This is a genomic window from Pseudoalteromonas sp. BMB (assembly GCF_001709235.1).
GTDB classification, from domain to species: domain Bacteria; phylum Pseudomonadota; class Gammaproteobacteria; order Enterobacterales; family Alteromonadaceae; genus Pseudoalteromonas; species Pseudoalteromonas maricaloris.
On the sequence record NZ_MBQA01000024.1, the window covers coordinates 1 to 115,343 of the forward strand.

Consider the following 115,343-nt stretch of genomic DNA (forward strand, 5'->3'; position numbering starts at 1 on the left):
GCGAAGTCTTTTGCTGTACCACCGTATACTTTTGCAAGTACGTTAGTGATTGCTGCAGTTAGTGTAGTTTTACCGTGGTCAACGTGGCCGATAGTACCAACGTTTACGTGCGGTTTTACGCGTTCAAACTTTTCTTTTGCCATTTTCAAATTTCCTATAAAGAAATTAAAGTCCAGCCCTAAGACCGGACCGAACTAAAATTACTTAACAGCGCGAGCTGCAATTATTGCATCAGCTACGTTTTTAGCCGCTTCAGCATACTTTAGGAATTCCATAGAGTATGATGCGCGCCCTTGTGTAGCGGAGCGTAAGTCTGTTGCATAACCAAACATTTCAGAAAGCGGTACCTGAGCATTAATTTGCTTCGAGCCACCAAATGCTTCTTCCATGCCTTCAATTATGCCACGACGACGGTTTAAGTCGCCTACTACATCACCCATGTTTTCTTCAGGGGTGATTACTTCTACTTTCATGACAGGCTCAAGTAGAACTGGACTTGCTTCAAGCGCGCCCTTTCTAAAGCCCATCGAACCTGCGATCTTAAACGCCATCTCGTTTGAGTCAACATCGTGAAACGAGCCATCAAACAGGGTAGCTTTAACACCCAATAGCGGATAACCAGCAAGAACACCTTGCTTCATCTGCTCTTGAATACCTTTATCAACCGCTGGGATATACTCTTTTGGTACTGTACCTCCTACGATTTCGTTAACGAATTCGTATATTGGCGCATCATCATCAGAGACATCCATTGGTTCTAGCTTCAACCAAACGTGACCATATTGACCACGACCACCAGATTGACGCACAAACTTACCTTCAGCTTCAACAGAAGCTCGGATAGTTTCGCGGTATGCAACCTGAGGCTTACCAACGTTACACACAACGTTAAACTCACGCTTCATACGATCGACAATGATATCTAAGTGAAGTTCACCCATACCAGAGATAATCGTCTGACCTGATTCTTCGTCCGTTTCTACACGGAATGAAGGATCTTCTGCTGCCAGTTTACCAAGCGCAACGCCCATTTTTTCTTGGTCAGCTACTGTTTTAGGTTCTACTGCGACCGAGATTACAGGCTCAGGGAACTCCATACGTTCTAACGTAATTGGGGCATCTTGAGCACAAAGTGTATCACCAGTAGTCACATCTTTTAGGCCGATAGCAGCCGCGATGTCACCCGCATGAACTTCTTTAATCTCTTCACGCGAGTTTGAGTGCATTTGAACAATACGTCCAAAACGCTCTTTTTTACCTTTAACAGGATTTAGTACCGAATCACCTTGGCTAACTTTACCAGAGTAAACTCGGAAGAAAGTAAGTGTGCCAACGAATGGATCGGTTGCGATCTTAAATGCAAGCGCCGCAAACGGTGCATTATCGTCAGCTTCACGCGTATCTTCGGTTTCGTCTTCTAAGACACCTTGGATAGCTTTTACTTCAGTAGGCGAAGGCATGAATTCAATCACAGCGTCAAGCACAGCCTGAACACCTTTGTTCTTGAATGCACTACCTGTCGTCATTGGCACAATTTCATTGGCCAATGTGCGTTGGCGAAGGGCTGATTTAATCTCTTCTTCGCTCAACTCACCATCTTCAAGATATTTTTCCATTAGCTCTTCAGAAGCTTCTGCAGCGCTCTCAATTAGATGAGAACGCCATTCTTCAGCAAGCTCAAGAAGATCTGCAGGGACCTCTTCATAGTTGAAAGTCATTCCCTGGTCTTCTTCATTCCAGTTAATCGCTTTCATCTTGATAAGGTCAATAACACCTTTAAATTCATCTTCAGCACCAATTGGTAGCTGAATAGGCACAGGTGTAGCACCGAGACGTTTTTTAACTTGTTCAACAACAGACAGGAAATTAGCCCCCGTACGATCCATCTTATTGACGAAAATCATACGTGGTACTTCGTATTTGTTTGCCTGACGCCAAACGGTCTCAGTTTGCGGTTGCACACCTGATGAAGCACATAACACAACAACAGCACCATCAAGTACGCGCAATGAACGCTCTACTTCGATAGTAAAATCTACGTGTCCTGGAGTATCGATGATGTTTACACGATGCTCATCAAACTGAGCATCCATCCCTTTCCAGAAACACGTCGTTGCAGCAGAAGTGATCGTGATACCACGCTCTTGCTCCTGCTCCATCCAGTCCATAGTTGCGGCACCGTCGTGTACCTCACCAATCTTATGAGAAAGACCAGTATAGAAAAGTACGCGCTCGGTCGTAGTTGTTTTACCCGCATCTACGTGAGCACATATACCAATGTTACGGTAGCGCTCAATCGGAGTTGTCCGTGCCATAATATCCTCTTAAAGGGTGTTAGCAGATTACCAACGGTAGTGAGCGAATGCTTTGTTCGCTTCAGCCATACGGTGAACGTCTTCACGTTTCTTAACCGCAGTGCCTTTGTTTTCAGCAGCGTCGATCATCTCTTGAGCAAGACGAAGACCCATTGATTTTTCGCCACGCTTACGTGCAGCTTCAACCAACCAACGCATACCTAGTGCGTTACGACGCACTGGACGTACTTCAACTGGTACTTGGTACGTTGAACCACCAACACGGCGAGATTTAACCTCTACCTGTGGGCGAACGTTATCAAGTGCAGATTCAAAGATTTCTAGGTGCGACTTGCCTGATTTTTCAGCAGCCACGTCTAGCGCACCATATACGATTTTTTCAGCAGTAGATTTCTTGCCGTCAAGCATTACTACATTAACGAATTTAGCAAGAAGCTCTGATCCGAACTTCGGATCTGGAAGAATTTTACGTTGACCTATTACGCGTCTTCTAGGCATTTTCTTTCTCCGGTATCTTCAGGTCCGTGCTAAACACGGATTCCCAAAACAATATATAAAAATTTAAAACTTAAGTGCTTGGCCTTACTAACGGAGAACCATTAGCCCTTAGGACGTTTTGCACCGTACTTAGAACGAGCCTGTCTACGGTCGTTTACGCCTGCACAGTCAAGTGCACCACGAACAGTGTGGAAACGCACACCTGGTAAGTCTTTAACACGACCACCACGGATTAGGATTACACTGTGCTCTTGTAGGTTGTGACCTTCACCACCAATGTATGAAGTTACTTCGAAACCGTTAGTTAAACGTACACGCGCTACTTTACGTAATGCAGAGTTTGGTTTCTTAGGTGTTGTTGTATATACACGAGTACATACACCACGCTTTTGTGGACAAGCTTTAAGAGCAGCAGAGTTGCTCTTTGTAACCTTGCTACGACGTGGCTTACGCACTAGCTGGTTAATAGTTGCCATTAAATAGCTCCTGAATTAATAAATTACTACTGAAAAATAAAATCTTACCATTTAGGTCAAATCCAATTTTATTGAACGACTAAAATGGGTGGCCGAATTTTAATGACCAAAGTTTAACCTGTCAACCAAAAGTCGTCATCAGCGCTAAGTAAATGCATGCAATTCGGATGGTTTTGTCTGCGAAGCTATTGAAAGTTAACAAAAGTTAGCGATTGCATTGAAAAACCTTTGTTGCAGTATACATATTGATGTGACGCTTTGATGGCAATTCGACCAGCGAGTTGAAAAGGCATAAAAAAACCGCTGTATTCACACAGCGGTTTTTCAATTAATTCGCTAAATGGCGAGGATTACTCGTTGCCACCTAGTAAATCAGCGTTTAGTGCGTCTGTTAGCGCTTGAGTTGCCTCTTCAGCACTTACTGTTTGCTCTTCAACAGCTGCTTCACCTTGCTTACGACGGTTGATGCGCTCTTCATGGTATGCGAAACCTGTACCCGCTGGGATCAAACGACCCACGATTACGTTTTCTTTCAGACCACGTAGCTCATCGCTCTTACCGTTAACCGCAGCTTCGGTTAGAACACGTGTTGTTTCCTGGAACGATGCCGCAGAAATAAACGATTCAGTCGCAAGTGACGCTTTAGTAATACCCATTAGTTGGATTTCAAACTTAGCTGGGATCTTACCTTGCATTTCTAGTTCACGGTTAGCGATGTTTACACGTGCAACTTCAGCTTGCTCACCTACTAGGAACTCACTGTCACCACCATCAAGGATGATACACTTACGAAGCATCTGACGAACGATAGTCTCAATGTGCTTATCGTTAATCTTTACGCCCTGTAGACGGTATACTTCTTGTACTTCGTTAGTGATGTAGTTAGATACATCAGTAACACCACGTAGACGTAGGATGTCGTGCGGAGACTCTGGACCATCGGCGATTACTTCACCTTTAGCCACTTGCTCACCTTCGAACACGTTAAGCTGACGCCATTTCGGGATCATCTCTTCGTATGCATCACCCTCTTCCGGTGTGATCACAAGACGTTTCTTACCTTTAGTCTCTTTACCGAAGCTAACGGTACCTGTGATTTCTGCAAGAATTGCAGGATCTTTTGGCTTGCGCGCTTCGAATAGGTCAGCAACTCGAGGTAGACCACCCGTGATGTCACGAGTCTTCGAACCTTCTTGTGGAATACGAGCCAGTACCGAACCAGGTAGTACTGTTGCACCATCTGTGATTTCAATCGTTGTGAATGAAGGTAGACGGATCTCTTGAAGACCACGTTCTTCGTTCTCAATGATTAGTTTAGGCTCTTTCGCGTTTACTTTCGCAAGATCCTTAACAACCACACGTGTTAGACCAGTTAATTCATCAGTCTGTGCTTCAGTGTTTGAATCATCGATATCGCTGAACGATACTTTTGACTCATGTTCAATGATGATTGGGTGGCTATGCGGATCCCAAGTAGCAACGATATCGTTACCTTTAACGTCAGCACCATCTTGTACAGTTAATACTGCACCGTAAGGAACTTTATAACGCTCTTTCTCACGACCGTGCTCATCGATTATCGTGATCTCAGTTGAACGAGACGTGATAACGATTTTGCCATCAGCATTGATTACAAACTTCGCATTGTGAAGTTTCAGATTACCATTGTTCTTAACTTGAACACTGTTCTCTGCAGAAGCTCGTGATGCCGCACCACCGATGTGGAATGTACGCATCGTAAGCTGTGTACCCGGCTCACCGATTGACTGTGCCGCGATTACACCAACTGCTTCACCAGGGTTGATGATGTGGCCACGTGCCAAGTCACGACCATAACAGTGTGCACACACACCAAAGTCGTTTTGACAGGTGATTACAGAACGTACTTTAACTTCGTCTACTGAGTGCTCTTCTAGAAGATCACACAGTTTTTCGTCAATCATTACGTTACGTTCAACCAGTACTTCTGTTGTACCAGGCTTAACCACGTCTTCAGCAACAACACGACCTAGTACACGCTCACGAAGTGGCTCTACAACGTCACCACCTTCAATTAGCGGCTTCATTACTAGACCTTCTTCGGTACCACAGTCTGATTCATTGATAACCAAATCTTGTGCTACGTCTACTAGACGACGAGTTAGGTAACCCGAGTTCGCTGTCTTAAGTGCCGTATCCGCTAGACCCTTACGCGCACCGTGCGTCGAGATAAAGTACTGTAGTACGTTTAGACCTTCACGGAAGTTCGCTGTAATCGGCGTTTCGATGATTGAACCATCTGGACGTGCCATTAGACCACGCATACCCGCTAGCTGACGGATCTGAGCAGCACTACCACGAGCGCCTGAGTCTGCCATCATAAACACTGAGTTAAATGACGGTTGCTCTTCTTCGTTACCTTCAGCGTTGATAACCGTTTCTTTTGAAAGGTTAGCCATCATCTCGCGAGAAAGGTTTTCGTTTACACGTGACCAGATATCGATAACTTTGTTGTATTTCTCACCGGCAGTTACAAGACCTGATTGGAACTGTTGGTTGATTTCTGCAACTTCAGCTTCCGCACGATCGATGATCTCACCTTTAGTTGGTGGGATTACCATGTCATTGATACCGATAGAAACACCTGACTTCATCGCGTAGTGGAAACCGGTATACATCACTTGGTCAGCAAAGATAACAGTATCTTTAAGACCTAGACGACGGTAACACTCGTTAAGAAGACCAGAAATTTGTTTCTTACCTAGTGGTTTGTTGATCAGTTCAAACGGCAAGCCTTCAGGGATATTCAATGAAAGGATTGCACGACCTACTGTCGTATCTACTAGGTGAGTTAAAGTGCCGCGCTCACGTGTTTCTTCGTCGATAGTCACTTCTGTGATACGCACTTTAACACGAGCGTGAAGCTCAGCAGCACCTACACGGTATGCTTTTTCAGCTTCTTTAGCATCTTTAAATACTAAACCTTCACCTTTACCGTTGATGCGATCGCGAGTCATGTAGTAAAGACCTAGTACAACGTCCTGTGAAGGAACGATGATTGGTTCACCGTTAGCTGGTGCTAGGATGTTGTTGGTAGACATCATCAATGCACGCGCTTCCAACTGCGCTTCAAGCGTCAGTGGTACGTGAACAGCCATTTGGTCACCATCGAAGTCAGCGTTATACGCCGCACACACTAGCGGGTGCAGGTGGATCGCTTTACCTTCGATAAGTACAGGTTCGAATGCTTGGATACCTAGACGGTGAAGTGTTGGCGCACGGTTAAGTAAAACCGGGTGCTCACGGATAACTTCGTCTAGTACGTCCCAAACCTCTGGTACTTCACGCTCAACCATCTTCTTCGCAGCTTTGATGGTTGTCGCCATACCACGGCGCTCTAGTTTACCGTAGATAAATGGCTTGAATAGCTCAAGTGCCATCTTCTTAGGTAGACCACACTGATGTAGTTTCAGTGTAGGACCAACGGTGATAACAGAACGGCCTGAGTAGTCAACACGCTTACCTAGAAGGTTTTGACGGAAACGACCTTGCTTACCTTTGATCATGTCAGCAAGCGACTTCAGTGGACGCTTGTTAGAACCTGTAATTGCACGGCCACGACGACCATTATCAAGTAGCGCATCAACCGCTTCTTGAAGCATACGCTTTTCGTTACGTACGATGATGTCTGGTGCAGCTAGGTCTAGAAGACGCTTCAAACGGTTGTTACGGTTGATCACACGACGGTAAAGGTCGTTCAGATCTGAAGTCGCAAAACGACCGCCGTCTAGTGGTACTAGAGGACGTAGATCTGGTGGAAGAACCGGTAGCACACTCATAACCATCCACTCAGGGTTGTTACCTGATTGGTGGAACGCTTCCATTAGTTTAAGACGCTTAGTGATTTTCTTACGCTTAGTTTCAGAGTTGATTGTTGGCAACTCTTCACGCATTTCAGCGATTAACTGACCAAGGTCTAGGTCACGAAGTAGATCAAGTACAGCTTCTGCACCCATCTTCGCTTCAAACTCATCACCGTGCTCTTCAAGTGCATCTAGGTATTCTTCTTCACCTAGTAGTTGACCGCGCTCAAGCGTAGTCATACCTGGCTCAGTTACCACGAATGATTCGAAATAAAGTACGCGCTCGATATCACGAAGCGTCATATCTAGCATTAGGCCGATACGTGACGGAAGTGATTTCAAGAACCAAATATGCGCAACTGGGCTAGCCAGCTCGATGTGACCCATACGGTCACGACGTACTTTTGTTAGCGTTACTTCAACGCCACACTTTTCACAGATAACACCACGGTGCTTCAAGCGCTTGTATTTACCACACAAACACTCGTAATCTTTTACTGGGCCGAAGATACGGGCACAGAATAAGCCATCACGCTCAGGCTTGAAAGTACGGTAGTTGATTGTCTCAGGTTTCTTTACTTCACCGTAAGACCATGAACGCACCATGTCTGGCGAAGCAAGACCAATGCGAATTGCATCGAATTCTTCGGTCTTATTTTGTTGCTTCAGAAACTTAAGTAAGTCTTTCACCTTAGCTCTCCTGTCGGAGGTTAATCTTGAGGGCAAGCCATGCTTGCCCCTACATTCTTTTCAGTCCGGTTGCAGTTATGCAACGCCGCAGCGCACTGCGGCGGTCGGATTAAATTTCTTCCAACTCGATGTTGATACCTAGCGAGCGGATTTCTTTCAACAGTACGTTGAACGACTCAGGCATACCCGGTTCCATCTTGTGGTTACCGTCTACGATGTTCTTATACATCTTAGTACGACCGTTAACGTCATCCGACTTCACTGTCAACATTTCTTGTAGCGTGTAGGCAGCACCGTATGCTTCTAGTGCCCATACCTCCATCTCACCGAAACGCTGACCACCGAACTGTGCCTTACCACCCAGCGGCTGCTGAGTAACTAGGCTGTAAGAACCTGTTGAACGCGCGTGCATCTTGTCATCAACAAGGTGGTTCAGTTTCAGCATGTACATGTAGCCTACTGTTACTTGACGCTCAAATGCATCACCAGTACGACCATCATATAACGTTACCTGACCACTTCTTGGATAACCACCAAGCTCTAGCATGTCTTTGATTTCAGCTTCACGTGCACCATCAAATGCTGGTGTTGCGATTGGAAGACCACCTTTAAGGTTATCTGCCAAGCGACGGATTTCATCATCAGAGAAGTTAGCAATATCTACTTTCTGACGGCAGTCACCGATTTCGTAAGCTTTCTTGATGAATTCGCGTAGCTCGTGAATTTCACGTTGCTCTTTCATCATTTCTTCAAGACGTTCACCGATACCACGAGCAGCTAGACCCATGTGAGTTTCTAGGATCTGACCGATGTTCATACGTGATGGTACACCCAGCGGGTTAAGTACGATATCTACAGTACGACCTTTATCATCGTAAGGCATGTCTTCAACAGGAACGATAGTTGAGATTACACCCTTGTTACCGTGACGACCCGCCATCTTATCACCAGGTTGGATACGACGTTTAACAGCTAGGTATACTTTAACAATCTTAAGTACGCCAGGTGCTAGGTCATCACCTTGAGTGATCTTACGACGCTTGTTCTCGAAACGCTTATCGTAGTCAGCTTTAAGCTCGTCATACTGTGCAGCTAGTTGCTCAAGCTCTGCTTGATGCTCTTCATCAGCAAGACTTTGTGTTAGTAGCTTCTCAGTGTTAAAGCCAGCAAGCTGCTCTTCACTCATACCTGATTTAATCAGTAAGTTACGAGCGTGAGTCAGGATACCGCCTTCAAGGATTCTGAACTCTTCGTTGAAGTCTTTCTTCGCTTCGCGAAGCTGCATATCTTCAACTTCTAGTGCACGTTTGTCTTTTTCAACACCGTCACGCGTAAACACTTGTACGTCGATAACCGTACCAGATACAGAGTTTGGTACACGTAGTGAGCTGTCTTTAACGTCAGACGCTTTTTCACCGAAGATAGCGCGTAGTAGCTTTTCTTCAGGTGTTAGCTGCGTTTCACCTTTAGGCGTTACTTTACCTACAAGGATGTCACCGCCTTTCACTTCAGCACCGATATATACAACGCCTGATTCGTCAAGCTTACCTAGTGCAGACTCACCTACGTTTGGAATATCCGCAGTGATTTCTTCTGGACCAAGCTTAGTATCACGAGCAATACACTGAAGCTCTTGAATGTGGATAGTCGTTAGACGATCTTCTTTTACAACATTCTCTGAAAGTAGGATTGAATCCTCGAAGTTGTAACCATTCCAAGGCATGAACGCTACGCGTAGGTTCTGACCAAGTGCTAAGTCACCTAGGTCTGTTGAAGGACCATCAGCAAGCACGTCACCACGTACCACCGGCTCACCAACCATACAAGTTGGTTTCTGGTTGATACAAGTGTTTTGGTTTGAACGTGTGTACTTAGTTAAGTTATAGATGTCGATGCCCGCTTCACCTTGGATGCGCTCATCTTCATTAACGTTAACAACGATACGGCTTGCATCAGCATACTTAACGATACCGCCACGCTTAGCAACGATTGTTACACCAGAGTCTTTCGCTAGTGTACGCTCAATACCAGTACCAACTAACGGCTTATCAGCACGTAGTGTAGGTACAGCTTGACGTTGCATGTTCGATCCCATCAATGCGCGGTTCGCGTCATCGTGTTCTAGGAATGGGATAAGCGCTGCCGCCACAGAGATTACCTGCTGTGGAGATACGTCCATATACTGGATGCTGTCGCTTGGCATAAAGGTTGATTCACCTTTAAAACGACATGGAATCAATTCTTCAGCAAATTGGTTATCATCAGTTAGCGTTGTATTCGCCTGTGCGATAACGAACTGACCTTCTTCAATTGCTGATAGGTAATCAACATCGTCAGTAACGATACCGTCGACTACTTTGCGGTATGGAGTCTCTAAGAAACCATAGTCGTTTGTACGCGCGTAAGTAGATAGCGAGTTGATTAGACCGATGTTTGGACCTTCAGGCGTTTCGATAGGACAAACACGACCGTAGTGCGTTACGTGTACGTCACGTACTTCGAAGCCAGCACGCTCACGAGTTAGACCACCCGGACCTAATGCAGAAATACGACGCTTGTGCGTTACTTCTGAAAGCGGGTTGTTCTGGTCCATAAACTGTGAAAGCTGTGAAGAACCAAAGAATTCTTTTACTGCTGCAGAGATTGGCTTAGCGTTGATCAAATCCTGTGGCATAACGTTATCTAGGTCACCAAGACTTAGACGCTCACGTACTGCACGCTCAACACGTACAAGACCTACACGGAATTGGTTTTCAGCCATTTCACCTACAGAACGGATACGACGGTTACCTAAGTGGTCGATGTCATCAACATCGCCTTTACCGTTACGGATGTCGATCAGTACCTTCATCACGCTCACGATATCTTCTTTAGATAACGTACCGTCACCTTCGTCTGAATCATAACCAACACGGCTATTGAACTTCATACGACCAACCGTTGAAAGGTCGTAGCGCTCTTCAGAGAAGAATAGGTTATCAAATAACGCTTCTGCAGCTTCTTTTGTTGGTGGCTCACCAGGGCGCATCATGCGATAGATTTCTACCAATGCTTCTAGGCGATTGTTAGTAGAATCAACACGTAATGTCTCTGACATGTACGCACCGCTGTCTACTTCGTTGATGTAAAGCGTATCGATCTTTGAGTGACCCGCTTTCACCAATTCAGCCATAAGCTCTAGTGATAGTTCAGTGTTCGCTTCTGCAATCACTTCGCCTGTTGACTCGTCGATATAGTTTTTAGCAACAACACGACCGATGATGTACTCATGTGGTACTTCAAGAGTGTCGATGCCTTGCTTTTCGATGCTCTTAATGTGGCGTGCAGTAATACGACGGCCTTTTTCAACCAATACGTCACCGTTTGCATCTTTAATATCAAATGCAGCGGTTTCACCACGTAGGCGTGAAGGCACAAGTTCCATCAACACTTTGCCATCTTTTACTTCGAAACTTGTCGTTTCAAAGAATAGTGCCAAGATTTCTTCTGAAGTGAACTCTAGTGCACGTAAGATGATAGATGCTGGTAGTTTACGGCGACGGTCAATACGAACGTAAAGGTTATCTTTAACGTCGAATTCAAAGTCAAGCCATGAACCACGGTAAGGGATCACACGTGCGTTATATAACACTTTACCAGATGAATGTGATTTACCACGGTCGTTATCAAAGAATACACCAGGTGAACGGTGTAGCTGAGAAACGATAACACGCTCAGTACCATTGATTACAAAAGTACCGGTGTCTGTCATGAGCGGGATTTCGCCCATGTAAACTTCTTGCTCTTTTATGTCTTTGACTGTGCCAGGTGCATCTTTGTCCATTAGCACAAGACGTAGTTTAACGCGAAGTGGAGCAGAATATGTCACACCGCGAATTTGACATTCTTTAACGTCAAATACTGGCTCGCCAATACGATAACTGACGTATTGAAGTTCAGAGTTGCCCGAGTAGCTCTTGATAGGGAATACAGAACGGAAAGCAGCTTCCAATCCAGTATCGCCATCGGCATCAGGCGCAATGAACTTATCGAACGATTCCAACTGCATTTGCAGTAGGAAAGGTATGTCCAAAACCTGTGGACGTTTACCAAAATCCTTACGGATACGTTTCTTTTCAGAATAAGAGTAAGCCATGGGGTTCCTCAGCTTGCTGATCTTTGACCCAACCTGTCCAAAATTGAACAGACTTCACTGGCATCTAAGCCATGATAACAACATCTAAATTGTCACACTAACTTGCTTAACTAACGGCTTAAATGAGCACAATTCAGGCTATATTCAAATCGTTAATGTCATCAAATTAGTGTTACTTCAAATGCCATTGCGATTTTCAACAAAAACTTCTAAGTTATTGAAAATTACAGTGAAATTCGAAGATTTATGCACGATAGAAATGCATATCTCTATAGCGCAAAAGGGCCGGTGATTAAATAATCACCAGCCCTTGCCTGATTTCTCAGGCAGCGAACCTAGCGGGAGCTAGATTACTTGATCTCAACTTGAGCACCAGCTTCTTCAAGATCTTTCTTAAGAGCTTCAGCTTCTTCCTTAGATACACCTTCTTTGATAGGTGCAGGAGCAGACTCAACTAGAGCTTTAGCTTCTTTAAGGCCTAGACCTGTTGCGCCACGTACCGCTTTGATTGCAGCAACTTTGTTACCGCCAGCAGCAGCTAGGATTACGTCGAACTCAGTCTTTTCTTCAGCAGCTTCAGCAGGACCAGCAGCAACAACAGCAGCAGCTGCAGTTACACCGAACTTCTCTTCCATAGCTTCAACTAGTTCAACAACTTCCATTACTGACATTTCAGCAATAGCGTCAAGGATTTGGTCTTTAGTTACAGACATTTCAAATTTCCTAATTATTTACGAACCCATGCGGTTCAAAAAATTTATTAAAGAAAGGAGCGTTGCTTAAATTAAGCAGCTTGCTCAGCTTTCTGTACACGTACCGCTTCAATTGTTTTACACAATTTGCCAGCAGACGCTTCTTTCATAGCGCTCATTAAGCGTGCAACAGCTTCGTCGTAAGTAGGTAGCTTAGCAAGCATATCTACGTCAACGATTTTGCCTTCGAATGCAGCAGTTTTAAGCTCAAATGCTTCGTTCTTTTTCGCGAAATCTGCAAAGATACGCGCAGCAGCACCAGGGTGCTCTGAAGAGAAAGCGATTAGGCTTGGACCAACTAGTGATTCATTAAGGCATTCGTAATCAGTGCCTTCAACCGCACGTCTAGCTAGGGTGTTACGAACAACTTTCATCCATACACCAGCTTCACGAGCTTCTTTACGAAGAGCAGTGATTGCACCTACTGTTACACCACGAGAATCAGCAACAACTGCTGAAAGAGCACCTTTGGCAGCTTCGTTGACTTCAGCAACAATTGCTTTTTTGTCTTGAAGATTTAAAGCCATGGGTGTTACTCCTGGTTTATAGAAAAACAAACATGTTTTTCAGTTCTACTCTACCCTGCTAAAAACTTTAGCAGAGATGCTTTTTACGGCGAGAGCCAGAAGATTAGGAAAATCTAGCTGGGATTCACACCGTCTACGTAGGACGATTAAGGCCGAAGCCACCTACGGTCTTGGACGGAAGCGCAATTTATCGATTCATTGTAGACCATGATGGAAACAATTTTCGAAATTATGCGCTTCAACCCGAATTCTTTGCTTTGTAAAGAAGCACACTTCTCTACAAAATGGCGCAAAATTATAGTCTAATTTTTACGCCATGTAAACGCTAAACTCTAAATTATACTACTTGAGTATTTAGAGTAGCTTGGTCTAAAGCAACACCAGCACCCATCGTAGTAGAGATGCTTACTTTCTTCACGAAAGTACCTTTTGCAGTAGAAGGCTTAGCCTTCTTAAGCGCGATGATTAGCGCTTCAAGGTTTTCTTGAAGTTGGTTAGCGTCAAAGTCTACTTTACCGATAGTAGTGTGGATGATACCGTTCTTATCGTTACGGTAACGAACCTGACCAGCTTTAGCGTTCTTAACAGCTTCTGCAACGTTAGGCGTTACAGTACCTGTCTTAGGGTTAGGCATAAGACCACGTGGACCTAGGATTTGACCTAGTTGACCAACAACGCGCATTGCATCTGGAGAAGCAACAACAACGTCAAAGTTCATTTCGCCTTTCTTAACTTGCTCTGCAAGGTCTTCCATACCTACTAAATCAGCACCAGCTTCTTTAGCAGCTTCAGCATTTGCACCTTGAGTGAATACCGCTACGCGTACATCACGACCAGTACCGTGAGGTAGTACAGTTGCACCACGTACGTTTTGGTCAGATTTACGAGCATCGATACCTAGGTTTACAGCAACGTCAACACTTTCAACGAACTTAGCAGTAGCAAGTTCTTTTAGAAGAGCAACAGCTTCGTTGATTTCGTACTCTTTAGTCGCATCCACTTTCTCGCGGATAGTACGCATACGCTTAGTTAATTTAGCCATTCTCAATTACTCCTCTACGTTCAAGCCCATTGCACGTGCAGAACCTGCAATCGTGCGTACAGCTGCGTCCATATCAGCAGCAGTAAGATCTGGACGTTTCGTCTCAACGATCTCTTCAAGTTGAGCACGAGTAACTGTACCAACTTTTTCAGTGTTAGGACGACCAGAACCAGACTTGATACCAGCAGCCTTCTTAAGAAGATATGCCGCAGGTGGAGTCTTCATTTCAAAAGTGAAAGAACGGTCACTGTAAACAGAAATAACAACAGGAACAGGTGCGCCTTTCTCGATAGACTCTGTACGTGCGTTGAACGCTTTACAGAATTCCATGATGTTTACACCGTGTTGACCTAGTGCAGGACCTACTGGAGGACTAGGGTTAGCCATACCAGCAGCAACTTGTAGCTTGATTAGAGCTTCAACTTTCTTAGCCATGATAATACCTCAATTGTGGGTCTTTGCCTCGTGCGCGCGAGGACGCGTACTCAAACGGCTTCCCAGTTAAAAAATTCAGTCTTTTTGCCGCATATTTTTGCGTACAACAAAAAGGCCGCTGATTATAGATTAATCAGCGGCCTTTGACAACTTTTTCAAGTTAGAATTTATTTGTCTTTCTCAACCTGACCAAATTCTAGGTCTACTGGCGTTGAACGACCGAAAATAAGTACCGAAACTTTCAGGCGACTCTTTTCGTAATCCACTTCTTCAACTACACCGTTGAAGTCAGCAAATGGACCATCTGTAACACGAACCACTTCACCCGGCTCGAATAAAGTAGCAGGTTTCGGTGCTTCAGCATTTTCTTGCAGACGGTTAAGGATACGATCCGCTTCTTTTTGACTGATTGGTGCAGGACGGTCTGACGTACCACCAACAAAGCCCATTACACGCGGTGTACTATTCACCAAGTGCCAAGACGCATCGTCCATTACCATTTGAACTAATACATAGCCAGGGAAGAATTTACGCTCAGATTTACGTTTCTGACCTGCACGCATTTCAACCACTTCTTCAGTCGGCACAAGGATCTCACCGAATAGGTCTTCTAACCCTTCGATTTTAATATGCTCGATAATGGTTTGTGCTACGCGTTTTTCAAAACCTGAAAACGCTTGGATCACGTACCAACGTAATTTCTTTTCTTTGTTCTCATCCGACATGGGATCAGATCTCCAATCCAGTTAAAAAGCCTACTGCACGGAAAAGTATACCATCTAATCCCCATAGGATTAATGCCATAATCACCGTTGCAATGATCACGATGAAAGTAGTGTGAGTCGCTTCCTGACGCGTTGGCCAGATAACTTTACGTACTTCAATACGTGATTCTTTAGCAAAAGCGATAAAGGTACGGCCTTTTTCAGTCGTTACCAAAATGCCCAAAGCCGCAGCGATAGCTGCAACCACGCCAACAGCGCGTACTAAAACAGATAAATCGGCATATAGATAATTACCAACTACGGCACCAGTTAGAAGTGCAATAGCAGCTAGCCACTTTACCGTGTCCATCGAGCTTGACGAGTTTTCAACATTAGTGCTCATAATCAATTTTACCTTAAATACAGACACAACAACCCTGCATAGAACAGGGTAAATCCATTCAATCCAAATTTACAAATAAGCGACTTAAGTGGTTTTGGGTCACGTTATTTTAAATGTGGACTTGTTGCTGAATTGGCAGGGGCGGCAGGACTCGAACCCGCAACCATCGGTTTTGGAGACCGCTGTTCTACCAATTGGAACTACGCCCCTGCAAAGTGGATGCCCATTATACTGACGAAGCAAACGAAAACAAGTGTAAAAGATATGCAAAGTAACATTTAATCTAAACTTGGTTTTGCGACGTCTTCAGAAAAGACGCAATAAATCTCCGTGATAAAAATCACAAAGCACCCAAACTTGCTCAAATGGATGACAATCAGGGATCTCCCAAGTGGCTTTTAAGCGCTTAAAATCGTCAAGATGATAAATGGGGCTGGCATTTCGAATTAACAACCAAACACGTTGTGAATCATAGTGTTTTTTGGCTTTTTGATTGAGCAGCCGCTGTAAGCCGATACTCAGTTGATCGGAGTCAGCGGCTTGACTCATTGCTGCCAGCTCTCTTTGCGTGGAGAGAGACAGCGGACGCCCAAGCACAGCCATCGCTTCTTTCTCACTGGCATAAAAATGGGCTATTTCTATATCAAGCTGTGATTTTCCTTGATAACAACTGACGTCCGGTTTATTGGGCTCATTGTGCCAAATATGGCGCATATGCACTGCAAACTGCTTTTCATAACTGCGTAAAAACAGTTTAGCCGCGTCATGCTCAAGTTTTATTTTTTCTGCTTCACTCGCTCTGTCCATTCACAACCACTGCTACATCACTCAATAGGCTTGAAGCACCGAATCTAAAATTATTGGCATTGAGCCACTCGGCCCCCATAATTTCTTCGGCCAATCGTAAATATCGCTGCGCTTCTACTACTGACTTTACTCCACCGGCCGCTTTAAATCCAACCGATTTACCGCTGCTTTTGATTGTCTTAAGGATAACTTCAGCCGCTTCTGGTGTAGCATTGACAGCAACCTTTCCTGTACTTGTTTTAACAAAATCCGCGCCCGCCATAATGGCAAGCTGCGCGGCTTCCGCAATGAGCTTTGGTTTGGCCAATACGCCACTTTCGATGATGACCTTGAGCTTTGCTTTACCTTGACAGGCAAGCTTGCTTGAATGCACATATTGCCAAGGTGTATCTGGATCACCCGCCATCAGCTGCTGATAAGGAAGCACGAGATCAATTTCGTCGGCACCATCTGCGATTGCTGAATGAGTTTGTGCAACGACCTGCTGGAGCTTTTGCTCTCCCGATGGGAAGTTGGTCACCGTTGCTACTTTTATCTGCGACCACCCACGCTTTTCCAACTCTTCTTTTACTAACGTCACAAACTGCGGATACACACAAATAGCCGCTGGTAGTCCAATATCAGGGTTAATGCTATTCAATAACGCGAGAATACTTGCCGGCGTATCGTCCTCTTTCAAAGAGGTCAAATCCATTAAACTCAGCGACAACCGAGCATCAGATTGTAAAGTCATTACCGTGTTCCTTTTCATTCTATGTAATAAGCCGAGGGCCTGTTCATCTTTCAAGTTTGTTTTTGCAGCAAAGGTCAACAGACCCTAGTTAAATGCATACAGCAGCACCAACAATAGGACAAATGTCCGCATACAATTACCTGTCGGATACGGTTTTTACTATTGTTCATTAAATGAATATCTCATAACCAAACACTATAATCGTCAAATCACAGCAAAAATTTAAGCTAACCCCATGAAATAAAAAGAAAGTGAGATTTAACCGCTTTCTTTATAACTTTTGGTTATATTGAGTCGGTTTAAATTATTTTTTCCCACATTTGCAACTCTATATGCTGCGCTCTATTAGCGATATCAATCAATATTGATATCAACCGTCGTGATGTTTAGCAGAGGTTATCGTGCAATACTTGCCAATTTTTACCAAACTAGAAAATAAACCTGTATTGATTGTAGGTGGTGGTGAGGTTGCGCTGAGAAAGTGCCGCGCCTTTTTAAAAGCCAATGCAGCAGTCACTTTGGTTTCACCTGAGTTTTGCACTGAGCTTTTATCACTAGCAGCTGATTCAAGCGTTGCACTTCGGCATAAGCCATTTGATGCATCAGACCTAGACAATGTTATGTTAGTCGTTGCGGCGACGGATGTTGAAGCAGTGAATGCAGAGGTAGCAGAACTTGCTGAAGCGCGCAACCTTTTCGTTAACGTAGTCGACGACCAACCAAAGTGTAATTTTATTTTTCCTTCAATCGTGGATAGAAACCCTATAACGATTGCCATATCTAGTGCTGGAACTGCGCCCGTCCTTGCAAGACGATTACGAGAGAAGTTAGAAACCCTTATTCCACAGCATATTGGTCCGCTGGCAACGCTTGTCGGTCAATTCAGACATAAAGTGAAAGCGCGCTTTAAACATTTTGCTGACCGCCGTCAATTTTGGGAATCCGTTTTTGATTCAAATGTGGTAAGTGAAGTGCAAGCTGGTAACAGTGAGAACGCACAAATTCAACTTGAAGCCATGCTAGAAAGCACTCCTTCACCTGAAGGCGAGGTTTACGTCGTCGGTGCGGGTCCTGGCGACCCAGAGCTGCTGACACTTAAGGCATTACAACTCATGCAACAAGCCGATGTTGTGGTTTATGACTACCTAGTTTCAGACGAAATCATGGATCTTGTACGTCGTGACGCTGATTTAATCTGCGTAGGCAAAAAAGCCGGTAATCATAGTGTCAAACAAGAACACATCAATGAGATTTTGGTTGATTTAGCCAAACAAGGTAAAAAGGTTTGTAGAATAAAAGGTGGCGACCCATTTATTTATGGTCGCGGTGGCGAAGAAGTACAAATATTGGCCGAAAACAACTTGAAATATCAAATTATTCCGGGTATTACTGCTGCTGCAGGATGTAGCGCATACGCTGGTATTCCACTAACCCATAGGGATCATGCCCAAGCTATTCAATTTGTGACTGGGCATTGTAAGCAAGATGGACAAGAACTCGACTGGGAAGGCTTGGCTAAAGCGAATCAAACGCTTGCTGTATACATGGGAGTGATTAAATCGCCGCACATTCAGGCGCAATTACTCACTCATGGGCGCTCGCCGAGCACACCTGTAGCAATTGTTGAGAATGGCACACGCAAATCTCAGCGTGTAGTAAGAACACAATTAGATCAACTTGCAGAGACTATTACTGCGCATGATATTCAGTCGCCAGCACTATTGATTATTGGTGAAGTAGCAGCATTACATGAGCAATTAGCTTGGTTTAATAAGAACAATCAAATCAGTAGCTTTGCTCAACCCATTACGCAAGTCGCGTAATAACCGTCACAGATAGTTAAATTTATAAGTAGGACATTAATCATGGCTTTAACCCATCTCCAGCAACTCGAAGCTGAGAGCATAAAGATCATCCGAGAGGTTGCCGCAGAGTTTGAAAACCCGGTAATGCTGTACTCGATTGGTAAAGACTCGTCGGTACTGCTTCACCTTGCTCGTAAGGCTTTCTACCCTGCGAAGATCCCTTTTCCTCTACTCCACGTTGATACCAATTGGAAATTCAGAGAAATGATCGAGTTTCGCGATAGATTAGCAAAAGAGTATGGATTTGAACTGCTTGTGCACAAAAATCCAGAAGGACTAGAGATGAACATCAGTCCATTTGTTCATGGTTCATCTAAGCATACCGATATCATGAAAACACAAGGCCTGAAGCAAGCGCTAGATCAATATGGCTTTGATGCGGCTTTTGGTGGTGCCCGCCGTGATGAAGAAAAATCTCGCGCAAAAGAACGAGTTTATTCATTTAGAGATAAGCACCACCGCTGGGATCCTAAAAACCAACGTCCGGAGTTATGGAATACGTATAACGGTCAAGTGAACCCTGGCGAAAGCATTCGTGTTTTCCCATTATCAAACTGGACAGAGCTCGATATTTGGCAATATATCTACCAAGAAGGTATTGAGATAGTGCCACTTTACCTCTCAAAGCCAAGACCAGTTGTTGAGCGTAACGGGACGTTAATTATGGTCGATGACGACCGCATGCCACTTGCCGAAGGTGAAGTGCCAGAAATGAAATCTGTACGCTTCAGAACACTTGGCTGTTACCCACTAACGGGGGCAGTTGAATCAGAGGCCGATACGCTCACTGGAATTATCGAAGAAATGTTGTTATCTACGTCATCAGAACGTGAAGGACGAGTGATTGATCATGATTCATCAGGATCAATGGAGAAGAAAAAGCGCGAGGGGTATTTCTAATGTCAACAGCAAATGAAGTGAAAGAATTAGGCATTGAAACCTACTTAGCGCGTCAGCAAGACAAGAGCTTGTTGCGCATGATGACCTGCGGCAGCGTAGATGACGGTAAATCAACGCTGATCGGCCGTTTGCTACACGATAGCCATCAAATCTATGAAGACCAATTAGCTGCGCTACACAAAGACAATGAAAAAGTCGGCAATGCGGGTGAAGATCTAGATTTAGCGTTACTCGTTGATGGCTTACAAGCGGAGCGTGAGCAAGGTATTACCATTGATGTGGCTTACCGCTATTTCTCGACAGCGAAGCGTAAATTTATTATTGCCGATACGCCGGGACACGAGCAATACACACGTAATATGGTTACGGGTGCTTCGACCAGTGATTTGGCTATTATCCTTGTCGATGCCCGTTATGGTGTGCAAGTTCAGACTAAACGCCATAGCTTTATCTGTGATTCACTGGGTATTAAACAGTTCGTTGTCGCGATAAACAAGATGGATATTGTTGACTTTGATGAGGCCGTATTTGAGCGCATAAAGGCCGACTATTTGAAGTTTGCTGAGCAACTGAACGTACGAGATATTCGCTTTGTGCCAATGTCAGCACTTAAAGGCGACAATGTTGTAAACCGCTCAGAAAAAACGCCTTATTATCAAGACAAACCATTGCTGGAACTGCTGGAAGATTCTCCAGCAGCAGAGCCTAATCATGGTTTTGAAGCGCGATTCCCGGTGCAATATGTAGTGCGTCCTAACCTAGATTTTCGTGGTTTCCAAGGCACATTAACCTCTGGTAGCTTAAGCGTTGGCCAAGCGGTTAAAGTATTGCCATCAGGTAAGACTTCAACCATTAAAGAACTCGTGACTTTTGATGGCAATCTAACCCAAGTGGAAACCGGACAAGCATTCACTATCACCCTAGCAGATGAAGTCGATGTGAGTCGTGGCGATGTGATTGTGCCTGCAGAGTCGACTGCTCAGGTGACGAATCAGATCACTGCTAAGCTGGTATGGATGCACGAAACACCACTCCAGTTGGGTAAAAGTTATAACCTTAAATTGGGTAGCAAGAAAACCGCGGCAATCGTGAAAAATATCGAGCACACTATCGATGTGAATACACTTGAGCACAGCCAAGCCGATTCATTGTCATTAAATGAAATTGCTATCGTAACCATCGAGCTGACAGAAAATGTCGTTGCGGATGAGTATTTAAATAATCGTGAAACTGGCTCGTTTATCTTAATTGATCGCCTATCTAACCTAACCATAGGTGCGGGTATGGTGGAAACGGTTCAAGCAGCAACAGCAACGTCCTCAAGTCAGTTTAGTGAATTTGAGATTGAGTTTAATGCATTAGTTCGCAAGCACTTCCCTCATTGGCAAGCGCTTGATATTTCGAAGTTAAAATAATGCAATTCAGCCTGTTAGTCGAGGTATGACGTCATTATGGAACAAGTCATTTTAACAGGCATTATGCTAGCGTTAGTCGTGTGTCTTTTTGCCACACGCATTAACGCTGCATGGCTATTCACAGGCGCAATCGCCACCAGTTATTTGACTGGCCTTATCGATCTTGAATCGATGTTGGTGAATTATGCGAACCCGTCTTTAATCACGCTTGTGCTACTTATCCTAGTTTCCATTGCGATTGAAAAAACAACCTTAATCAAAAAACTCGCCCACTCAATGGCACAAGGTAGTCTCGCAAAAGCCGTAATTAAACTGGGTTTATCCACTGCCTTTTTGTCTTCTTTTACCAATAACACGGCGGTGGTTGCTTCGCTGATCACGACCGTTAAAGAGAGCAAAACACATGCGCCCTCTAAGCTGCTATTACCGCTTTCTTATACCGCTATTTTAGGTGGTACGTTAACGCTGATAGGTACTTCTACCAATCTTATTGTTAATGGCTTTGCCGTAGAAGCAGGGATGGCGCCGCTGGGCTTTTTTGACTTTACCTTAGTTGGTCTCGCCGTCCTGAGTGTTGGTTTATTGACCATCACGATTATGCTCAAATATTTGCCCGACAACGGCAAAAATAATGATGAGGTCGTGCCGTTTTATTTAGAAGGAAAAGTTGAGCCAAGCTCCAAGCTAGTTGGCCGCACGGTTGAAGAAAACGGCCTGCGCGACCTCAAAGACTTATTTCTTGCTGAAATCATTCGCGGTGAACGACGGATCTGCGCCGTAACGCCACAACAAGAAATTCTTGCTGGTGATGTTCTGCTATTTGTGGGCGACATCAACTCAGTGCCACTGTTACAGCGTTTCGATGGATTAAAGATAGTCCATGATAAACATGAGAAAGACGTTGAGCACTTGGTGGAAGTGGTCGTCAGTCAGTCTTCGCGGTTTCTTGGAAAAACCATTAAAGAGATCCGCTTTAGAGAGCAGTTTCACGCAGCTATTATTGCCATCCGTCGTGGTCATGATCGCCTACAAGGTGGAATCGGTCAGGTCGAATTACAAGCGGGCGACTCTTTAATACTTGCACCAAGCAGCGATTTTTATGCACTCCCCAATCTCAAACGCGAATTTGTGTATATCTCGGGCCTAGACTTACAAACACATCTATCTCGTAATAAGTCCAACACGGTACTTGCGAGTTTTGCGACAGTGGTTGGCCTTAGCATCTTTGGGGTTGTACCGCTGGTAAAAGGGTTAATTGTGTTACTCGCAGCCCTTGTGGTGCTCGGTACAATCAAAGTCCCTGAGATGAAACGTCGCTTTCCTATTGAGCTTGTCGCTATTGTTGGTAGTGCGATAGGACTGGCTAAGTTAATGATAGAAACCGGACTAGCGGCAGAGATTTCCTCGAGCTTATTGTGGTTGTTAGGGGATTTTGGTCCTTACGGCGCATTTATCGCCATTTTTGTGATGACTGTGATATTTACCGAGCTCATCACTAACAATGCCGCGGCAGCACTTTCATTCCCAGTGGCTTATGCGCTGGCAAGTGGTTTTGATGTAAATCCACTGCCATTTGTAATGGCGGTAGCCTTTGGCGCATCCGCCAGCTTTATCTCACCTTTTGGCTATCAAACTAACCTCATGGTGTATAGCGCAGGTAACTATCGAATTCGTGATTACGTCACCATGGGACTGCCCTTGTCATTGATTTATTCAGCGACGGTACTGACTGTTATTCCATTTGTCTTTCCATTTTAATAGAGCAAAGTATGGACGAAAATATTGTTTGGCATAACTATGCCGTAGATAAAACAAAACGTAGCGAATTAAAAGGTCATAAGCCTTGCGTGCTTTGGTTTACAGGCTTTTCAGGCTCAGGTAAAAGCACCGTGGCCAATGCACTTGAGCATGCACTGCAAGCAAAAGGCATACATACCTACCTCCTTGATGGGGATAATGTCAGGCATGGACTGTGTAAAGACTTAGGGTTCAGTGATGAAGACCGCGTCGAAAACATTCGTCGAGTGGGTGAACTCAGCAAACTCATGGTCGATGCAGGACTAATGGTACTCACTGCTTTTATCTCTCCTTTTCAAGCAGAACGAGACATGGTGCGTAACTTAGTCGCAAGCGGCGAGTTTATTGAAGTATACCTAGATACGCCGCTTGCAATTTGCGAGCAACGAGACCCTAAAGGTTTGTATAAAAAAGCGCGTGCTGGAGAAATAAAACATTTTACTGGCATAGATTCGGCGTATGAGCCCCCAATTAGTCCAGAAATATGTTTAAATACTTCCGAGCAGTCGCTGGAAGAATCTGTCCAGCAGCTAATACACTATCTATTGTCAAAAAATTTAATAGGGTAAGTCATGAATCATACGGATCTGCTGGAAGAAGTATTAAATCTGAGTATTCGCGCTGGTGAAGCGATTATGGAGATTTATGCCAAGGACTTTAATGTTGAATATAAAGAAGATGAAAGTCCCGTCACTGAGGCAGATCTCGCTGCACATAAAATTATTGTTGCAGGCCTTAAAACCCTCACTCCCGAAATGCCGATATTAAGCGAGGAAAGCGCAGGAATAGATTGGCAAGAGCGCCAACAATGGCAAGAATATTGGCTGGTTGACCCCATTGATGGCACCAAGGAATTCATCAAGAAAAATGGCGAGTTTACGGTAAATATTGCACTTATCAATAATGGTGAACCCATTCTTGGTGTTGTTCATGCTCCAGCACTTAATGAAAGCTACCTTGCAGAAAAAAGTATTGGCGCGTTCAAGCAAACGGGTGAAGCTCGCATAGAGCTCAAAGTCACCACAAAGCCCAATCAAGGTTTAATCAAAGTAGTTGGCTCGCGCTCACATCCTTCACCAGATTTAGCTGAGTACCTTACCCGCTTCGAGCAAGTCGACATGGTGCCTAAAGGCAGTTCACTTAAGTTATGCTTAGTGGCCGAAAGTAAAGCCGATGTTTACCCTCGCCTTGGCCCAACTTCAGAGTGGGATACCGGAGCAGGACACGCGGTGGCGAGTATCGCTGGGGCAAAAGTCAGCCAAGTGAATGGTGAGCCTCTGCGCTACAATCAGAAAGCCGAGTATCTTAACCCCTATTTTGTGGTTTCTAGGTTGGAAGATTAAGCTAGAAGGTGATAATACCGTAAACTAATTCGCATAAAACCAGTCGAATTAACGTTCGACTGGTTTATTTGCGGCGCGAGTTAGGACTTTATCGTATACGCTTTTTAAAATCGCTCTTGGCGTTTCAAGCAAAAATGTCTCTTTTACTAACTGCTCTAGCTGAGCAAAGCTCTCCACTTTGGTTTCAGTAACACTGCCATCGCATTCATGCCACTCAAAATAGCTCTGATTACGCAGTAAATAACGGTGGCAATCTGTAATGCGAGAGACCACTAAGTTATTCACAAACGCCGCTTCAGGGTGTTGATGGGAATAAAAGTGCGCCACTTCACAATCGGATTCGAACACGTCAGCAAGGTCGACATGATATAAAGTGAGCGGAGCTTCTCCTTCCTCTAACAGAGTCACTTTGACTGTGTCTGCTGTTTTTTGTACCTGATAAGTCTGCCGGCCTTGGATAGTTAAGGCCTGATTGATGTTAATCGGTACACGAGGCGACTTCACTCCAAATCCTGCATCAACCAAGTACTGACCACCATCCAAATTAAGCAATGTCATCCGGTGAGAACGAGGATTGGAGGAGCTACCATTTAGCATTACTCTCGCAAGAACCGGCCTTACTGTAAAACCAAGCTGTTGCAGCGCTAAAAATGCCACCTTGTTATGCTCAAAGCAGTAGCCACCTCGTTTGTTGGTCACTAAACGGCTAAATAGTGGTAATGGGTCAAGCAACAGACGCTCACCATACATGGCATTAATACTTGAGAAGGCGTAGCGAGAAAGGTGTTTTTGTTGTAACTCGGTGATCAGCTCAATCCCAGCAAAGTGCTGTAACGATAAGCTGCTAAGATATTGATTGATATTTGCTTCTAATTCCATGACTGACTCCTAAAGTTGATGGAGGCAGGTTAAAACCTCAACCCATGTTAAGGTCAATAGGTATTTTTACTTTTTCAGCCATTATTTCTATCGCCTAAAGAGATGTCACTTTGCTATCCAAACCTCAGGTTAACTAGGCAAATAACTGATGCACTTTTTTGTTCGGTGAAACAAGGCATTTAGCTTCAGCCACAACCAGTGGCTTCGACATAAAATAGCCTTGGGTTTGATGACAATAAAGCCTTGATAACGTATCAAGCTGCGCTGCCGTTTCAATACCCTCGGCTGTCACGACAAGGTTAAAACTGTGCGCAATCGCACAAATCGCTTCAATGAGTTGCGTCGCCTTACCGCCCAGCTCAATGCCGGACATAAAGGCCCTATCTATTTTAATGCCATCTACGGGAAGGTGATTGAGCCGGGCAAGGCTGCTATAACCTGTGCCAAAGTCATCAATATAGATGCCAAATCCCGCTTGATGAAGTTGTTCCAGCGGCCCTATAAGCATGTTTTCCTCTGCCATCATGGCGGATTCTGTCAACTCAAGCTTAATTTGTTTCATCGCAACATTTTCATCCTCACAGCGAGACACTAACCAATCGATAAATTCCTGCGACTGGAGTTGCAACGGAGAAACATTAACCGCAACAAAAAGGGTGCTGTCTCCTACGACATTGATAAAATTAAGCGCCTGATCAAATACCCAGCGACCAAGCTCTGAAATCTTCGCGCATTGTTCTGCAATGGGAATAAATTCCGCAGGACTTACTTCTCCGAGCGTTGGGCTATTCCAGCGTAGTAGCGCTTCGAACCCTTTTAAATTCTGCCCTTTTTGACAATAAACGGGTTGCAAATTCAGGCTTAGTTCGCGAGACATCACTATTGCCTGTAGCGCTTGCTCAATCTGGATCTTTCGACCTGCTTCGCAAGCGATAGCATTCGTGAATATATGATAAGTATTCTTACCTCGCTTCTTTGCCTCATACATTGCAATATCGGCATCATGTAATAGCTTCTCAGCATCGCAATGTAGGCACGGAACGGTAAAGTGACGTACGCCAACGCTACCACTTACACAGTGGCTGTTACCCTGATACAGAAATGGCGCTCGGATCCGCGCAAGAATATCTTCAAGCACCCCCTCAATTGGTTCATGTAGATGCTCATCGTAAATAAGGACGGCGAATTCATCACCGCCAAGCCGGGCAATATCGGCATAGCTACTAAGCAGCATACGCATTCTTGTTGCAAATTCAATAAGCAGCTTATCTCCGGCTTGATGGCCTAAGGTATCGTTTATTAGCTTAAAGCGGTCTAAGTCAATATATAGCAAAGTAAACTTGGCGCGTTTACGCTCACGGAGCTTATCAACTAAAGACACAAAGCTCTGACGATTTAGCAGATCGGTCAAGCTGTCATGTTGCGCTTTATATCGCAATTGTTCTTGGAACAGTTTGGCCTGAGTAATGTCCGTCACTCTCCCCTCATACAGGCAACTATCCGGTTGATGCAGCCAATGCCCAGAATGTCTAAGCCAGATATGCTCTCCCGATTCTGCTTTTGCTAACCACTCCATTTCTTGGTGAGCTTGCTTAGTGGCAACAATCTGGTTCCATTGCTCATGACACTCAGAGTCTTGCATAAGTGCACTAAAGTCTGTATTTGGCGAAGGAATACGCCCACCAAAAAGTAACGCATTGAAAGCGGGGTTGGAGTCAATGATGTAGCCCAGGCGGTCTAGTACAAATAAACCTTCATGGCTATTAACGAATAAACTTTTATACTTACGCTCTGCAGCGACCTGTTGCTGCAAAGCCCCTAAGCGTTTATTAGATTCGACTTGTAACCTGTGGTTAGACACCTCTAAGCTTTTAGTTCTTTCAACAACTAAATTATTGACGGTGTCATTGCGATTTTTCAGTTGCCTTAGCTGGAGCCACACCAATAAAATACAGGCGGCCAAAATACCTAAAAAGAGTACAATCAGTACACTATGGTTATTTAACCAACTTGGATGTAAACACGCCTCATCATACAACTGCATGGTAATGGGCAAACCATAAAAATTAATGGTGTGTACCGCACTTGGCGTTAAATTCTGAAGGTCGAAGCGTTTCTGCCAATCGGAGCTATAAATAATTTCTTTTTTTGAAGAGACCAATAAATGCTGCTTACGCTGCTGATATAATTGGCCAAATAATGAATCCAATAAAAAAGGTAACTCAAAACTTAATCCCAGTAGCGTTTTAAACTCTCCAAAACGCGGTTGCTCAATCAATACACTGAGTTTTTGCCTATTTGGCCAGACATAGGTCGTTAAGTCATTCTCATCCCACTCTGCAAAAATATCTCTCTCAAGCACCTCCGCCTGCCCGACGGTCTGACCAACTTCAGACACAGGTGCAGCACGGGTAACCACCAACCATTGATTAGCCTGTTTATCTAGATTGCCTCTAATTTTAAAGTCAAAATACCCTCTTTCTCGCTGCACTTTCTCTAATATGGAGAATTGATCAGGTGAAACCACTGCGTATGTTTCCATACTCAACCCTAAATTCGCCGTGGTAAGCTGTGATTGCGCTATCTCATAAAAGTCTGCATCTTGATGGGTGTTGAGGTAGGCGTCTATCGAATACAGTAGGTGAGCAACGTGTTGCAACTTACTATCCAGTAAGTATTCTAATCGTGTCAACTCCTGCGCACTTTTGCTTTCTGATTGGTTTTGGTAGTAAACATTCGCTATCAAGCCAACATATATCAAACAGGCGAACAGCAAGATGAACCCCAGCACAGGAAGCCTTCGCTTAAAAACCTGCTGAGCGCTATGGAGAATGGCATTTGTAAAAACGCGTCGTTTAAGTCTGGACATCTTCATCGAACATTGTATGCTACACCCATTCGATAATAATTCTTATTTGCAATGAATAAAAGTAAACTTTTCCTTTTTTTGCTCTTTTGGGTACATTTTGGTCAAGCGGTTGCAACGCAGCCCCACACCTCGCAAGTAAACGTCTATTCATTTAGGAAATATGAATTAATTCAACCTGTCCTCCAGGCATTTGAAAAAGAGACTGGGATCACCGTAAACCTCGTAAATGGTAAATCAGCACAACTGCTTGAACGTCTCAAAAGCGATGGCGCCGACTCAAAGGCCGATGTGTTGCTCACCTCCGATCTAATTCAGTTGCATGATTACAAAACACTACTGCGTCCTATCGACAAGATCACAAATTGGCAAGCAGTAAATCATGAACTCAAGGATGATGATAAGCGGTGGATCAGTGTTTCGATAAGGACACGCGCATTATTCCGTAAAAAAGGCGTTTCTACGCCCTTGCCCGAGCACTTTTCGGATTTAGATAAAGCGCTTTACCAGGGTAAGTTTTGCATTCGCCAGTGGTCTCATAGTTATAATTTGACGTTAGCATCGAGCCTCTATGCTTCTTCGAATAGCAATGACTCCTCATGGCTCAACCACGCTAATACGCTATTAGCAAAACGCCCTGTAGGAGGAGATAGAGATCAACTACGAGCGCTTGCACAAGGCCAATGTGAATTTGCGCTGGCGAATCACTATTACTGGAGCATGATGCAGCACTCCGAAAATAAGCGCGATAAGGCACTTGCCGAACAGCTAGAGATCCACTTTCTGAAAATGCACTCGGGAAAAACGCCTATTTCTACCACCACAGTTGCGATAGCAAAGCACTCACCCAATACACACAATGCCGAGCTATTTATTGATTTCTTGCTAAAACCGAGTACTCAGTCCATGTATGCTAATTTGCTTCATGAATATCCTGTGATTCAGAGCTCACAAACGGCTCCGGCTCCGTTTGCCCCCGCCACGAAACAGGTGAAACTCGGCCTGCAGCAAGTGTCACGAGCCCAGCGAGTTATCAATTCACTCAGCAAAGATCACTTGTAAATCACAGTTAAATACAGGCACTGGTCCATCGAAAAGCTGCTGGCGGGTAAATGTTTTTGCAGGCTTGGGCCCCTGTAATGTCTGCACTGTATGTTCGTGCTCGGCATACACTTGCTGGTAGGGGTGCTGCTCGGATTTCTCATGCCATGTGAGCGTAAGAGAATTACTTTTATAGATCCAACGCCCCCGATACTCAGTGCCAACCTGCTGCCAATGACCATTGGGTTTCAGCTGCAATTGGATAGAATCATCTTTACATTGGTGGGCAAACAATAGATCTGGCAAAGCTTGAGCAGCTCTGTTTTGCACCAGATACAACCCCGCGTTATTCGGTGTATAGCGGTGCCCTTCCATATTAAATTCTGAAATTGTCAGCGTATCAAAACCAATCTTTTTCACCACATACTCGATATCCCTAAGCCACTTGTCGCCTGAAGTCATCGGTGGAATATTTAATTGTGCGCTCTCATATTGTAGCGGTACGGGAAGCTCGGTAAAACGATAATGAATATCTCGCTTTTCTAACGCTTGAACTAAGTTAGCTCTAGTACCTTCATCGAGACCGGATTCAAAGATATGTAGGGTTTGGGTGCTACAGCCACTCAATAATAAAGTAGCAATTGCGAAAAAACGTTGCATTGTCATCCTTGGTGTTACGCCTCAGTTTGAAATGCACCTAATCTGGGAAGTACACTTCAACCTCAGTCTTATTAATACTTCAAATTAACACCTAGACAACCAATTTTCAACAGAAGCTTTTGGGTAGAGAATATCTTTAAACAATCGATGCTGTTGATGACGTAGATGGCGCTCCTGACTTGGCAGTCCGGCTTGCACCTGACTATGATGCTCATTAAATCGAGAGATGACAGAAAGCTTATCCTTGGCTTGCGTGAGAGACTCATTGACATAGTGACGTACATCATCCGCGGTCATTAGATCAGTCTTATCTACGTTCATAAGCTCTTTTCTTAATGCTGTGCGAATACCCATCGTTGCCTCCATAAAATACTGATAAAAACAAATCGCGTGGTCGGCCTGCAAGATACACACCAAATGCTTCAATAATGTTAAAGACCCCGGATTTAACGAAAAAGTTTCGTCATTCACCGTAGTAATTTTATATACTGTCGTATAAGGCAATAAGACACTGGCTGTGTTAGGTAAATACGGCATGTTGAGGTTATAAAAATGCAAGATGGGTTTATTGAAATTGAGCTCGAAGAAGAGCCGATAGAATTGTGTAACCTTTTGAAAGTGCTCGACTTAGCAGAAACTGGCGGACATGCTAAGTTATTGATCACTGAAGGTTATGTAGCAGTCAACGATGAAATATGTACACAAAAACGTAAAAAGATTTATTCAGGCGATATTCTGCATTTTGATGGTGATGAATTTCATTTAACCTTAGCACCTGATGCTACGCCGCAACCGCGAGCAGTCGCCACTCCACGCGCCGAAACGGCACCAACGCCGAGTAAGAAAAAACGACAAAAGTCAGGAAAATCTTACACACAAGTGGACAAAAATACAGGCCGAAAACCCATCTCCTTTGGCTAGCAATCCCAGACGCTGACGTATTTAATTACAAAAATGCTCACCTTTTTAGTGCACCGATGCCTCGCGAAAGTGCACTTCCCCCTTGAAAAAGTTCCCAATCAACACTAGGACTATAGCAGTACAAAAAAACGGCAAGTCTGCAACTGGTACATTCTATGCACCTTGTTTTGCATTTTTAGAACAAAACCAATTCACTTAATTAGATGCTCTACTTCCCTCTTATATAGAGCAAATCTTAAGTGTAGTTGGCATAAGGAAAGGGTCAAGCATGAATAATTCATATAACACCCTGACTCAGCTTACCGTCGGCGAGCGTCAGGTCCATATTCACTCACTTCCAGCTTTAAGCGATAGAGCAAGAAGATTACCGTTTTCGCTTAAAATTTTATTAGAAAATTTACTGCGCCATGAAGATGGCAAAAACGTGACTGCACAAGACATCGATGCCTTACTCAACTGGAAGCCGGAAGATAAACCAAGTAAAGAAGTTGCTTTCACGCCCGCACGCGTCGTGATGCAAGATTTTACAGGCGTACCAGCCATCGTGGATCTTGCAGCAATGCGTGACGCTATGGCAAAACTCGGTGGCGATCCAAATAAAATCAACCCTTTATCACCCGCTGAAATGGTCATAGACCACTCAGTACAAGTAGACGAATATGGCCACGATGGCGCCTTTGATCTTAATGCTAAGTTAGAGTACCAACGCAACAAAGAGCGCTATGAATTTTTGCGCTGGGGGCAAGGCGCATTTGACAATCTAAAAGTGGTGCCACCTGCAACCGGGATCGTGCACCAAGTTAACCTAGAGTATTTAGCACGTGTCGTATTCGAAAAAGAAATCGACGGTATGCCATTCGCCTACCCTGATACGTTAGTGGGAACCGATTCTCATACCACAATGATCAACGGCCTTGGCATTTTAGGTTGGGGCGTAGGCGGCATTGAGGCCGAAGCCGCCATGCTTGGTCAGCCAATTTCACTGCTCATTCCTCAGGTCGTTGGTTTTAAACTTGAAGGACAGTTGCCTGAAGGCACAACCGCAACCGATCTGGTACTCACCGTGACACAAATGCTACGTGAACACGGCGTAGTGGGTAAGTTTGTCGAGTTCTTTGGTGATGGTTTAGCAGACTTACCACTTGCCGATCGTGCCACCATCGCCAACATGGCACCTGAATATGGGGCAACCTGCGGTATTTTCCCCATTGATAACGAGACCTTGGAATATCTACGACTAACCAATCGTGATGAAGAAAAAATTGCATTAATTGAAGGTTATGCCAAGCATCAAGGCATGTGGCGAGAACCTGGAGATGAACCACTTTACACCGACGTACTGACACTAGACTTAGCGACAGTGGTTCCGAGCCTTGCAGGTCCAAAGCGCCCACAAGATAGAATTCCTCTCAATGACGCAGGCAAAACAATTCAAGCCCATTTGGGTGAATTCCAGCATGAGCGCAGTGAAAAAAATGCCGTGTCAGATCAAGATGAAGCTCGCACTGTTGGTGAAGGCGGGACTTCTCGAGTTGATCAAGATGAGCCCGCAACGCTTGGCGTCGGTAAGGTTACATTTAAAGATCAAGAGTTTGAATTGGTCGATGGCGCCTGTGTTATTGCCGCTATCACAAGTTGCACAAACACCTCTAATCCAAGTGTTATTCTTGCCGCAGGCCTTGTTGCACAAAAAGCAAAGGCACTTGGCTTAAAACCTAAGCCTTGGGTGAAAACCTCATTGGCCCCTGGCTCAAAAGTAGTTACCGATTACCTAAGACAAGCTGATCTATTGGAACCACTTGCTGAACTAGGTTTTGATTTAGTGGGCTATGGCTGTACGACTTGTATTGGCAATTCAGGTCCCTTACCAAAAGAAATTAATGAAGCCATCGTTAAACATCAGCTGGTTGTCAGTTCCATCTTATCAGGAAACCGCAACTTTGAGGGGCGGATCCACCAAGATGTAAAAATGAACTTCCTTGCCTCGCCGCCACTTGTCGTTGCGTATGCACTTGCAGGTCGCACAGATATCGATGTCTACAATGAGCCATTGTGCCAAACCGATGATGGCCAAGATGTGTTCTTAAAAGACATTTGGCCATCGGTCTCTGAAGTCAGTGAACTTGTATCTCAGACAGTCACACAAGCCATGTTTGAGAAGAACTATGCTGACGTTTACCAAGGCGACCAACATTGGCAACAAATCGCGGTAAATCAGAGTGAGCGCTATGATTGGCAAGATAGCTCTACTTATATTCGAAAAGCCCCTTTCTTTGATGATATGAGTAAAGAGCCACCAGGGATCCCCAGTATCAAAGGCGCACGCTGTCTCGCTAAACTGGGCGACTCAGTGACGACTGACCACATTTCTCCAGCAGGTAATATTAAAGCTTCGGCACCAGCTGGGGAGTATTTACAAGCGCAAGGAGTGAAGCAAGCTGATTTTAACTCTTATGGTTCGCGTCGTGGTAACCACGAAGTCATGATGCGAGGTACGTTTGCAAACGTACGCTTACGCAATCAATTGGCTCCGGGTACAGAAGGTGGTATTACTCGCCTATTACCTGAGGGCGAACTTATGAGTATTTTCGATGCGGCAGAGCAATATCAGCAGCGGAATACGCCACTCGTTGTACTCGCGGGCAGTGAGTACGGCACGGGTTCATCACGAGACTGGGCTGCTAAAGGGTCTTTACTACTTGGGATTAAGGCCGTACTTGCTAAAAGCTACGAACGAATTCACCGTTCGAACCTCATCGGCATGGGGGTATTACCGCTACAATTTAAACCAGATGATGGCCACGAAGAGCTGAGATTAACTGGCGAAGAAGAGTTTGAAATTGAAGGAATATACGACACATCAACCGAAGTGATAGTCACGGCAATGAGTGCGGATGGCAAAGAAATCAAGTTTTCGGCGGATATCCGGATCGATACCCCTAAAGAGTGGGAGTACTACCAACATGGCGGTATTTTGCAGTATGTATTGAGGCAAATGTTATAGGTCTCTTTTGGCAATACTTTAATGGAAAAGACGGCACCAGCCGTCTTTTTTAAAACCTGCGAGTGTAAATCAGCGTAATGGTATTGATGCCACCATCATCAAGCGCACTGCCAATTCCAAACTTCAGCGCCGATTGTGAACTAAACCAATAATCGGTCTGTAATTCCACTACCGATTGATCAAAATCATCTTCACGTAATCGAGCTGATACAGACACTTGCCAGTCCTTAGCCAAATAATAACCGGCATGGATCTGCCAAAAGTCAATGTCGGCTGCGACTTTTTGCATTTTTACATCCCATCCGACACCATTATCAATCTCTGTATAACGAAAAAATGGCGCTATAGCCGTCTCTGTATCTCGTTCATCCACTCCGTAGTTATCAAATTCTGAGCGTTCACCGATGAGCGTAACCCCAAGCTGCATATTCTCACTAACAAAACGTCCCACTTGTACCAGCGCTATCGTATCTCGCGTCGCAGTAAAAAGAGCAGAGTCATCTCTAAATTGGGTTACATCAACAGCGACTCGCCAGTCTCGCCCAATAAAGAATTCCGCATCAGCTTGGTAAAGATGCCAATCATCATTTTTAAAACCACCTACAGAGAAGTTATTACTTTTTTGCAGGTATCCCTGTAAACCATGGGGTGTGCCATTATCCTTTAATTCAGTAAGATAGTGTCGATACTGAACACCTAAGAACCCATCCTCAATCTCTAAAAACTCTCCGAAGCCAACACTTACTTCGTGAGAGTTGGCTATACTGAAGCCTGAATAAAATAACAGTCCTATCAGCGATAATGCTTTCATACTTTCCCCTTTATGTTAATGAAACGATTGTAACTATGAAAAAAAATCGCCATAGTAAAAAAATGTAAGCATTTGTATTCAAAAGAGAGACAAGCATGGCAATCTGGTTCAAACCCGTAAGTGTAGAGTTATGCAAAAAGCTGGAAGAGGGCATGACGGGTAAAGGCACGCTCATGAAAACGTTGGGGATAGAAATCAGTGAGATAGGTGACGACTACTTGGTTGCGACTATGCCTGCCATTCCTGAGCACCATAACCCCATGGGTATGGTCCATGGCGGCGCAAACGTTGCTTTAGCGGAAACCGTTGCAAGTTACGCAGCAAACTTTGTTGTAGATACCGAACAATTCTACTGTGTTGGGCAAGAGATCAATGCTAATCACTTAAAAGCATCAAGAACAAGTATACTCACAGCCATTGCTAAGCCTGTACATCTCGGTAAACGTTCATCTGTATGGGAGATCCGCATCACTAACAGCCGCAATGAACTATGCTGCATTTCCAGAATGACCGCCGCCGTAGTATCACGCTAAAACTTGACCTATCACAACTACAAAAAACCAAATCCACCTCATTATTATTGCAACACACAAAATAGTGAGGTGATACTGTGTCAACTCAAAAGCTTTGGCCTCTGCATATGCTCACCGTGGCGGGATTGATTTTAATTTTCACGGGCCATACTATGTTAGCGAGCGACTGGTTGAATGATCTTGGTCCAAACGGTTTTATAATTGGTGCGAGCTGTGTCGCGCTCGGTCTCATTTGTTCTTTACCGACTAAAATATACCTGACCATTTTGCTGATGCGTCGAGAGCGATGAGATTAACGCATACCAGCTTGATATTAGGTTGGTTTTACTGCATCCTGAGCATCTACGTTTATGAAGGTACTCAGTTTGTGGAAAAGGTCGACACCCTAATTATTGGCGCTGGCATCGTAGGCTTAGCGATAGCAGCAAAGCTCAGCCAGAGCCGCAGCGTTATTGTTATCGATAAAGAACCTCGTGTTGGTGAGCATACGAGTAGCCGTAATAGTGAAGTGATCCATGCCGGCATTTATTACCCTTATGGTAGCTTAAAGCACCAGCTCTGCGTTCGAGGAAAAGCACTCCTTTACACACACTGTGAACAGCTAAACATCCCCTTTCAGCGACTCGGTAAATTCATTGTTGCGACAAACGAAGAGGAAGCGCAAAGCCTAGAACAAATTAAGGCTCGTGCCCATGCTAACTCTGTCACAGATATTGACTTTGCCTCACCCAAGACCATCGAGCAACAGCTCAGCTATTTAAAAATACACAGCGCACTATTCTCTCCCTCAACCGGTATTTTAGACAGCCACCAATTTATGCTGTCACTCATCGCTGAGATTGAAAGTAATGGGGGGATTGTTGCGACGCAAAGTGAGTTTATGCATGCACAGCAATTAGGCTGTGATTTTATTGTTGCGATGCGCTGCGATAGCGAGCAGTTCGAAATAGGCTGTAGCCAGCTGATAAACAGCGCTGGGCTGAACGCCCCCGATGTGTTCAATAAAATTACCGGTGATAGCGACAAAGCCATCGCCTATTATTGTCGCGGCCGTTACTATCGCTATCAAGGTAAGCACCCTTTTCAACAGCTCATCTATCCTCTACCTAACACGCATGGATTGGGCGTACACGCGACATTAGATTTAGCTGGGCAACTCAAGTTTGGCCCTGATACCGACTATATTGAAAACATAGATTATCAGTTTGATGACTCCCAAAAAGCGCGCTTTGTTACCGCAATAAAGCGATACTGGCCGGCTCTGGATGAGAGTAGGCTCACAGCGGACTATACTGGGATAAGACCTAAATTAAGCAAAGAAAAGCAAAGTGACTTTGTAATTCAGTTCGAGGCAACCCATGGAATATCAGGCTTTGTTAACTTAATGGCGATTGAGTCACCGGGATTGACCGCAAGTCTCGCCATTGCAGAATATATTGAACAACGACTTTAGCGCTGATTTTCCTCCAGCGCCTTTTCAAGCTGTTTCGTTCTATCATCCATTAGCTGCTGAATGTTTTTCGCATCTTCTATCACCTGTTTTACCGCTTTTGGATTTAATGCCGTTGGTAATGCCGAAGCAGCTTCTTTACTTACGGCTTGCTCTGGCTGTTTATTCAGAATGCTTGTGTCTTCGGCTGCTATCACGGTAATTTTGCGCTCGTCTAATTGATAGTGCTGCGACTCGCCGTTTGGATTGGGTTTATCTGAGTAATGCCATTGTCCCTTGGCGTCGCGCCAACGATACACTTGCACCCCAGACGTTGGTTGCTGAGTGTCATCACTCACAAGCTCCTTCGTGTGGTTTTTTACTTTATCAAGCACTGTCGCACCTTGAACCGTTAATTCTGTTACCTGCTGCTCAACCTTGTTGGTCAACGAATTTACATTTAACCATGGCTTGCCATCAGGGCGCTTCAATACAAACAAACTGGCTAACGCCACCAGCATTATCATAATCATCAAGTAACTTGCGGCTTTCATCTTCATACTCTGACTTTCCTTAGAGCCCATACTTTAACAGTATCTGCTTAAATTGCTCCGTTTTTTTAAAGTCAGCATAAAAGCGATTAAAGTCATCACACAATTTTTTCGCTCTTTGAGTGCGACCAAACTGCAATTGTAACGGCGCCACATCCGAAACGCCGCGCACGCTGATGGTACTTTTTAATACTGGATATTTCAGCTGTAACCAACGTAGTGTTGGTGCGCCAACAATAGAAAAAGCAAGACTTTTGTCACTTCCACCTGCAAGCACGGACAAGATATCAAATTCTGAGTAGTAGTCTTTGCGCTGCAGCAAATTACTGTCAAAATACGGCTCTAACTGAGGATAGGTATAGCCAAATCGACCTAAAAATAGATGTTCATTTAAGCCGTTTACATCAAATTGTTCAGCCTGCTTGTGTGTAACAAATACATCTTCAATTGTGTAAATTGGCGCACTCCAACACATTTGCATAGTGCCACGATACCAATGCTCTGACTCCATCCGCACATCCACATTCCCTCGTTCGATTTCTACAGACGAACGCTTTTCTGGATACACAGGGTAATTTGGTTGGTAATGATATTGTGTTGCAAACAGCTCGAAAATATCGATAAGCACACCCTGCTCTTGGGCATGTTCGATAATAAAGGGAGGATAATACTGCACTGCAAAGTTGATAAACGTTTTGCTTTCTTCCGCTGTTTTAGCGTGGCCAGCAAAAGACAAGGTACAACTAAGTAGCAATAATAACATCGTCTTTGGAAAGTAGATCAAAGCCACCTCCAAGACCTTGAACAAATAATAGACTAAGTATGACCGATCGCTGGGAATTTCCAAGTCAAAAAACCAGTCACACTCAAATCTACTAAATGAACATTGAGGATCTAAATACCATCGCCATCAATATGCAACCCACACTCACGATTTAGACCGAAGAAACGTGTTTCTTCCTCTGTCATGCCAGGTTCAAGCTTACGAGTAGTGTGAACATCCCCCATAGAAACATAGCCTTGCTCCCAGAGCGGGTGATAAGGCAAATCAAACTTTGTAAGATATTGATAAACATCACGATTATGCCAGTCAATAATAGGGTAAAACTTGACCGTGCCGCGACTGAGCTCAACGATTGGCTTATCCGCACGCGTTGAAGACTGTTGGCGACGTAAGCCACTGAACCAAGTGCCTGCGCTAAGTTCACGTAACGCTTGAGTCATCGGCTCAACTTTGTTTAGGGTATTGTATTTTTTAATCCCTTCTTCGCCTTGCTCCCATAACTTACCATACACCGCCTCTTGCCAAGCAGGACTCTGCTTAGCACGGTATATCTTAAGATTGAGTGCCAAACGCTCTGACAGTGATTCTATAAATTGATACGTCTCAGGAAACAAATAGCCCGTATCAGTAAGTACCACGGGAATATCAGGCTGCTGCTGAGTCAAAAGATGTAACATAACCGCAGCTTGAATACCGAAACTAGAAGACAAAAAGTGAGTATCCGGTAAGTTTTCCAGTGCCCAAGCTACTCTCTGCTCGGCAGTTTTATCACTCAGTAAGGCATTAGCATCCGCAAGTAGCATCTGCTGAGTTGCACTGTCCAGAGTCAATATTTGCTTAAAATCACTCATTTTCTCATCCAATGGGCAGCGTAGCTGCCCGTTCTAAATCAAGCGTGGAAATCAGTTTTTGACACTTTTACTTCCGCAACGATTTCTTTGCGGATGACATAGTCACCAAAACATTCATCTTCGTTGCGCTCACCGACCCACTGACCAATCAACTCATCTAGCGCTGGCAGGAAGACGTCTTCGCCAACATTCTCCAAGTACAGCTTAGGAATGCGAGTACCAGCACGGTTACCACCTAAATACATATTGTATTTACCAGGTCCTTTACCCACAAATCCAACCTCAGCTAGCATCGCTCGGCCACAGCCGTTAGGGCAGCCAACTACACGAAGGATAATATTCTCTTCAGCAACCTCATGCTTGGCGAGCAACCCTTCTACCTTTGTCACAAGTTCAGGTAAATAACGCTCCGCCTCTGCCATCGCAAGTGGACACGTCGGTAGCGATACACACGCCATCGAGTTTTTGCGCTGTTCTGAATGTTTGCTATCTATCAAACCATGCTCACGGGCAATTTGTTCGATTTGCGCTTTATCCTCAGCTGCTACTCCAGCAATAATTAAGTTTTGGTTTGCAGTCATGCGGAAATCCCCTTTGTGGATTTCTGCAATTTTGCGACAACCTGTTTTAAGTGGTTTATCTGGGAAATCTAAAATACGGCCATTTTCGATAAACACCGTTAAGTGATGCTTACCATCAATACCTTCAACCCAACCAAAGCGGTCGCCACGGTGAGTGAATTCATAAGGACGGCTTGGCTCAAACGTCATACCGGCACGGTTTTCAACTTCCGCTTTAAACGCCTCAGTGCCAAATGTATCTAGCGTATATTTAGTTTTTGCATTTTTACGGTTTACTCGGTTACCCCAGTCACGTTGCACAGAAACCACATGCTCAGCAACGGCAAGTGTATGCTCAAGCGGAATAAAGCCAAGGTCATCTGCTTTACGTGGATAGGTATTAACGTCACCATGGGTCATCGCCAAACCACCACCCACAAGCACGTTAAAGCCAACTAGCTTGCCCTCATCCGCGATAGCAACAAAGTTGAGGTCATTGGCATGCACATCGACTTCATTGTTTGGGGGAATAGTAACGGTGGTTTTGAACTTACGTGGTAAATACGTATCACCCAAAATCGGCTCTGCCGTTGTCTCGGTTTTTTCACCGTTCAACCAGATTTCAGCGTAAGCTTTGGTTTTGGGTAGCAAGTGCTCTGAAATTTTAGCCGCCCACTCGTATGCTTCTTGGTGTAACTCGGATTCAACCGGGTTAGTTGTACATAACACGTTACGGTTTACATCCCCCGCCGTCGCAATAGAATCGATACCTACGCTATTCAGCAGCTGATGCATCCCTTTGATGTTTGGCTTCAATACACCGTGGAACTGGAAAGTTTGACGCGTTGTCAGACGAATGCTGCCATACATGGTTTTATCCGCTGCAAACTCATCAATCGCCAACCACTGATGTGGTTTTATGATACCGCCAGGCATACGAGCTCGAAGCATCACGTTATGCAGTGGCTCAAGGCGTTGCTTAGTACGCTCTGGGCGGATATCGCGGTCATCTTGCTGATACATACCGTGGAAACGGATCAATTGGAAGTTATCCGCAGTAAAGCCACCGGTTAGTTGATCGGTCAGATCCGTTGAAATTGTGCCACGTAAGTGGGCACTTTGTGACTTCAAACGCTCATTATCAGAAAACTTTGCGTTTGCATCGAGCTTACTATTCGGTTTGATTTCAGAGTTGCTCATTGTCTTTCCTACATTAAAATTGGCTGACGGTATAACAAGACGCGTTAGTAAACGTCTTTCTGATAACGGTTTGCGCTACGCAATGCTTTAAGATATTGCTCAGCTTGTTCATCATCTTTCCCTCCATGGGTTTTAATGATGTCGATAAGTGCTTGGTGTACATCTTTGGCCATTCTGCTAGCGTCACCACAGACATAAAAATGAGCGCCCTTTTCAAGCCATGCAAATACAGCTTCGCCCTTCTCGCGCAGTCTATCTTGCACGTAAATCTTTTCTGCCTGATCACGGCTAAATGCCAAATCTACATGTGTTAATAAACCCGACTTTACATACTTTTGAATTTCTACTTGATAAAGGAAATCTTCCGTAAAGTGTGGATTACCAAAGAACAGCCAGTTTTCACCCTCAGCGTCACGCGCCTCACGTTCTTGCAAGAAGGCTCTGAACGGTGCAATACCTGTACCTGGGCCAACCATGATCACAGGTGTGGCATTGTCGACAGGTAATCTAAAGTTATTGTTGTGCTCACTGAATACTTTCACTTTCGTGCCTTCTTCAGCACGATTCGCTAAATAACCTGAGCAGCCGCCAAAATGCTTTTCACCAAAGGTATCAAATTCAACTAAACCTACGGTTAAATGCACCTCTTCTTCCACCTCAGCTTGGCTTGACGCGATAGAGTACAGGCGCGCTTGTAATTTTCGACAGCAATCAACTAGTGCTTGCGCCTCAATGTTGGCAGGGTTTTGCTTAATCACATCAAAGATTTGACGTTCTTCAATATAAGCACGCAATGCCGCTTTATCGTTTGCAAGTGCGCTTAGTTCCTCATTCCCAGTCGCAATCGCATACTTTTCAACAAAGCCAGGATACGACTGTGTTAGCTCAAGATGTTCAATCAACGCCGTTTCTAATGAAACCGTGAGTTCACCTATTTTTACGGTTTGTGCGTTGTCGAGTTTTAAGACATCGATCACCGCCGCCACTTCTTGTGGGTCATTTAAGAAATACACACCAAGTGAATCACCCGGCTGATAAGTGATATCAGAGCCTTCAAGCGAAATTTCAATGTGACGCACATCTTTACTTGAGTTTCTGCCAGTGACCTTTTGTACCACACTCAGCTCAGCCGCAAATGGGTTTTGCTTTGTATATTGACTAGCTGCGGCCTGAGGAGCACCAAATGGCATGCTGATAACGTTACCACCACCTGCTTGCTGCTGAGCTTTAAGCGCAGGCTCCAACGCATCTAGCGCCTGTGCGATCCACGCCTCGGCTTCAGCTTCATAATCCACATCTAAGTCAGCTCGCGGCACAACAATTTCAGCGCCAAGGGCAGCCAAGCGCGCTTCAAAATCCTTTGCTGTTTGGCAGAAGAATTCATAACTTGAATCACCAAGGCCAATCACAGCTTGCTTTACACCTTCCAGTTTAGGCGCCTTCTTACCGGCTAAGAATTCATGCAATGCTTCTGCATCTTCTGGTGGCTCACCCTCACCGTAAGTAGAGACAGCAATCACTAAGAACTTCTCTTTCTTCAGGTTGGCAGGTTTGTAGTCAGCCATATTGACCAACTTAGTCGTCAAGCCACGCGCTTCCGCCTGAGCTTTAATTTGGTTTGCAACCCCTTTTGCGTTACCGGTTTGTGAACCAAATAAAATAGTCAGAGGTGCAGACTCGTCAGCGCCCGCTGTTGCTTGTCCAGCAATACCTGATAATGCAGCTGAATTTGCGGTTGCAGCTAAATAGCCACTCACCCATGCCTGTTGGATTGGATTTAACTCTCCAACTAAGCCTTGTAGTTTTTGCAGTTGTTCATGTGTCAGCGGACTTGCTGCAGCATTAAGTTGACTTAACAACATCATGGATCCCCGTACCCAAAAGGTTTTGCTTGCTCATTGCATAACTGGCTCGCACGCAGCGTAGCCTACTTTTATTAGCGTGAAGCATACGTGGCAAATTGAGAGATCAAAAAGAATAGAATCTGCTTTTATATTCCTTTTAGTTATTGAAGATTGAAAAGTCCAAAGAAAACAGATTAAAAGAAGTTCGATATTTAACCGTTAAAAAGTTTAACATTGCCGTAACAGTTTTGATGCAAAATCAAACTGTCATACACAGACAAATCAATAATACAGATAATCATAATAATGAGACTAAAAATGAAACACGGGAAATATATAAACCTAATACTCAGTTCTTATTGCTCAATACTCAGCTTAAGCGCTGCTGCAGAAGTTACAAATGGCAGTTTCGAGAGCTGGAGCGGTCAAGTCCCTAATGGATGGACGACGATAGACTCGGGCATCACACTTAGCTCGGTTACGACACCAATAAAAGACGGTAACCTTGCCGCAGCGGTGCAGGTAACCACAGCAACGCAAAGTAGCACAGACTTACAACAGCAAGTAAACGTTGAAGCAGGTAAAAGCTATCAATTTAGCACTTGGGTCTATCACACGGAAGGTGGTGTCAAAGCACGATTAGTGGTGGACGGCTATCATGGCTATTCAGATCAGTTCAATGTCGGGCAGTGGCAACAACTTAGCTATACCTATACCGCAACTGCAACCACTGCGATTAATGTTGGCTTACGTTTTTACGATGGCAGTGGTTTTGACGGTAATGAAACGGTCTACGTTGACGGCTTTGGTCCAACTTCTACCACACCAGAGCCGCCTCAGAGCTGTCAAAATAATAGTGTCACTCTCGCTTTGATGACCGATAATTATGGTAGCGAAACAAGCTGGCAAATCACTAATACAGCAAACACAACCGTTGCTAGTGGTAGTGGCTATAGCAATAATCAATCAGTAAATGAAAACTTATGCCTTAACGACGGTAGTTATACCTTTACGATTTTAGACAGCTATGGCGACGGAATTTGTTGCACCAATGGTAATGGCCAGTATACCTTAACGCACGCTGGTACAACGCTCGCTTCCGGCGGCCAGTTCAGCAATCGTCAAGATCATACCTTTACGCTTGGCACAACCACACCTCCCCCTTCAGGTGATGGTTACTATGCCTCTGCTGCTGGACTGAGCGGTTATGCACTGAAAACAGAGTTACACCAGATTATTCGTAACCACCAATCACAAGGATATTCTGCTATTTGGAGCTTTATCGATCAGAACGAGCGCGACCGCTATTTTGAGAAAGATAACAGTATATTAGATCGCTACTCTGAAAAGCCAACAGCAAATGATAGTGTTACTTATGTCTCTACCGGATCACAATGCGGCAGTTACAGCGGCGAGGGTGATTGCTATAATCGTGAACACTCATTCCCCAAATCTTGGTTTGGTGGCCAAGTAGAACCGATGAATTCAGATATCCATCATATTTTTGCTTCCGATGGTTATGTAAATTCTAAGCGTAGTAACTATCCATTTGGTGAAGTAGGAAGCGCCTCTTATACCTCAAGTAATGGTAGTCGCTTAGGTTCAGCATCTGGTATTAACTACAGCGGTACCGTATTTGAGCCTATTGATAGTTTCAAAGGAGATTTTGCTCGTGCCTACTTCTATATGGCAACGCGTTATCAAGATGTGATTGCAAATTGGCAAAATAATACCAGCTACAGCAATGCGGTACTCAATGGCACCCAACAGCAAGTCTTCGAAACTTGGGTCGTCAATATGCTAAAAAGATGGCATAACGAAGATCCTGTCGATGCCCTAGAGCAAGCGCGCAACCAAGCGGCTTATGAATTTCAGGGTAACCGAAATCCATTTGTAGACCATCCAGAGTTTGTCGAAGCAATTTGGTAACTATAAATAAAAAAGGCCAATAACTGGCCTTTTTCAATAACATCATTTTGGCTAATATTTAGCGAGGGTTAATTGTAAGTGGCTCAATCGTCACTTTAGCATTACCACTTGCGCCCATATGCCCGTTGTAAGTTTGTCCTTCAAACAAAGTGTAAAACACATCAACGTAGTCATCATCGTTAGTAAACCAATGGCTTGGCATCGCTTTGATCAATTGATTCGTCAGTTGCGGGATAATCGCATAGCCTTGAACATTGGGATCAGGAATAGCGCGCATCACTTGCGTCACAATATCCAAAAGTGTTGTTGCTAATTCTTGATAGTTAGTATTGTCGTCTTGCTCCATCAGCAATAAATCTGCCGCTTGCCAACGATATCGCTCCCAGTGAATGATAATTTGATTAGGCGTATAGTCCGTACCATCATGGTCCAAATATGGCATGTCCACAATATCTAGAACGGGTTCATCTCGGGATGGGTTGACGCCTGTTACAATGCCGTAAACTTCCGCAGCCCCAGATACCCAAGGCTCTTCATCGTCATTTAGTCTAATTTTCTTCAATACACTGGTTGAAATCGGCTCAGCATCATCGTTGCTCTGCATAGCGGTTGATGGCATTGCTAAGCCTTGCTTGGCAAACACTTGCTTCATTACCTGAATGCCTTCTTGTTTTACCTTATTGCTATCAAGTTCAACGATTAGCACGGGTCGCTCTGGCATTGTATGTGCGTCAAGTAAATGCAATTGACCTTGCTCATCAAAGGCCTCGACATATTGCCAGTGCTTATCATCACCTTTAGGCGCAAAAGCAATTAATGGCGCTTCACCTTGTTGCCACTTTGTTAGCATTTCGCTAGAAGCAATACGCAGCTGATATAGATTAGAGCTATAGTCAGTCAGGCCTTTTAATGAGCGAGTGTACTGGCTCGCTTCTGTCATGAGCTGCTTAGTTGACCCTTGAACTTGTAGCTGCTCCAGTGAAACTGCATCCTGATACTGGCTAAGTTGAGTTTGAACTTGGGGACCTACGTGATTAAGTGATAGCGCTAATTTTTTCGCAATTTGCTTCTTTATATCAGCAACTTGAACTGGTGCAGCGTTAAGTTTATCAAGCTGCTTAAGTGAACTGTAGGTATTAAGATTAACCTTGTCTGCCGCAGAACTTGCGAAAGACATTCCGCCGAGCATGGCTATCATTAGGGTAGAGAGGGTTACATGTTGTTTCATCTTGCGTTCCTAGAAATAATCCGTGTTATGGAATAAACAAGATAAAACAACAAAAATAAATTATCAACACATTAACATGGTTAACATATAAAACAATTTAATCTAGCTTTTAGAGTTTTTATTCTTCTACTGGGTAGATAGTAATTTCTATACCGGCACCTATTGCAGAGATCCTAAGCAACGTATCGGCCTGTAGTGCTTGCGAAAAGCACTTGGGTGACTTGCCTGAGTTAAAGCCAATATCAAAAGTTCGCTTAGTACAACCTAGCCATTGCTTAAGTGCCGCTTTAGAGCAAGACTCAATTAACTCACACAGTTGGTTAATCGCTTTGTCAGGGGTTAATTCATTGGTATTTGCTTCGATGCGAGCCAATTGACGATAGTCATCTTGATCGTAATGCAGCACGATAGCATTTTTCTTTAAATCCGAAACTAGCGCACTAATATCCTGCTTTGACTCCAGTTCCAAATCGACATTTAAAAATTGAATTTCAGACATGTATTAAAAGCTACCTTGTAAAGCTAAATCTAGTAATGACTTATTTATCAGTGTGATAAGGACATTACTTATTGGACAATGCGACAATTTGTCACATTCTAAGCACCGTGCGTTATAGTTACCATACTCACGAACAACTAGAATAACATATTGTGATGATTAAAAAACTGCTAAAACCCGCACGTAAACTCCACAAGTACCTTGGCTATTTACTGTTTTTACAAATCTTTGCTTGGCTATTAGGCGGGCTAGTCATGAGCGCGATCCCATTGGAAAAGATCCATGGTAAACACTTAGCGCATAGAAGCTTAGACAACCCCTTTCCCACTGGCGCGTACCAAGCTGATCTCAATCAGTTAGTACAAAGCAAGGTGCAAGTGCGCCAAATCCAGTTCGGCCATTTTCTCGATACTCCCATCATCAAACTCAACCAAGATGAGCAGCTTATTTTCAACGGGATAACAGGCGCACCTTTTACCACTCCAAATCAACAGCAAATAATACAGCAGGCCAACCAACACCTATTAATTGCAGCGGATGTGAGCGAAATTGAACGACTTGCCAAAGCCCCCAGAGAAGCAGGTTACAAGGAAGATGTTTGGCGAGTCGAGTATAACGATATCCTCTCCACCACCCTGTATCTTAGCGCAACCAGCGGTGAAGTTGTGACGGTTCGTAGCACGTTGTGGCGCATCTTTGATTTTTTTTGGATGTTACACATTATGGATTACGACGAACGTGAGGATTTTAATAACCCCTTGCTCATTTCCTTCGCCGCTACGAGTGTGCTCTTTTGTCTAACAGGGATATTGTTATTATTGCAATCTCCACCTTGGCGAAAACGTCGCCCTGCACTGAATAAATAAAGGGGATTACTGTACACGCTTGTTGGTATTGATGATTTTTTTGATATAGTGACATACCCTGTATTCCACCATTTGGTGAGAGGTTATGTCACGATATTGCTATATCTTAGCGCTTAGCTTATTTGTATTAACAGCTAACGCTCAAGAATTCACGTCTTTCTCAAAAGCAAAGAAACATTTATCACAACAAGTTACTGACAATACCCGCACGCTTTATTGTAATTGTAATATCAAAAAGCAAGGCAAAAAGCTGGTCCCAGATCCCGCAAGTTGTGGTTATACCCCGAGGTTACCTTACACTCGCAATGGCAAAGAAAACGCCCGTGCTCAGCGCATTGAGTGGGAGCATATCGTGCCCGCGTGGGAATTTGGACATCAGTTGCAGTGCTGGCAAGATGGGGGCAGAAAGCACTGCCGTAAAGTCAGTGAGCAATTTAGGAGGATGGAAGCAGATATTCACAATCTAGCTCCAGCGATTGGTGAAATTAATGGGGATCGGTCTAATTTCCGTTTTGGCATGTTACCTAGTACTGAAGCAAATTATGGTGCCTGTCCAGTCAAGATAGACTTTAAATTACGCCGAATTGAACCTCCAGAATATGCAAGAAAACGCATCGCTGAGGCGTATTTTTATATGGAAAAAACCTACGGGCTAAAAATCTCCTCACAGCAGCGGAAATTATTCACGGCTTGGCAGAAACAGTGATTGCGAGATAACCCAAGCAGTGCTAGTTTTTAGTCATACAACTAAAACAGGAACGTGAATACGATGCAACGTATTACTCTAGTTTTCGCATCAACAGCAATGAGCTTGTTATTAACCGCTTGTGGTGGCGGTGGCAGCGATTCATTAGGCACCGATAACCCTGGCAATAACACGGGACAAACCGAGCCGCCAACTTGGACGTTTAATCAATTTCCTGCGTCAAGTCAGTTTATTAACTATTGCGCCTCGCCAAGAACGGGTACTGACAAATATAACAACAACCAACCTTATCCCGATAAGGTTGGTACGGCGATGCATGAAAAAATGTGGCTCCGCTCTTTTACCAACGAAACCTACCTTTGGTACGACGAAGTACTAGATAACGACCCAACACAATTCGATACCGTTATTGATTACTTCGAGCAATTAAAAACAAACCAAACAACGGCGTCGGGTAATGCCAAAGATCAATTTCATTTCTACGAATCTTATGAAAGCTTCCAAAAAGAAGCGCAATCGGGTGTTACAACCGGTTATGGCATTCGCTGGGCGGCCATATCCACATCACCACCACGTAATTTTACTGTCGCCGCAGTAGAGCCTAATTCACCAGCTGCGAATGCAGGGATAGTACGTGGAGATAAGATCCTCTCGATAGATGGCGTCGACTTTATTTCAAGTGATAATACCGCTGCACTGAATGCTGGCCTATCACCAGAGCAAAGCGAGCCCCATCGTTTTGTATTTGAGGATAAAGCTGGTAACGACAAATCAGTCACCCTGACTTCAGTCGATATTGAAACCTCACCGGTGCAAAACGCTAAAGTCATTAGCTATGGCGGCAAGCAGGTTGGGTATGTGCAGTTCAATCAATTTATTCCAACAGCGCAAGAAGGATTAATTGAAGCCTTTAATCTATTTAAAACACAACAAATAGACGACTTGGTACTCGACATGCGTTACAACGGTGGTGGTCGCGTCATTATGGCAGCGCAACTAGGCTATATGGTTGCGGGCAACAGCAGCCTAAACAAAACCTTCACTTATAGCACCTTAAATGACAAGCGTACTGCTGACGAAGAGCGCACCGCTTTTGAGTCTAGAGCGATTAACTGGGCTGAAAACAAGTTTACAACCACCTCTTTACCTACGGTAACTTTACCTAGAGTTTATATCCTCTCAACACGAGGCACGGCCTCTGCCAGTGAAAATGTAATTAATGGCCTGCGCGGCATTGATGTTGAAGTCTTTTTGATCGGTGGTACCACTCGAGGCAAGCCCTACGGCTTCGTGCCCGCGCAAAACTGCGGCACGGTTTACTATACCATTCAGTTTGGTTCAGAAAATGCGAAGGGCTTTGATGCTTATGCCGATGGCTTTACCCCTTCAGGAGCGTCAAGCAGCGGTGAAATTGGTCTAAGCGCACAAGTACCAGGTTGTATTGTCGCAGATGACTTCTCAGCACCGCTAGGCAGTCAGGAGGAAGATCTTTTCGCCGCAGCACTGACGCATATAGATACTGGTCGTTGCCCAAATGTAGCGCAATTTGCGCCTACCGCTCAGCCACAGTATCAAAATAAGGAGCATGCGGTTACGCTCCCAGTCTATCCACTACGGGAAAATGCAATTTTAATGAAGCCTGAGGAGCCGAAATAATGGTGCTGCTAAAAGCAGTGAAAATCACCGCTTTGGCTTTATTGCTGCAAGCGTGTAATAGCACGCCTGCATCAACTTCGGTTAATGAAGCTGTACTCTCGACTTCTTCGCCCGAAGTGTTATCACAACTCAAGCAAGCTATAGTAAAACTCAAAGGCGGTTTACCACCGACGCTCGCAAGTACCGTTTTTCAACGTAGTCCAACACTACTGCTTGAGCATGGTCGAAGCCTAGATGGCAATGGCAGTCCAATTTTAGGCGCCCATAATCTCGCTTATGAGAGTTTCATCTTGCAGCTTCGTGACACCCAGTGTGTGCTCTACTATCCGAAAAAAGATACTTATGTCGTGCTCAGTAAAGTTAGCTGCAAAAAGCTGGAAAAATAACGCCAGCCGTAATTCTCTTAACCTCAGTTCAGGTTAGCAAAATGGCGCTTTAACACGTCACATAATGCCTGTACTTTGGCCGTTCGGTGAACCAGTACATGGGTAACTAGCCAAACTTGGCTTAACCATTTTAACTCATCACGCAACACCGGCTGTAAATCTGGATAACGCTTTGCTACATCGTGCTGTAGCCCACCAATACCTAAACCATTAACAATGGCACGTGACGCATCTGACGTTTCAGATACCCTAAGCGTCACTTGTGTCTCAGGGATATGTTCATCTACCCAAGCGAAATATGGCACTCTTGCATTAAATCCGGCCACACCAGAGACAAAGTAATGCGCCTGTAACGCTTCAAGTGTTTTAGGGATCCCCATACGCTTGATATAGCTTGAAGACGCATACAAACCTGCTTCTAACGTATTTAGGTGCTGCACTATGTAGTCGGGTTCATCGGGCTTTGGTCCTGCCCTCACCGCAACATGCGCCTGTCCGTGATCTAAGCGTAAACGCTTTTGGTCGAGAATGACTTCAAGTTGCACCTGTGGGTGTAATTGCTGAAAAGTCAAACAAGGTTCCGACAGCATATCCATAAAACCACTGACCGTTGTAACCAAAAGCTTACCTCTAAGCTGGCTGTCCGAGGCAACAATAGAAGTACTCAACTCCATCAAGCGCTCGTCTATTTGACTCGCCGTCGCAAGTAGCTTTTCTCCTGCCTGTGTTACCTGATAACCTCGGGCATGACGGTGAAATAACCGCGTTCCCAATGCTTCTTCTAAGCTATTTATTCGCCTCAGTACCGTACTGTGGTGGATCTCTAAATGCTCAGCCGCCGCTGATAAGGTGCCAAGCTTGGCAACCGTATAAGCGACCTTAAGATCCTGCCAATCTGTGAATTTATCCATAACCACCTCTGTGCATATATGCACACAAGCTTTGCGTTTATTTCGGTTTTGTGCAAGTAAAATTTTGCTACTATCACTTTAACGAAACAAAATAAGGTATCAGCAAGATGACTACAGCAAAAATTATCGCACTAGCAGGCAGTTTAAGAAAAGACAGCTACAACCAATTACTCATCCAAGCCGCGGCAAACTTTGCACTAGAAAGTGGCGCAGAAGTAGAAGTGATCAAGTTACAAGATTTAGATATACCAATGTTCGATGAAGATCTTGAAGCGCAAGGCACACCAAAAGGTGCTCAACTTTTAAAAGACAAGCTGCGCGATGCCGATGGTATTCTGTTAGCAAGCCCAGAATACAATGGTTCTTTCACTGCGGTGCTCAAGAACGCAATAGATTGGGCTTCTAGAACAGAACAAGGTGCAGTGCCAGCATTTAGAAACAAAGTAGTGGCACTCTATGCAACCTCACCAGGCGGCTTAGGTGGATTACGTGGCCTAAACCATGTCCGTGATGTGTTGTCTGGCATTGGCAGTTTAGTCCTCGCAGACCAATTGGCTGTACCTAGTGCATTTAATGTATTTGATGACCAAGGTAAAATTAAAGACCCAGAACTTGCTGAAAAAGTATCAAGCCTCGCTCTGCAACTGGTGTCAGTTGCAAGTAAGCTAAAATAACTTTCAATCTCTCGTTCATATCTTGCTATGGACGCTTAGCTCATGCACACTAAGCGTCCAAAGCGAATTAGAGGCGCTATATCAGCCTTGTAATAATGGATACGAACAACGGGAGTCAGCTTTGCAAAGCACTCAGAGTCACCTATTTACCCCCTACCTCTCACACCATTTTCATTGCATTCAGTTTGATCCTGACAGCTTTGACGCGCTTTCCTTTGAACAGCAAAATATACTCCTGCCCGCTTCACTAGATAAAGCAGTGGCGAAAAGGCGAGCCGAGTTTTTAGCGGGACGGATATGTGCCAAGACCTGCCTTGCGCAATTTGGACAAGGTGACTTTACGCTACTTAACGGCTCCGATCGGGCGCCTATCTGGCCTGCTAATATTGTTGCCAGTATTACGCATACTCGAGGGATCGCGGCTGCGATTGCTACAGATGATATCGCCGTGAAAGGCTTAGGCATTGATATCGAAAGAGATATGAAACCGAAGCAGGAAGTCGAACTACAACGGCAAATCTTACATCCTGAAGAAGCTGAAATTTTTGCGCTTTTTGGTGAGCAAGTGCACTGCCCATTGACTGTTATTTTCTCGGCCAAAGAAAGCATATTTAAGGCACTTTATAGTACGGTGCAAAAGTTCTTTGGTTTTGATGCCGTCAAGCTGGCTCAGTTTGATGACAAGAAACTTATTTTCACTTTGATGGAAGCGCTACACAAGGATTTAGGCAAAGGACAACAAGTGGAAGTATATTACCAATGTAAAGACGCCTTAGTGCTGACCGAATGTGAATACATCGCACAGTAAAATCATACCTGTTTGACTTAATACTTACTTAACTTGAAGGAGTAAACCTGACCCTAACTGGGTTAAAAGCTTCTCATTTAGAACTAAAAAACGCCCACTTGGGGCGTTTAATCTTAAGTTTGGATAAAGATTCACTTAGCCGTTTTCCAAAGCTAACTTACTGAAACACAACATTTTCACTGCCAGCAGCCGCTTTAAAGCGCGCTATCAGCTTTTCACAGTCCTGTAAGATCTCCGCTTCTAGGCGCTCTTCAGCACGCCAGCGCTGGCTATCCATTTTGAAAATCTCTTTTTTAGAATACTTTTTACGCGCGTCATGAGTTGGCATTTCTTTGACTTCATCATACATCTGATAAACACCAGGATAACTCTGTTGTAAGTCAACTTCCTCGTCAAAGCTATATTGCGAGATGAGTACCCAAACTCGTAAACACCCTTCAGAATATTCACATTGTTTTTCCTTCATCGCACGCGCGATCAAGTTAACGCTATCCGCAATTTTTCCATTGCGCTGCTGCCGTGACTTTTCAAGCTCAGCAGCCTTTTGCTCGCGATGTTTGGCAATCTGCTCTTTTTGCACCTTCAGTTGCCAAAGTAATTTACCCGCGTAAAACGCCAGTCCAGCAATAATCAGGGCACCAATAATGATTGCGATGATCCATGCAGTATTCATTACTTATCATCTTCCTCAAAGTCGTCGTCTAACCATTCATTTGCTAGATCATTACTCATAAACTGATCCATTGGATCATCTTCTAGCATATCGCCTTCTTCAAACTCATCATCAATTCCTAAGATCTCACATAGCTCCTGATGACGTGCAATGCCGCGATTGAAGTATTTCGCATCTTTACCTGTTAGCAGTTCACCGCGTTCATGGCGTTCAAGTAGCGCCATCAAGCGTTCGTCATTTTCTAACTGCTCTAGCTCTTGCTCTGGAGTTAACGTCTCTACCGCTGTAGTTAACTTAACTTGCGGCTGTAGATGGCGCTTCATCTCTGGCTGTGTATTCGACTTAGTCGGTTGTGGCTCTGCGACCAAAGAAATGGGCTTTTTGCTACCAACACGCGGATCTTTATTGGTCGTCGTGTTTGATTGCTCTTTCACTAGGATCTCTGGTGCATTTCTAGAACCCGGCTTTTTACCCTTGGTTTTTTTGCTACGCTGCTCTTTGAGTGCACGTAATGCTTGGAGCTTTTCTTTACTCAGCCTTGGTGTTCCATTGGCTGCAACTTTACGTGTCTTTTTCTTTCTGGTCATAATTGGTTATCCAAAATTCTCGCGTTAACTACGCTTGGTGAGAATGATGACATCATTCCCAATAAATTCTAATTCACAATCCTGCTGCGCGGCAAAATACGCAAAGCTTTCCCGGCTAAAAAATGAAATATGCGTTAGATCATTTTTATAGTGCCAATTCGCAAAGCGTGCTTTATCAATGACGAGCTTGGTCATCAATGCCAGCGGCTTTCCCACTTTTAAGCATGCTAACAATTGCGTTAATACTTTTGCAGGTTCTGCTAAATGTTCCACCACTTCTGTACTGACGATAAAGTCGTACTGACGAGTCAGTACACTGGCATCATTAGCATAGTACAGGTCAAACAAAGCCACCTGATGCCCTGCTTCTTCAAGCATTTTCGCAAGCAACGGGCCAGGCCCACAGCCAAAATCTAAGCCATGGCTTGGTGTCGCCAAACGTGCCAACAGTGGAGCCGCCACTCGTGCTAGAAAGCGACGATAGCCTTCATCGGCGAGATCGTTTTCATGGCTATCATAAATGGCCTTTTCTTGAGCTGGTGTTAATCTCGACTTGGGATCAACCATCACCAACTGGCAGGTTTGACATTGCCAGTACAGTCGATACTTGTCTTGATGGTAGGCTTCAAGCTGATTACCTTGGCACAGGCCACAACTGAATAGAGTTGAATCTTGCAATGGTCAACAGTGATTGCTTAATAAGGCGGCTATTGTATCAGGTATAATAGAGGCAACCAAATAAAAAGGCGGCAGAGATCACTCTCTACCGCCTACTAATCTGAGCGTCACAACTGGACACTTCTCCCTTCGACTTTTAAGTCTTATTATTATTCTTTTTATTTTATTGTCGTCCGTATTGTTTTTATTTTAGACTTCCGTGACACTTTCCATATTGTTTTTATTATGAGACTTCCGTGATTTTCTTATTCTCGGTCTTCCTGACGCTTTCTTGATAGTCCTTCGTATCCAACTAGATACATAACTTTGCCACCTACGCTTCCGTATCGAATTGTCCCTTTTTTTGTATTGCTTGGCGACAACGAATAATCTACGCTCCTGAGCTTGAGTTACAACTGTTTAATAACAAATTTCTTACCTTAATTTTTTTAATTAAACAGAAAAAAGATGAATTACATAAACTTACACTGAACAAGAGCTTAAAAATAAGCTAAAACTCACATGCTGCACAAGCAAATTTCCTACATTAAAAGTGAGATATATCTCACAACCTCAACAACAAAAAAGGCAGCCTATGCTGCCCTTTTTTCAATAGTAAGAGTTTACACTGAGAGAGGTAAACTCACTATACGACTTTAGTGTAGACCACCTAAGTACTTAGATAATACTTCGATGTCTTTGTCTGTAAGCTTCTGCGCGATATCACGCATCATACCATTCATGTCGTTGTTACGAGTGCCATCACGGAACTTCTCAAGCTGTGATTTGATGTACTCAGGGTGCTGGAATGATACTTTAGGGAACTTAGCTAAAGAAGTACCGTTACCACGAGGACCGTGACACGCAGCGCAAGCTGGAATACCACGCTCAGCATCACCGGCTTTATATAGCTTCTGACCTACAGCAACAACATCTTCCGGCGTTGAACCCGCAGACATAGATAAAGAAGAGAAATAGGCGGCTAAATCCTTCATATCTTGATCTGACAGCGGCATAGCCATACCACTCATCACAGGATCCATACGCCCTTCTTTACCACCAGACGTCATACCTAGCTTAAACTCTTGTAGCTGCTTATAGATATAATCTGCATGCTGACCTGCGATTTTAGGATACATAGTCACAGGGGCATTGCCATCTGGACCGTGACATGCTGCACACGTTGCAGACTTTGCTTTACCTGCTTCCGCGTCACCATCGAATGCCGATGCGTTGCTTGCTGACAACGTACCAAGCAACATTGTTAAAGTTAATGCTATTTTTTTCATGGTAAATTCTCTGTTTCCGACCCTGTAATTTGTACCCTCGCAAATAAAGTCGCTCTCTTTATTGCTCGGGCAAATAATACCAATCAGTACTAATTAGGTTGTTATGTTAATCAGATGAATCATACATGCAAACTTAGCAAATATAACGCCAAACAGCACCGATCCATCTAAATACGCCTTGCTCAGTAGTGACTACTGATAGGTATACACTTTAGATTGACATTGCAATTTCTACATTCTACACGATATTACTTTCTCTGGCACGTTTTCTGCCCATATTAAGCTTATAATTTATAGGGACTTGACCTAGATTAATTAATATTGGGACGACGCTTCGGCCAATTAGCAACAAAAGCGGCATTTAGAACAAACCTCACAATGCTTTTGGTTTCCGTCATACTGTTATAAAATACGCAATTCCATCCGCGAAAGTTTAATCAGTTAGGAGTCAGCGTGCTAAAATCTCGCGTTAAATACAATCAGGCACAATTTATCACAAGTGCCCCAGATATCAGTAAACTGCCACCAGACACTGGAATTGAAGTTGCTTTTGCGGGTCGTTCTAACGCTGGTAAGTCGAGCGCACTCAATACGCTTACAGACCAAAAGCTGGCACGCACCAGTAAAACACCAGGCCGGACTCAGCTTATTAATACTTTTTCTCTAGGTGAAGATCAGCGTTTGATTGATTTACCTGGCTATGGCTTTGCAAAAGTCCCATTAGAGATGAAAAAGAAATGGCAAAAAGCATTAGGTGAATATTTACAACGCCGCAAATGTCTTAAAGGGATTGTGGTATTAATGGATATTCGTCACCCTCTTAAAGATCTCGATATGGATCTCATCAACTGGGCGACTGGCAGCAATATACCGGTATTGGCGTTGTTGACTAAAGCCGATAAGCTAAAACAAGGTAAGCGCAAAGCAGAAGTACTACAAGTACGTCGTGCGCTATCTGAAATAGACGGTGATATCACTGTTCACGCGTTTTCTTCTTTGAAAGGTATCGGATTGAACGAATTGGCGTGGAAACTGGATGATTGGTATTTAGGTCCGTTTGTCAAAGAAGCTCAAGAGGAAGCAGGCGAGTAATACCAATTCACTAACGTAAGGCGCGCTTAGCTAAGATAAAAGCGCGTCTTTGCCGACATCAAATAAAAGCCTTTTTCATCTTCCTCGAGCAATTCAGCCCACTGATAATAGACATTTCGTGAAATTCTAGCAGTTAAACCATAATTGAGTGTGAGAAATGGAATATCTCCCCCATTAACATGCTCAAGCGCTAATGGAAACACATCACAAATGGGCCATTCACGGCCTAAATTATCTATCGCGATAATACACGGTGATAACTCCAAAGCTGCTGCTTCATCACAATAACGCCATTGCTCGATGATAAAAGGATGAGCAAGCACCTCTATCTCACAACTTTCTGCAGGTGTTTTTAACCAATACTGTTGACCATCAAAGGTTAAAACACTAGCAAACAAGGCAACTAGCGATTGCCGTTTAATTTCACGCCCTTGATGAAACCAACGACCATCCGCTGCAATTTTTATGTCAGAAAAACCGCACGACGGCGCCGACCAATTTTCGGTCGGCGCATGAGTCGTAACATACTGTTTGATTAACGCATCAATTTTGTTCATCAAAAACCAAGTTGAAGCTAACAGGCACGCTAGTCGCAATAGTCTTCAGACCCGCGATTTCTCGTAGCGCTTCAATCCCTTTATCTAACCCAAACTGCTTAGAATCGAGAATAAATGCATTTACCGGTGTAACCACCAAGCCATTAGCACTTTTCGTTATTAATAAGTCTAGGCTGATCTTTTGGATCTGACCATGCAGTGTCAATGTTGCTGTTACATCATTGATTTTTTGTGTACCAGCTTTAAGTTTAGCAAGCACTTCAGAAACATCAGCGTTAACTTTCGCCTTTGGGTGTTGCGCTACATTGAACAGCATCTTTTGCATGCGTTCATTACGGATCGGGATCATCGTTTCAACGCTTGCCAGGTCAATATTAACCTCAAGCTCGCCTTTAGCAGATAATGTACCATCTATCGTTTTAAAATGATGTACTTCTGCAACGCTAGTCTGTTTCACAGACACAAAACTAACATCGCTTTGTTGTTGATTAAATTGCCAAGCTGCGAACGCCTGAGAAGAAATAAGTGCACTACCTAAAAGAAGGTACTTTAGCATGACGACTTCCTTATGAAATGAGAGTGAATTGCATTTGAGCGCTCAGTGTAAAACGCAGTGCAAATTAAATAAACCTTTAATCATAAACTTGTCGTTATGTTGGAATACTTTTACGCCCATGGTATTCATTTTACAGTGGAAAAATAGCTTTAGTAGCCAAGCAAAAATTTTGTGTTCTAGTTATCCTAGACGAAAAATTTTTAACGAAGCGAATAGTGGTTTCACCTGTACATTGATTGGGGAGTTACCTCAATTGGTATCATCTTTGAGGAAAGAGAAAAAGACGGCCCGTAAAAGTTACGAGCCGCTATAGCAATCTGGGGAGAAGCTATCAATACACTGTATCCTCTTTCGAGAGATACATCATCAACAGGATGTCCTACAGGATGAGGACGGCGCGAACTCTAACAAATAGACGTCCAGAAATAAACACCAAAAAGCAAAACTTGAGCCAATTTGATAAACTTTCAACGTTAATTTGTTTTTTGTTACTAGGGATTAACAGGAGCTACAAAATTAAGACGCTATGCTGCTAGTGTATACTTGCAAACAAACATGAATGAAGTTGCACTAGCCTCATCGACTAGTGCAACTCGGGTAGATTTTAATATCGACTAGTGTGCTTGTTCCCAGTTGTCACCACTGTCAGCTTCAACTAATAACGGTACATCAAGTGCTGCCGCAGCGCTCATCAACTCACAGATCTTTTCACTGTATTCAGCAACTTTATCACTGTGTACTTCAAACACTAATTCATCGTGCACTTGCATGAGCAACTGGATATCATTGCTATCACAGCTTTGTAGCCATTCATCCACTTTAATCATCGCTTTTTTGATGATGTCCGCCGCAGTGCCCTGCATCGGTGCATTGATGGCTGCACGTTCTGCTGCTTTTCTGCGAGCGCCATTACGCGCATTGATATCCGGTAGATACAAGCGGCGACCAAATAAGGTTTCTACATACCCTTTATCAGCAGCCTCTTCACGCGTGCGCTCCATATACTCTAATACACCAGGGAAGCGTTCAAAGTACATATCCATATAATGTTGCGCTTCATTTCTTGGAATATCTAACTGACGTGACAGACCAAACGCACTCATGCCATAGATTAAGCCAAAGTTAACCGCTTTAGCTTTTCGGCGCATATCAGAAGTCACTTCCTCAAGCGGCACGGAAAACACTTCAGACGCTGTTGCGCTGTGTACATCTTTACCTTCCGCAAAGGCACTCAACAACCCTTTGTCTTGTGACAAATGCGCCATGATCCTAAGCTCGATTTGGCTGTAATCCGCCGCGACGATTTGTTTATTATTGTCGGCAACAAATGCCTGACGAATACGACGTCCCGCTTCATTACGGATCGGAATATTTTGCAAGTTAGGATCGCTTGAGCTTAGACGGCCCGTTGCGGTAACGGCTTGATGATAAGAAGTGTGCACACGACCGGTATCCGCATTAACCAATTTTGGTAATTTGTCGGTATAGGTTGATTTCAGCTTAGCTAAGCCACGGTGCTCAATAATAAGTTTTGGCAGTGGATAATCATGCGCCAACTCTTGTAGCACTTCTTCGGCCGTTGAAGGCGCGCCTTTTGGCGTTTTCTTAATCACTGGTAGCTCAAGTTTGTCGAACAATATCGCTTGTAGTTGCTTTGTTGAACTCAGGTTGAACTCCTCACCTGCAATTTCAAAAGCTTGTTGTTCAAGCTCACCTAAGCGTTTTTCAATCTCGATACTTTGCTTCGCTAGCATATCGCCATCGATGTGCACACCAGTGCGTTCAATGCGAGAAAGTACGCTCAGCAGCGGTAATTCAATCTCTGTAAATACCTGCTTAAGGCGATTTTCTTTTTCAATTAACGGCCAGAGATGTTGATGCAATCTCAGCGTAATGTCTGCGTCTTCCGCTGCATAAGGTGCCGCCTTTTCTAGCTCAATTTGATTAAAGGTCAGTTGGTTCTTACCTTTGCCTGCGATGTCTTCAAAGCTAATGGTTTTATGGCCTAAATATTTTAGCGCCAAGGAGTCCATATCGTGGCGAGTTCCTACGCTGTTAAATACGTAAGACTCCAACATGGTATCAAAAGCGATCCCCTGCAGTTCAAGCCCTGCACGAGCAAGCACACTTTGATCATATTTTAAATTTTGACCCACTTTTTTGATCTGAGGATCTGCAAGTAGCGGTGCCATGATCTCAAACACTATATCTTGAGAAAGCTGCTCAGGTGCTCCCACATAGTCGTGATTGATCGGTAAGTAAGCCGCTTCGCCCGGTGCAACCGCAAAGCTCATTCCAACTAGATCCGCCTGCATATAGTTAACACTGGTGGTTTCAGTATCAAAAGCGATGAGCTGGGCTGCTTTTAACTTAGTTACCCAGTCATCAAGCTGTGCTTTTGTCAAAATAGTCTCGTATTGGGTGTCGACCTGCGCCGCTGCGGGCGCCGACCCTTCAGCCTCCACATCAACGATATCAGCTTGTGACTGACCATCCAGCAATTCAGCTAACCAACGCTTAAACTCACACTGACCATATAGCTCGATTAAGCGATCTTTATCCATCTCAGCTATCTTAAATTGCTCTAAGTCTTGCTCTACTTCACAATCCAGCTTAATAGTGGCTAATTCATACGACAATTTTAGCTGCTCTTGGTGTTCCTCTAGTTTTTTCGCCATGGTTTTTGAGCCACGAAAACCTAAATCAGCAATTTTGTCTAAGTTTTCGTAGAGCGAATCGATAGAGCCTAACCCCTGAAGCATCGCCAATGCCGTTTTTTCACCAACGCCTGGTACGCCCGGAATATTATCGACCTTATCTCCCATTAACGCGAGATAGTCGATGATCAAGTCAGGACCAATACCAAACTTATCCACTACTCCTTCAGGGCCTAAGATCGTATTCGTCATTGTGTTGATCAACGTGACATGTTCATTGACCAATTGCGCCATATCCTTATCACCAGTGCTGATTAGCACATGGCGACTTTGCTCTGACGCTATTTTAGAGAATGTACCGATCACGTCATCGGCCTCAACACCACTTATACTTACCAATGGCAGGCCCATCGCTTTAATTATTTCGTGGATTGGCTCAATTTGCGTTCTCAGATCATCCGGCATAGGCGGGCGATGTGCTTTATACTCGCTATACATTTCGTTGCGGAAAGTTGGCCCTTTAGCGTCAAAGACTACTACCATATGACTTGGTTGATATTGCTTAAGCAAACTCTTAAGCATATTGATCACACCGTAGATCGCACCAGTTGCTTCACCTTTTGAATTTGTTAAATGTGGTGGCGCATGATAAGCACGAAATAAATAGGAAGAACCATCAACCAAGATCAACGGATTTTGAGGGATCTGAGACATAAATATTGGATCCTAAATTAGTCTTTTGTGGAGTAGAATGTAAGGATGCCACAAGGCACAAGATAAAACGAGTTTCGCGTTATCTCATCATTTAGATAAATCGTGCTGCACCTGTGGATAACTTTGTAGACAAACACGAAAAATCGCTCCGAAACTTTGTTTTAAAAGTCAGAGTGTAAATTAAAACTTTGATTTACTTGCGCTTTTTGTGCCTTTTTTATTGTTATTATCTTTACCGCTTTGTGGATAAAGAATTTTTTTAGTCACGCTTAACAATCTGGGTGAGTAAAAAATAGCCTGATTTTCTCAAGCGGAGGAGTATACTAACACAATTGATCAAAGATCATAGAAGATCCTTTATAATTTTTTAATTCGTGCATAATTCTTTTTATGCATATAGCGCGCATGATGTGACATTGAAGGGAGAAATGAATGAAAAAAGTAGCGGTAATTTTAAGTGGCTGTGGAGTATTCGACGGTGCCGAGATCCACGAGTCAGTATTAACACTACTCAATCTTGAAAAAGCAGGGGCAAGTTATCAGTGCTTTGCACCTAATATTGATCAATTCCATGTGATCAATCACATCACCGGTGAAGAACAAGATGAACATCGTAATGTTCTTGTTGAAGCCGCCCGCATTGCACGCGGAGAAATTGCAGATCTGGAAACATTAAGTGCTGACGAATTCGATGCTTTGGTATTACCAGGAGGTTTTGGTGTAGCAAAGAATCTTTCTGATTTTGCTTTTAAAGGCGCAGATTCTACGATTCTTGAAAGCGTAAAGCGCGTATGTCGTGAGTTCAATCACCAGCAAAAGCCTATCGCTTATTTGTGCATTGCGCCAGCACTCATCGCCCATATCCATACACCGGGTACACTCGCAACCATAGGTAATGATGTTGATACCGCAGCGGCAGTTAATACGCTTGGTGCAAAGCACGTGGATTGTGAAGTGACCGAGATCGTCGTTGATGACAATGAAAAAGTGATTAGTACACCGGCATATATGCTGGCGTCATCCATCCTTGAAGCCGCGACAGGCATCGAAAAGGCAGTGACTAGACTAATCGAAATGGCATAGAGGCGATCACCTCCCCCACCCATTCGTATTAGTAAAGGAAAACGCCAAGGCCGAACAACTCGCTTTTCGGCCTTGAGCGATTGCAAATTTAGGCAGAAAAGCTTGCCCTAACGCAATAAATTAATGGTTTTAACCATTTATACTCAAGTTTACGTTTTATAAATGAACAGGTGACGTTATAATCCCAATAATTCCGTCATCCATTATCGTGATTGAACACGTTCAAACGAAGTGAGCAAGGTAAATGAAGAAACTTTCAGCAGCACTTTTATTGCTATCAACAGCCGCAGTTGCGCAACCATACGACAATTCTTTAACTGAAGAAGCGATTAAGAAACGTCTTCAGCCTATCGGCTCAGTATATTTAGCTGGTGCTGAAAGTGCTGCAGAAGCCGAGCCATCAGGACCTCGTTCAGGTGAGCAGGTTTATCAAGCAGCATGTTTTGCTTGTCACGGCACCGGCGCACTAGGCGCACCAAAAACAGCTGACGATTGGGCACCGCGCCTAGCGAAAGGTAAAGACGTATTACTAGACCATGCGATCAATGGCTTCAATGCAATGCCTCCTCGTGGTACTTGTATGAACTGCTCGGATGATGAGATTGCAGCAGCAATCGATTTCATGACAAGCAAATAAGTATTTCAACTTCTCTATTTAGGGTAGAAAGACTTATTGGACAGTGCAGCGTTTATCGCTGCATTTTCGTCTAAATATAGTGCCATAAAAGCCGTGATTAACGCTGGCTTGATATCACTTTATAAAGCGAGCAGGAATGAGAAATTTACACTTGACCGCCTCGGCTAAAAGTGAAACTATTAAGCTCAATAATTAAACAACAATAAGAACTGGTTTCGTCATTGGAAGAGCCACAGCAACAGGTTAGGAGACTATCTCGGCGAACCGCCAGATTAGAGTCTTTACTCAAAAAGTATAAAAGAAAGTCTCAACTTCAATACACATTAATTCAGTTATCAGAACAGGCTAGTACTGTTGCTGAGCTTACCCTGTTGTATCCCGCAATCCACAATATCCTATCTCAATATTTACCTAGCAAAAGCTTTTACGTTGTCCTGCAAAATCGCTTTACTCAAGCGCTTGAGCTATCGTATTTTGTTGATGAGAAAGACGGTATTTCAGTCCCACTTCATGAAGCACATCACTTTAAAGATGGCGTGACTGGTTTTGTATTTAAAACTGGCGAAACCGTTTATCTCACCAAAGATGACATGCTATCGCGAGCCAATGCTGGCGAGTTTAAGATAATGGGCAGTCAAGCGGAGCATTGGGTGGGCGTACCTATCTACCGCGACGGCGCAATTATTGGCGTTATGGTGTCGCAAAGCTACGAAGCCGAGCAATCCTACAGCGATCATCAAGTTGAATTGCTTGAAGTAATGTCACTGTATCTGGCCACAGCGATTGAACGCGTTAAAAAGCGTGAGTTACTAGAGTCTGAAGTGAAAATTCGCACGCGGGCACTAATGCAAAGTAATGAAGCACTTAATAAAGAGATAGAAAACCGCAAGCGTGCGCTAGAAAGACAGCAAATCTTATTCAAGATTTCTGAATTAGCAACCCAGTTCTCCGATATTGACGATGTTTACCAACAAGTTCACGACATTATTCGTTCTATTACTTTTGCCGACAACCTCTACATAGCGCTTTACGATAAAGAGACGAATTGGCTTACCTTCCCGTATAGCGTTGATGAAAAAACCAGCTATAACCCTCGCCCATTTGCAAAAGGGTATAGTGAGCTGGTCATTCGTACTGAGCAAAGCCAGTTAATAGACAATACCCGTGCCAAAGCCTTAGCACTCGAAGGCACAGTAGAGCGCCCCGCAGGCTATAATCACAAGCTTGCTGCAACGAGTTGGCTTGGTGCACCATTAAAAACCGCTACTGGCGTCATCGGCCTGATCGCATGTCAGGCTTATGAGCACAAACACGAATTTAATTATGATGATGTTGAGCTGATCTCTTTTGTATCTAATCAGATTGCCTCTGTACTACAAACGCACCTAGCGAACCAAGCGCTTAAGATCAGTCACCAACAGTTAGAACATCGAGTTGCGGAAAAAACCAAAGAGCTACAGCAGGCCAATTTACACCTGCAAATGCAGATGGAAGAGCGCAAAAAGATTGAGCAACAGCTTTATCATGATGCTCATCATGATTCACTCACGGGTCTTCCAAACCGTAGTTTGTTTTTAACTCAGCTTGAAAAGACGCTGAAGAAACATCATCGTTATCCCGAAGATAACTTTGCTGTTCTTTTTATTGATTTAGATAAATTTAAAGACATTAATGATGAATTAGGTCATCAGGCAGGTGATCAATTTTTGGTGTGGGTGGCGCAGTCATTCTTAGAGTGTATTCGTGAACACGATTTATTAGCTCGACTTGCTGGTGATGAATTCGTGATCTTACTTGATCACCTAACCGATCGTCAGCAAGCGGAAGATGTCGCCAAACGTATTATCAAAGTCATGCAGCAACCTTTCTGTTTGAAGGGGGTATGCATGCAAAGCGGTGCCAGCATAGGGATCACCTACAGTAATAAGCTATACCGTAACACCGATGAAATCATCAGAGATGCCGATGCGGCAATGTACTATGCTAAAAACGCTGGCCGTGGTCGCTATGAATTTTATCATCCATTGCTAACCGCAAGCTCAAATGCTCAAAAGCAGCAAGAACAACATCACTTAGATAAGCTCCCTACCCACTTCCGCTGTACGGAAATCGTGAACTGGTCAGATAACGCCCAACCAATTGGCTTTTTGGAAGCCTTTGGCGAGCATCCAGTGTTAGGCAGCACCAGTTTTGATATTCTGAAAAAGTTTGCCGCAGAAAAATCTCAACTGCTTGAAATTGAATTGCACCTACTTAACAAAGCGCAAGAAATTGCCCTTAGCCGCGATGAAGATATGCTATTTGGTTGCTCTGCAATGTTACTAGAAAGCGCACATTTTGACGCGCTAAAGCAGCAGCTTAAGCGGCAAGACAAAACACTTTGTTTGCTCTTCGAAGAAAGCGAAATTCGCTTTGCTTCTAGTCAGCAGGTATTAAATCTCAGAGCCTTGGCCGATATGGGGATCCCAATTGGCTTGAATAATTTTGGTAAAGATCGCTGCGATCTAACCCTAATTAGCCAAGTTGACTTTACCTATGTCTTATTAAGCTCGACGTTTAGTAAACGCGTCTTACAGCAAACGAGTTATGAGGTTCAGTTACAAGGTATTTTAGCCGTTACTAAGGTGAAGAGTATTAAGGTCATCGCCCGAGGTCCTGCGATTTTAAACTTTAGAAGCTTGCTGGAAAAGCATGGCTTGCAGCTGTTTTTTGGCAAACAGCAAATGCTGGATAAGGGCAACGAACGTGTAGCCTTTATCCAGAGTTTTGATAACGAATCAGTCCCGTCTTAGCATTGCCCGTAAATTTGCAACGTTAGACTTACCTTTTTCCATTCGTTCTGCCTGTGTCGCCACAGGCTTTTTCCCTTCAATTTGTAAATCATCTTGCGGCAATTCTTGTACAAAGCGACTCAGCTCTGGGGTGATCTGCTCGCCAAATTGACGACGACTCTTGGTATAAGTCAATGTTAAGGTTTGCTGAGCGCGAGTGATGCCAACGTAGGCCAAACGCCTTTCCTCTTCGACATTTTCTTCGTCAATACTCGTTTGGTGGGGTAGCAAGCCTTCTTCCATCCCCACCATAAATACGTGTGGATATTCAAGACCTTTGGACGCATGCAGCGTTAATAACTGCACTGCATCTGAGTCATCTTCTTCTTCATTGCGCTCAAGCATATCTCTTAATGTGAGTTTGCTTACCACTTCTGGCAGTGTCATCGCGGGGTTATCAGCATCTCCCGTAAGCATATCACTTATCCAACGGTATAGTTCTGATACGTTTTTCATCCGCATTTCCGCCGCTTTAGCGCTGGGAGATGACTCGTAAAGATACGCTTCGTAATTAATTTCACGGATCATATCTTTTACCGCTTCCAAGGTATCTCCACGGGTTGCTCGGTCGGAAAGCTCAACCACCCAGCGCGCAAATCCCATCAATGCATTTAAGCCACGACCCGCCAAGCGATCCGCGAGCTCTGACTCAAAACACGCAGCAAATAGACTAATATGGCGCTCGTTGGCAAAGCTACCTAGCTTTTCTAATGTCACCGGGCCAATCTCGCGTCGAGGGGTATTGACGATACGTAAAAATGCGTTGTCATCATCTTGGTTCACTAGGAATCGTAAATAAGCCATAATGTCTTTGATTTCACTGCGTGCAAAGAACGACATACCGCCACTAATTTTGTATGGAATACGGTTGGTCATGAGTGCCTTTTCAAACACTCGAGCTTGGTGATTACCACGATAAAGCAATGCATAGTCGCGATAGCTGGTACGTTTCATAAACTTGTGTGAAATGATCTCCGCAACCACACGCTCCGCTTCATGTTCTTCGTCACGAGTCGCTATCACACGGATCGGGTCGCCGTACCCCAGTTCACTAAACAGTTGTTTATCAAATTCATGGGGATTGTTAGCGATTAGGATATTCGCGGCCTTTAGGATCCGCCCTGCACTACGGTAGTTTTGCTCCAATTTGATAAGTCTTAGGCCCGGAAAATCTTTGCTCAACAGCACCAAGTTTTGCGGTTTAGCGCCACGCCATGAATAAATAGACTGATCATCGTCACCAACCACAGTAAAACGTGCGCGCTCACCAACGAGCAGTTTCACTAACTGATACTGGCTGGTATTGGTATCTTGATACTCATCCACCAGCAAATAGCGGAATCGTTGCTGCCAGCGCTCTCTCACATCAACCGACTGATTCAAGAGCAAAGTTGGGATCATAATAAGATCATCAAAGTCTAACGCATTGTAAGCACGCAGCTGTGTTTGATAACGCGCATAAAGCTGAGCGAATAGCGCTTTTTGTGGCTCTCGCGCTTCTCTAATAGCGCGTTCTGGCAAAATAAGCTCATTCTTCCAGTTACCAATCTGCATCTTTAGCAAATTGAGTAAGTCTTTATCACGCTCAAGCTCTTTTTCAGTGAGTTCACTTAACAACTGATTGGTGTCTTGATCATCAAACAAGGAAAAGCCGGGTTTATAACCCAAGGTCTTGACCTCTTTTTTAATGATTTCCAGCCCTAATGTATGGAATGTCGACACCCACAAACCCTTAGCTTCTTGCTTGCCCAAAGTTTGTGCCACCCGTTCACGCATTTCTTTCGCCGCTTTGTTGGTAAAGGTGACCGCTGCGATATTCTTTGCTTTGTATTCACACTGCTGCACTAGGTAGGCAATTTTATTGGTAATAACCCGGGTTTTACCTGAGCCCGCACCTGCCAATACAAGGCATGGACCACTGATATATTTTACCGCTTCGTCTTGTTTTGGGTTGAGCTTCATGCAACTAATCCGGTTATCTTCTCGCTTGGCACAATGTTGGCAACAACTGTCAGTGCTGAGGGGTTGAGGAATTCTTATAAACTAAGCACGCTAGTTTACCGTATCCATGTAAAACTATGAAGCGAACCTTTTCCGTCTGCGGCGCATAAGGTAAGATGGAATTTGTATACTGACTCGCAAGCTAAGGTAAGAAGATGATTAATCCAGCCAAAATTGAAGAAATTGCTAAGCAAATTTCCAGTAACATGCCACAGGGCGTAAAAAATCTTGCTGAAACATTTGAAGCAAGAACGAAACAGGCGATCCAGAGCAAATTATCAGAAATGGATTTTGTTAGCAGAGAAGAGTTTGATATTCAAAGCAAAGTGCTGATCCGCACACGTGAAAAATTGGTTGAACTCGAAGAAAAAGTGGCGCAGTTAGAAGCGCAACTTGCCAGCCAAGCATCCGACTCGCAGGAATAAGCAACCAAAGCTTTGAAAAGTAAGGCGTGCGCTTGTGGCGCACGCAATCTCTAAACTCTGTTGACCCTAGCAATAGCGCTGGTTCACACCAAGCAGAGACTTTTCATAGCAAAGTGACAGTTGCTCCATATCTTCTACGGCGTTCACCACCTCATTCAAGAGACCATCAGCTAGACCATAGACCCACCCGTGTACCGTCAAAGTTTGACCTCGCTGCCAAGCATCTTGAACGATATTGCTCTGACACACGTTGCGCACCTGTTCAACCACATTTAGCTCACAAAGCGCCGCACACTGCTTTTCTTTGCTCACTTGTTCAATAATCGCTTGGTGTTTCTCTTTCACATCAGCGACATGACGTAGCCAGTTATCGATCAGACCAAACTTAGCGTTATCGAGTACGGCTTGCACTCCACCACAACCGTAGTGACCGACCACCATGATGTGATCCACTTTGAGCACCTCAACCGCATACTGCATGACCGACAAACAGTTGTGATCAGTATGCACAACGACATTGGCAACATTGCGGTGAACAAACAACTCTCCAGGCATTAAGTCAACAATCTCGTTGGCAGGCACACGAGAGTCAGAGCAGCCAATCCATAGATAATCTGGATTCTGTTGTTGCGACAGTTTTTTGAAAAACTCAGGATCACTGGCATTGGTGCGATCTGCCCACTGTTTATTATTATCGAGTAAGTGACTCAGTGGACTTGGGCTCGTATTACACATTAATGGTTCTCCGACTGACGTTCAGCCTGTATCAAAATATTCCTTGGGGTGAGTGACTTTTCGCAAAAAGTGCTAAGGGTGACATCATACCCAGCTGCTTGCAGATATAAAACCCTATCCAGGACCAACCAGATCTCAATCGCACGACGAAACACGTGTCGTACTAGCTCAATTCTGTCCGTTACTTGTTTTCGTTCACGCCCAATACGTTCATATTGGTCAAAATCAATTCCATCAGGCAGGGCGAGCTGCTTCTGCTCAGCTGCCCAATAACAGAATTCACTAAACGACTCAGAAAAAATAGCCTTATTGACCGAAGGCACACTCACGTAATGTTTATCTGCGGTAAGTTCTCTGCGCAGCGCATCAAACCCTAAGCGCCAACTCACCTCTTTTTTACGTACTTGTGCCACTCTCCCGGGTGCTGTAACTGTCTCTTGCAGCGCTAACTTCATATCGTGATGAGACAAATTGAGCTGACTCTGCTGTGCTTCAACACTCATGGCTTGATAATCAGGTGGTGTAAATAAGTGATAGCAGCATGGAGAGAGCGATAGTTTTTTCATGCCATTCGCCACTGCTTGGTGCATAAATACACGATGTAATTCACCACATGCATGCAGTGCAATACCATGGCGATTTTCAACGAAGTGGTGATGTATGTCATCTTTCAGCACGTCGGCACAATGAAAATGCAAGTTTAGATTTTGCCGCTTCGCACTTTCCTCTCCTTGTCGACACAGATCCGCTTGAAGCTCAATACTGTTCACTTCAGGCGCGCCATGATAAGAAAGCAATCGGCCTAAATGACCTTTACCTGCGCACCACTCTAGTACCGATGCTTTGGTTTCGTTTACTGCGGCAACAAAGTCTTGAAGTTGCTCTAATTTACGTCCTTTTATGCCATTACTCAGCCAAAATGGTAACTCATCTCTACGGCCCACTTTTTGCGGTAAAGCACTTAAGACCGTAAGTTGTTCAAGTTCGGGAATATAGCGACTAAAAAAAGTAAAAAGGGCATCGGTGTCACTGTCTAATGTTGATACTGCATCATCGCTTAACCGCAGTAATTCAGATTGCAGTTGTGGCCAAGGAATAGTGAGATGCTCAAAAGCAACGACTTGCCAATATTGTCGGGTATCGAATAATAATTTATCTAGAAGTTGAAAGCGTTTGCTCGGTTCCACAATGGCCACGGTTGTCAGAGAAACAATACCCTTATTCTAGCGTAATTGTTGATGATATTTACGAGAAAAAATTAAGTGGATATACATTGGGATACAAACCAATGTCAAAATCGCTGCAATAATCAACACCCAAGATAGCTTAGGTTGTTCATTCTTCACTTCTGAATAAATAAAGCGCGCTTTGTGTTCATGAAACTGACTCACATCTAAGTGATATAGCTGTGCTATCCATTGCCATTTTGCCGTTGACATTGTTCCAATTGGAATATTAGCCACCTTGATGAACTCCCTTAACTTCTCTGCCTCAAATGCGAGCTGTTCCAAGGATTTTTGGGTAGCGTATTGCTGCTTAGTTATTGCTAAGGTTTCTTCTAGATGTAACATAGCGTATCGCCAACCTTTAAGGCTCGCACGACGAAAGCGTTTAACAAGCTCAGGGCGGTTTTCTAGTACACTTTCCGTAGTAAAGAGCACGTCAGCATAAACGTTTAAACCAAACTGCTTAGGGCAAATTTCACGGGTTGATAGGCCGCTTTGCTGTACTGCATAGGGCTCATTGGTGCTATAAACTTGCATCGCATCAAATTTACCCGCGATAAAGTCTTTCAGTGGCTCACTGCCTGAATACAACCGCATATTTTGTGTATTGACGCCTGCACGTTGCAACATCATGAGTAACTCACCGTTTTCTGTGTGTCCTAAATGACTGAGGCGTTTCCCCTGGAAATCACGGGGAACATAAATATCACTGTCGGCTCTTACCATCCAACAATAAGGAGAAGACTGTAGTATCGCAGCAAGCGCCACAAAGGGTTTACCTTTGAGCCTTTGTTTTAAAAGGCCTGAGTGAAACACACCGAACTGTGCTTGCCCGTATAGCACGCGAAAATCAACGTTAGGATTATTGGGATCGGCAGGAAGGATCTGAACGTCTAACCCTTCCCTATGATAAAACCCTTTTTCCTTTGCCATATAGTAACCAGCAAACTGAAATTGATGCGTCCACTTTAACTGTAATGTGACTTTTTCAAGGGCTGCAATCTGAGTGCTCAAAAATAAAAGTAATAACGCAACATAGTACCTAAACATCATATCCTTGCGTTTTTCAACTGATAATAGCTAACTATAGTTTAAGGTGCTCAGGCTGCCATTAAGATTGGGTAAGTATTGAATATGACAGTGAGTTAAGTACTACTTTAACTGACTAAGGTTCAAAGCAGCTGTACGTTGCAATTCTCTATATGTGTACCTAGTATGTTCTTAAGGTGATGATAGATCTGCTCTTGGCTACCTTTGCACATAATGTCATAGCCATTACCATTATTCTTCTCGATGATCCCAAGGTAATTATCATCAATAGCGACAGACTCAACTTGCGCTATTGGCATCATAATTTTATTTGCCCCGTAGATGAGCATTAACTTCTCGCCCTCTTTTAATAACATTTGCTCTGGGCGTCTGTTGGTACCGATATCACCTTGGAGTACGACCGATATCACTGTAATTGCAAACACAATTGGCAAGAAAAGTGTGTGTTCGATCAGATCTGGCCAAAGTGCACTCGCACCAAAATATAAGCCCGCAAGTAATACAAGCCTTGTAACTAACGTTATGAAGATGTCCTTGTTTTTTCTTTTTCTAATCATGTAATCCACTGATAAAATTAGATACTTTCATGACCAGCGTACCTAATTCAGTACTTGTTATCCAGCCTTTTGCTTTGCTAACTGCTCGCCATGCAAAAAGCGTGTAAAACACGGGTTATCTGTTTCTTCTTGAAACTGATACGCTAACTTTGCAAGATGTTCATCAAAGCGCTCATAATCACTGGGCTCAACTTCAAAAGCGGCTAACACATTGCCTTGTGCCGCACCGTGATTGCGATAATGAAATAAAGTAATATTCCAATTACAGCCGAGCATGTCTAAAAAGCGTGCTAATGCGCCTGGATATTCAGGAAATTCAAACCGCAATAAACGTTCATTCATGACGCTCGGCGGTTTGCCGCCTACCATATATCGCACATGTAACTTTGCCAGTTCGTTATCTGATAAGTCATCAAACAGGTAGCCGTTTTGATGCAATGAAGCGGTTAACTCAGTTAGCTCTTGCTGGCCATTTCTAAGCCCAACACCAACAAAAATTTGCGCTTCGCCACAGCCGGCATAGCGATAGTTAAACTCAGTGATCGCTCGGCCACCAAGAGAGTGACAAAAACGCTTAAAGCTGCCTTTTTCCTCTGGAATAGTCACCCCGAGCAATGCTTCATGTTTAGCACCTAGCGCCGTTCTTTCGGCGATGTATCTCAACCGATCGAAGTTTAAATTAGCGCCTGACAAGATAGCCGCAACACTCAGCCCCTTTTCACCCGTTTGCGTGAGCCACTTCTTCAAACCCGCGGTTGATAACGCGCCGGAAGGCTCTGCAGTTGCTCTCGTCTCCACAAAAATATCTTGAACCGCCGCACAAATTTCATCGGCATTAACCGTCACGACTTCATCACAAAACTTTTGTGCTAATCGAAAAGTTTCAGTGCCAATAAGCTTCACCGCTACGCCATCCGCAAAACCACCGACTCGCTCAAGCTCCACAGGTTCTCCCGCTTCAAGTGCAGCTTTAAGGCATGCACTGTCCTCAGCTTCTACCCCAATAATACGGATATCAGGGCGAAGTGACTTCAAATACACCGCCATTCCCGCAAGCAAACCACCTCCTCCTACGGGAATAAATACGACATCTAGTTCATCAAGTTGCTGAATTAACTCTCGCGCCACCGTACCTTGGCCGATGATCACATCTTTATCATCAAATGGCGGGACAAAAACACCATTTTGCGCTTCACAAAGATCTAGCGCGTACTGCTTTGCCGCATCAAAGTGATGGCCGTGTAAGATCACTTCACCACCGAGCTTACGAACCGCGTTGACCTTGATCTCTGGCGTAGTCACAGGCATAACAATCGTGGCGTGCTGACCTAGATGCGTTGCACTTAATGCAACCCCTTGAGCATGATTACCCGCAGAAGCGGTATACACCCGCGATCCTTTCGGCAACTGACGTAGCTTGTTATACGCACCACGCAATTTGAAAGAATAGACCGGCTGTTGGTCCTCTCTTTTCAGCCAAATTTGGTTACCAAGCTGGGCTGACATTTGCTCTAGTTGATTCACTTGCGTTACCTCAACGAGCGGTGCCACATTCGCCTGAATAATGGCTCTAAAGTAATCAAGCTCTTGGGAAACCATCGCTAGCCTAACTCCTCTAGTTTTTGTAAGTCACGTACCGCGCCTTTGTCTGCACTCGTTGCTAACAGTGCATAGGCTTTTAGCGCGGGACTCACATAACGTTCTCTGTTAAATGGTTTGTACGCTTCTTTGCCACGAGCGAGTTGCTTTTCATGGCGCAGCGCCAACTCGGTGTCGTCCAGTTTAACGTCAATACTGCGGTTATAGATGTCGATAGCGACAACATCGCCGTTTTCAACCAGCGCCAGACTGCCACCACTGGCAGCCTCTGGAGACGCATGGCCAATAGAAAGTCCAGAAGTACCGCCAGAAAAACGACCATCGGTAAGTAAAGCGCAGTCTTTATCTAGCCCCATCGATTTAAGATAGCTAGTTGGATACAGCATTTCTTGCATACCCGGACCACCTTTAGGCCCTTCGTAGCGAATGATCACTACATCACCTTTCTTAACTTGGCCACCCAGTATCCCCTCGACGGCATCGTCTTGAGATTCAAATACTACAGCCGGCCCCGTAAAGCGCAGCATTTCATCGGCCACCCCGGCACTTTTCACGATACAACCATCAGGCGCTAAGTTACCTTTCAATACTGCAAGACCGCCATCTTGCCTAAAAGCATGCTCGATGGAGCGAATACAGCCGCCTTCACGGTCTAAATCAAGCTCATCCCAGCGATACTCTTGGCTCATAGCTTGGGTGGTGCGGATCCCAGCAGGCCCCGCGCGATAGAAAGTTTGTGCCCGCTCATTATCACGGTCTGCAGCATTCCAACGCGCAATAACTTCACCTAGATTTCCGCCAGCAACGTGCCCCACTGAAAGGTCCAACTTATCGCCTCTCGCCAGCTCGTTGAGAATGGCCATAATGCCGCCAGCACGGTGAACATCTTCAATGTGATATTGCTGTGTTGCCGGAGCAACTTTACACAAAAACGGTGTGCTACGAGATAAGCGGTCTATGTCATTCATATCAAAATCGACAAAGCCTTCTTGCGCTGCCGCCAATAAATGCAGTACGGTATTAGATGAACCGCCCATCGCGATATCTAATGTCATGGCGTTCATAAATGCAGCTTGGTTAGCAATGTTGCGTGGCAGCACTTGCTCATTGTCTTTACCATAGTATTCATCACATAAAGCCATGATGCGCTTTGCTGCGCCCAAATACAGCTGTTGGCGGTCTTTGTGTGTCGCTAGTGTCGTACCATTACCAGGCAACGCTAAGCCCAGCGCTTCTAATAAACAATTCATGGAGTTGGCAGTAAACATGCCTGAACACGAACCGCAAGTAGGACAAGCTGAGCGCTCTACTTGCTCAGAGTCTTCATCACTCACGGTTGGATCTGCGCCTTTTACCATAGCGTCGACGAGATCCAATTTTAAATCGATATCCGCTAAGCGAGTTTTTCCCGCTTCCATCGGGCCGCCGGAAACAAAGATCACCGGAATATTCAACCGCAGTGCAGCAAGTAGCATGCCTGGGGTGATTTTGTCGCAGTTAGAAATGCAGACCATGGCATCAGCACAATGAGCATTAACCATGTACTCTACCGAATCTGCAATTAAGTCTCGAGACGGAAGCGAGTAAAGCATGCCGCCGTGACCCATGGCGATACCATCATCAATAGCAATGGTATTAAATTCGCGGGGTACGCCGCCTGCTTCTGTTATCGCATCAGCCATCAATGCGCTAAGTTGATTGAGGTGAACATGACCCGGAACAAATTGGGTATATGAATTCACGACCGCAACGATCGGTTTATGGAAATCACTGTCCGTCATTCCCGTTGCTCGCCACAATGCACGAGCACCCGCGCGTTGTCTGCCCTCAGTAGTTGTCTTGCTCCGTAATTTAGCCATGCTTCACCTTTTTCTCGGCTTTGCCGAGTTCCTCATTCCCACAATTTACAATGCGCTTTTGTTCGGGACGCTTGGCCCCGATTCCAATAAAATTATTCGTTTACGTATTCTAACCAGCCATTTTCGTCATCAGCTTGACCTTTAACCAAAGCGAAATAGGCCTGCTGTAACTCTTCCGTAATTGGACCTCTACCACCATTACCCACGGTAATCTTGTCTACGCTGCGAACAGGTACTACTTCCGCTGCGGTACCAACCATAAAGAACTCATCAGCAAGATAAAGCGCTTCACGAGCGATTGGCTCTTCACGTACTTCATAACCGCGTTTTTTTGCCAAATGGATGATAGTGTCGCGCGTAAGACCAGGTAGAATACAAGCTGTGGTTGGCGGGGTATAAAGCACGCCTTTTTTCACAACAAATAAGTTCTCACCAGCACCTTCGCTCAGGTAACCATTAACATCAAGCGCGATCCCTTCAACATAACCATTACGCTTCGCCTCACCAGAAATAAGCTGTGAAGATAAATAGTTACCACCCGCTTTAGCCGCAGTAGGCATGGTATTTGGTGCGAGGCGACTCCAAGAAGAAACACACACATCAACACCTTGCGCTAAGCCTTCTTCACCAAGGTATGCACCCCACTCCATCGCAGCGACTGTCATGTCTGCACGGTGCGATTTCGGGTTTAAACCAAGACCTACATGACCCAAAAATGCAAATGGACGAAGGTAAGCATTGGTAAAGTCATTTGCGCGGATTGTCTCTTTACACGCCGCGATTACTTCCTCTTTAGTAAAAGGAATTTCCATACGGTAGATCTTCGCGGAATCAAAGAGACGCTGAATATGATCGGTTAAGCGGAAAACAGCTGGACCATTTGGCGTATCGTAAGCACGGATCCCTTCAAAAACTGAGCTGCCATAATGTAAAGCATGACTAAGCACATGGGTGGTCGCTTGAAAATAAGGAACCATTTCACCGTTATGCCAAATTACTTCTGATGTTTGTGTCATTGTTAACTACCTTAATTCTTCTAAATTGCCTGTTTCTGTAGTGTATGCAAGTCAACCGCTTGCACTTCTACTAGCTTACTCAGTTGTGAGGTTAATAAATAGATAGGTTTCTCACTATCTACGGTCATTTTGACGTGGAATAAGTCATCTTGACCTTGTAATTCCAAATTCGTTAAGCGAAATCCGCGATGTCTGGCTACGCGTAAAAAGCGCTCCACTGCGATGCTCTGTTGTTTTACTGCAACGGTTAAATGGTGTTTCATGAAAGGCTCTCCGTCATCATTTCATCATTGGCAGCACCAGGTGGAACAAGCGGCCATACGTTTTCTTTATCGTCGATACAAGCATGTAAAATATAGGGCCCTTGCGCATTCACTATGGCGTCAACGGCGTCATCTACTTGGTTCGCATGAGTAATTGTCTGTCCAGGAATACCGAACACGGCAGCCAAAGAGACAAAATCTGGATTGTCTGACAGGTCGGTTTCACTGTAACGACCGTCAAAAAAGAGTTGCTGCCACTGTCTCACCATACCCAGCCTTTGGTTGTCTAATATTAATATTTTAACTGGCAGGTTATTACGGCGGATGGTTGCCAACTCTTGAATATTCATCATGATGGAGCCATCACCAGATACTGTGATCACTGTGTTATCTGGACGTGCTATCTGTGCACCAATTGCAGCTGGTAAGCCAAATCCCATCGTGCCTGCACCGCCACTACTTAAGTGATTGCTTGGATGAGTGAATTTCATGTGCTGTGCCACCCACATTTGATGTTGGCCTACATCGCAGCATACTACCGCTGTATTGGGTAGCTTTTGGCTCAGTTGATTTAACAAATACGGTGCAAATACTTTTTCGCCAGGGTAGTCATAACGCCACGCATGTTGACGTTGCAGTGCTTCGATGGTCTCTAGCCATTCGGTATTCGTAACCACACATTCAAGTTGCGGCAATGACTGTTTTAAGTCTGCAATAAGCGAAGCGGCCGCGGGTTTTCGTTTACCCACTTCTGCAGGGTCGATATCTAAATGGATCACCTTCGCCCCTGCAGCAAACTTTGCCAAATTCCCTGTAACACGGTCATCAAATCGCGCCCCAATACATACCAGCAAGTCGCATTGCTGAACCGCCAGATTCGCCGCTTGAGTACCATGCATACCGAGCATTCCTAAGTCATAATCATAATCTGGGGTTACGCTGCCCAAAGCTTTTAGCGTCGATACGGCCGGCATATGGGTCTTTTCTAAAAATTGCATCAGCTGTGACTGCGCATCGGCGCTTTGCACGCCGCCGCCAATGTAAGCAACAGGTCGTTTAGCGTCACATAATAATTGATTGGCTTTTGCTACTTCAGTTTGCGAAACCCTCGGCTGTTCGTCTTGTGGCGCAGCAAAAGGATGAAAAGGTACTTTAGCTAACTGGATATCTTTGGGAATATCGACCAACACCGGACCAGGTCGCCCAGACTGCGCTAAGTACATGGCTTCTTGTAATATCTCAGCCAAGTCTTCCGCTCGCTCAACCATGTAGCTGTGCTTAGTACATGACAAAGACATGCCCAGTACATCCACCTCTTGAAAGGCATCCGAACCGATGGCAGCGGTCGGTACTTGTCCAGTGATAGCCAGTAGCGGAACTGAATCCATCATGGCATCAGCAAGTGCGGTGATAAGATTCGTCGCGCCGGGTCCAGAAGTGGCGAAACAAACCCCAAGCTTACCTGTACTGCGAGCATACCCAACAGCAGCAAAACCAGCACCTTGCTCATGACGAGTCAAATAATGCTTAACTGGCGCGCCATACAAAGCGTCATAAATGGGCATGATGGCACCACCTGGGTAACCAAATACGTGTTTAACGCCTTGCTCTTCTAGCACCTTGATAACAAGTTGTGCGCCGGTTGTTGGATTGCTCATGATCTGCTCTCAGTTGCCTTTTTTATGCCCTAAAACGAAAACGCCCCCCGAACCTTTTGGTGCGGGGGGCGTTTATGCTGATACTTTTCTTACAGCACTAACTAGCCCCCGCGGTAATAATAATCACCACGTTGATAATCACGACTAGTAAAGTTGCTGTTAGTAACATTGCTTGAATTCCGTAAATTTAAACTTGGCAATCATTCAGTGTAAGTACTGTGCTGCCTCTTTTTCTATTAATACCGCGCCTTGCACACTGAAGTCAACACAAAAAACTATGCTATTTAAAATTAAAAACCTGAGTTTATTGCATAAAAAAACCAAAAAATCACAAACTAAAGAATTAAAACAACCACACATTTTAAAATGCGAATTTTCTATTGGTTCAATTTCGATATAACGAAAAATTTACTTTCTCGATTTGCCTATATGAAATTTTTTCTACCGCCTAAGCGCACTTCATTTTTTAGTGACATTCACATTTCGATATCGCAGACTGACCCTTTAAAACCAACAGGGATCATTACTATGGTTAAAGTATGTTCACCATTGTTATTTATTTATCTTTGCTTAAGCCTTTTCAGTAATCTCGCCAACGCAGAAGTTGGCCTGTGGAAAATAGAAAAGGGCAACAAAACGTCGTACTTATTTGGTACCGTCCACGTCGGTGACAAACAAATGCAAGGTTTACCAGCCAAGGTAAAAAGCGCCATTGCGAGCAGTGATAAAGTCATGGTTGAAGTGAACTTAGAGGCGCTTTCTCCGTTTGCGATCCAACAGCGCTCCATGCCATTTATGTTGTTAAAAAACAACCAAACACTAAAAGATCAGCTCTCTGCAGAAGTCTATCAGAAGCTACAAGATTACTTTTCCAAAAAGCAAATAGATATCGCCTTATTTGAACGCTACGCACCATGGGCCGTGATGGTAACTATGCTACAACTGGAATATCAAAAGCTCGGATTTACCGATACTAATGGCATCGATAAACAAGTAATAGCCTATGCAAACGAAAAGAAGATCCCAGTTGGTGAATTTGAAACCTTAGAATATCAGCTTGAAATGTTCAGTCAGCTGAGTATTCATAGTGACGCCATGCTCAAGGAAACATTTGCACAGATGTCTGATTTGAATACCTACTTCTTGGATTTAGTTTCCGCATGGCGAAGCGGCGATTTAGAAAAGTTATCACATTACTATCAGGTAAGTTTTTCGGATGATAAATATGGCAAATTAGCCGAGCAACTGATGATCATCGAACGCAATAATAACTGGGTGCAAGTGCTTAAAAAACAGCTCCCTAATGAATCAACGTTTATTGCCGTTGGTGCATTACATCTTGTTGAAAAATATGGCCTTGTTGAGCAACTTAAAAACAATGGTTATTCAGTCACCCGACTATAACGCTCAGCGCTACCATGCTAAGAGGTAAGTAGTTTACTTTGTGGGCGTGTTAAACAGGTACTTCCATCAACACGCCCTAAAAAATAAAAATCTTTTTTAAACCTTTTCATTTTTATTTGCGACTTACCTTTCAAACACTCTCGTTGAAGGTAAAAAATAATGAAAAAGTTAGCGTTAGTTTTAGCATTAAGTGCAGCGGCAATGACTGCACAGGCAAAAGATTCAAAAACCATTACAGCATCATTCCCAAGCAATAGCCTAGCCGAGTTAGAAGTGGATATTGCCGTAGGTAAAATCGATCTACAAACTTACAACGGCAGCACCATAGAGGTCGAAATTTTGGTTGAACCTAAAGAGTCAGACAGTTGGTTTGGTAAACCAGATGTGAGTGAAGCGACCCTAAACAGCAACACATCAGGAGATAAATTATCACTCGAGATCAATTCGGATGATTATGAACTATCTTGGCAAGTTAAGGTGCCTGTTAATTTGGCCTTAGATGTTGAGGTTGGTGTTGGCAAAATTGATATTCAAGATCTTAATAACTCTGCTGATTTAGAGGTAGGCGTAGGCAAAATTAAAATTGAGACTACCGCCACCGATTTCAAAAAGGTGTCTTTAGATTCAGGTGTTGGTAAAACGGCAATATCAGGTTTTGGCAACGTAGAAACTTCCGAAAAGAGTATGGTTGGCTCGACAACAGACTATCGTGGTCAAGGCCAGTATTCCATCGATGCAGAAGTCGGGGTTGGAAATATTCGTTTAAGACGAGACTAAGTCTCGACACTCATTCAGTAATAGCGCCACTTTGCTATGCAGCACATCCGGTTGCAACGGCTTATACAAATGAGCCGTTGCGCCAAGTGCGTAGACCTTATCCAGATCCTCCGCATTAGTATTTGCGGTCACGACCAAAATAGGCACGGTCGGATCGAGCGCCCTCAAACGCTCAGTGGCTTCAAAGCCATCCATCACAGGCATATTTAAATCCATTAGCACGATATCAAACTTACCCACCTCATATACTTCAAGGGCACCTTCACCATGTTCGACATGCGTTACCAATTTGGCTATGGGCTGAAGCATTTTTTCAATCACGCGCGCATTTAGTAAATTATCTTCCACCAGTAAAATGCGAGCTGACACCGGCTCTATTTTACGAGCCAGTGTCTGTTTGTTGTCAATTTCAATGGGGACTCTCAGGGTTGCTCTTGTACCTGTTGGCTCCCTCGCAATAAAATCTAATCGTCCCCCAAGCGCAGAGGTGAGTAATTGGCAACGCTTCAGCCCTAACTGCGTGCCTTGAAAATGCTCGCTATGCACAGCTTCTCGTAACTGCTGATAGTCGAACCCAGGCCCAGTATCTTCAACAACAAATTCTAAATATGGCGTATCTTCATCTACAACCAAATCCGAAAATACTTGAATGCTGCCACGCTCAGTAAATTTAATTGCGTTATTGACCAATTCACTGATCAACCAACCAACACGCTTACCATCACAATAACAAGTCACATCTAACTCATTACTCAACGCCAAATTAAAAGCGAGAGATTTTTTGTGTGCGGTTAGTTGAAAGGCAATACAGGTTGATTTTATTACTTCTCGCAATGCGACTTGATGACGCTCAACTACTACTTCTTGCTCGGAAAGGTTATTAAAGTCTTGAACCGAATAAAGTAATACATCCAGTTGATTTGCTGCGCTTTTCACATGTTGTAAGTGTTGGATTTCTTTGTTTCTCAGATATTCATCTAAATACCCCTGAATGGCCTGCAACGGCGTTCTTAGCTCGTGACTAACACGTGCTAAAAATCGTGATTTTGAGTGTAGTGCATCGTCAGCAAGCTTTCTTGCCGCCTCTAATTTATCAAGTGCTTCAGCAATTTCTCGCGCCATTGGGCGAAATACAAATTTCGCTTCTATAAACAGTAGCAATAGCCCAAGCAGCCAGATTAACAATTCTATTTTCCTCACCATCTCAGTTTTACTTCGCGCATGCTGCTCAAATAGTGAAACGGCCTCATTCAGGTTGGGGAGTAAATGCTGAGATGCAGTAAAGATTTGTTCCATTAATTGAGGAGTGGATTGCTGTAACTGAGACCTTGATAAAGTGACAAAAGTATTACTTTGCAAATCCAATTGCACCGGCTCTTGGTAGTAAAGCGCAGCAAGCGCCTCATTCAGATAAATAGCCTCCCCCCCCTCTGTTTTAGTTAAAAACTCATGATTACTTTCAAATTTATCAATGGCTTGACGAAGCTCCTCACTGTCTCTTTTATCCTCTTGTGCACTGAAAAGCGCGATGCGCTGGGACAACATCCGCTGCATACCCGCAATATTAATTACGTGCGCGTCTTGGCTCTGCTGATACAGTAAATACTGCATAATCCCCATCGCCATCGACAGCAATATAGCCATAGCAAGTAATGCCCCGATATAACGATTTTTAACTTTATTTATTAACGACATATTTTTGTTTTTCATCTCATAGCATTGTCTCAGCTGCAATGTTAAGTGTAGTTAACAATCGTATTATTTACAGTCCGATACTTGACACCTAGACGGCCAAAATGTTTCAATGCGTGTTCACCCTATTTAGATAGTTTGATGCCACGGCGTCAAATTAAGGGCTGGAAGAGGTGCGTTATTCAGGTAACTAAGTGAAGGAGAGCAAACTCCGTTGCAGCTTAGTGAGGGGAATATACGCCGAGAAATTGAGTTATTGTTTGCTAATACTCATTTCGGGCGACTGGGCTGAATCCCAGCGACTGTCACCAACATACTTGGTGGAGAGCTTCTGGTCTTAGAAAAATAAGGCCATTGGCTGCCTTATCCTTTTTAAGTCCATTGCTCTTCGAATTTTAACGGTTCGAAGTTTGGACACCCTCCTAACTCCGAACATGATTTAAGTTCGGTAGAGATGAAATCACAATTCAACTTATCTGACTATCCGTTGTGGACGGCTTTAGTAACGCCTTTTGATGCTGAAAATCAGGTTGATTTTAGCGCATTAACGACGCTTGTACGCGATCAAGAGCAGGCTCGTAACGGTATTCTTTTACTAGGCAGTACCGGCGAAGGCCTTGCGCTTACCCAACAAGAACAGCAACAAATCGTTGAGTTTGTTTGCCAGCTCGCCCCAAGCGTACCACTAATGGTTGCCGTTGGCGGTAGTAATCTTGAGCAGCAAACACAATGGGTGCGCTTTTGTAATACGCAGCCCATTCATGCACTCTTACTTGGCTCACCAATCTACGCAAAGCCCGGCAAAGTTGGTCTGGCGCATTGGTTTAGCACACTACTCGATGAGAGCCACAACCCTTGCATGCTCTACAATGTACCCGGTCGCAGTGCCGTTGCCATCGCCCCTGAACTACTCGGCGAACTAGCTTGCCACCCTAATCTGTGGGCACTAAAAGAAGCCAGTGGTGATATTGCCACCTTTGAAGCATTTCGTCAGGCAGCGCCTGATGTCGCAATCTATAGCGGCGACGATGGCTTAATGCCCTACTTTGCACAAGCAGGTGCAACGGGCCTGGTGTCTGTTGCAGCAAACGCATGGCCGCAGCAAACCGCAGAATTTGTAAGGCGCTCGTTAAGCGGCACCTCTCCTAATTTATTTACCACCTGGTCAGAAGCTGCAAATAGCTTATTTGCAGTGGCAAATCCCATACCAGTCAAAGTGTTAATGCACTTGCAAGGGAAGCTCACAAGTCCAAACTTGCGCCCGCCGCTGACACATTTGGAACTCACCCATACCGATGCGATCACTCGCGCGAACAAAACGATTTTATCTTGGAACTAAGGCAGTAAACATGAGCTGGTTAACCCTACTAAACGATTTAGAAAATGGCACAGTACGTGCTGCAACACAGGATGAGCAAGGCCATTGGCATGCTAACGTAGAAGTAAAACAAGGGATCCTTGAAGCATTTAGAAATGGCGTAAATACGGAATTCCCAGGTGGATTTGTTGATAAAGATAACTTAGCACCACGCGGATTTGCTGCACAAGATGGCGTTCGTATGGTCCCTGGCGGAAGCAGTGTAAGACGTGGCGCTTACGTCGCAGCCGGCACAATTATTATGCCACCGGCTTATGTCAACATTGGTGCCTATATTGATTCAGGTACTATGGTAGATAGTCATGCGTTGGTTGGTTCTTGCGCGCAAATTGGTAAAAATGTGCACCTTAGTGCAGCAGTGCAAGTGGGTGGTGTATTAGAACCAGTTGGAGCAAGTCCTGTTGTTGTTGAAGACGATGCCTTTATTGGTGCAGGCTGTGTATTGGTTGAAGGGGTTGTTGTTAAACGCGGTGCCGTATTAGCACCGGGCGTGCGCCTTTCAGCAAGTATTCCAGTCTATGATTGCGTGAACGAGCGCTTGCTTGACAAAGGTGAAGCCATCCCTGAAAACGCGATAGTGATCCCAGGCTCTCGTCCAGCTTCAAGTGAGTGGGCACGCGCGCAAGGATTAAGTATGTCATGCGCACTTATCGTAAAATACCGTGATGAACAAAGTGATGCATCACTGGCGCTGGAAGAGGTTCTACGCTAATGACTTGGTTGAGCACGTCACAGCGAACTGCAGCTGAGGCATTGATCCAGCAACAAGATACGCCTTTCTTTTGCTACGATTTAGATAAGCTAAGTGCGCATGTTAAGCCCTTAGTTGATCAGCAAATCGTTAAGCTTTGGTATGCCGTAAAAGCGAATCCGTTATCACATATCATTCAAACCTTAGATAACGCAGGGTTTAACTTTGATGTGGCATCTAGCGGCGAGCTTGATCAGGTGTTATCTCAAGGGATCGCAGCTGAACGCGTGCTCAACACCGGTCCTGCCAAATCGCTAAAGCAGATCCGTCATTTTGCAACACAAGGCGTACGTATTTTCGTGGCAGAAAGCCACAATCAAGTACGCTGGTTAAATCAAGTGGCCGAAGAGTTTGAGCTTCAATTTGAAGTTTTACTGCGGGTGCAATTACGCTTTGATAAAGCAGAGCACAATCCACTTGGTGGCAATATGCTGACTCCTTTTGGTCTTGGCGCAGAGCAGTGGCAAGCCCTAACTTTAAGTGACTACACCCATCTAGACTTTGTCGGACTGCATATTTTCCAATGGGGGAACATTCTCTGTAGCGATACGCTAGCAGAACTTTGGCAGGCTATGGTTGCACCTTTAGTTCAGCTCGCTGCTGATTTAGGTATTACTCTAAAGGTACTCGACTTAGGTGGCGGCCTTGGTATTCCCTATGATAGGCAAAGCCCTTCTCTCGATTGGCAGAAATTATTAGGCGCGCTCGCATTGATAAAATCCGCCACGCAAGTGCAAGAATTATGGATGGAGTTAGGCCGCTATGCGGTTGGCGAATGTGGTTTTTATCTCAACCCTGTGGTGGAACAAAAGCAAAACTACGGTGAACTACAACTAATTGTCGCAGGCGGTGTCAATCACCTGCTGCGTCCAGCGGTTACCGGACAAGCTTTCCCCGCTGAATTGTTACGCCAGTCTCAAGCGGAGGCCACAGACTTTCATATTCATGGCCCACTTTGCACAGCATTGGATAAATTAGGCACCCTAGCCTTACCAAGCGACAGTGCCGATGGCGATTGGCTTGTTTTCAGTCAGTGTGGCGCTTACGGCTACACCGAAAGTATGCCGTTCTTTTTATGTCATGAGCTCCCAGCTGAGTACATCATCTCAGCTGGAGAAATCAGCTGTGTCCGTGAAGCAGAGCCCGCTTCAAGTTATTTGAGGTAAACATGAATACCATTACACAACAACATATTCAGGTTGGTGAAATTGCCAACGGCTTGCCTTTAACTATTCCGGTCTATCGCATCAAAGGTGATGGCAGTGGGCCTAAGGTGTATATCCAAGCAAATATGCATGGCGCTGAAGTGCAAGGTAATGCAGTGATTTATCAACTGCTGGAACAGTTGAAGCAATTGTCATTAAAAGCGGACATCACCTTAGTGCCTTACGCAAACCCGATTGGTTGTAATCAGAAATCTGGTGAGTTTACCTTAGGTCGTTTCGATCCAATTACGGGCACGAATTGGAATCGGATGTACATCAACCATTCCGGGCTGGTTACCGAGTTTGTGGAGCAAAATCCGACGCTTTCAATTACAGAAATCACTCAGCAATTTCGCCAACGATTAGTTGAGCACACCCAAGCGCTACTTGATGGGCCCTTAGATAGGTTGACAACGGGTAAGCGCATCGCCTTGAATTTACAACGTCTAGCTCATGAAGCTGACATTGTTTTAGACCTTCACACGGGGCCAATTTCAGCAAAACACCTGTATTGTCCTGAGTATGCAAAAGGCAGCGCTCGATATTTTGATATTCCGCATGTGTTACTTATTCCAAGTGACTTTGATGGTGCAATGGATGAAGCAAGTTTTTGTCCATGGTGGAACTTGCAGCAAGCCTATCGGGCTATAGGCCGAGAGATCCCAGTATTAACCGAAGCGTTTACGGTTGAGCTTGGCTCTCAAGAAAAAATTGATTTAGCGGAAGCACTGGATGACGCTAATAGCATTTTGAGCTACCTGAACCATAAACAGGCCTTTCAAGATGCGCACTTTATGCCAAAAAATATCACCCGTTACGTCTGTCGACTAGAGAATTATCGCACCTTTTATGCACCAATGGGTGGCATGGTGGAATATACGGCAAAGCTTGGAGAGCATATCAAGGCAGGTCAGACCATTGCCAAAATTCTCAGAATGGATCGCTATTTATCAGAAACGCCCTTAAATGAGATCAAGTTGGACGAAGATGCCATCGCCATTTTGCATTTTGCCTCTGCTAGTGTGAATCAAGGCACTGAGCTTTATAATTTCTTTACTCAAGTTGAAACGCTTTAACTCGAGTACTTTTATTGCGTGAGAGTAAGTCAAAGCAAATAAGCGCTGCTTGTTTAGCTTAACACTTACTAAGGTATGGCGGCGATAGTCGCCACCTTTTTCTTATGCGTACGTATTTTTCTTTCTGACATTTTTGACCTTCGAGATTCATTTCCCTTTCATTATCATTGGTTAATAATGTAATCAATTGTACTTACTCTCGGCGCACACAGGATGAAACTTACACACTTATCAATACCGGCTTTGGCCTTGCTTACCTTGCCACTTTACGCTCAAGAAGCCCAACAGGAAGATGAAATCGATTTAGTCAAACAGTGCGTGCTAAACGCGGTATTAACTGGAGATAAAGATAAAACCATAGAGCAGGTCCGTACCGAATGTGCCGAGGCTGATGCAGATAAAACCTTAAGCCAATTAGATAAACGCATGGCGCGCGAACGTGTAACGGAAAAGAACCGTAATGTATTAACACCACATAAGCGTAACTATATTTTGCCAGTTTCTTATATGACCAACGTCAACAGCAGACCATTCGATGGTCTAAATGCCATTGACGATGAAGACGGCGAGCCAATCGACAACTTTGAAGCCAAATACCAAATCTCTTTAAAAGCGCCTATTTATAAAAACTTTTCGGATAAAGATCAGGCAATCTATTTTGCTTTTACGCTGCAATCGTATTGGCAGCTGTATAACAAAGATGTGTCTTCGCCATTTCGTGAAACCAACTATGAACCAGAAATCTTTTGGATTAACTTTTTAGATGATGAAAACGTGCTTTGGGGCGATGAGATGGCCTTTGTACTTGGGATTTCCCACCAATCTAACGGTCGCAGTCAACCAAATTCCCGCTCTTGGAATCGTATCTATGCGAATTTTATCTGGGAAAACCGAGGCTTTGTATTCAGTTTTAAACCTTGGTATCGCTTACCCGAAGACGATAAAGAAGATGCCTTGGATCCACGCGGAGACGACAATCCAAACATCGATGAGTACTTAGGTCATTTCGAGTTTAGCGGGGTGTATCGCCACGAGGAGCATGAGTTTGGCTTTATGTGGCGCAATAACTTAAACAGTGATAATCGCGGTGCAATTCAGCTAGACTGGTCATTCCCGATTTGGGGAAGACTGCGCGGCTACGCACAATACTTTAATGGTTACGGCGAAAGCTTAATAGACTACAACACACATACCCAAAGGCTTGGTATTGGCGTGCTGCTCACTGATATTCTTTAAGCGCATTCGAATACAAATAAGCTCTGAACACTCAGAGCTTATTTGTTTGGTAAGCTGAAAATAATTCTCTGTTTATTGCGGTTTTATCACCACAAACTGTCCCTCAAATTTAGCAACTAGCATGTCACCATCATAGACATTCACTGGCACCACATATTTTGCTTTGCCAGCCGTCTCTAGCGCTTGTAATTCACCTTCACAGTCCGCAATGGTAACCGTTGCCGCTGGTGCTGTGGTTAAAGGTTTTAGATATTTAATATTGGCATCAGCTAACACAATATCTCCCTCCAACCCAAGTTCCTTAAGTGCCAAATAAGTCGCTCCCCAGCCCGTTAGCGTCGCCATGCTATATATAGAGCCTGCAAACATCGAGTTGTGTAAGTTGAGGTTCGCTTTTAAGTCAGCCTTAGTGGAAAACTGCCAGTCTGTATAGCTTTCGACTTTAATCCCCATCGCATCACTGATTGGAATAGACTCGCGCCAAGTATTTTGTAATACATGGGTCCAATTTGGTTGTCTAAACCAGCCTGGCTCCGTAGGACGTTGTTTTACCATCTTCCAGTGCTGCACATCGTCATAGGCTAAATGTGCCTTTTCAACCACTTCATAGCCATGACGCTCATAAAATGATAACGCGCGCTCACGAGCATACAAAACCAGCTCTTCTGCTTTTTGCGTCCAAGCAATAACCTCAAGCTCGTGTAGCAAACGACTACCTAAGTGATGACCTCGATGCCCTTCTGCAACGGCCATATAGCGTACTTGGGCTTGCTTATGATTGTTAAAGTGGAGCCTAGCTACGCCTAGCACTTCACCATCATTATTTTTAATGTAGCGATGTTCAGCTTCTTGTTCTAAATCATCCTGTTCGCTGCCACGAGGTTGATCCCATGGCGCTCTTAACACCTGCCAGCGTAACTGGTAATAGGCTTGCCAATCTTCGCTGCTTTGTGGTGAAGTTACCTCAAACATCACTGACTCCTGTTTTGTTATTAGCCTGTTAAATGACTTTGAATCTAGTACGGATACACCCTACAAGATAAGCTCAGTGTAGGGAATAAAATGCGCCAAAACACTTATCCTTTAGTGTAAAAACTGGTGGACAAGCTGGCATTCACAAAATCCTCGTCTATGATGATGTTATCATGGGAGAATTTATTACGCATTCAGGCACTATCAGCAACGATTTTGTGGACCGGAGCCACCAGCTAGGACACTTGCTATATTGGCATAAACAAGGCAGAAATAGCATCCAAGTGCGGCAAGAGAAATCGTTAAGATGGCTTCTGATAAACAACACATTACAATCCGTTGTGGAGTTAAACCACCCGGAGCACTTGTTATTTCCTCATTTAAAAACGTTCGCGAGTCGCTGGCAGCAAGTCACCCCGCCAACCAGCGTACTAGAGCTGGGTCTTGGCGCAGGTGCAATCCGTGATTACCTCAATGCCACTTATCCAAATTGTCACATTACCACCATAGATAACAACCCAGATGTGATCCATTGTTACAAACGCTACTTTGGTGGCGACCCTTTGTGCGATGTTAATTGTGTTGATGTATTTAAAGCGTTGCAACAAGGCAAACGCTACGATTGGATTGTGCTCGATTTATTTAGCGAACTTGAGCCTCCCATCTTCTTGTTTCAGCACCAGTTTTATCGTCTACTCAGAGCTGCTATTAATGATGGAGGCCGACTGTATATCAACTTTTTAACTGAGCATGAGTCGCAGCTCAAGCAACTTCAACACTTATTAATTACCAACTTTGGTAAAAAGCCCTTTATCGAAAAAGTGCCGGACTACGCCAATATGATTATCGAAGTTAAACGCTAGCATTTGTTGATCTTAGATTTTTACGTCAAATCACTATTCAACACTAAAGTTAAAAGTCACAGGGCCGTCATTCAGTAAACTCACCTTCATATCCGCAGCAAATTGTCCTGTCGCGACTTTCAACCCTGCGGCCTTGGCTTGAGCCACAAAGTATTCGTAGAGTGTATTCGCTTGCTCAGGTGTTCCTGCGCTCGAAAAGCTTGGCCTCATGCCTTTTTTGGTGTCTGCCGCCAAGGTGAATTGCGATACAACTAATAGTTCGCCTTCAATGTCTTTTAAACTTAAATTCATTTTTCCCTTGTCGTCAGTAAAAATACGGTAGTTGCTTACCTTATGCAGTAACTTATCCGCCGTTTGCTCCGTATCCGACTTTTCAACGCCTAATAGTAACAATATCCCCTGAGCAATTTGGCCTACAACCTCACCTTCTACTTCTACTTTTGCTTCGCTGACCCTTTGAATTAGTCCTTGCACTACCTACCTCTTGTGACTGCTAATGATGCTGAATTTTGCACAGTAATAGATCAGCCGCTCGCCTTATTGCTTCTGCATAAACGGGGTTAGCACTACAATGCCCAACTCCATTCAAAATCAACAACTGCGCCTTAATGCTTTGTGCTAACTGATGAACCGGTGCGTATCGACACATTAAATCATGCCGACTGTGAATAAACCAGATAGGTAAGTGATCGAGCCGATGTGCATCTGCTGTAATTTGCTGTGTTTTGATAAAGCACTGGTGACTAAAAAAATGCACCATATGCTGTGCTTTACTGAGCTGTTTGTCTGCTTTGCAGAGCCTAATACCTTGCGTATCGCTATCCGTTGTGATCAGGTTATCCCACTCACACCAGCGCTGTGCTGCTTTTCTTTTGAGTAACTCATCCTCGCCAAAAAGTGCAGAATGGTAATGGTCTAGCAAGGATTCTATGGTTTGCGCTCCCTGTGCAAAGGCAAGATACTGCTCTGGATAAATTTGCGCGGGGGCACCTTGGCTACCATAAAGCCAATGAAGATCCGCCTCATTACCCAAAAAACTCGACCACAACACTATCCCCAAGACATCTTCACGATGTTGCTCAGCATAAAGAAGTGCCAGCATGGCACCGAAAGATTCCCCGGCGAGTACAACCTTTTGCAGCCCTAAATGCGCACGAATGGTGTGAATATCTTTCAGCAGGTTCGCGGTATTTATATTGCTAAAGTCAGTAGGGGTTGAGTTGCCACAGCCTCGCTGACTAAACAGGATGATGCGGTATTTTTGCGGATTGAAATAACCGAGCACATTACGAGAATGGCCCTGACCTGGGCCACCATGCAGCATGATAAGTGGTGTGCCATCACTGCAGCCATATTCCTCTATGCCCAATTGATGCCCTTCACCTACCGCGAGATGAAAGCGACGCAAAGCATCGCCATGTTGATACAATAAGCTCATAACTCCCCCTTAGGGGCTTAAGCTAACCGTTATCGGTAAAAGCTAAAGTCCCTGCGCGTCTGGTGGGTCAAACTCCGAGCTCGTATCTAATCCTGCGGCTTCCATATCTTGGGTTAAGCACACTGTAAACTCCGCACCTAACAACACCACTATCCAAGATAAATATACCCAAACAAAAAGAATAGGTACTGTCGCGAGCGCCCCATAGATAACTTCGTATGAGGGAAAATGGCTAATGTATAATGCAAAGCCTTTTTTCGTTAGCTCAAATAACAAAGCTGCAAACAAAGCGCCAGGAACCGCGGCTCGAAATGACACACTGGTATTTGGTACTAAAGTATAGAGCATGATGAAGCCAACCATAGAAATTAAATAGGGCAACATCTTAATTAGTGCACCACTAAACCCAGGGATCCCTTGATCGGCAAATGTCACTAAAGAAACGATATAAGATGTCATACCAATACTCGCGCCCAATAGCACAGGGCCGAGCGTGAGCACCATCCAATAAATCGCAAACGAAATCATCAATGGACGCTTTTGCTTCACTCGCCAAATACGGTTGAGTGTGGTGTCAACATTACGAATAAGTAACAAAGCCACGACGGCCAAAAAACTCACCCCCACAGCTGTCATCTTATTCGCATTGCCAGTAAACGCACTGATGTGCTCTTTAATGGTGTCCGTCGATGTTGGCACAAAGTTATTGAACACAAAGTTTTCAATTGCAAAACGCGTATCTTCAAATCCAGGAAACGCCGAAAAAATTGCTACACCCACCGCAACTAAGGGGACCAACGATAACAGTGTGACATACGCTAAATAGCCCGCGTTGACCGTGATCTGGTCCTCAATACAACGCTTACTATAGCGGCGCCACCAGCTAGGCTGAGAGTGTAAGAATCGCAGTGCTACGACCTTCATTTCGGTTATTCTTTGCATCATAATCAAGTTAATATTCATGGATGACTTTACACATCATAACAATCCCCGCCATAATTTATAGCGTTAAATAGTAATATATAACGACGGTCACATGGCCACTTACTGATTATTGACCTTCTAGAGCCCGGGAGTGCAAATGAAGAAACTCACCTTAAGCGCAGTGTTACTTTTACTCGTTACTGGTTGCCAAAGTGCCTATTACGCCACCATGGAAAAGTTTGGTGTGCATAAACGCGAGATATTGGTTGATCGTGTCGAAGAAACAAAGGAGTCCCAAGAGGAATCACAAAAAGAGTTTCAATCGGCATTGGAAAGACTCACCACCTTAATTAATTTTAACGGTGGTGAATTACAAGAAGCCTATAACCTGCTTAACGATGACTACCAATCATCCCTTGCCGCTGCAGCTGAAGTAAGTAGCAATATAGACAAAGTGGAAGACGTGGCAAACGCACTATTTGACGAGTGGCAAGATGAACTTGAGCAATACTCGAGTGCCAACCTAAAACGTGAGAGTGCTAAGCAATTAAGTCAAACACAGCGCCAATTTGAACGCTTACTTCGCTCAATGCGCAGCAGTGAAGCCAAAATGCAGCCCGTGCTCGACTCACTACAAGATAATGTGCTGTACCTTAAGCACAACCTAAATGCACAAGCGGTAAGCGCTATTAAAGGTGAGTTTACGGGGTTAAAGCGTGATATTAGCGCCCTAATCGCAGATATGAACCGCTCTATTGAAGATTCGAACAAGTTTATTGCTGAGATGAATGCACGTAGCGTGTAACAGATAGCATCAGCAAGGATAAATCTCACGATATCAGGGAATTGCTCCCTGATATCGTGGTCATTTTGTGTGTAAAGCCAGACGCTTAACCTTTAGTGATAAGATCTTCAATGATGCCATTCATTTCCATTGGCATTTGCGCCAATACAGCATCATATCCATCTGCCAATACCAAGTCTTTTTCTATGTAAGAAACCACCGCTTGATTCTCCAAATCGATGATCCCGCCAAATGCCGTTACACGATTTACGCCCGGTACTGGGATCCCACCAGAACTATCAACATGCAGTACGATCACTCTGTTAAAGTTAAACCCTTTATCCTTGATCACTCCTGTCGACTTTAGCGTCTTAGTCAGCTTTTGTATTGCTCCGGTAAGATCATCTGCAATGCGCTGAGCCGAACCTGTAAGCGCATAATTTCCTTGATTAACATGCCTACGCATGTTTTCACCCACAGTCCAAGACAAGTTACCAACCACATCATATAACTGTTGGCTTGAAACAACAGACGCACCATGTTTTCCCGTTACGCCAGCGGTAATTGCTAAACCCACTTCACGGTCGTTTCCTGGAACACCATGCAGCGAAACCGGGAATATCAATACAGGTTGTTGAGCTGAGAGTGTGATTGGAAATTCATATGCCGTATTTTGTTTAACCTCAGTAGAAGTAGAAACACAAGCAGTCAAAGAAATAGTAAATAGAGAGGCTAGTGCTAAACGCACGATATTTTTTGTCATTATATAGTTCCTTTACGTGATTATTAACTCTCGACAACCCAGCTGAGAGCGCGTTGAAACGCGGCGCAAATTATGTGACAAACCGTAACCACAATCAATAATGAAGTACTAGATAAAAGTGCATTTTATTCATACTAAGCAGCTAAGGGATAATTAAGGGAAAAATAGGACTTTTAGATAACCGAGAAGAAATTTTGGTTACAAGCCACCTTGTGACAGCAGCGTAGAATAACAAATGTAGCGCAGCTCGCGATACAGCCAACTGCGTGCATAGTGTGGTAACTCAGCTTTAGTTCGATCCTAGCTAAATACCATCTCTGGTACGTCATCAGGGCAAATCAATATGCCTGCGGTTTTCGCTTGTATTTCCGAGGCGCTAACACCTGGAGCTCGCTCAAGTAAATGAAACGCACCACCTTTGACTTCAAGCAGCGCAAGATCGGTTACTATCTTATTGATACAGTTTACGCCGGTGAGCGGTAAACTGCAGTGCTGTAGCAGCTTGGACTCGCCTTGTTTATTCGCATGCGTCATGGTGCAAATTATATTTTTAGCCCCAGCGACAAGATCCATCGCGCCACCCATGCCCTTGATAAGCTTACCTGGGATCATCCAGCTGGCAAGATTACCTTGCTGATCTACTTCAAAAGCGCCAAGCACCGTCAGGTCCACATGACCGCCACGGATCATTGCAAAGCTTTCTGCCGAACTAAAAATGGCGGCTCCCGTACGGGCCGTAACGGTTTCCTTACCCGCATTGATCATATCCGCATCCACTTCCTGCTCGGTCGGATAAGCGCCCATGCCTAATAAACCATTTTCCGATTGCAGCATCACATCCATGCCCTGTGGTACATAATTGGCCACCAGCGTGGGGATCCCAATACCAAGGTTGACATAAAACCCATCTCTTAATTCCTGCGCCACTCGCATGGCCATTTGCTCTCTGGTTAATGCCATTATGCTTGCTCCTTCACAGTACGTTTTTCGATGCGTTTTTCGAACTGTCCTAGAATCACTCTGTCGATATAAATTCCGGGGGTATGAATTTGGCTCGGTTCAATTTCGCCGGGCTCTACAATTTCTTCCACTTCAACGACGGTAATTTTTCCAGCCGTTGCAGCCATTGGATTAAAGTTCATGGCGGTGTGGCGATAAACACAATTGCCAAAACGGTCTGCTTTCCACGCTTTTACAATGGCAAAGTCTCCCGTAATACTCGGCTCTAAAATATATTCTCTATCACCAAACGTTTTTACCTCTTTGCCCTCAGCGACGGGTGTACCAACGCCTGTTGCGGTATAAAAAGCGGGGATCCCAGCTCCACCTGCGCGCATCTTTTCTGCAAGTGTCCCTTGTGGAGTTAATTCAACTTCCAATACACCGCTCAATAACTGCTGCTCAAACAAGGCGTTTTCTCCCACATAGGAAGCCACCATTTTGCGGATCTGCTTATCCTCAAGCAAAACCCCTAAACCAAACCCGTCTACTCCGCAGTTATTAGAAACCACGGTTAAGTCCTTTGTGCCCATATGGCGTATTTGGCTTATCAAACCTTCAGGGATCCCGCACAAACCAAAGCCCCCGGCAATCACGGTCATGCCATCGCAAAGTCCTGCCATTGCTTCTTCATAGCTTACGACTACCTTATCAAATCCAGCCATCATTCCTCCTATTGCACTGTCCAGCCGCCGTCCAGCACAATGGCTTGGCCAGTAATGTTGCGTGACTCATTTGCGAGTAAAAAATTGACAGCATGAGCAATCTCATCCAACCCTATAAACGCCTTTTTCGGCATTGGCGCCAACATAATATTGTTTATCACTTCATCTTCGCTGATCCCATGCTGTTTCGCTTGCGCGGTAATTTGCTGTTCTACCAGTGGGGTTTTTACATAAGCAGGGCAAATAGTGTTCACGGTGATATCGCAGTCCGCGGTTTCCAGCGCCAATACTTTGCCAAATCCCATCAACCCATGTTTTGCAGCGACATAAGCAGACTTATATTTAGAAGCGACTAAAGCATGGATAGAACCAATATTGACGATGCGACCAAAGCCGCTTTTGCGCATATGCGGCAATACCGCCTTACACAACATGGCGGGGCCTGTTAGCATCACGTCTTGCAGCAATTGCCATTTATCTTCTGGATAATGCTCTAGTGCTTCAACATGCTGCACGCCTGCGTTATTGATAAGCACATCAATGTTATCGTGCTGACGGACAAAGTCAGCGATGTCTTGCTTATTAGCGATATTGAGCGCAAACGCTTGTGCATTTCCTCCTTCACTGACGATAGACTCGACCACCGTCTGTGCTTGCGCTAAGTTCAAATCTACGAGCAATAAGCTGTAACCTTGTTTGCTCAGGGCCATCGCGATATAGCGACCAATACCACTTGCAGCCCCTGTGATCAACGCCGTCTTCATCGTCACTCCTTGATTATTTTGCTAAGAACTGAGCAATAGTGTCAGCCTGTGATTGAATTGAAAAAATACCGTCTAAATGCCCCCAGACGCCTTCTATCTCTGTGATCTGCACGTCTTTATTCTTGGCTTTAAGGGTTTCTGCTAACTTACGAATGGGCTCAGGCCTTAATAACAAGTCATTGCTTGCAGGCATCAGCAAAACCTTTGCTGTGATTTTATCGATAGCGCTATCAAAATTACCTTGCATGCCTGCGGTATATAGTTGCGAGGCGCGGACTAAGTACAAGATAGAATTCGCATCTTGCGTTTCAGCTCTCGCTCGTGCGCGCGTGGCTAGCGTTTGGCTGAGTTTAGGAAGCTGACGAATATCTTGTTTTGCTTTGGGATCAAGCACAATAAAGTCTGGAAAACTGGCGTTGTAAATAGCGGGGTGCATCGCGTCTTGAGTAATATTAAGCATCGTGGCCGTGAGTCCAGCAAGCGGCCTTTCCCCGTCGTAGTAGTCCCCGCCCTGCCAATTTGGATCAAGTCGGATAGGTAAAGCCCATTTCTCTAACGCAGCAACGGTCCAAGCATCCATCTTTGCCGCGCCAATCACATGAATTAAACGTGACACTTTTTCGGGATAGCGCACCGACCATTCTAATGCTTGGAAAGACCCCATAGACGCGCCCATCACCGCATGTAGTTTGTCGATACCTAAGCTATCCAGTAGTTGCTTTTGCACTTCAACAAAATCACCTATGGTCACCACGGGAAAATCCAAGCCGTAAGGTTTGCCCGTTTTCGGATTAATAGACGCCGGGCCCGTCGTGATCACATCTTTACTATGCCAGTTTGCATTGACCAAAGTATCTGCGCTTATCACAAAGTACTTGTTAGTATCTATCGCTTTACCCGGGCCGATAATGGCATCCCAGTAACCCGCCAATACGTCAGACTTTCGATACTTACCCGCAGCGTGAGATGTGCCAGAAAAGAAATGCGTGATCAAAATTGCATTGCTTTTGTCGGCATTTAATTTGCCATAGCTTTCCCAGCCTACCTTAACGTCAGGAATGCTGACTCCAGACTCCGTAGTAAAATGCGCGAGTGTAAATGCCCGCTTTTCAACCAGCATAGGTTTGTTTGTCTCACTGCCATAGACAATATTGCTGGCAACGAACAAGAGTAACAGGAAAATCCGCTTCATTGCTGTATCTCTCCGTTAAAATAAGATGAATAGGGTTAATGCGAGGGCAACGCCCACCAGCGGTACGACCGCAGTCAACGCAGCCATGGACCAGTATGCTCGTTGATGTGTTTCTTTACAGATGGCGCGAATGGTTGTGACCACATAACCGTTGTGCGGTAAGGTATCCAAAGCGCCTGAGCTAATAGCGACAACACGATGTAATTGTTCTGGATTGACACCCGCATCGATGTAGTGCGGTGCCACTAAAGGTAACGCAATGGCTTGCCCACCGGATGCCGAACCAGTTAAACCGGCTATCACACTTACCGCCACAGCGGCGCCAAGTAGCTCATTACCTGGCATTTGTGTCATCATATCGACCGCTAATTGAAATGCCTCGGTGTTTTTTGCCACCGCACCAAAACCCACTACCGCACTGGTATTACCGATAGCAACTAGCGCACCTGTTGTACCTAAGTTAATCGCGGCCCCCATGTTGTGAAAATGCTTAAAGTTAATCGCGACAATACTAAGTACACCACCAAGTAGAGCTACAATGAGTGCACTTTGCTGCAGCACATCATGAAGTGTAAAAGATAAAATCAACACCACGATTAAAGGCAGTACGCCAGTGATTGGATGAGGATAGTTACGTTCATGGATTTCAGGGTCGTCTTCTTTCGCCTCAAAGTGCTCTCCATTTGCCACCGCTTTGGCTATCATCTTTTTCAACCACCAATAGCCAGCAATAGCCATAAATGTGGCAACCACTAGACTGACTTCCCAAGCCGCATAAGGCGACGTACCTAAATATTTTATTGGGATCCAGTTTTGGATTTCAGGAGAGCCTGCCGAAGTCATGGTAAAGGTGACTGAGCCGAAGGCCAGAGTTGCGGGAATAAAGCGCCTTGGTAAATTGGCATCTTTAAATAAGCTAAGCGCCATAGGATAGACAGAAAAAGCGACAATAAAAACACTGACGCCGCCATACGTTAGTACCGCACAGGCAATCACCACTGCTAACACCGCATGTTTCATGCCTAACTTGTCGACAATATAGCGTGCCACGCTGTCGGCAGCACCACTATCTTCCATGAACTTACCGAACAAAGAGCCAAGCAAAAACATGAAAAACCAAGCACTCAAAAAGCCAGCAAAGCCATCCATATAAAGTGTAAGAAAGCTGCTTTCTACAGCTTCTGTGGGAAATAGCGCAACGCCACTCGTTAATGCGACCAATAAAGCGCACAGTGGAGCTGCGATAAACAAGTTTACGCCACGGAGAGTTAGCCAAATAAGCAGGCCAAGTCCTCCTGCCAGTCCAAGCATACTGAGCATAAGGGCTTCCTTTTATTGTTATTAATGCCCGTTATAAGTTGATGTGTTGGGCATGCTGTTGATGAATATCAGTGTGGCGTGCAGGCGCAATAAAAACCATAGTACTAAGGTTATAGAAGCCCTACACCCCGTGTTAATCCTAGCGTATCAAGGCATTAGTACTAAGGTACTAATAGAAAAACTTTACAACTCCCCTATGCTTTGGTGTGACAACAAGCACCCAAAATGACAATAATAGGGACCACAGGATGAACATTTACCAACCTAGATATTCAGCTATCGCGTTGGCTATTACACTCGCAACTCAAGTCAGCCCAGCGGCAGCAGAACAAGCAACACAATCAGAAGGCAAGCTAGAACGCATTGAAGTCACGGCGCGTAAGACGGTAGAAAACCTTCAAACCGTTCCAGTTGCAGTGACTTCTATCGGTGAAACCGATCTACTCGAAAATGGCATTTCGGTACTCTCTGAAGTCCAGCAGTTTTCACCCAATACCACGCTTCAAGCTAGCCGAGGCACTAACTCTACCCTCACTGCCTTTATTCGTGGTGTTGGGCAACAAGACCCATTATGGGGTTATGAACCCGGTGTCGGCATTTACGTCGATGACATTTATTTGGCAAGGCCGCAAGGGGCTGTACTCGACCTCCTTGATGTACAACAGATTGAAGTATTACGAGGACCGCAAGGAACGCTATACGGCAAAAACACCATTGGTGGCGCAATAAAATATGTCACTAAGGAAATGTCTGGCGATGCGACATTTAACGTGGAGGGAACGGTTGGTAGTTATAATCAACGCGATCTTAAGATCACAGGTCAACTGCCGCTCGTGGAAGACACGCTCTACTTAGGTTATGGCTTTGCTACTTTGAATCGAGATGGTTTTGGCGAGTTCAAGGTTTCAACACTACCCGGCCAAGACAAGGAAAACTACAATAAAGAAATTCAAGCTGCACGGTTAACCTTGGAATATCGTCCAAGCGATGATTTGTTCTTCCGTTTAGCATGGGATAAAACCGACGATGACTCCAACTCTAAAGGGGGTTATCGCTTGTTGCCGAGCTTACTGACTGACGCCCCCGTGCCCGACAGCGTATTTGATTCTTACACCAGTATGCCAACTTGGAATAAAGTCGAGCTTGAGGGATATAGTTTGACCGCTCGCTGGGATCTTTCTGACGCCACCACGATAAAATACATCGGTGCTAGCCGAGATAGTTACTCTCCGACCAATATCGACTTTGATAATACGCCATTACGGATCTTTGATGTACCCGCCATTTATGATGACGAGCAAACCACGCATGAGATACAGCTAAGCCATGCAGGTAACGGCTATAAATTTGTCTCAGGTCTATATTATTACGATGGCGAATCATGCGGTCAATTCCAAGCAATTTTGGAAGTGTTAGGACAAAGCTTGGGCGCTCCCGGTCTTACGCGAGAAGTCAGTGGTTGTAACAACTCAAATAGTAAAGCCGCGTATATTCAAGGCACCATTGATTTAGCAGAGCAGTGGTCGCTCACATTGGGCGCTCGTTACACTAAAGACAGCAAAGAAGCACAAGTCAGCAATGGTTTGGTCTTTGATGTCGTGTATCCCGAATCAAATTGGATCCCAAGTTATACACGCCCTGCAGGTGAGCTCGTACCGTCAGTGCTTGATGATGAAGAAGATTGGTCACGGTTTACACCAAGAGTGGGAGTGGAATATCAATACAACCGCGATATCATGTTCTTTGCCAGCTATGCTCAAGGATTTAAATCCGGCACCTTCAACCCCAGAGCTAGCACCGCAGAGCCTGCTGCAGACCCTGAAATCGTAGATTCACTCGAAATCGGTATGAAAAGCGAGTGGCACGACAATCTAAGAGCCAATATCACGCTATTCACATTAGATCACAAAGACCGCCAATATATTTCCGTATTGCCCGGTGCAACTTCTGCCGATCTAAACCAACGACTTGGCAACATCGGTAAGTCTACAGCAAATGGTATTGAAGCCGAGCTGAGCTATGTCGCCACAGAGGCGCTGAGTTTTGACGCCGCGATAGGATATATCGACAGCGACTTTGAAGAGGTACTCGATACTAACCCAGACACAGGCGCGACATTTGACAAATCAGACCGCTTTAGTATTTCTAACACCCCTGATTTAACTTTTAACCTTGGGGCGACATATAAACTCTACAGCGATATTGGCGATTGGGTATTCAATGCCAGCTACTACCATCGTGGTGATTATGTTTTATTTGAGGAAGATAGCCTACTGACGCAGGATAGCTATGGTTTAGTCAATCTGAGTATTAATTGGTATAGCACAGATGGCAATTGGCGTGTTGGTCTTCATGGGAAAAACCTGACCGATGAAGAATATATGATAGGAGGCTATCAGTTCGTGACACCAGACCCGAGCGATCCGAATAATGTGAGTAAGTACACGCCGGGGCTTGGTGGTGATAATACCTTGATAGGCTACTTTGGCGACCCAAGAACCGTTTCGCTTACCGTGGGTTATCGTTTTTAGCACCGAAAGCGAGGCTGCAAGGGAGCCTCGCTACCTCAATCACTTGATGTAGTTTTGGAAATACCCTATAACAACGGATATTAGGAGTTAGTTAAGGATGTCTCAGGTGCAAGCAATCATCGCTGATGACCACCCATTATTTCGCAGCGCACTCAAACAAGCCGCTGCACAAGCGATTGGTCATGACCCGATCAAAGAAGCCAGTACCTTAGACAGCTTATTCGAGATGTTGCTCGCGCATCCTGAAACAGAGCTAGTATTTTTGGACTTATCTATTCCTGGCGCGAAAGGTCTCGAAGGTCTTGCCCGGTTAAGAAATCAGTATCCAGACATATTAGTGATCATGGTTTCAGCCAACGAATCGGCAGCCGTTATTAGCCAATGCATTGCCCTCGGGGCAAGCGCTTATATTCCCAAGTCTTCCTCACTAGAGGTGATCAGTGATGCCATCAAGCTCGTTATTGAAGGAGAAACTTGGTTACCTGAAATCGTGGATATTGCGCCTGAAAATGACAGCGAACAAGCACAATTTGCACGTAATTTAGAAAAGCTAACTCCCCAGCAATATCGAGTATTAACCATGATTGCCGATGGCCTTTTGAACAAGCAGATTGCGTATGCAATGTCGATTCAAGAGACCACCATCAAACAGCATGTTTCAGCTATTTTAAAAAAGCTCAATGTGTATAACCGCACCCAAGCTGGGATCCTCTTTAATCAGCTGGCTACGGATGTACATCTCGACGATGAAGCGAATGCTTAAGCCCTAAAAGACTAGAGCAATCGCTTAATCATGCGCTTTAGAGCTGGTGTTTTAAGTGGTTTATAGAGTAATGGGATCCCTGCATCACTCACTCGCTCTCGGATGGCCTCGTCATGGTTAGCTGTGTTAATAATGATTGGCATATCATCAAGCTTAAGCGCTGCTATTACCTCAAGACCAGTGATTCCATGATCAAGCTGATAATCCGCGATCAGCATATCTGCCCGACTCGTTGCTTGCAGCGCGCTAAGCTCTGCTTCATCTCGCGCCACAGCTACTTGGCACCCCCAACTTAGTAATACTTGAGATAATGCATTTAGTGCGTTGGCATCATTATCTAGCAACCAAATAGACAGACCCGATAATTGCGAATCACCGCTGGGCTTGTCAGCGGTTACTTCGGTCTTTTGATCCGTCTGCATTCCAAAACTTGGCAGTGTTAAGGTAAATTGTGTGCCTTTATTAAGTTGTGAGCCAAGGGTGATGGGAATTTCCAACACTTCGCAAATTCGTTTGCTGATCGCAAGTCCAAGTCCTAACCCCTGCGCGAGCTCTTTACTGTGAAGCTGTTTGAACTCTTGAAATATGGCGTCCTGATCTTGCTTTGCAATACCCACTCCTGTGTCTTCAACAATGATAGAAACACTCTCCCCCTGGCATTCAGCGATAAGTCTTACCGTACCAGACTCAGTGTAACGGATAGCGTTACTCAGTAAGTTTCCCAATACCCTTTTTAGCAGTGCTTTATCGGTGTAGAGCATGACATCACAAACCCGCACCGCAAACGCTAATCCTTTGTCTTTCGCAACCGCCCCATATTCATTTTCCAATGGTTCCAGCAGTGACGACAATGCAAAGCGCGAGCGATTAACCTTAAACGCCCCAGCCTCTAACTTTGTGAGTTCAAGAATGCTCGACAACAGTTCTTCAGCACTTGCCAATGAACTTTTAATGCTTTGCGAAAGCTCAGCTAAGTCGGTCCCTTGGGCCTTTTCACTCATCAATGAGCAAAACAGGCTCGCTGCGTTAAATGGCTGTAACAGATCATGACTCGCTGCGGCGAAAAAACGGGTCTTACTCTCCGTTGCATGTTCCGCTTGGCGTTTCGCAGAAGATAAAGCACGGTTGGCGTCTATCAACTCTTTGGTCCTTGCCGCAACCGTTTCTTCTAGATTGACATTAACTTGCTCTAGTAAGGATTGTTGTTTTACAAACTCGGTGATATCTGTATAGGTCGTTACAAATCCACCTCCAGGCAATGGGTTACCTTGCATTTCAAACACTCGACCATCGTGATGCTCGCGGCGGTAGCGATACGCATTGCCTCGTCGTAAATGTGATAGACGCTTCTCTACTTGCTGCTCGACATCAGCATCACCAAACAGTCCGCGCTGCGCATTGTAACGAATAAGCTCAGCCACAGGACGCCCAATAAACAGCGCATTGTCTGGATAATTAAACATTTCTGCGTAGCGCTGGTTCCAAGCGACCAATTGCAGTTGGCTATCTACTACACTTATCCCCTGACTGACGTTCTCTATCGTCGACTGCAGTAAGTCGCGATTAAAACGTAGCACCTGTGACGCTTCATCGACAAATTCTGCAACTTGCTCTAAAGGTTGGCGTTTTTCATCTTTGGCGACATCTAAAATCAGTTTCGCAGATGCCCCTCCGACGAGCGTCGACATCTCCCGCTCGATCATATTTTCAACTTGCAATGGCGCTGGCAGTTTCCAGTTTGCAGGCTCTTTAGGAAAATGAAGCTCTACAAGCTGCTGCGCACGCGCTTGCTCGCTAAAGCGCTGCAGTAATGTTGCCAAGTCTTGGTAACTCAACACCGTGTTAGCGGACTGTGCAGATTTGGACGGCATTACAAATTTATTGCTTTGTAAGCGCTCAGCAAGACGTGCAGATGAAATAAACGGCACCAGCAAATAAACCAACAAATTTGCACTTAAAGAGATCAGGACGGACTGGCTAGTACTGTCTAACCCCAGACCCAAAAAGTCTAAAGGTGCTAACCATGTGATATTCAAAGGTCCCGCGCTCAACCAGTGACTTTCGAAGTTAAAGCCACTAATGAGGCTCGGTAACAACAGTGTGTAAAACCAAATAGCAAACCCCGTCACAATCCCCAATTGCGCGCCTAAGCATGAAGCCCCACGCCACCATAAACCAACCACCATCGCGGGCGCAAACTGCGCAACCAAGGCAAATGACATGAGCCCCATATTGGCCAACGTGTTGCCCTCAGCCAGCACGCGATGACTGGCGTAACTCAATAATAAAATGCCAACAATGACCATCCGTCGAGCATTGAGCAGATTAAACTTAGATAAGCCCCGATGGCTCGAATTTAACTGCGAGCGGCGCAACAAAAATTGATTGATAAAGTCATTGGTGATCATAATAGATAGCACGATGGCTGAGACTATCACCATGCTCGTCGCCGCAGAGAACCCTCCTAAAAAGGCTATCAAAGCGACTACAGGCGCATCAGATCCCAGTGGTAAGGCAAGCACAAACGTATCGTAGCCAACATCTTGACCATTAAAATACACCAGCCCGGCATAGGCGATCGGCAAAATAAATAAATTAATCAGCAACAAATAAACGGGAAATAACCAGCGTGCGGTCTTAAATTGGTTTTGTTCATCATATTCAATAAAAGAGGTATGAAACTGCCTCGGCAAACACAGCGTTGCCAATGCCCCTAAAAGAACATGGACTAAATAAACATAGGTTGGGCTAGCGGTTGCCTCTATTTGCTTGGTAATTCCCTGCTGTTCCGCCTGGTTAAGTAAGTGAGAGGGTGACTCAAAGAGCACAAAACAGACATAAACACCAACGGCAATAAACGCCAGCAACTTAACTAATGACTCAAAGGCGATGGCAGTCATCAACCCTGGGTTATGCTCACTCGGTCTCAGCCTACGTGTGCCAAATAAAATTGCGAATAGAGCTAACAGCAAGGTGATATAAAAAGTACTATCCTGCCAAAACGCGACACTCACCCGCTGGGTGTCACTTGTTAGCATACCGATACTGGCGCTGGTAGCATTAAGCTGAAGGGCAATATAGGGCACGACCGCAATAACAGAGATCAGAGAAATGAGTCCAGACAAACTAGAAGAATTACCGTAACGCGTGGCAATAAAGTCCGCCATGGAAGTGAGCTGCTGCTGGCGGCATATTTCAGCAATTCGTGTGTAGACTTGCCAACCAAATATAAACAGTAAAATCGTGCCAACATAAGTTGGAGCAAGCCACCAGCCATTATTTGCAGCTTGCGCGGTAGTACCAAAAAACGCCCAAGAGGTGCAATACACCCCAAGTGACAAGGCATAGGTAACTTGCTTGGCACGATAAGACCTAAATTTAGTACTCGCCCTATCTGCGCCCCATGCAATGGTAAATAAAAGCGCTAAATACAGCAGCGCAATAAGACTGATTAGCCCGATAGAAAACATAACAGTGATGATTTTTTATTGTTTGCTCTAGCATAACGGCTGTACAGTAAAAAGACAGCACACTTTAGTGCTACAGCGTATCACCACTTATAACCTAAAACTGCTCACCGACTTATCTAGTGCGCGGGACAACGACAACAGCGATAACGCTTCATCTGACGCTCGCTCGGCTCCGGTTGCTGTCTCCTGCGCGGTTTCGCTGATTTCTGTCACACTTTGCGAAAGTTGCTGTGTAACTGTGTTTTGCTCCTCAGAAGCACTGGCTATTTGCAGGTTCATATCTTTAATCGTACTCACAGAGGAAGAAATCGCTTGTAACACTTCATCCGTTTTCGCTGATTTGTCTGCTGTATCTTTCGCGTCTTTCACGTTATCTCGCATCATGCCAACGGAGCGCTTCGCTTCATTTTGCAACTTAGAGATCATCTCCTGAATTTCGTCCGTGCTCTTTTGGGTGCGACTCGCAAGGCTTCTCACCTCATCTGCCACTACGGCAAAGCCACGCCCTTGTTCACCAGCCCTTGCGGCTTCAATTGCTGCGTTGAGCGCCAACAGATTAGTTTGCTCCGCTATACCCCTAATAACATCCAAAATAGAACCTACCGACTCTGTTTCTTGTTCAAGATTCTCAATGGTTTTGCTAACATTTTCTATTTTACCAACTAGACCTTCCATTGCTTGCTGTGTTGCAACGACAACTTGAACACCTGAATTAGATTGAGAATCCGCATCGGTCGCGGCATCCGCTGCGAGTTGAGCACTTTGGGTTATCTCAGCAATCGTAGCAGCCATTTCATTCATCGAAACAGCACTATGACTGAGTTGCTCCATTTGGTTGTCCGCCCCTTGTTTAGACTGGGAGGTGATAGCACTAAGTGTTTCCGACGAGGAAGATAGTGCATGTGTAGAGCTTTGGATTTCTGCAATGATGGCTTTTAGTTTGTCAGCCATATCACGCATTGCCAAATAAATACCGCTGACCGATTCCCCCCTGTCAAACTGTATTGTGAGGTCGCCACTGGCTATCCTTGATGCCACTTCCGCGATTTCTTTTGGCTCCCCACCAATAGGGGTCTTGATTAGTCGTGTGATATACCAACTTAAAAAGCAGCCTAACAAAATCACCACAACAGATACTGCAATAATAATTGTTACTGTCTTCCTACTCTCACTTTGAGCTATGGGACCTAATTCATCCTGCCTTTCCTTGATCGATTCTTTCACACGTGCCAAATGCTCTGCGATATTTTGACCATTAATATTTAGTACTTCGGTAATCAGTCGATTTCTCTCTGTGATAATATCTTGTACTTCTCTCACTCCATCTAAGTAGCGTTCTCCTGATTGTTCTATATCAAACAGTAAATTTTTTGCATTTTCATTCATAAACCTAGACTTAGACTGAGTTAGAAACATCTTCTCTTGCTTTAGTTCATCCATGGCTCTGTTGTAGTCATCTAACTGGTTACTCACTAAGAATTTCGTTACGAAAAGTCTCCCTAGCAGCAGCTTTTCCTGCATATGTGTAGCAGCCGCAAGTCCTTCAAAGTCACTCATATCAATGCTAGATTCTATTAATTGCGAAATATTCTTGCGCATTTGAGGGCCTATTTTATCCAGCCCGTCATGAACCACAGTATTTCTACGACCATAAAGTGCCATAATCTCCCTAAAAGCAGTTTCATATGTAACCAAAGCTGTTTCACTTTTTCCAATAAGCTGCTTGCTTTCTTTTTGATTAAGGGCCTCCTTGGCTTCTGCTAATGCATCATGTAAAAGCTTCACTTTCTGTTCAAATTGTTCAATATCGTCTTTTGATTGCTGCTTCAAATAATTCAGCACATTGATCCTAAGTGAGAGCAAGTTCGCTTCCAATGTACTTGCTAGATTGCTCGCTCTTGCCAAAGAGCGATACTCAACAAAATTACTATAACCGCCATTCAATCCAATATAAGCGACGCTAGAGAGTGCAACCATAAGTACAATCATTACTCCAAATGAAGTAGATAATTGTTGGCTTAACCTTAACTTAGAAAGCATAAAAGCACCTGACATTGTATTTATAGATAAGCCCATCAGCATTCACAGATGCCAAAACTATTAGCTTGTGTTTAATACAATAATCATTGTCGTGTTTTTTGATTTAGTAAAGAAATGTACCGATTAAAAATCGAACAAAGTAAAGTAACGACCTTTAATGCTCCATATTTATGATTGGCTTGTTGAATAAGGAGCGGCGTATTACGTCCAGCACTGCGATAAAGCTATCTACTCTGGAACAAATAAGTATATAGAGGTAATAACCAACCATCTTCGTTGCGCTCAAACATACATCCAGAAACGCAAAAGCCCCAGCAGATGCCGGGGCTTTATAAAAGTCTAATTTAGTTAAAAACTAAAATTAAGCTTTCTTAGGACGTTCAATCACGTCAACTAGCGTCCAAGATTTTTTCTTAGAGATTGGCGCACATTCGCGAATAGTCACGACGTCACCTGTGAGTAGCTGTGTTGTTTTCATCGTGTGCGTGCAACTTAGTTGTACGCTTGATGAACTTACCGTAGATCGGGTGTTTAACCTGACGCTCGATAGCAACAACGATTGACTTGTCCATTTTGTCGCTAACTACACGACCTTGTACAGTACGGATCTTATCGCTCATTATGCACCTGCCTTCTGGTTGATAACCGTTTTCACACGCGCAATATTGCGACGTACTTTCTTAAGCTCGTGAGTTTGAGCTAGCTGACCAGTGCTCGCTTGCATGCGCAGGTTGAACTGCTCACGAAGAAGCTCTAGAAGTTCAGCATTTAGCTCTTCTACGCTTTTGTCTTTAAGTTCGCTAGCTTTCATTACATTACCGTCCGAGTTACAAATGTTGTTTTGAAAGGTAATTTACGAGCAGCTAGGTCGAATGCTTCGCGAGCAAGCTCTTCTGAAACACCTTCCATCTCGTAAAGTACTTTACCAGGCTGAATTTCAGCAACCCAGTATTCAACAGAACCTTTACCTTTACCCATACGAACTTCAAGCGGTTTCTCTGTAATTGGCTTATCTGGGAATACACGGATCCAGATTTTACCTTGACGCTTGACGTGACGTGTCATAGCACGACGAGCTGCTTCGATTTGACGAGCAGTCATACGGCCACGGCCAGTCGCTTTCAAGCCGAAAGAACCGAAGCTAACTTTGTTACCGCTGGTAGCCAGACCACGGTTGCGGCCTTTGTGTACCTTACGGAATTTTGTACGTTTTGGCTGTAACATTAGTCGCTACCTCTTACTTAGCACTTTTTTTAGCTTTCTTCGGCGCACGTTTAGCTGGCTTCTCTTGCTCTTGAACTAGTGGAAGACCACCAATTACTTCGCCTTTGAAGATCCAAACCTTAACACCGATGATACCGTAAGTGGTCAAAGCTTCTGAAGTTGCGTAGTCGATATCAGCACGTAGAGTGTGTAGAGGTACACGACCTTCACGGTACCACTCAGAACGTGCGATTTCAGCACCGCCTAGACGGCCGCTTACTTCAACTTTGATACCCTTAGCACCTAGGCGCATTGCGTTTTGTACTGCGCGCTTCATAGCACGACGGAACATAACACGACGCTCTAGCTGAGAAGAGATACCGTCAGCAACTAACTGTGCATCTAGCTCTGGCTTACGTACTTCTGCGATGTTGATTTGCGCAGGTACACCAGCAAGCTTAGTTACAGCTTGGCGAAGCTTTTCAACATCTTCACCTTTTTTACCGATAACAACACCAGGACGAGCTGTGTGAATTGTTACACGGATTGATTTAGCTGGACGCTCGATAACGATCTTAGCTACAGAAGCACTTTTCAATTCCTTAGTAAGGTATTGACGTACTTTGTGATCGCCAAAAAGCTGTTCAGAGAAATCTTTTGTATTCGCGTACCAAGTAGATACCCAAGGCTTTGAGATACCTAGGCGAATACCAGTAGGATGAACTTTTTGTCCCATTACTTATATCTCCTAGCTATCCGATACCACAACAGTGATGTGGCTTGTACGCTTAAGGATGCGGTCTGCGCGTCCTTTAGCACGTGGCATAATACGTTTCATTGTAGGACCTTCGTCTACAAATACTTTAGCCACTTTAAGCTCATCAATGTCAGCACCTTCGTTGTGCTCCGCGTTCGCGATAGCAGACTCAAGTACTTTCTTAACTAATACAGCCGCTTTCTTCGGGCTGTACGCCAGGATTTCTAGCGCGCGATCAACCGGAAGTCCACGGATCTGATCTGCCACTAGACGTGCTTTCTGCGCCGAACCAGAGGCGAATTTGTGTTTAGCTAATGCTTCCATCATACCCTCCGATTAACGCTTCTTAGCTTTCTTATCCGCAGCGTGACCGCGGTAAGTACGTGTAGGTGCAAATTCACCCAGTTTGTGACCGATCATTTCGTCTGTGATGAACACAGGAACGTGCTGACGACCATTATGGACAGCGATGGTCAATCCGATCATGTTAGGTATGATCATTGAACGACGGCTCCAAGTTTTAATTGGCTTCTTGTCACCGCTTTCCAACGCTTTCTCTACCTTCTTCAGCAAGTGTAGGTCAATAAATGGACCTTTCTTGAGAGAACGTGGCATGGCAATTCCTCAACTATTATTTAGTACGACGACGTACGATAAACTTATCAGTACGCTTGTTCTTACGAGTCTTGTAACCTTTAGTAGGTACGCCCCATGGAGATACAGGGTGACGACCACCAGAAGTACGACCTTCACCACCACCGTGTGGGTGGTCAATCGGGTTCATGGCAACACCACGAACTGTAGGACGGATACCACGCCAACGATTTGCACCAGCTTTACCTAGTGAACGTAGCATGTGTTCTGCGTTACCTACTTCGCCAAGAGTCGCACGACAATCAGACTCAACCTTACGAACTTCGCCAGAGCGAAGACGTAGTGTTACGTATTGACCTTCACGAGCAAGGATCTGTACGTAAGCACCAGCAGAACGTGCAATTTGTGCACCTTTGCCAGGTTTAAGTTCAACGTTGTGTACAGTAGAACCTACAGGGATATTACGCATAGGTAGTGTGTTACCAACCTTGATTGGTGCATCAACACCAGATTGGATTGCATCACCTGCTTTAAGACCCTTAGGTGCAATAATGTAACGACGCTCACCGTCTGCATATAATACAAGAGCGATGTTTGCGCTACGGTTTGGATCGTACTCTAGACGCTCAACTTTAGCTGGAATGCCATCTTTTGTGCGTGTAAAGTCGATTACACGGTAGTGTTGCTTATGACCACCACCGATGTGACGAACCGTGATACGACCGTTGTTGTTACGACCACCTGATTTAGAGTTTTTCTCTAATAGCGGAGCGTAAGGCTTACCCTTGTGTAGATCAGGGTTAACCACTTTAACGACGTGACGACGACCCGCAGAAGTTGGTTTACACTTTTGAAGTGCCATAATTCTAACTCCCCTTATTACTCGGCGCCGCCGACAAAGTCTAGCTCGCTACCTTCTTTAAGAGTAACGTATGCTTTTTTCCAATCGCTACGACGGCCAAAACGCATACCAGTACGCTTTGTCTTACCCTTAACATTTAGAGTGCGAACACCAGTTACTTCTACTTCGAAAAGCTTTTCTACAGCTGCTTTAACTTCAGCTTTAGTTGCATCTTTAGCTACTTTGAAAACGATAGTGTTGTTTTCTTCAGCAGATACAGTGCTCTTCTCAGAGATGTGTGGAGCAAGGATTACTTTTAAAAGACGTTCTTCACGGATCATGCTAGCGCCTCCTCAAGTTGCTTAACAGCAGCAGCAGTAATCAGAACCTTATCGAAAGCGATTAGGCTTACTGGGTCGATGCCAGCTACGTCACGCGTGTCAACCTTGTACAGGTTACGTGCAGAAAGGAATAGATTCTCATCTACTTCTTCAGTCACGATTAGTACGTCTTTAAGCTCAAGTTCTTTAAGCTTAGCTACTAGTTCTTTAGTCTTTGGTGCTTCTAGACCAAAGTTTTCAACAACTACTAGACGATCTTGACGAACAAGCTCAGAAAGAATGCTCTTGATCGCACCGCGATACATTTTACGGTTAACTTTTTGGCTGTGATCTTGCGGCTTAGCTGCAAAGCTCACACCACCGCTGCGCCAGATTGGGCTGCGGATTGTACCAGCACGTGCACGGCCAGTACCTTTTTGGCGGAATGGTTTCTTACCACCACCGCGTACTTCAGAACGTGTCAATTGAGCACGAGTACCTTGGCGAGCACCTGCTGCATAAGCAACAACTACTTGGTGTACCAATGCTTCGTTAAACTCACGTCCAAAAGTAGCTTCGGAAACTTCAAGCGCGCCAGCGCCTTTAATTGCTAATTCCATCACTAAATCTCCAGGACTTATGCTTTAACAGCTGGTTTAACGATAACGTCACCGCCGATAGCGCCAGGTACTGCACCTTTAACTAAAAGCAAGTTACGCTCTGCGTCAACACGTACTAGTTCAAGGTTCTGTGTCGTTGAACGAACATTACCCATTTGACCGGCCATTTTCTTACCTTTGAAAACTTTACCAGGAGACTGGTTTTGACCGATTGAACCAGGAGCACGGTGAGATAGAGAGTTACCGTGAGTTGCGTCTTGCATGCTGAAGTTCCAGCGCTTAACACCACCTTGGAAACCTTTACCTTTTGAAGTACCAGTAACGTCTACTTTTTTCACTTCAGTGAAAAGTTCAACAGTTAGCTCTGAACCTACTTCAAATTCACCTTCACCGCCGTTAAGACGGAATTCCCACAGGCCGCGACCCGCTTCAACGCCAGCTTTAGCGAAGTGACCCGCTGCTGGTTTGTTTACACGGCTTGCTTTTTTCTCGCCTGCAGTAACTTGAAGCGCGTTATAACCGTCAGTTGCGTCAGATTTGATCTGCGTAACACGGTTAGGAGTCGCTTCGATAACTGTCACAGGGATAGATACACCATCTTCAGTGAAGATACGTGTCATACCCACTTTACGACCGACTAGACCTAATGCCATTTTCCTAAAACCTCTCTAATCTTCCGATTAACCCAGGCTGATTTGAACATCAACACCAGCAGCAAGGTCTAGGCGCATTAGAGCGTCTACAGTCTTGTCAGTTGGTTCTACGATGTCGATCAGACGTTTGTGGGTGCGGATTTCATACTGATCACGCGCGTCTTTGTTTACGTGCGGAGAGATCAATACTGTGAAACGTTCTTTGCGCGTAGGTAGTGGGATTGGACCACGAACCTGTGCACCAGTGCGCTTCGCTGTTTCCACGATTTCCGCCGTTGATTGGTCAATCAAACGGTGGTCAAAAGCTTTTAGGCGAATACGAATGCGTTGATTTGACATTCTTAAACCTCAAAATAAAAAGAGCATTTAAAAAGAGCATAAAAAAACGACCGAGACTAACTCAATTATTCCTGAGAAGTCGGTTGTAAATTTATTTCTACCGTTGAACTCACAATTGGAGTTCCTGTTCATAGGGCCTGAAATCCAGACCTTTCATTTACTTTCCTAGACGCTATGGTCAAGAAAGTCTGCATATTATAGTGATATTGGTGATAAATGCAACAACTAATACAAAGTAATTTTATCGCTCGGATCCGTAGGCGCTGTCGCGCAGATAAAGCACATTGAACATACATAATATTTCACTCACACAAAGCACATAGAACAAAATTCACTCTACTCAAGCGTTCGCTTCTGTTAGTCTTCCATAGTGAAATATTGCGACAAGAAAACATGGATGACGCCTTTGTAAATGGTCAGTCCAGTTAAATCTTGGTATTCTATGGCTAATGATAATTGTTCGGTATTCCCATGCAGATTTTTTCTTATTTGCTTACAACCATCGCTCGCTGTAGCAACTGGCTTTTTGTTAAAAGTAAAGTATTGCCAGAGCATCCCATCGAGGATTACGAGCTAGATCCCAGCATTCCCACATTTTATGTAGCGAGACTCGACTCGGTATCAGACATGGTCGCGCTAGACGTTATGTGTAAAAAGCTTGGTTTACCAAGGCCGTCTCAAAAAGCGCGAATTGGCAATAAAGAGCTCAATCGTTTTGTTGGGATCCAGACTCCGCCAAGTGTCTTTGGTAATAGTCATAAACCAAGTGATGCACTTGAACATAGCAAAGCGATTTTTGAAGCGCTAAAAGATGATGACAATACCGATGCGCAGGTTATTCCGGTCACCATATTGTGGGGTCGTAATCCAGGCAAAGAAAAGCCTGGTGTGGGAACCTTATTATCCAACTCATTAACACCGAGCTGGCTACGCAAATGCTTTGTGATCTTGTTTTCAGGCAGGGATAACTTTGTTCGATTTTCCCGCCCGATTGAACTCAACCAATTGTTAAACGATAAAGCAGACGTTGAGGAGCTGCCACATAAGCTGCTGCGCGTTGCACGTGTGCATTTCCGTCGTCAAAAATTGGCTGCTACCGGCCCCAAACTGCCATCACGTGAGCAGCTATTTAATTCTATCTTAGCATCGCAAAGCATTAAAAAGGCCATTACAGACGAAGCAAAGGCAAAAGGTCTAAGTCAGGAAGAAGCAAGGTTACAAGCACTTAGATTATTAGACGAAATAGCCGCGAACTATTCAGACGCCATGGTACGTGTAGCTGACCGGGCCCTCACTTGGCTGTGGAACAAGCTTTATAATGGTATTGAAGTTAATAACTCAGACAAAGTACAAGCACTTGCGGACAAAGGACACGAGATAATTTACGTGCCATGTCATCGTAGCCATATGGATTACTTGCTTCTAACTTATGTGATTTACCATCAGGGTTTAGTACCACCGCATATCGCAGCTGGCGTTAATCTCAACTTTTTCCCTGCGGGACCGATTTTCCGTCGTAGTGGTGCCTTCTTTATTCGCCGTTCTTTTTCGGGTAACAAACTCTATTCCGCGGTATTCAAGGAATATTTAAGTCAGTTATTTATCAAAGGGTATTCCGTTAAGTTTTATACCGAAGGCGGCCGTAGTCGTACCGGTCGTCTACTACCACCAAAAACGGGGATGCTGGCAATGACACTGCAATCTATGTTGCGTGGTATAGACAGACCTATCTCACTAGTGCCCGTTTATCTCGGCTACGAACATGTTATGGAGATCAACACCTACCTCAAAGAGCTGGCTGGCAACAGTAAGAAAAATGAGTCTATCTTTGGTATTTTTAAGGCGATTAAGAACCTTAAAAACTATGGTAGAGGGTATTTAAATTTTGGCGATCCGATATCAGTCAACCAATTTTTAAATGAGCATCAACCAGATTGGCGTGATTCTATCCACCCCACCGAAACTCAAAAGCCAGCTTGGCTGAACAAGCAAGTTGCCGATCTCGCTGATGTCATCATGACTGAGATAAATAACTCAGCAGCACTGAACTCAGTTAATTTGCTTGCGACAATTTTGCTGAGTAACGAGCAATTTGCATTGCCTAAATCACAACTGCTACAACAGCTCGATTTGTATCTTGGACTACACAGACATGCACCTTATCACGACAATGCGACGGTGCCAGATTCGAGCTCTGAGGGCTTACTCGATCATGCACTTAAGCTTGATAAGTTCGATATTATTGAAGACAGTTTCGGCAGCATCATTAGTGTTAAGGAAAAAGAACGCGCTCTGCTTAACTATTACCGTAACAATATTCTGCACCTGTTTGCCGTACCAAGCTTAATCGCTCAGCAGCTCTTCAATCGCTACAGCTTGACTGTTGATGAGTGTCGTAATGAAGTAGCGCTGTTGTATCCCTTGTTTGCAAAAGAGTGGTTCTTAACAGACCTTAAGACAGGATATATAGAGTCTATTTTTGAATACTTTGCGGCTAAGGGTCTAATCACCTTTGATGGTCACCTAGCCTCGGTTAACAAAGATGGTAGCGCGTTGGCACAATTAGAAATGCTAGGTAAAGTGATCCACTTAACGCTTGAACGCTATGCAATCACGATTAACCTGGTTAAGCGTCATCAAGGATTAAGTCGTAGCGAGCTTGAAAAAGAAAGTGCACTTCTTGCCGACCGACTAGGAACTTTGCATGGTATCAAAAGCCCAGAGTTTTTTGACAAAAAAGTGCTCAGTGCATTTGTCACTAGTCTAAAAGAGCAAGGCTTTATAGAACAAGATGAAGCCGCGGGCATTCGCGGCACAGAATCACTGCATACTTTAGAGCAGTACTTAAAAGCCCTGCTACCTGCTCGAATACATCAGTCTATTCAGCATATCGTCTAATATCATAAGGCCCCAGTTTAGGGGGCCTACTTATGGTGCATAGCAAAGCTTAAGTTAGACGATTATCTACTACTTGCTTTGTAACAACAGCAATAACACATAGTGCTGCCGCT

The 115,343-nt window shown here is 44.5% G+C and carries 104 protein-coding genes, 1 tRNA gene, 1 pseudogene and 1 riboswitch (1 of these 107 running past the window's edge); of the genes and pseudogenes, 36 read left to right on the top strand and 70 right to left on the bottom strand.

Annotation, left to right across the window (positions count from 1 at the left end; genetic code table 11):
- The 15 genes from BB427_RS23650 to deoC form a co-directional block, all read right to left on the bottom strand.
- Positions 1–143 (bottom strand): GTP-binding protein (locus BB427_RS23650; RefSeq protein WP_254663567.1); only part of this gene is annotated, 143 nt, incomplete at its 3' end.
- 57 nt (positions 144–200) lie between these two features.
- The gene (gene fusA / locus BB427_RS02215) at positions 201–2,315 is read right to left on the bottom strand and encodes an elongation factor G (protein ID WP_010607821.1); all 2,115 of its coding nucleotides are present in this window, start codon (positions 2,313–2,315) and stop codon (positions 201–203) included.
- A 27-nt stretch (positions 2,316–2,342) separates the two neighbouring features.
- Positions 2,343–2,813 carry a 30S ribosomal protein S7 gene (rpsG, locus tag BB427_RS02220; protein ID WP_010376219.1) on the bottom strand — a complete coding sequence of 157 codons (471 nt, stop codon included), beginning with the start codon at positions 2,811–2,813 and terminating at the stop codon, positions 2,343–2,345.
- A 101-nt stretch (positions 2,814–2,914) separates the two neighbouring features.
- A complete protein-coding gene (gene rpsL, locus BB427_RS02225) occupies positions 2,915–3,289 on the bottom strand; it encodes a 30S ribosomal protein S12 (protein ID WP_010367657.1) in 375 nt (124 codons plus the stop codon).
- A gap of 350 nt (positions 3,290–3,639) precedes the next feature.
- Positions 3,640–7,821 carry a DNA-directed RNA polymerase subunit beta' gene (gene rpoC, locus BB427_RS02230; protein ID WP_010607820.1) on the bottom strand — a complete coding sequence of 1,394 codons (4,182 nt, stop codon included), beginning with the start codon at positions 7,819–7,821 and terminating at the stop codon, positions 3,640–3,642.
- 109 nt (positions 7,822–7,930) lie between these two features.
- Complete coding sequence (rpoB, locus tag BB427_RS02235) at positions 7,931–11,956, bottom strand: DNA-directed RNA polymerase subunit beta (RefSeq protein WP_010607819.1); 4,026 nt, start codon at positions 11,954–11,956, stop codon at positions 7,931–7,933.
- 350 nt (positions 11,957–12,306) lie between these two features.
- Positions 12,307–12,669 carry a 50S ribosomal protein L7/L12 gene (gene rplL, locus BB427_RS02240; protein ID WP_010376226.1) on the bottom strand — a complete coding sequence of 121 codons (363 nt, stop codon included), beginning with the start codon at positions 12,667–12,669 and terminating at the stop codon, positions 12,307–12,309.
- A gap of 71 nt (positions 12,670–12,740) precedes the next feature.
- Positions 12,741–13,235 carry a 50S ribosomal protein L10 gene (rplJ, locus tag BB427_RS02245; protein WP_010376227.1) on the bottom strand — a complete coding sequence of 165 codons (495 nt, stop codon included), beginning with the start codon at positions 13,233–13,235 and terminating at the stop codon, positions 12,741–12,743.
- Positions 13,236–13,572: 337 nt separating this feature from the next.
- Complete coding sequence (gene rplA, locus BB427_RS02250; RefSeq protein WP_010376228.1) at positions 13,573–14,277, bottom strand: 50S ribosomal protein L1; 705 nt, start codon at positions 14,275–14,277, stop codon at positions 13,573–13,575.
- Between the two features lie 6 nt (positions 14,278–14,283).
- Positions 14,284–14,712, bottom strand: a complete 429-nt coding sequence (gene rplK / locus BB427_RS02255; RefSeq protein WP_010376229.1) for a 50S ribosomal protein L11 — start codon at positions 14,710–14,712, stop codon at positions 14,284–14,286.
- Positions 14,713–14,879: 167 nt separating this feature from the next.
- Positions 14,880–15,437: a transcription termination/antitermination protein NusG gene (gene nusG / locus BB427_RS02260; protein ID WP_010376230.1), complete on the bottom strand. Its 558-nt coding sequence runs from the start codon at positions 15,435–15,437 to the stop codon at positions 14,880–14,882.
- A gap of 4 nt (positions 15,438–15,441) precedes the next feature.
- Positions 15,442–15,819: a preprotein translocase subunit SecE gene (secE, locus tag BB427_RS02265; RefSeq protein ID WP_010376231.1), complete on the bottom strand. Its 378-nt coding sequence runs from the start codon at positions 15,817–15,819 to the stop codon at positions 15,442–15,444.
- 133 nt (positions 15,820–15,952) lie between these two features.
- Positions 15,953–16,029 (bottom strand) — tRNA-Trp (locus tag BB427_RS02270).
- 96 nt (positions 16,030–16,125) lie between these two features.
- Positions 16,126–16,626, bottom strand: a complete 501-nt coding sequence (locus BB427_RS02275; RefSeq protein WP_069018803.1) for a hypothetical protein — start codon at positions 16,624–16,626, stop codon at positions 16,126–16,128.
- Positions 16,610–17,359, bottom strand: coding sequence for a deoxyribose-phosphate aldolase (gene deoC, locus BB427_RS02280; RefSeq protein WP_069018804.1), 750 nt, complete (start codon positions 17,357–17,359; stop codon positions 16,610–16,612). Before deoC ends, BB427_RS02275 begins: the two co-directional genes overlap by 17 nt.
- A gap of 401 nt (positions 17,360–17,760) precedes the next feature.
- On the opposite strand from deoC, the gene cysG reads away from it, so the two are divergent.
- From cysG to cysQ, 6 genes are read left to right on the top strand one after another with little or no spacing between them, the layout of a single operon-like run.
- Positions 17,761–19,182, top strand: coding sequence for a siroheme synthase CysG (cysG, locus tag BB427_RS02285; RefSeq protein WP_069018805.1), 1,422 nt, complete (start codon positions 17,761–17,763; stop codon positions 19,180–19,182).
- A gap of 42 nt (positions 19,183–19,224) precedes the next feature.
- Positions 19,225–20,124: a sulfate adenylyltransferase subunit CysD gene (gene cysD, locus BB427_RS02290; RefSeq protein ID WP_010376235.1), complete on the top strand. Its 900-nt coding sequence runs from the start codon at positions 19,225–19,227 to the stop codon at positions 20,122–20,124.
- Positions 20,124–21,539: a sulfate adenylyltransferase subunit CysN gene (cysN, locus tag BB427_RS02295; RefSeq protein WP_069018806.1), complete on the top strand. Its 1,416-nt coding sequence runs from the start codon at positions 20,124–20,126 to the stop codon at positions 21,537–21,539. The genes cysD and cysN overlap by 1 nt, the downstream gene beginning before the upstream one ends.
- Positions 21,540–21,572: 33 nt before the next feature.
- Positions 21,573–23,297 carry an SLC13 family permease gene (locus BB427_RS02300; protein ID WP_175401223.1) on the top strand — a complete coding sequence of 575 codons (1,725 nt, stop codon included), beginning with the start codon at positions 21,573–21,575 and terminating at the stop codon, positions 23,295–23,297.
- A gap of 11 nt (positions 23,298–23,308) precedes the next feature.
- A complete protein-coding gene (gene cysC / locus BB427_RS02305) occupies positions 23,309–23,905 on the top strand; it encodes an adenylyl-sulfate kinase (protein ID WP_010376239.1) in 597 nt (198 codons plus the stop codon).
- A gap of 3 nt (positions 23,906–23,908) precedes the next feature.
- Entirely contained in the window at positions 23,909–24,679 is a 771-nt protein-coding gene (gene cysQ, locus BB427_RS02310; protein WP_010376240.1) for a 3'(2'),5'-bisphosphate nucleotidase CysQ, read from the top strand.
- 48 nt (positions 24,680–24,727) lie between these two features.
- On the opposite strand, the gene BB427_RS02315 is transcribed toward cysQ, so the two are convergent.
- Both BB427_RS02315 and BB427_RS02320 read right to left on the bottom strand, forming a co-directional pair.
- Entirely contained in the window at positions 24,728–25,558 is an 831-nt protein-coding gene (locus tag BB427_RS02315) for an arylamine N-acetyltransferase family protein (RefSeq protein ID WP_069018808.1), read from the bottom strand.
- A gap of 133 nt (positions 25,559–25,691) precedes the next feature.
- The gene (locus BB427_RS02320) at positions 25,692–28,349 is read right to left on the bottom strand and encodes a putative bifunctional diguanylate cyclase/phosphodiesterase (RefSeq protein WP_254663564.1); all 2,658 of its coding nucleotides are present in this window, start codon (positions 28,347–28,349) and stop codon (positions 25,692–25,694) included.
- Positions 28,350–28,505: 156 nt separating this feature from the next.
- Between BB427_RS02320 and BB427_RS02325 the strand changes: the two genes are divergently transcribed.
- Positions 28,506–29,486: an extracellular solute-binding protein gene (locus BB427_RS02325; RefSeq protein WP_239979698.1), complete on the top strand. Its 981-nt coding sequence runs from the start codon at positions 28,506–28,508 to the stop codon at positions 29,484–29,486.
- On the opposite strand, the gene BB427_RS02330 is transcribed toward BB427_RS02325, so the two are convergent.
- Positions 29,463–30,125, bottom strand: a complete 663-nt coding sequence (locus BB427_RS02330) for a hypothetical protein (RefSeq protein WP_045990449.1) — start codon at positions 30,123–30,125, stop codon at positions 29,463–29,465. The two genes, BB427_RS02325 and BB427_RS02330, sit on opposite strands and share 24 nt — an antisense overlap.
- Before the next feature lie 84 nt (positions 30,126–30,209).
- The gene (locus BB427_RS02335; RefSeq protein ID WP_010376248.1) at positions 30,210–30,479 is read right to left on the bottom strand and encodes a hypothetical protein; all 270 of its coding nucleotides are present in this window, start codon (positions 30,477–30,479) and stop codon (positions 30,210–30,212) included.
- 198 nt (positions 30,480–30,677) lie between these two features.
- Between BB427_RS02335 and BB427_RS02340 the strand changes: the two genes are divergently transcribed.
- Positions 30,678–31,046 (top strand): RNA-binding S4 domain-containing protein, encoded by a 369-nt coding sequence (locus tag BB427_RS02340; protein ID WP_045962213.1) that lies wholly within the window; start codon positions 30,678–30,680, stop codon positions 31,044–31,046.
- 268 nt (positions 31,047–31,314) lie between these two features.
- Positions 31,315–34,050, top strand: coding sequence for an aconitate hydratase AcnA (gene acnA, locus BB427_RS02345; protein WP_069018810.1), 2,736 nt, complete (start codon positions 31,315–31,317; stop codon positions 34,048–34,050).
- Between the two features lie 49 nt (positions 34,051–34,099).
- Here the strand turns inward: acnA and BB427_RS02350 are convergent, their stop codons facing one another.
- Positions 34,100–34,861: a hypothetical protein gene (locus BB427_RS02350; protein ID WP_069018811.1), complete on the bottom strand. Its 762-nt coding sequence runs from the start codon at positions 34,859–34,861 to the stop codon at positions 34,100–34,102.
- Positions 34,862–34,956: 95 nt separating this feature from the next.
- On the opposite strand from BB427_RS02350, the gene BB427_RS02355 reads away from it, so the two are divergent.
- The 3 genes from BB427_RS02355 to BB427_RS02365 all read left to right on the top strand — a co-directional run bounded on the left by BB427_RS02355 (position 34,957) and on the right by BB427_RS02365 (position 36,847).
- Complete coding sequence (locus tag BB427_RS02355; RefSeq protein WP_069018812.1) at positions 34,957–35,394, top strand: PaaI family thioesterase; 438 nt, start codon at positions 34,957–34,959, stop codon at positions 35,392–35,394.
- Between the two features lie 77 nt (positions 35,395–35,471).
- On the top strand, positions 35,472–35,684 hold the full coding sequence (locus BB427_RS24675; protein ID WP_069018813.1) for a hypothetical protein: 213 nt from the start codon (positions 35,472–35,474) through the stop codon (positions 35,682–35,684).
- A gap of 77 nt (positions 35,685–35,761) precedes the next feature.
- A complete protein-coding gene (locus tag BB427_RS02365; protein ID WP_069018859.1) occupies positions 35,762–36,847 on the top strand; it encodes an NAD(P)/FAD-dependent oxidoreductase in 1,086 nt (361 codons plus the stop codon).
- Here BB427_RS02365 and BB427_RS02370 read toward each other — a convergent pair.
- From BB427_RS02370 to BB427_RS02390, 5 genes are all read right to left on the bottom strand, one after another.
- Positions 36,844–37,383, bottom strand: a complete 540-nt coding sequence (locus tag BB427_RS02370; protein ID WP_069018814.1) for a DUF4124 domain-containing protein — start codon at positions 37,381–37,383, stop codon at positions 36,844–36,846. The two genes, BB427_RS02365 and BB427_RS02370, sit on opposite strands and share 4 nt — an antisense overlap.
- A gap of 13 nt (positions 37,384–37,396) precedes the next feature.
- Positions 37,397–38,164: an amino acid ABC transporter substrate-binding protein gene (locus BB427_RS02375; RefSeq protein ID WP_254663566.1), complete on the bottom strand. Its 768-nt coding sequence runs from the start codon at positions 38,162–38,164 to the stop codon at positions 37,397–37,399.
- Between the two features lie 104 nt (positions 38,165–38,268).
- Complete coding sequence (locus BB427_RS02380; RefSeq protein WP_039494589.1) at positions 38,269–39,009, bottom strand: phosphoadenylyl-sulfate reductase; 741 nt, start codon at positions 39,007–39,009, stop codon at positions 38,269–38,271.
- Positions 39,010–39,047: 38 nt separating this feature from the next.
- The gene (gene cysI / locus BB427_RS02385; RefSeq protein ID WP_045990441.1) at positions 39,048–40,769 is read right to left on the bottom strand and encodes an assimilatory sulfite reductase (NADPH) hemoprotein subunit; all 1,722 of its coding nucleotides are present in this window, start codon (positions 40,767–40,769) and stop codon (positions 39,048–39,050) included.
- Positions 40,770–40,813: 44 nt separating this feature from the next.
- Positions 40,814–42,631, bottom strand: a complete 1,818-nt coding sequence (locus tag BB427_RS02390) for an assimilatory sulfite reductase (NADPH) flavoprotein subunit (protein ID WP_069018816.1) — start codon at positions 42,629–42,631, stop codon at positions 40,814–40,816.
- Positions 42,632–42,931: 300 nt separating this feature from the next.
- Here BB427_RS02390 and BB427_RS02395 point away from each other — a divergent pair, with 300 nt between their 5' ends.
- Entirely contained in the window at positions 42,932–44,542 is a 1,611-nt protein-coding gene (locus BB427_RS02395) for an endonuclease (protein ID WP_069018817.1), read from the top strand.
- 58 nt (positions 44,543–44,600) lie between these two features.
- Here BB427_RS02395 and BB427_RS02400 read toward each other — a convergent pair whose 3' ends face one another.
- Complete coding sequence (locus BB427_RS02400) at positions 44,601–45,770, bottom strand: DUF3103 family protein (protein WP_069018818.1); 1,170 nt, start codon at positions 45,768–45,770, stop codon at positions 44,601–44,603.
- A gap of 118 nt (positions 45,771–45,888) precedes the next feature.
- Positions 45,889–46,269 (bottom strand): hypothetical protein, encoded by a 381-nt coding sequence (locus BB427_RS02405; RefSeq protein ID WP_010376275.1) that lies wholly within the window; start codon positions 46,267–46,269, stop codon positions 45,889–45,891.
- A gap of 155 nt (positions 46,270–46,424) precedes the next feature.
- On the opposite strand from BB427_RS02405, the gene BB427_RS02410 reads away from it, so the two are divergent.
- The 4 genes from BB427_RS02410 to BB427_RS02425 all read left to right on the top strand — a co-directional run bounded on the left by BB427_RS02410 (position 46,425) and on the right by BB427_RS02425 (position 49,883).
- Complete coding sequence (locus tag BB427_RS02410; RefSeq protein WP_069018819.1) at positions 46,425–47,135, top strand: hypothetical protein; 711 nt, start codon at positions 46,425–46,427, stop codon at positions 47,133–47,135.
- 85 nt (positions 47,136–47,220) lie between these two features.
- Positions 47,221–47,841, top strand: coding sequence for an endonuclease (locus BB427_RS02415; RefSeq protein ID WP_069018820.1), 621 nt, complete (start codon positions 47,221–47,223; stop codon positions 47,839–47,841).
- Between the two features lie 63 nt (positions 47,842–47,904).
- Positions 47,905–49,497, top strand: a complete 1,593-nt coding sequence (locus BB427_RS02420; protein ID WP_069018821.1) for a S41 family peptidase — start codon at positions 47,905–47,907, stop codon at positions 49,495–49,497.
- Complete coding sequence (locus BB427_RS02425) at positions 49,497–49,883, top strand: hypothetical protein (RefSeq protein ID WP_069018822.1); 387 nt, start codon at positions 49,497–49,499, stop codon at positions 49,881–49,883. Before BB427_RS02420 ends, BB427_RS02425 begins: the two co-directional genes overlap by 1 nt.
- A gap of 23 nt (positions 49,884–49,906) precedes the next feature.
- On the opposite strand, the gene BB427_RS02430 is transcribed toward BB427_RS02425, so the two are convergent.
- Positions 49,907–50,794 (bottom strand): LysR family transcriptional regulator, encoded by an 888-nt coding sequence (locus tag BB427_RS02430; protein ID WP_010376285.1) that lies wholly within the window; start codon positions 50,792–50,794, stop codon positions 49,907–49,909.
- A 107-nt stretch (positions 50,795–50,901) separates the two neighbouring features.
- On the opposite strand from BB427_RS02430, the gene BB427_RS02435 reads away from it, so the two are divergent.
- Positions 50,902–51,468 carry an NADPH-dependent FMN reductase gene (locus BB427_RS02435; protein WP_069018823.1) on the top strand — a complete coding sequence of 189 codons (567 nt, stop codon included), beginning with the start codon at positions 50,902–50,904 and terminating at the stop codon, positions 51,466–51,468.
- A gap of 121 nt (positions 51,469–51,589) precedes the next feature.
- On the top strand, positions 51,590–52,276 hold the full coding sequence (locus BB427_RS02440; RefSeq protein ID WP_069018824.1) for a 4'-phosphopantetheinyl transferase family protein: 687 nt from the start codon (positions 51,590–51,592) through the stop codon (positions 52,274–52,276).
- Positions 52,277–52,433: 157 nt separating this feature from the next.
- Here BB427_RS02440 and BB427_RS02445 read toward each other — a convergent pair whose 3' ends face one another.
- The 4 genes from BB427_RS02445 to BB427_RS02460 all read right to left on the bottom strand — a co-directional run bounded on the left by BB427_RS02445 (position 52,434) and on the right by BB427_RS02460 (position 55,482).
- Complete coding sequence (locus tag BB427_RS02445; protein ID WP_010376294.1) at positions 52,434–52,949, bottom strand: DUF2489 domain-containing protein; 516 nt, start codon at positions 52,947–52,949, stop codon at positions 52,434–52,436.
- Positions 52,949–53,536 (bottom strand): Der GTPase-activating protein YihI, encoded by a 588-nt coding sequence (gene yihI / locus BB427_RS02450; protein ID WP_010607784.1) that lies wholly within the window; start codon positions 53,534–53,536, stop codon positions 52,949–52,951. Before yihI ends, BB427_RS02445 begins: the two co-directional genes overlap by 1 nt.
- Positions 53,537–53,560: 24 nt before the next feature.
- Positions 53,561–54,214 carry a class I SAM-dependent methyltransferase gene (locus BB427_RS02455; protein ID WP_069018825.1) on the bottom strand — a complete coding sequence of 218 codons (654 nt, stop codon included), beginning with the start codon at positions 54,212–54,214 and terminating at the stop codon, positions 53,561–53,563.
- 635 nt (positions 54,215–54,849) lie between these two features.
- Positions 54,850–55,482: a c-type cytochrome gene (locus BB427_RS02460; RefSeq protein WP_039494612.1), complete on the bottom strand. Its 633-nt coding sequence runs from the start codon at positions 55,480–55,482 to the stop codon at positions 54,850–54,852.
- A 453-nt stretch (positions 55,483–55,935) separates the two neighbouring features.
- On the opposite strand from BB427_RS02460, the gene yihA reads away from it, so the two are divergent.
- Positions 55,936–56,574 carry a ribosome biogenesis GTP-binding protein YihA/YsxC gene (gene yihA, locus BB427_RS02465; RefSeq protein ID WP_069018826.1) on the top strand — a complete coding sequence of 213 codons (639 nt, stop codon included), beginning with the start codon at positions 55,936–55,938 and terminating at the stop codon, positions 56,572–56,574.
- A gap of 26 nt (positions 56,575–56,600) precedes the next feature.
- Here yihA and BB427_RS02470 read toward each other — a convergent pair whose 3' ends face one another.
- The 3 genes from BB427_RS02470 to polA all read right to left on the bottom strand — a co-directional run bounded on the left by BB427_RS02470 (position 56,601) and on the right by polA (position 61,058).
- Positions 56,601–57,131 carry a DUF1285 domain-containing protein gene (locus BB427_RS02470; RefSeq protein WP_069018827.1) on the bottom strand — a complete coding sequence of 177 codons (531 nt, stop codon included), beginning with the start codon at positions 57,129–57,131 and terminating at the stop codon, positions 56,601–56,603.
- Entirely contained in the window at positions 57,118–57,687 is a 570-nt protein-coding gene (locus tag BB427_RS02475) for a YceI family protein (protein WP_069018828.1), read from the bottom strand. Before BB427_RS02475 ends, BB427_RS02470 begins: the two co-directional genes overlap by 14 nt.
- Positions 57,688–58,301: 614 nt before the next feature.
- Entirely contained in the window at positions 58,302–61,058 is a 2,757-nt protein-coding gene (gene polA / locus BB427_RS02480) for a DNA polymerase I (RefSeq protein ID WP_069018829.1), read from the bottom strand.
- Positions 61,059–61,490: 432 nt separating this feature from the next.
- Between polA and elbB the strand changes: the two genes are divergently transcribed.
- The 3 genes from elbB (at position 61,491) to BB427_RS02495 (ending at position 65,570) form a co-directional block, all read left to right on the top strand.
- A complete protein-coding gene (gene elbB / locus BB427_RS02485) occupies positions 61,491–62,141 on the top strand; it encodes an isoprenoid biosynthesis glyoxalase ElbB (RefSeq protein ID WP_069018830.1) in 651 nt (216 codons plus the stop codon).
- Between the two features lie 244 nt (positions 62,142–62,385).
- Entirely contained in the window at positions 62,386–62,778 is a 393-nt protein-coding gene (locus tag BB427_RS02490) for a c-type cytochrome (RefSeq protein ID WP_010376308.1), read from the top strand.
- Between the two features lie 221 nt (positions 62,779–62,999).
- Positions 63,000–65,570, top strand: a complete 2,571-nt coding sequence (locus tag BB427_RS02495) for a sensor domain-containing diguanylate cyclase (RefSeq protein ID WP_069018831.1) — start codon at positions 63,000–63,002, stop codon at positions 65,568–65,570.
- Here BB427_RS02495 and rep read toward each other — a convergent pair.
- The gene (gene rep / locus BB427_RS02500; protein ID WP_039494625.1) at positions 65,556–67,571 is read right to left on the bottom strand and encodes a DNA helicase Rep; all 2,016 of its coding nucleotides are present in this window, start codon (positions 67,569–67,571) and stop codon (positions 65,556–65,558) included. The two genes, BB427_RS02495 and rep, sit on opposite strands and share 15 nt — an antisense overlap.
- Positions 67,572–67,765: 194 nt before the next feature.
- On the opposite strand from rep, the gene ubiK reads away from it, so the two are divergent.
- Complete coding sequence (gene ubiK, locus BB427_RS02505; protein ID WP_010376312.1) at positions 67,766–68,035, top strand: ubiquinone biosynthesis accessory factor UbiK; 270 nt, start codon at positions 67,766–67,768, stop codon at positions 68,033–68,035.
- Positions 68,036–68,101: 66 nt separating this feature from the next.
- On the opposite strand, the gene can is transcribed toward ubiK, so the two are convergent.
- The 9 genes from can to ilvG form a co-directional block, all read right to left on the bottom strand.
- Positions 68,102–68,770, bottom strand: coding sequence for a carbonate dehydratase (gene can, locus BB427_RS02510; RefSeq protein ID WP_045990427.1), 669 nt, complete (start codon positions 68,768–68,770; stop codon positions 68,102–68,104).
- Positions 68,770–69,966: a methyltransferase gene (locus BB427_RS02515; protein ID WP_045990426.1), complete on the bottom strand. Its 1,197-nt coding sequence runs from the start codon at positions 69,964–69,966 to the stop codon at positions 68,770–68,772. Before BB427_RS02515 ends, can begins: the two co-directional genes overlap by 1 nt.
- Positions 69,967–69,993: 27 nt before the next feature.
- Positions 69,994–71,046: an ABC transporter substrate-binding protein gene (locus tag BB427_RS02520; RefSeq protein WP_069018832.1), complete on the bottom strand. Its 1,053-nt coding sequence runs from the start codon at positions 71,044–71,046 to the stop codon at positions 69,994–69,996.
- Between the two features lie 122 nt (positions 71,047–71,168).
- A complete protein-coding gene (locus BB427_RS02525; protein ID WP_069018833.1) occupies positions 71,169–71,603 on the bottom strand; it encodes a hypothetical protein in 435 nt (144 codons plus the stop codon).
- A 57-nt stretch (positions 71,604–71,660) separates the two neighbouring features.
- Positions 71,661–73,202: a threonine ammonia-lyase, biosynthetic gene (ilvA, locus tag BB427_RS02530; RefSeq protein ID WP_069018834.1), complete on the bottom strand. Its 1,542-nt coding sequence runs from the start codon at positions 73,200–73,202 to the stop codon at positions 71,661–71,663.
- Between the two features lie 2 nt (positions 73,203–73,204).
- A complete protein-coding gene (gene ilvD, locus BB427_RS02535) occupies positions 73,205–75,061 on the bottom strand; it encodes a dihydroxy-acid dehydratase (RefSeq protein ID WP_069018835.1) in 1,857 nt (618 codons plus the stop codon).
- A gap of 92 nt (positions 75,062–75,153) precedes the next feature.
- Positions 75,154–76,077 (bottom strand): branched-chain amino acid transaminase, encoded by a 924-nt coding sequence (locus tag BB427_RS02540; RefSeq protein WP_010607766.1) that lies wholly within the window; start codon positions 76,075–76,077, stop codon positions 75,154–75,156.
- A gap of 20 nt (positions 76,078–76,097) precedes the next feature.
- On the bottom strand, positions 76,098–76,340 hold the full coding sequence (gene ilvM / locus BB427_RS02545; protein WP_069018836.1) for an acetolactate synthase 2 small subunit: 243 nt from the start codon (positions 76,338–76,340) through the stop codon (positions 76,098–76,100).
- Positions 76,337–77,998, bottom strand: a complete 1,662-nt coding sequence (gene ilvG, locus BB427_RS02550; protein WP_069018837.1) for an acetolactate synthase 2 catalytic subunit — start codon at positions 77,996–77,998, stop codon at positions 76,337–76,339. Before ilvG ends, ilvM begins: the two co-directional genes overlap by 4 nt.
- Positions 77,999–78,526: 528 nt before the next feature.
- Here ilvG and BB427_RS02555 point away from each other — a divergent pair.
- Together BB427_RS02555 and BB427_RS02560 are read left to right on the top strand one after the other, a co-directional pair.
- The gene (locus BB427_RS02555) at positions 78,527–79,402 is read left to right on the top strand and encodes a TraB/GumN family protein (protein ID WP_069018838.1); all 876 of its coding nucleotides are present in this window, start codon (positions 78,527–78,529) and stop codon (positions 79,400–79,402) included.
- Positions 79,403–79,561: 159 nt separating this feature from the next.
- Positions 79,562–80,179 (top strand): hypothetical protein, encoded by a 618-nt coding sequence (locus tag BB427_RS02560; protein ID WP_039494639.1) that lies wholly within the window; start codon positions 79,562–79,564, stop codon positions 80,177–80,179.
- Here the strand turns inward: BB427_RS02560 and BB427_RS02565 are convergent.
- Positions 80,165–81,889 (bottom strand): response regulator, encoded by a 1,725-nt coding sequence (locus BB427_RS02565; protein ID WP_069018839.1) that lies wholly within the window; start codon positions 81,887–81,889, stop codon positions 80,165–80,167. The genes BB427_RS02560 and BB427_RS02565 overlap by 15 nt on opposite strands.
- A 142-nt stretch (positions 81,890–82,031) precedes the next feature.
- A riboswitch (Lysine riboswitch) is annotated at positions 82,032–82,210 on the top strand.
- 115 nt (positions 82,211–82,325) lie between these two features.
- Between BB427_RS02565 and dapA the strand changes: the two genes are divergently transcribed.
- The 5 genes from dapA (at position 82,326) to BB427_RS02590 (ending at position 87,517) form a co-directional block, all read left to right on the top strand.
- The gene (gene dapA / locus BB427_RS02570; RefSeq protein WP_045962251.1) at positions 82,326–83,210 is read left to right on the top strand and encodes a 4-hydroxy-tetrahydrodipicolinate synthase; all 885 of its coding nucleotides are present in this window, start codon (positions 82,326–82,328) and stop codon (positions 83,208–83,210) included.
- A 10-nt stretch (positions 83,211–83,220) separates the two neighbouring features.
- The gene (locus tag BB427_RS02575; RefSeq protein WP_017219174.1) at positions 83,221–83,961 is read left to right on the top strand and encodes a 2,3,4,5-tetrahydropyridine-2,6-dicarboxylate N-succinyltransferase; all 741 of its coding nucleotides are present in this window, start codon (positions 83,221–83,223) and stop codon (positions 83,959–83,961) included.
- Positions 83,961–85,166, top strand: coding sequence for a PLP-dependent decarboxylase (locus tag BB427_RS02580; protein WP_069018840.1), 1,206 nt, complete (start codon positions 83,961–83,963; stop codon positions 85,164–85,166). The genes BB427_RS02575 and BB427_RS02580 overlap by 1 nt, the downstream gene beginning before the upstream one ends.
- Before the next feature lie 2 nt (positions 85,167–85,168).
- Positions 85,169–86,281: a succinylglutamate desuccinylase/aspartoacylase family protein gene (locus BB427_RS02585; RefSeq protein WP_069018841.1), complete on the top strand. Its 1,113-nt coding sequence runs from the start codon at positions 85,169–85,171 to the stop codon at positions 86,279–86,281.
- A 213-nt stretch (positions 86,282–86,494) separates the two neighbouring features.
- On the top strand, positions 86,495–87,517 hold the full coding sequence (locus BB427_RS02590; RefSeq protein WP_069018842.1) for a phospholipase A: 1,023 nt from the start codon (positions 86,495–86,497) through the stop codon (positions 87,515–87,517).
- 72 nt (positions 87,518–87,589) lie between these two features.
- Here the strand turns inward: BB427_RS02590 and BB427_RS02595 are convergent, their stop codons facing one another.
- Positions 87,590–88,489, bottom strand: a complete 900-nt coding sequence (locus BB427_RS02595) for a bifunctional GNAT family N-acetyltransferase/hotdog fold thioesterase (protein ID WP_069018843.1) — start codon at positions 88,487–88,489, stop codon at positions 87,590–87,592.
- A 173-nt stretch (positions 88,490–88,662) separates the two neighbouring features.
- Here BB427_RS02595 and BB427_RS02600 point away from each other — a divergent pair, with 173 nt between their 5' ends.
- Positions 88,663–89,352: a spermidine synthase gene (locus BB427_RS02600; protein WP_045990412.1), complete on the top strand. Its 690-nt coding sequence runs from the start codon at positions 88,663–88,665 to the stop codon at positions 89,350–89,352.
- 33 nt (positions 89,353–89,385) lie between these two features.
- On the opposite strand, the gene dtd is transcribed toward BB427_RS02600, so the two are convergent.
- Genes dtd through BB427_RS24585 form a run of 3 tightly spaced genes read right to left on the bottom strand, consistent with a single transcriptional unit; the run spans position 89,386 to position 91,714 of the window.
- Positions 89,386–89,826, bottom strand: a complete 441-nt coding sequence (dtd, locus tag BB427_RS02605) for a D-aminoacyl-tRNA deacylase (protein ID WP_069018844.1) — start codon at positions 89,824–89,826, stop codon at positions 89,386–89,388.
- A gap of 19 nt (positions 89,827–89,845) precedes the next feature.
- A complete protein-coding gene (locus BB427_RS24580; protein ID WP_069018845.1) occupies positions 89,846–90,790 on the bottom strand; it encodes an alpha/beta fold hydrolase in 945 nt (314 codons plus the stop codon).
- Between the two features lie 42 nt (positions 90,791–90,832).
- Entirely contained in the window at positions 90,833–91,714 is an 882-nt protein-coding gene (locus tag BB427_RS24585) for a virulence factor BrkB family protein (RefSeq protein ID WP_010607752.1), read from the bottom strand.
- Between the two features lie 157 nt (positions 91,715–91,871).
- On the opposite strand from BB427_RS24585, the gene BB427_RS02620 reads away from it, so the two are divergent.
- The gene (locus BB427_RS02620) at positions 91,872–92,519 is read left to right on the top strand and encodes a DUF2959 domain-containing protein (protein WP_069018846.1); all 648 of its coding nucleotides are present in this window, start codon (positions 91,872–91,874) and stop codon (positions 92,517–92,519) included.
- Between the two features lie 85 nt (positions 92,520–92,604).
- Here BB427_RS02620 and BB427_RS02625 read toward each other — a convergent pair whose 3' ends face one another.
- From BB427_RS02625 to BB427_RS02650, 6 genes are all read right to left on the bottom strand, one after another.
- A complete protein-coding gene (locus BB427_RS02625; protein WP_069018847.1) occupies positions 92,605–93,261 on the bottom strand; it encodes a hypothetical protein in 657 nt (218 codons plus the stop codon).
- A gap of 300 nt (positions 93,262–93,561) precedes the next feature.
- A complete protein-coding gene (locus BB427_RS02630; RefSeq protein WP_039494660.1) occupies positions 93,562–94,221 on the bottom strand; it encodes a 3-oxoacid CoA-transferase subunit B in 660 nt (219 codons plus the stop codon).
- Entirely contained in the window at positions 94,221–94,925 is a 705-nt protein-coding gene (locus tag BB427_RS02635; protein ID WP_069018848.1) for a CoA transferase subunit A, read from the bottom strand. The genes BB427_RS02630 and BB427_RS02635 overlap by 1 nt, the downstream gene beginning before the upstream one ends.
- A gap of 8 nt (positions 94,926–94,933) precedes the next feature.
- Complete coding sequence (locus BB427_RS02640; protein ID WP_069018849.1) at positions 94,934–95,689, bottom strand: 3-hydroxybutyrate dehydrogenase; 756 nt, start codon at positions 95,687–95,689, stop codon at positions 94,934–94,936.
- Between the two features lie 13 nt (positions 95,690–95,702).
- Positions 95,703–96,881 (bottom strand): E22 family MetX-like putative esterase, encoded by a 1,179-nt coding sequence (locus BB427_RS02645; protein ID WP_069018850.1) that lies wholly within the window; start codon positions 96,879–96,881, stop codon positions 95,703–95,705.
- Positions 96,882–96,896: 15 nt separating this feature from the next.
- The gene (locus BB427_RS02650; RefSeq protein WP_039494668.1) at positions 96,897–98,201 is read right to left on the bottom strand and encodes a GntP family permease; all 1,305 of its coding nucleotides are present in this window, start codon (positions 98,199–98,201) and stop codon (positions 96,897–96,899) included.
- 248 nt (positions 98,202–98,449) lie between these two features.
- Between BB427_RS02650 and BB427_RS02655 the strand changes: the two genes are divergently transcribed.
- Entirely contained in the window at positions 98,450–100,732 is a 2,283-nt protein-coding gene (locus BB427_RS02655) for a TonB-dependent receptor (RefSeq protein ID WP_069018851.1), read from the top strand.
- Positions 100,733–100,829: 97 nt separating this feature from the next.
- Complete coding sequence (locus BB427_RS02660; RefSeq protein ID WP_069018852.1) at positions 100,830–101,495, top strand: response regulator transcription factor; 666 nt, start codon at positions 100,830–100,832, stop codon at positions 101,493–101,495.
- A gap of 11 nt (positions 101,496–101,506) precedes the next feature.
- On the opposite strand, the gene BB427_RS02665 is transcribed toward BB427_RS02660, so the two are convergent.
- The 13 genes and pseudogenes from BB427_RS02665 to rpsJ form a co-directional block, all read right to left on the bottom strand.
- Positions 101,507–104,965, bottom strand: a complete 3,459-nt coding sequence (locus tag BB427_RS02665) for a PAS domain-containing hybrid sensor histidine kinase/response regulator (RefSeq protein ID WP_069018853.1) — start codon at positions 104,963–104,965, stop codon at positions 101,507–101,509.
- Positions 104,966–105,052: 87 nt separating this feature from the next.
- Positions 105,053–107,005 carry a methyl-accepting chemotaxis protein gene (locus BB427_RS02670; protein WP_069018860.1) on the bottom strand — a complete coding sequence of 651 codons (1,953 nt, stop codon included), beginning with the start codon at positions 107,003–107,005 and terminating at the stop codon, positions 105,053–105,055.
- Positions 107,006–107,366: 361 nt separating this feature from the next.
- A pseudogene (gene rpsQ, locus BB427_RS02675) lies at positions 107,367–107,625 on the bottom strand (30S ribosomal protein S17).
- The gene (rpmC, locus tag BB427_RS02680; RefSeq protein ID WP_010376372.1) at positions 107,625–107,816 is read right to left on the bottom strand and encodes a 50S ribosomal protein L29; all 192 of its coding nucleotides are present in this window, start codon (positions 107,814–107,816) and stop codon (positions 107,625–107,627) included. The pseudogene rpsQ and the gene rpmC overlap by 1 nt, the downstream one beginning before the upstream one ends.
- A complete protein-coding gene (rplP, locus tag BB427_RS02685; protein ID WP_010376373.1) occupies positions 107,816–108,229 on the bottom strand; it encodes a 50S ribosomal protein L16 in 414 nt (137 codons plus the stop codon). Before rplP ends, rpmC begins: the two co-directional genes overlap by 1 nt.
- 13 nt (positions 108,230–108,242) lie before the next feature.
- Positions 108,243–108,944 carry a 30S ribosomal protein S3 gene (gene rpsC, locus BB427_RS02690; protein WP_010376374.1) on the bottom strand — a complete coding sequence of 234 codons (702 nt, stop codon included), beginning with the start codon at positions 108,942–108,944 and terminating at the stop codon, positions 108,243–108,245.
- Positions 108,945–108,956: 12 nt separating this feature from the next.
- Positions 108,957–109,289: a 50S ribosomal protein L22 gene (gene rplV, locus BB427_RS02695; RefSeq protein WP_010376375.1), complete on the bottom strand. Its 333-nt coding sequence runs from the start codon at positions 109,287–109,289 to the stop codon at positions 108,957–108,959.
- Positions 109,290–109,301: 12 nt separating this feature from the next.
- Complete coding sequence (gene rpsS / locus BB427_RS02700) at positions 109,302–109,580, bottom strand: 30S ribosomal protein S19 (protein WP_010376377.1); 279 nt, start codon at positions 109,578–109,580, stop codon at positions 109,302–109,304.
- Positions 109,581–109,596: 16 nt separating this feature from the next.
- Positions 109,597–110,421 (bottom strand): 50S ribosomal protein L2, encoded by an 825-nt coding sequence (gene rplB, locus BB427_RS02705; protein WP_010607737.1) that lies wholly within the window; start codon positions 110,419–110,421, stop codon positions 109,597–109,599.
- A gap of 17 nt (positions 110,422–110,438) precedes the next feature.
- Entirely contained in the window at positions 110,439–110,741 is a 303-nt protein-coding gene (rplW, locus tag BB427_RS02710; protein WP_010376382.1) for a 50S ribosomal protein L23, read from the bottom strand.
- Positions 110,738–111,340, bottom strand: coding sequence for a 50S ribosomal protein L4 (gene rplD / locus BB427_RS02715; protein WP_010376385.1), 603 nt, complete (start codon positions 111,338–111,340; stop codon positions 110,738–110,740). The genes rplW and rplD overlap by 4 nt, the downstream gene beginning before the upstream one ends.
- Before the next feature lie 17 nt (positions 111,341–111,357).
- Complete coding sequence (gene rplC, locus BB427_RS02720) at positions 111,358–111,993, bottom strand: 50S ribosomal protein L3 (protein WP_010376387.1); 636 nt, start codon at positions 111,991–111,993, stop codon at positions 111,358–111,360.
- Positions 111,994–112,020: 27 nt separating this feature from the next.
- Positions 112,021–112,332, bottom strand: coding sequence for a 30S ribosomal protein S10 (gene rpsJ / locus BB427_RS02725; RefSeq protein WP_010376390.1), 312 nt, complete (start codon positions 112,330–112,332; stop codon positions 112,021–112,023).
- A gap of 471 nt (positions 112,333–112,803) precedes the next feature.
- Here rpsJ and plsB point away from each other — a divergent pair, with 471 nt between their 5' ends.
- A complete protein-coding gene (plsB, locus tag BB427_RS02730) occupies positions 112,804–115,230 on the top strand; it encodes a glycerol-3-phosphate 1-O-acyltransferase PlsB (protein WP_069018855.1) in 2,427 nt (808 codons plus the stop codon).
- A gap of 49 nt (positions 115,231–115,279) precedes the next feature.
- Here plsB and BB427_RS02735 read toward each other — a convergent pair whose 3' ends face one another.
- Positions 115,280–115,343: the final stretch of a TRAP transporter permease gene (locus BB427_RS02735; protein ID WP_069018856.1), read on the bottom strand. It continues 2,015 nt past the right edge of the window; the window shows 64 of its 2,079 coding nt (coding positions 2,016–2,079); its start codon lies beyond the right edge, outside the window; its stop codon occupies positions 115,280–115,282.

What these genes read in the sequence shown, in the direction of transcription:
- fusA (WP_010607821.1), bottom strand. Translation starts at nt 2,315, where the DNA reads ATGGCACGGACAACTCCGATTGAGCGCTACCGTAACATTGGTATATGT.
- rpsG (WP_010376219.1), bottom strand. Translation starts at nt 2,813, where the DNA reads ATGCCTAGAAGACGCGTAATAGGTCAACGTAAAATTCTTCCAGATCCG.
- rpsL (WP_010367657.1), bottom strand. Translation starts at nt 3,289, where the DNA reads ATGGCAACTATTAACCAGCTAGTGCGTAAGCCACGTCGTAGCAAGGTT.
- rpoB (WP_010607819.1), bottom strand. Translation starts at nt 11,956, where the DNA reads ATGGCTTACTCTTATTCTGAAAAGAAACGTATCCGTAAGGATTTTGGT.
- rplL (WP_010376226.1), bottom strand. Translation starts at nt 12,669, where the DNA reads ATGTCTGTAACTAAAGACCAAATCCTTGACGCTATTGCTGAAATGTCA.
- rplJ (WP_010376227.1), bottom strand. Translation starts at nt 13,235, where the DNA reads ATGGCTTTAAATCTTCAAGACAAAAAAGCAATTGTTGCTGAAGTCAAC.
- rplA (WP_010376228.1), bottom strand. Translation starts at nt 14,277, where the DNA reads ATGGCTAAATTAACTAAGCGTATGCGTACTATCCGCGAGAAAGTGGAT.
- rplK (WP_010376229.1), bottom strand. Translation starts at nt 14,712, where the DNA reads ATGGCTAAGAAAGTTGAAGCTCTAATCAAGCTACAAGTTGCTGCTGGT.
- nusG (WP_010376230.1), bottom strand. Translation starts at nt 15,437, where the DNA reads ATGTCGGATGAGAACAAAGAAAAGAAATTACGTTGGTACGTGATCCAA.
- secE (WP_010376231.1), bottom strand. Translation starts at nt 15,819, where the DNA reads ATGAGCACTAATGTTGAAAACTCGTCAAGCTCGATGGACACGGTAAAG.
- BB427_RS02275 (WP_069018803.1), bottom strand. Translation starts at nt 16,626, where the DNA reads ATGGACAGAGCGAGTGAAGCAGAAAAAATAAAACTTGAGCATGACGCG.
- deoC (WP_069018804.1), bottom strand. Translation starts at nt 17,359, where the DNA reads ATGACTTTACAATCTGATGCTCGGTTGTCGCTGAGTTTAATGGATTTG.
- cysD (WP_010376235.1), top strand. Translation starts at nt 19,225, where the DNA reads ATGGCTTTAACCCATCTCCAGCAACTCGAAGCTGAGAGCATAAAGATC.
- cysN (WP_069018806.1), top strand. Translation starts at nt 20,124, where the DNA reads ATGTCAACAGCAAATGAAGTGAAAGAATTAGGCATTGAAACCTACTTA.
- cysC (WP_010376239.1), top strand. Translation starts at nt 23,309, where the DNA reads ATGGACGAAAATATTGTTTGGCATAACTATGCCGTAGATAAAACAAAA.
- cysQ (WP_010376240.1), top strand. Translation starts at nt 23,909, where the DNA reads ATGAATCATACGGATCTGCTGGAAGAAGTATTAAATCTGAGTATTCGC.
- BB427_RS02315 (WP_069018808.1), bottom strand. Translation starts at nt 25,558, where the DNA reads ATGGAATTAGAAGCAAATATCAATCAATATCTTAGCAGCTTATCGTTA.
- BB427_RS02330 (WP_045990449.1), bottom strand. Translation starts at nt 30,125, where the DNA reads ATGCAACGTTTTTTCGCAATTGCTACTTTATTATTGAGTGGCTGTAGC.
- BB427_RS02335 (WP_010376248.1), bottom strand. Translation starts at nt 30,479, where the DNA reads ATGGGTATTCGCACAGCATTAAGAAAAGAGCTTATGAACGTAGATAAG.
- BB427_RS02340 (WP_045962213.1), top strand. Translation starts at nt 30,678, where the DNA reads ATGCAAGATGGGTTTATTGAAATTGAGCTCGAAGAAGAGCCGATAGAA.
- acnA (WP_069018810.1), top strand. Translation starts at nt 31,315, where the DNA reads ATGAATAATTCATATAACACCCTGACTCAGCTTACCGTCGGCGAGCGT.
- BB427_RS02350 (WP_069018811.1), bottom strand. Translation starts at nt 34,861, where the DNA reads ATGAAAGCATTATCGCTGATAGGACTGTTATTTTATTCAGGCTTCAGT.
- BB427_RS02355 (WP_069018812.1), top strand. Translation starts at nt 34,957, where the DNA reads ATGGCAATCTGGTTCAAACCCGTAAGTGTAGAGTTATGCAAAAAGCTG.
- BB427_RS02370 (WP_069018814.1), bottom strand. Translation starts at nt 37,383, where the DNA reads ATGAAGATGAAAGCCGCAAGTTACTTGATGATTATGATAATGCTGGTG.
- BB427_RS02380 (WP_039494589.1), bottom strand. Translation starts at nt 39,009, where the DNA reads ATGAGTGATTTTAAGCAAATATTGACTCTGGACAGTGCAACTCAGCAG.
- cysI (WP_045990441.1), bottom strand. Translation starts at nt 40,769, where the DNA reads ATGAGCAACTCTGAAATCAAACCGAATAGTAAGCTCGATGCAAACGCA.
- BB427_RS02390 (WP_069018816.1), bottom strand. Translation starts at nt 42,631, where the DNA reads ATGTTGTTAAGTCAACTTAATGCTGCAGCAAGTCCGCTGACACATGAA.
- BB427_RS02395 (WP_069018817.1), top strand. Translation starts at nt 42,932, where the DNA reads ATGAAACACGGGAAATATATAAACCTAATACTCAGTTCTTATTGCTCA.
- BB427_RS02400 (WP_069018818.1), bottom strand. Translation starts at nt 45,770, where the DNA reads ATGAAACAACATGTAACCCTCTCTACCCTAATGATAGCCATGCTCGGC.
- BB427_RS02405 (WP_010376275.1), bottom strand. Translation starts at nt 46,269, where the DNA reads ATGTCTGAAATTCAATTTTTAAATGTCGATTTGGAACTGGAGTCAAAG.
- BB427_RS02410 (WP_069018819.1), top strand. Translation starts at nt 46,425, where the DNA reads ATGATTAAAAAACTGCTAAAACCCGCACGTAAACTCCACAAGTACCTT.
- BB427_RS02415 (WP_069018820.1), top strand. Translation starts at nt 47,221, where the DNA reads ATGTCACGATATTGCTATATCTTAGCGCTTAGCTTATTTGTATTAACA.
- BB427_RS02420 (WP_069018821.1), top strand. Translation starts at nt 47,905, where the DNA reads ATGCAACGTATTACTCTAGTTTTCGCATCAACAGCAATGAGCTTGTTA.
- BB427_RS02425 (WP_069018822.1), top strand. Translation starts at nt 49,497, where the DNA reads ATGGTGCTGCTAAAAGCAGTGAAAATCACCGCTTTGGCTTTATTGCTG.
- BB427_RS02430 (WP_010376285.1), bottom strand. Translation starts at nt 50,794, where the DNA reads ATGGATAAATTCACAGATTGGCAGGATCTTAAGGTCGCTTATACGGTT.
- BB427_RS02435 (WP_069018823.1), top strand. Translation starts at nt 50,902, where the DNA reads ATGACTACAGCAAAAATTATCGCACTAGCAGGCAGTTTAAGAAAAGAC.
- BB427_RS02445 (WP_010376294.1), bottom strand. Translation starts at nt 52,949, where the DNA reads ATGAATACTGCATGGATCATCGCAATCATTATTGGTGCCCTGATTATT.
- yihI (WP_010607784.1), bottom strand. Translation starts at nt 53,536, where the DNA reads ATGACCAGAAAGAAAAAGACACGTAAAGTTGCAGCCAATGGAACACCA.
- BB427_RS02460 (WP_039494612.1), bottom strand. Translation starts at nt 55,482, where the DNA reads ATGAAAAAAATAGCATTAACTTTAACAATGTTGCTTGGTACGTTGTCA.
- BB427_RS02470 (WP_069018827.1), bottom strand. Translation starts at nt 57,131, where the DNA reads ATGAACAAAATTGATGCGTTAATCAAACAGTATGTTACGACTCATGCG.
- BB427_RS02475 (WP_069018828.1), bottom strand. Translation starts at nt 57,687, where the DNA reads ATGCTAAAGTACCTTCTTTTAGGTAGTGCACTTATTTCTTCTCAGGCG.
- polA (WP_069018829.1), bottom strand. Translation starts at nt 61,058, where the DNA reads ATGTCTCAGATCCCTCAAAATCCGTTGATCTTGGTTGATGGTTCTTCC.
- elbB (WP_069018830.1), top strand. Translation starts at nt 61,491, where the DNA reads ATGAAAAAAGTAGCGGTAATTTTAAGTGGCTGTGGAGTATTCGACGGT.
- BB427_RS02490 (WP_010376308.1), top strand. Translation starts at nt 62,386, where the DNA reads ATGAAGAAACTTTCAGCAGCACTTTTATTGCTATCAACAGCCGCAGTT.
- rep (WP_039494625.1), bottom strand. Translation starts at nt 67,571, where the DNA reads ATGAAGCTCAACCCAAAACAAGACGAAGCGGTAAAATATATCAGTGGT.
- ubiK (WP_010376312.1), top strand. Translation starts at nt 67,766, where the DNA reads ATGATTAATCCAGCCAAAATTGAAGAAATTGCTAAGCAAATTTCCAGT.
- can (WP_045990427.1), bottom strand. Translation starts at nt 68,770, where the DNA reads ATGTGTAATACGAGCCCAAGTCCACTGAGTCACTTACTCGATAATAAT.
- BB427_RS02520 (WP_069018832.1), bottom strand. Translation starts at nt 71,046, where the DNA reads ATGTTTAGGTACTATGTTGCGTTATTACTTTTATTTTTGAGCACTCAG.
- BB427_RS02525 (WP_069018833.1), bottom strand. Translation starts at nt 71,603, where the DNA reads ATGATTAGAAAAAGAAAAAACAAGGACATCTTCATAACGTTAGTTACA.
- ilvA (WP_069018834.1), bottom strand. Translation starts at nt 73,202, where the DNA reads ATGGTTTCCCAAGAGCTTGATTACTTTAGAGCCATTATTCAGGCGAAT.
- ilvD (WP_069018835.1), bottom strand. Translation starts at nt 75,061, where the DNA reads ATGGCTAAATTACGGAGCAAGACAACTACTGAGGGCAGACAACGCGCG.
- BB427_RS02540 (WP_010607766.1), bottom strand. Translation starts at nt 76,077, where the DNA reads ATGACACAAACATCAGAAGTAATTTGGCATAACGGTGAAATGGTTCCT.
- ilvM (WP_069018836.1), bottom strand. Translation starts at nt 76,340, where the DNA reads ATGAAACACCATTTAACCGTTGCAGTAAAACAACAGAGCATCGCAGTG.
- ilvG (WP_069018837.1), bottom strand. Translation starts at nt 77,998, where the DNA reads ATGAGCAATCCAACAACCGGCGCACAACTTGTTATCAAGGTGCTAGAA.
- BB427_RS02555 (WP_069018838.1), top strand. Translation starts at nt 78,527, where the DNA reads ATGGTTAAAGTATGTTCACCATTGTTATTTATTTATCTTTGCTTAAGC.
- BB427_RS02560 (WP_039494639.1), top strand. Translation starts at nt 79,562, where the DNA reads ATGAAAAAGTTAGCGTTAGTTTTAGCATTAAGTGCAGCGGCAATGACT.
- BB427_RS02565 (WP_069018839.1), bottom strand. Translation starts at nt 81,889, where the DNA reads ATGAAAAACAAAAATATGTCGTTAATAAATAAAGTTAAAAATCGTTAT.
- dapA (WP_045962251.1), top strand. Translation starts at nt 82,326, where the DNA reads ATGAAATCACAATTCAACTTATCTGACTATCCGTTGTGGACGGCTTTA.
- BB427_RS02575 (WP_017219174.1), top strand. Translation starts at nt 83,221, where the DNA reads ATGAGCTGGTTAACCCTACTAAACGATTTAGAAAATGGCACAGTACGT.
- BB427_RS02580 (WP_069018840.1), top strand. Translation starts at nt 83,961, where the DNA reads ATGACTTGGTTGAGCACGTCACAGCGAACTGCAGCTGAGGCATTGATC.
- BB427_RS02585 (WP_069018841.1), top strand. Translation starts at nt 85,169, where the DNA reads ATGAATACCATTACACAACAACATATTCAGGTTGGTGAAATTGCCAAC.
- BB427_RS02590 (WP_069018842.1), top strand. Translation starts at nt 86,495, where the DNA reads ATGAAACTTACACACTTATCAATACCGGCTTTGGCCTTGCTTACCTTG.
- BB427_RS02595 (WP_069018843.1), bottom strand. Translation starts at nt 88,489, where the DNA reads ATGTTTGAGGTAACTTCACCACAAAGCAGCGAAGATTGGCAAGCCTAT.
- BB427_RS02600 (WP_045990412.1), top strand. Translation starts at nt 88,663, where the DNA reads ATGGGAGAATTTATTACGCATTCAGGCACTATCAGCAACGATTTTGTG.
- BB427_RS24580 (WP_069018845.1), bottom strand. Translation starts at nt 90,790, where the DNA reads ATGAGCTTATTGTATCAACATGGCGATGCTTTGCGTCGCTTTCATCTC.
- BB427_RS24585 (WP_010607752.1), bottom strand. Translation starts at nt 91,714, where the DNA reads ATGAAGGTCGTAGCACTGCGATTCTTACACTCTCAGCCTAGCTGGTGG.
- BB427_RS02620 (WP_069018846.1), top strand. Translation starts at nt 91,872, where the DNA reads ATGAAGAAACTCACCTTAAGCGCAGTGTTACTTTTACTCGTTACTGGT.
- BB427_RS02625 (WP_069018847.1), bottom strand. Translation starts at nt 93,261, where the DNA reads ATGACAAAAAATATCGTGCGTTTAGCACTAGCCTCTCTATTTACTATT.
- BB427_RS02630 (WP_039494660.1), bottom strand. Translation starts at nt 94,221, where the DNA reads ATGGCATTAACCAGAGAGCAAATGGCCATGCGAGTGGCGCAGGAATTA.
- BB427_RS02635 (WP_069018848.1), bottom strand. Translation starts at nt 94,925, where the DNA reads ATGGCTGGATTTGATAAGGTAGTCGTAAGCTATGAAGAAGCAATGGCA.
- BB427_RS02640 (WP_069018849.1), bottom strand. Translation starts at nt 95,689, where the DNA reads ATGAAGACGGCGTTGATCACAGGGGCTGCAAGTGGTATTGGTCGCTAT.
- BB427_RS02645 (WP_069018850.1), bottom strand. Translation starts at nt 96,881, where the DNA reads ATGAAGCGGATTTTCCTGTTACTCTTGTTCGTTGCCAGCAATATTGTC.
- BB427_RS02650 (WP_039494668.1), bottom strand. Translation starts at nt 98,201, where the DNA reads ATGCTCAGTATGCTTGGACTGGCAGGAGGACTTGGCCTGCTTATTTGG.
- BB427_RS02655 (WP_069018851.1), top strand. Translation starts at nt 98,450, where the DNA reads ATGAACATTTACCAACCTAGATATTCAGCTATCGCGTTGGCTATTACA.
- BB427_RS02660 (WP_069018852.1), top strand. Translation starts at nt 100,830, where the DNA reads ATGTCTCAGGTGCAAGCAATCATCGCTGATGACCACCCATTATTTCGC.
- BB427_RS02665 (WP_069018853.1), bottom strand. Translation starts at nt 104,965, where the DNA reads ATGTTTTCTATCGGGCTAATCAGTCTTATTGCGCTGCTGTATTTAGCG.
- BB427_RS02670 (WP_069018860.1), bottom strand. Translation starts at nt 107,005, where the DNA reads ATGCTTTCTAAGTTAAGGTTAAGCCAACAATTATCTACTTCATTTGGA.
- rpmC (WP_010376372.1), bottom strand. Translation starts at nt 107,816, where the DNA reads ATGAAAGCTAGCGAACTTAAAGACAAAAGCGTAGAAGAGCTAAATGCT.
- rplP (WP_010376373.1), bottom strand. Translation starts at nt 108,229, where the DNA reads ATGTTACAGCCAAAACGTACAAAATTCCGTAAGGTACACAAAGGCCGC.
- rpsC (WP_010376374.1), bottom strand. Translation starts at nt 108,944, where the DNA reads ATGGGACAAAAAGTTCATCCTACTGGTATTCGCCTAGGTATCTCAAAG.
- rplV (WP_010376375.1), bottom strand. Translation starts at nt 109,289, where the DNA reads ATGGAAGCATTAGCTAAACACAAATTCGCCTCTGGTTCGGCGCAGAAA.
- rpsS (WP_010376377.1), bottom strand. Translation starts at nt 109,580, where the DNA reads ATGCCACGTTCTCTCAAGAAAGGTCCATTTATTGACCTACACTTGCTG.
- rplB (WP_010607737.1), bottom strand. Translation starts at nt 110,421, where the DNA reads ATGGCACTTCAAAAGTGTAAACCAACTTCTGCGGGTCGTCGTCACGTC.
- rplW (WP_010376382.1), bottom strand. Translation starts at nt 110,741, where the DNA reads ATGATCCGTGAAGAACGTCTTTTAAAAGTAATCCTTGCTCCACACATC.
- rplD (WP_010376385.1), bottom strand. Translation starts at nt 111,340, where the DNA reads ATGGAATTAGCAATTAAAGGCGCTGGCGCGCTTGAAGTTTCCGAAGCT.
- rplC (WP_010376387.1), bottom strand. Translation starts at nt 111,993, where the DNA reads ATGGCATTAGGTCTAGTCGGTCGTAAAGTGGGTATGACACGTATCTTC.
- rpsJ (WP_010376390.1), bottom strand. Translation starts at nt 112,332, where the DNA reads ATGTCAAATCAACGCATTCGTATTCGCCTAAAAGCTTTTGACCACCGT.
- plsB (WP_069018855.1), top strand. Translation starts at nt 112,804, where the DNA reads ATGCAGATTTTTTCTTATTTGCTTACAACCATCGCTCGCTGTAGCAAC.